The following is a 115,343-nucleotide window of genomic DNA, read 5'->3' on the forward strand; positions in this document are numbered from 1 at the left end:
GTTAAGCCTGCCTGCGCCGATGGTACTGTTACTTACGGGAGAGTAGGTCGTCGCCAGTTTTTATCAAAAGCCTCAAGATTTATTTCTTGAGGCTTTTTTTATGTTTATACTTTTTTGTATAATGTACAAGTAAAATGTATTAAGTAAAATGTAAGCTTTACTTCAACGCATCTCAAAACTATGCTTTATAAAACAACAAGCTTCTAGTCAGTTAATAAGAGGCTTCCTTTTTACAACTAACTTAGAACTCGAAAACACCTCTATAATCCTCTCAAGGGGATATTTTGCTTAGATTTTTATTCTCTAAGCCTTAAATCTTGCGTCTTATAACTTAAGATTCTTCATTTCGCTAAGTTCCAAGTAACAGTATTATTTTTGTTTATAATTTAAATTTAACAAGCGAACGCCCAAATTTATTATCTTTACTCAAAACCTAAACATTATGGAAGAAAATCAATTTGATAATCAATTGTTACCAAAGGAAAGTTGGTTTAAACGCAATTGGAAATGGGTAGTGCCTGTTGGCTGTTTATCGTTTGTCATTTTATTTTTTGGATTGTTAATTGGAGGCGCTTTTTGGGGTTTTAGTAAGTTAACATCTGATAGTGATGTGACGAAACATGCAATCAATATTATCAATCAAAATCCTGAAGTTCAGCAAAAATTGGGTACGGATGTTAAAACGAATGGAATATTTAGTGGAAATATTTCTGTATCGAATAATACTGGAGAAGCTAATATTTCTGTTCCAATAAAAGGGACAAAAGGTTCTGGAACTGCAATTATTGTTGGAGAGAAAGAATTTGATAAATGGAATTATGAAAAGATCGCTGTTCAGGTTGATGAAACTGGAGAAGTAATTGAAATAAATAAAGTAAAAGAGTAAGCTAACGAATGAGTTAGCTTTTTTTTGTTTAGCTATTATTGATAAAGATTTAATTGTTTATTCAAAATAATAATTTTACTTTTGATTAACATTTGGTGCGAACTTAATCGTTCGGTAACAGGGAATCAGGTGAAAATCCTGAACAGACCCGCTGCTGTAAGCTCCATATTTTTTTTAGATACATAGATCCACTGTTCATAAAATGGGAAGGATTTCTAAAAAAGGAGTAAGTCAGAAGACCTACCAAAATGATAAATGTTGAATGCTTTCGGGGACTAAAGCGTGAAGTTCAAATTTTGGATAGGTTCGTCCTTTCAATACTCCTTCATTCACTCTCGTTAGCAACAATTGATTATTGCTAAATGAGAAATCTAAAAACTATAATTATTTGTTGCAGCTTGATTTTGCTTTCATGTCGCATTGCCTCTGCGCAAATTATTCATGATAGTATTTTAGAGCTTCAGCAAGTTAATATCTTAAAAAATAATGCAAAAGCCGTTGTTCCTGTTCAGGAATTGAAAGGAGCGGAACTAGAGGCTTTAAATAGCCATTCTGTGGCAGATGCTGTTCGTTTTTTTGCAGGTGTACAAATCAAAGATTACGGTGGAGTTGGAGGTTTAAAAACTATTGATGTTCGTGGGATGGGATCTCAACATGTCGCAGTTTTTTATGATGGAATTCAATTGGGAAATGCACAAAATGGAATTGTCGATTTAGGGAAATTTTCTTTAGACGATATGGAAGTGATCTCTTTATATAATGGTCAAAAAAGTAATATTTTTCAATCAGCGAAAGATTATGCTTCTGCTTCTGCTATTTATCTTCAAACCAAAAAACCTGTTTTTATTGGTGATAAAAAAACAAATGCTACACTCCGTTATAAGCTAGGTTCGATTCAATTAATCAATCCTTCAATTCGTATTGAACAAAAAATTACGGATAGATTATCAGCTGTTTTGAGTGCTGAATATGTTAAAACTAATGGTGTATATAAATTCCGTTATCAACGCAAAAATTTGGATGGAACAACTGCATACGATACAGTTTTGAAACGTAGAGATGGACAAGTTGATGCGAAACGTTTGGAATTAGGATTGATCGGAAAAGGAAATCAATCGAATTGGAATGTAAAAGGATATTTATATGATTCTGATCGTGGAATTCCTGCCGCAATTGTTCGTGGTCGATTTGATGGACGCGGACAAACTTTGGTTGATCGAAATTATTTTGTTCAAGGAAAATATGAAAAACGATTTAGAAATCTTCAATCGAAAATAAACGCAAAATTTGCTTACGATTTCACTCATTATACAGATACAGTTTCAACCGTAAAAACAGAAAATAAGTACACACAACGCGAGTTTTATGTGTCTTGGGCAAATCTTTATTCGATTACAGATAATTGGGATGTTAATGTTGCAACAGATTATCAGTTTAATAATATGGGAGCAGATTTAAAGAATTTTTCTTTTCCTACTCGTCATACAAATCTTGTAGTGTTCGCGTCTACTTATCGTCTTGGAGGTTTGAGTTTACAAGGAAGTTTATTAGGAACTTTTGTAAAAGAATCAGTAGAAATGAACACAAGTGCTCCAGATAAAAATGTATGGACGCCAACAATCATCGCCAACTATCAACCATTTAAATCTCATGATTTTAATGTCAGAGCATTTTACAAACGTATTTTTAGAATGCCAACGTTCAACGATTTGTATTATACAAATATTGGTTATTCTAATCTTCGACCAGAATATTCAACGCAATATAATGTTGGTTTTACTTATTCTAAATCAACTCCAAATTTCTTCAAAAATATTACAATTCAAGCCGATGCTTTTTACAATGAAGTGACTGATAAAATTGTTGCTGCGCCTTCGGGAAGCCTGTTTCGTTTTACGATGTTGAATTTGGATGAAGTTAGAATAAAAGGGTTGGATGTTAAAATTCGATCAACATTCCAACTGGGAGAAATAGAAGTTTCACCAATGCTTAACTATGGTTTTTTGCAAGCGTTAGATTATTCGAATCCTAAAAAAAGTTACTACAAAAATCAAATTCCATATACACCAAAACATAGTGGCTCTTTTGTTTTAGCGGCTTCTTATAAAACGTGGAATTTTAATTACAGCTTTATTTATGTGGGCGAACGTTACAATGTTCATCAAGATAATATCAAAAAAAATCGTCTTAACCCTTGGTTTACAAATGATTTAGGTATACATAAAGAATTTAGATTGAATCAAAATTTGTTCAAAGTTTCTTTTGAATTAAATAATATTTTGAATCAACAATATGATGTGGTTTTAAACTATCCAATGCCAGGAAGACAATTCAAACTAATATTAAGCGCAAACTTATGAGAAATTTCAAACAATTATTCGCTTGTTTTTTAACAGCAATCACTTTTTACGCTTGTCAACAAGATACTTATTTGATTGAGAAAGAAGAAGAAGGTGTAACCAATCCCGAAAAAACAGATGTCGTTGGTTTTTATTTGCTAAACGAAGGAAATATGGGAAGCAATATGGCTACAGTAGATTATATGGACTTTACAACAGGAACTTATAATCGAAACATATATGCAACCGTAAATCCTACTATGGTAAAGGAATTGGGAGATGTTGGGAATGATATAAAAATTTATGGAAATAAGTTATATGCGGTTATCAATGTATCAAACTTTATCGAAGTAATGGATGCAAGAACAGCCAAACATTTGGGAACAATTCCTTTGGAAAATGGTCGTTACATCACGTTTGCAAATGGTAAAGCGTATGCATCTTCGTATGCTGGTCCTGTTACAATCGATCCGAAAGCGCCCTTAGGAAAAGTGGTCGAAATTGATACAATTAATTTATCGGTTACGCGACAAGTGACGGTAGGTTATCAGCCAGAAGAATTAGAAGTTGTTGGGAACAATTTGTATGTAGCAAACTCAGGAGGTTATCGAGTTCCTGAGTATGATAAAACAGTTTCAGTGATTGATTTATCAACATTTAAAGAAACTAAAAAAATTGATGTTGAAGTAAATCTTCATCGTTTAAAAAAAGATGCAGATGGTGATTTATATGTGACTTCTCGTGGTGATTATTATAACGTTCCATCAAATTTATATGTGTTAGATAGTAAAACGCATCAAATCAAAAAGAAATTTGATATTCCTGTTTCTAACTTTACGATTGTTGATAACAAACTCTATTATTATTCAAACGAATTTAGTTACACAACTTTCGAATACACAAAAACTTATGGTGTAATTGATACTAAAACAGAACAAGTTATTAACAAAACATTGGTCAATGATCCTGTTATTAATGAAATCGAAGCGCCTTACGGAATTGCTGTAAATCCTCAAACCAAGGATCTTTTTCTAACCGATGTTGGAAATTATGTTTCGATGGGTTACATCTATTGTTTTGATAAAAATGGTGCTTTTAAATGGAAAACTGCTGCCGGAAATATTCCTGCTCATTTTGCTTTTGTCTATAAATAAAATTTACATATGAAATATTCTAAAATCTTACTAACCGCACTAAGTTTTGCTTTAATACAAAGCTGTAGTGATGATGAAAACATTATCGAGACAAATCCTGATAATGCTACTTTACAAGCATCCTATGATGCAGCACGTTTAAAAATTGTTTCAATTGAACCAACTGTTTCTGGTTTTGAAAATGCAACATATACATGGAAACTTGGTAATGAAATTATTGGTAATCAGAAAACCTTAGGTTTTGTTTCTGATGAAGTTGGTTCTTATGATTTAACATTAGAAATTACTTCAGGAGCAACTTCTAAAACAATAAAAACAAAGGTTAATGTTACACAAGAATTATCTACTTACAGTAAATACATTTCTCAAGTCTTTGATTATTTGCCTGCAGTTGGACAATTCACAAATGCTTTACCAGCTTATGTAACAGGAGAAACTCAAGCTGATATGACAGCCAAAGCTGCTAAGGCTTTAGTAGGAGAAAAATCTACAATGATTACGCTTGGAGGTTACGGAGGATATGTGGTATTTGGTTTTGACCATACAATTATGAACCAACCAAACAAACGCGATTTTAAAGTTTTAGGAAATGGTTTTGCTGGATCTTCTGAACCTGGAATTGTAATGGTTGCATATGATAAAAATAAAAATGGAAAACCAGATGACGACGAATGGTACGAAATTGCAGGAAGTGAGTATACGAATCCAAATACAATAAAAAATTACACCATAACGTATACTAAGCCAGACGAAAATAAAACACCTGTAAAAGGTACTATTGGATGGCAAACAGATATTGAGTATATAAAATGGTCTGATAATCAAGGAAATTCAGGTTATAAAACTAAAAACAGTTATCATAAGCAATCATATTATCCATTGTGGTTTGGTTCGGATCAGTTAAAATTTACAGGTACACTTTTGGAAAGCAATTATACAGAGAAAAATGGTATTTGGACTGGTAAACAATATGCTTATGGTTATGTAGATAATGCACCAAATAATAGCGAAGATTCAAACATTGATATCGATTGGGCTGTTGATAAAAATGGTAATCCAGTTAAGTTAATGGGAATCGATTTTATCAAAGTTTACACAGCAACAAATCAAGAAGCAGGTTGGTTAGGCGAAATCTCAACAGAAGTTGCAGGAGCTTACGATTTACATCTATAATTAACACTAAATATTTTTTATAAACCGTCGAGTTGTTACGATGATGAGACGGTTTTTTTACAATTATTTCATCAATATGAAGACTATAAATTTACAATTTGCAAAAAAACTTTTTTTTAATCTATTAATCATCGCGTCATCTATCACATTTTTGTCATCATGTAATGATGATGATTATAAAAATGAGGTAGTTGAGTTAAAAAAATACCAAACATTAGATGTTTCTAAGTTCGATCTTTCGAAAGGAATTTCAACTTCTGGAGGTAAAATTTGGGAAGGAACATATAAAGAAGATACAGATTTAATTTTAGGAATTTTCAAACTAAAGCATACTGCTTGGCCCGAATATTTAACATGGATGGGATTCACGGTTTCTAATAGTAATGATAATTCTGATCAAATAAAGAATGAAGGAGGTTGGTTAGATAATCAATGGGGAACTATGGCAAAAGGAGGAGCAAATGGACAAGGAACACCTTTTTTGGTTTCTTTTGCAGATCATAAACCATCAGAAAAAGTTTTGAAATATGGAGAAGAAGTTAAGATTGACAGATTTTCTAGTGTAGTAGAAATTTTGGATATGGCGAATAAATATAAAGCCAAAAGTGTAAAATTAGCGATTAGTCCTTGGTCTTACTATGGAATTATGAACGGAGATGCTTATGCAAGAAAATTTGAAAAAGGAGATTATTTCGCTATTCATATTTATGGAGTTTCGGCTAATAAGCAATTAACAACAGAAAAACCTGTGACACATTACTTTGTTGATTTCAGAAATGGAGTAAATAACATTTCAACAACTTGGCAAGATGTTGATCTTTCGTCTTTAGGAGAAGTCAAGTATTTAATGTTTTTCTTAGAAACAACCGATGTAGGAAATTGGGGAGCAAATACAGCATTATACTTTACAATGGATAAATTAAAAGTAGAAAAAATTCAATAAATCTCATTTCTAAATATTTTTATCCGAGACTATCATTCATGGATGATGGTTTCGGATTTCTAAAAAACAATACATGAAAAAAATTTTACTTTCGGTTTTTACAATTGCTGCATTTCAAACAAGTTTTGCACAAACAAAAGAATACACAAACGGCGTTTTTATTGTGAATGAAGATTGGTTTGGTCATTCAAATGGCTCAATCAATTTTATCAATGCAAATGATTCGATTGATTATAATGTTTATAAAACAGTTAATCCTGGTGAAGAATTTGGTGTAACTTCTCAATATGGAACAATATATGGCGATAATTTTTACATTGTTTCGAAACAAGGAAATCGTTTAGTTGTTGCAGATTCGAAAACATTACAGAAAAAAGCAAGTTTCGAAACAATTGGTGCTGATGGTAGAAGTTTTCTTGGGATTAATAGTAAAAAAGGTTATATAGGATCTGCAAAAGGAATTTATCTTTTTGATATTGAGAATTTAAAAATTGGTTCTCTGATTGATGGAACTTCTAAAGTTGGTCAAGTAGGAAATATGATTCGTACATCTAAATTTGTTTTTGCTGTTTCAAGTACTGGAGGAATTTTAGTTATCGACCCAAAAACACATCAAATAAAACAAACGATTGCTGGAAGTTTTATTTCAGTTGTGCAATCTAAAGATGGAAATGTATGGGGAGCTTTATCTAAAAAATTAGTCAAAATAAATCCTACGACTTTAGAAACTACAGAAATTGCTATTCCTACGAAAACAGTTCCAACTCCTTCTGCTTGGAATGCTGGTACTTTTTGTTCTTCAATACAAGATAATACTATTTATTTTCTATCAGGAATCAATGTTGTGAAATACGATGTAACAAACAATAAATTTGAAGAAAGTTTTATAGAAATTCCTGGTCAAGATACGACACCAAAGGAAACATATTATGGAGCAGGTTTAAGGATTGATCCGTTGACAAACGAACTAGTATTAACTACTATTGGTTCAGGTTGGGGAACTAATTCACAAATTAATTTTGTTCATAGATTTTCTGATAATGGAAGTCTTAAAAAATCTGTGAAATTAAGTGAATATTATTGGTTTCCTTCAATACCAGTTTTTCCAGATAATGCAGCACCAATTATTAATGATTTAGAGACGACTTATCATATCAATACAGCAACAACAATTGATTTGAAAGATAAAGTTTCTGATTTAGATAATTTATCAGCAGCAATTGTAAAAGATTTAGAAATCATTGAAAATGATGATGTAGCAGAAATTTCGATTAATGATAAGGAAGAATTAGTAATTAATCCATTAAAAAATGGAACAGCTAAAATCAAAATTTCTTTCAATTCGAATGGAAAAGTTGTTTCACAAAACATCACAATTTCATCAACTGTTTTAGGAACAAGTGATCTAAATAAATCATCAATTAATGTTTATCCAAATCCTGTTAGCAATGTATTGTTTATCGAAACAAATGAAGCTTCAAAAGCTGAAATTTTCGCTATTACAGGAGCTAAAATGACAGAGAAAACACTTCAAAAAGGGAAAAATCAATTAGATGTTTCTTCTTTACCAAAAGGTGTTTACATCATAAAAATTAACAATTCTACTTTCAAAGTAATCAAAAAGTAGTGTGTTATTTATTTGTGGAAAAAAGGTTGAGCATTGCTCGACCTTTTGTTTTTATTAAATATTTATTCCATACGTATTTTTTATTTCGGCCATCACAAAAGAGCTGTGCGTACTTCCGATGCTTTCTAAAGCGCCCAATTTATTGAAAACAAAATCTTGATATTGCTTCATATCCAAAACTTGTACTTTTAAGATAAAATCATATTCGCCCGAAATATTATAACATTCCACCACTTCATCAATCAACAAAATATCTTCTACAAGTTTATTCCCAATCGTGCGATCATGTTGTTTTAGCTTGATGCTGCAAAAAACCATAAAGCCTTTGTTCAGCTTTTCTGCATCCAAAACCGCTCTATAATTTTTGATATAACCTTGTTGTTCCAACCTTTTTATACGTTCAAAAACGGGTGAAGGAGATAAATTAACTAAAGCAGCAATTGCTTTTACTGTCAATTTCGAATCTTTTTGTAGAATTCTTAATAATTCTAAATCGGTTTGATCTAATGTTTCCATCCAAATAATATTCTTTTCAACACGATATTTTATCGTTGTTTAAGTGTTTTGTTTTGTAAAATTAGTCATAATAAGTAGTATAATCTTATTTTTTCAAGTTTTACAATCGTTTATTTTGTCTTGTTACATTTGTGAAGAAATAAACAACAAATTATTGGGGAATCGTGTGAGAATCACGAGCTGTCGCGCAACTGTAAGTAATGCAAATTACAAGTCAGATTACCAATAGAAACAAAAGATGATACTTTCGCGATTTGAAGTCTGTCTGTCAAAATAGGTTTACTATTTATCAACTCGCGTTTGTGTTTTTGAACATTAAAAAACAATCAAAATGCAAACACAAATTTTAGGTTATCCAAGAATTGGCGCTAACCGTGAACTAAAAAAAGCCTGCGAAAATTATTGGGCAGGTAAAATTGAACTACAAGCTTTATTGCAAACAAGCCGTACAATTACCAAACAAAATTGGGCATTGCAACAAGCTGCCGGAATTGATTTAATTCCGTGTAATGACTTTTCTTTTTACGATCAAGTTTTAGATTTTACGTTATCAGTTGGCGCAATTCCAGAGCGTTTCAATACAGTTGCTTTAAATAAAAAGAATACTGAATTAGACTTATATTTTGCGATGGCAAGAGGCTATCAAAAAGATAATTTAGATATTACAGCGATGGAAATGACAAAATGGTTTGATACCAATTACCATTATATCGTTCCAGAATTTGTAAAAAATCAAGAATTTAAATATTTCTCAAACTTAATTGTAAATGAATTTATCGCTGCCAAAAAAGAAGGTTTTAATCCAAAAACTGTTTTAATTGGACCGATTACGTATTTATTATTAGGAAAAGAAAAAGAAGAAGGATTTGATCGAATTGATTTAATTCAGAATTTATTGCCAGTTTACTTTGAAATTATTCATGATTTAATCAATCATGGAGCAAATACAATTCAGTTCGACGAACCTTTTTTAGCTTTAGATTTAGACGAAAAATCGAAAACGGCTTATCAAGAAGTTTACAAAAAAATAAGAAAAGAATTTCCTCAACTTACGATTCAGGTCGCAACTTATTTTGATGGATTGAAAGATAATACAGCTTTAGCAATCAATTTACCAATTGATATTTTGCATCTTGATTTGGTTCGAGACGAAAATCAACTTGATGAAATATTGAATCAAGCTCCTTCTCAATTAAAACTTTCTTTAGGTTTAGTTGATGGTAGAAATATTTGGAAAAATGATTTTCAAAAATCACTTTCAACGATAGAAAAAGTTGTGAACAAAATTGGAGAAAAACGAGTTATTATTTCAACATCTTGTTCATTATTACATTCACCTTGTGATTTAGATTTAGAAACAAACGAAAAAAATCTTCCGACTACAATTAAAGATTGGTTTGCATTTGCGAAGCAAAAATTAGAAGAAGTTGCTTTCTTAAAAAATTATTTTTCAAACCCGAATGACGAAAAATTGATTCAACAATATGAAGCGAATCAATTCTCTATTAATAATAGAAAAAATTCTCAATTAATTCATCAAACTCAAGTTAAAGAACGAGTAAATGCAATAAAAGATGAAGATTATAATCGTGCAAATAGTTTTGGAAACCGAAAAATTGTGCAACAAAATGTATTGAATCTTCCTCCTTTTCCTACGACAACAATCGGCTCTTTTCCACAAACGCAAGAGGTGAGAAGTTGGCGTGCGAAGTATAAAAAAGGGGAATTATCTGCCGAAGAATATGATACTTTATTGAAACAAGAAACGAAGCGTACGATAGAATGGCAAGAAGAAATTGGCATTGATGTTTTGGTGCATGGTGAATATGAGCGCAACGATATGGTGGAATATTTTGGTGAAAAATTAGCCGGATTTGTTTTCTCTAAAAATGGTTGGGTTCAGAGTTATGGAACGCGTTGTGTAAAACCGCCGATTATTTTTGGTGATGTTTATCGCCCAGTTCCAATGACGGTTTATTGGTCACAATATGCACAATCTATCACAGAACAAAAAGTAAAAGGAATGTTGACTGGTCCAGTTACGATTTTACAATGGTCTTTTGTTCGCGATGATCAGCCAAGATCTACGACGTGTAAACAAATTGCATTGGCGATTCGAGATGAAGTTTCGGATTTAGAAAAAGCTGGAATTAAAATTATTCAGATTGATGAGCCTGCAATTCGAGAAGGTTTACCATTAAGAAAAGATGAATGGCAAAATTATTTGAAATGGGCTGTTGATTCGTTTAAATTAGCCTCAAGTAATGTTGATAATTCTACGCAAATTCATACGCATATGTGTTATTCAGAATTCAACGATATTATTCAAAATATTGCTGATTTAGATGCGGATGTCATTACAATTGAATGTTCGAGAAGTCAGATGGAATTATTAAATGCTTTTTCAGATTTCAATTATCCAAATGATATTGGACCTGGAGTTTATGATATTCACTCGCCTCGCGTTCCGTCGAAAGAGGAAATGGTTGATTTGATAGAGAAAGCGGCAAAAGTTATTCCAGCAGATCAATTATGGGTAAATCCTGATTGCGGACTAAAAACGCGTCATTGGGAAGAAACCGAAAAAGCATTAATCGAAATGGTTGCGGCGACAAAAGAATTAAGAAAAATATATACGCCAAAAGCGATTTAAGCTTAACATCCTACTTTAATGACTTAATAAGTAGTGTTGTGTTATTTATTTGTGAAGAAAGGTTGAGCATTGCTCAACCTTTTGTGTTTTAATAATAATTTATCGTTCGTTTTACAACATATTTCAATTCTCCATTGATTGAAATAGAAGCTTTTATCCAATTATTTTTCGAATCATATTCATACGAAACTTGATAAGAAGTTAAAACAGTTTGTCCATTTCGGAAGGATTGTTTTTTGAAGTTTACAATTTCATTTTTCGAATCAAAATCAGCTTGATAAGCTAACGTTTTATTGGCGTCAAATGATTGTAATTTTGAAATGTTTCCATTCTCAAAAAACATTATTTTGCTCGAATTTCCAGCAATTTCTTCCTGAAAAATAGGTGTTTCTTTATCATAAATATAATACGATTTTCGCCCTTTTTTTCCATCAAAAGAAGTCATTTCATCCAAAACCAATAAACCATTTTTGTTATATGTCAAATTATTCTCACTAATCGTAGAACCTTCCACTTTTGTCGTGATTTTATCCAACTTATTCGAATAATTAAAAATCGTTTCATAACTCGATTTTGACGATTTCCCTTCAATATTTTCTGTCAAGTTTATCAACCGATTTTTATTGTCATAAACAAAGGTTTTGTCGGAAGCAATTCGTTTTGGATCTTCACCATTGTTAATAACTGTATTTGTCTGTTTATCAATAAAATTTGAGTTATTGTAGTCGTAATTAACATAGTTATAAACAGCTAATTTTCCTTGATAATCCAAATAATTTGTTCGCTTTGTTAACAATCCTTTTTGATTAAATTCTAACGAAATTTGATTGTAAAATTCATTCTCCAAAAAAGGTAAAGTTGTGGTATTTCCTTTTGCATCTGTTGCAGTTGAAGTCACTTTTTCAACCTTTCCTTTCAGATTAAAATCAGCTAAAGTTGTTTTAACTTCATAATCATTTGTCGAAATTTTTTGTGCAAAATTAGCTTGTGATGCAGCCAAACAAATTGTCGTTAAAATTATTTTTTTCATGTTTTGTTTAAAATTGATAAGCGATCTTAAAGTTAAGATTTAAATTGAAATCTGTAGAAGAACCTTCTTTTTTATAATGATTTTCTAAACCGCCCATAAAATCATCAAAAATTCGAGTATCAACACTTTCTAAATTTGTAACATTCGAATATTTTACATTTCTATTTTTTACACCCAAACCAACTTTTGGAATAAAAACTAATCCTTTATGAGTTGGAATAAAAATATTGTAATTGATATTCAATCCATATTTTATTCGTTTATAATCGGCTTCGTCATACGAATATAAATACGAAAAATTTTGAGCATCATTTCGGTAATATTCACCATTTTCAAGATGATCGGTGTGATGAATATAGAAAAACTCGGAAGAAATAAGATGTTTTACTCGTCTGTTTTCGCTTAGATTGATAAAAAATTCTGGTCGAATCTCAAAAAGTTGATAATCTTCGTTGATTTTATATTTTGGTTTGTGGCTAACAGGAATGCTATGATAACTTCCGTAGCCAATTTCAGAGCCAATCCAATAACGCTCGTTCAGTTTATAGATGTATCCAAAAGTCCATCTTGGAGGCGATAAAGCTGCTGAAAGAACGCTAAAAGTGATGACATTTTTGCGTTCATCGTTTGATTTTTCTTGTGCAGAAATCAATTGTCCAAAACCAATGACGAATAAAAAAAGTAAAAAATTCTTTTTCATATAAATAGTGTTTAAAAGAAAGAGAATCATTTACTTAAAAGGTTGCGTGAACCAAGATTATTTTGAAGTTAATTATTTCTTCAATTCATACCAAAAGCAATCCAAATCCCACATGTCCAGATGAAAAGTTTCAGTGACTTCGAAACCTATTTTTTCTAAAACATTTCTTGATGCTGCATTTTCTGTATGTGTTATGGCATTTAGTTTAAAATCAATCATATTTTCGTTATAAAAATCCATGCAAGCTTTCGCAGCTTCTGTTGCATAACCTTTTCCCCAAGTTTCTTTACGGTAACGATAACCAAAATCTAAGAAATCAAATCGATTATTCATCGCCTCTTTTTCGGTCATGTATTTAAAACCAGTCCAACCAATCATTTTTCCCGATTCTTTCTCTATAACAGCCACTCGTCCATGTCCAAGTTCGTTGTATTGAATCAATAAGTTTTCGATGATTTCTCTTGTTTCATCAATCGTTTTAATTGGTTGATTTTTCAGAAATGTATGCACTTCTGGTTGAGAATCCATCTCATAAAAATCCTGCAAATCATCCATCGTAATTGGACGAATTATTAAACGCTCCGTTTCTAAAGTTGGTAAATATTTCATATTTATTGAGTTAAGAATAATCTTTATTGTAAATCAGATTAAATTATTTTTATATTTACAGCTAATCTATTACTAAAATACATAAAATGAAACAACAAAAAGTATCTAATGCTTTTATAGCAGCTTCTTGGATTGCTTTAGGCTCGGGAATGATTGGATATATTATTGGATTGACGCGCGCCGAAATGGAATTAAACGAGAAAGGTTATTACTTTACCGTTCTTTTATTTGGACTTTTCGCAGTAGTATCTTTGCAAAAAGCTGTTCGAGATCGATTGGAACAAATCCCTGTAACCGATATTTATTACGGAATTTGTTGGTTTGGAACTATTGCTTCAATCACGCTTTTAATCATAGGTCTTTGGAATGCAACAATCTTACCTTCGGAGAAAGGTTTCTATGCATTTGCTTTTTTATTGGCAATTTTTGGGGCTATTGCTGTGCAAAAAAATACAAGGGACAATATGGCTAATTAATATGTTTTGGGCGTTCCCTACGGGCGGGCTTTTCGTTACAATCTTTGCTATTCAGCAAAGGATTTTCACTACAATCCCTAACGCAAAATAAAAGTAAAAGCCTCGCAATTGCGAGGCTTTTACTTTTATTTTTGAAACCGTCAATTCGAGTGAAATTCTGAAAGAATTTAGTATCGAGAATAAGGTTTTAAAATTCTGTTCTCGATACAATTTTTATACATTTCATTTCTAAAAATCACTCGAACTGACGAATTTTATCCAACGATATTAATGATTTTTCCAGGAACAATAATAATGTTTTTCGGTGTACGATCACCCAATTGTTTGATGGTACGTTCGTCATTCATTACAATTTCTTGAATTTCATCTTTTGACAACGATAAAGGTAATTCTAACAAGAATTTCATTTTACCATTGAATGAAACTGGATATTCTTTTGCATCTGCAACTAACCATTTTTCTTCGAAAACAGGAAAATCTGCATGCGCAATTGATGTTTCATGACCTAATTTTGACCATAATTCTTCTGCAATATGCGGTGCATAAGGCGAAATAATAATTGCCAAAGGCTCTAAAATTGCACGTTTAGTTGTTTTTAATTTTCCTAATTCATTTGCTGCAATCATAAAAGTAGAAACCGATGTATTAAAAGAGAAATTGTTTACATCTTCGTCCACCTTTTTGATGGTTTGATGCAACACTTTCATTTCTTCTTTTGTTGGCTCATCTTCTGAAACGAAGAATGTTTCTTCTGCTCCTGAATGATACAATCTCCAGAATTTTTTCAAGAATGAATAAACGCCAGATAAACCTTGTGTATTCCATGGTTTAGATTGCTCAACTGGACCTAAAAACATTTCGTATAAACGTAAAGAATCTGCTCCATATTGATTACAAATATCATCAGGATTTAAAACATTGTAATAAGATTTTGACATCTTTTCAACCTCGCGTCCTGTGATGTATTTACCATCCTCTAAGATAAATTCTGCATTAGCAAAATCTTCTCTCCAAGTTTTGAATTTTTCTGTATCTAATTCGTCGCCTCCATCTTTTAACAACTTAACATCAATACGGATTGGAGTTGTTTCATGCTGATCTTTCAAAGATTTGGAAACAAAAGTATTTGTTCCATTAATTCTATATGCATAAGCGGTCATTCCCAAAATCATTCCTTGGTTAATCAGTTTTTTTGCATATTCATCTGTAGGAACGAATCCTTTATCAAACAAGAATTTTTGCCAAAAACGAGAATACAACAAGTGACCAGTCGCGTGCTCAGATCCACCCATGTACAAATCTACATTTTGCCAATAATCAACCGCTTCTTTTGATACAAACTCGTTGTCATTTTTTGCATCCATGTAACGTAACCAATACCAAGAAGAACCTGCCCAACCTGGCATAGTGTTCAATTCGATAGGGAAAATTGTTTCATTGTTGATTAAACTATTGTCTACAACTTCGTTTGTTGTTGTATCAAAAGCCCATTTTGTCGCACGTCCTAATGGTGGCTCACCATCTTTTGTTGGCAAATATTCGTCAACTTCTGGTAAAATAATTGGCAATGCTGCTGTTGGAATTGTATAAGGCATTTCGTCTTTGAAGTAAACCGGAACCGGCTCTCCCCAATAACGTTGACGAGAGAAAACTGCTTCGCGTAAACGGAAGTTTGTTTTTCCTTGTCCAAAACCTTTTTCTTCTAAAGCTTCAATTGCTTTTGCAACCGCTTGTTTATAATCTAATCCGTTTAAGAAATCAGAATCTTGTAATTCGAATCCACCTTTTTCTGTAAAAGCAGCTTCAGAAATATCTTTTCCTTTGAAAATATTAATAATTGGTAAATTGAAATGATTTGCAAAAGCAAAATCACGTTCGTCACCAGCTGGAACAGCCATTACAGCACCCGTTCCATAAGAAGCTAATACATAATCACCAATCCAAATCGGAAGTTGTTTTCCTGTGAAAGGATGAATGGCATAAGCGCCCGTAAATTCTCCCGTAATATTTTTAGCATCTGCTAAACGATCACGCTCCGAACGTTTTGAAGTATAATCGACATAAGAATCAACTTTTCCTTTGTGCTCTGTAGTTGTAATTTGAGATACCAAAGGATGCTCTGGCGCTAAAGTCACATAAGAAACACCGAAAACAGTATCAGGACGAGTTGTAAATACTTCAATTTTAGCATCGTCGAAATTAGAAATTAGAAATTCGATACTTGCTCCAGTCGATTTACCAATCCAGTTTTTTTGTGATTCTTTGATTGGATCTGGCCAATCTAATTTATCCAAACTAGTTAACAAACGATCTGCATAAGCCGTGATACGCATCATCCATTGTGTCATTTTTTTTCGCACAACAGGGAATCCTCCACGTTCAGATAATCCGTTAATTACTTCGTCATTCGCTAAAACAGTTCCTAAATCTGGACACCAGTTTACTTCTGCTTCTGCTAAGAAAGTTAAACGATATTTTAATAAAATTGCTTGTTGTTCTTTTTCAGAATAGGCATTCCATTGCTCTGCTGTAAAGATTTCGATATCATCATCCGCCACAGCGTTTACATTCGCATTACCTTCAGTTTTGAATGTTTCAACTAATTTTGAAATAGATTCAGCTTTATCAGTTGAATTATCATAATAAGAATCAAATAATTGATTGAAAATCCATTGTGTCCATTTATAATATTCAGGTTCTGAAGTTCTGATTTCACGATCCCAATCGTATCCCAAACCAATTTTTTTCATTTGGTTTTCGTAACCAGCAATCACATTTCCTTGTTTATCAACACCACCTTCGATATTCGTTGTTGTTGTAATCGCAGGATGTTGACCAGTTTGAATCGCATATTGTTCCGCAGGCAAACCAAAAGAATCGTAACCCATTGGGTGTAAAACGTTGAAACCCTTTAATTTTTTGTATCGAGAATATATATCAGACGCAATGTATCCAAGTGGATGACCTACGTGTAATCCTGCTCCAGAAGGATAAGGAAACATATCTAATACGTAAAATTTAGGTTTTTCTGATTGATTTTCAGCTTTGAACGTCTTGTCTTCAATCCAAAATTTTTGCCATTTTGGTTCGATTTCATTCGGATTATATTGCATTATTGGAAGTTATATTAAAATTAAATTTATGCAAATTTACATTTTTTATGTATCTTTTAGGATAGAATGGCGATATTTGTACATTAACAATCAACAACTAAACCAAATCCATGAAAAAAGAATTGATATTATATTATATCGGTATCCTTATTTTTTTTACTGTCCTTATTTTTTCTGTTCGTCATATTGTAAATACAACACGTATTTTTGTGGGGTACGAAGATGGTTTTAATCCTATTAATATCAAATGGAATTTTGATAAAAAGGATTCAACACTTCGTGTCAAAGATCCTATTTATGTCAGAAGTGATTATTATTTGATTGATTATAAAGACAAAGCATTCTTAAAAAAAGATACAGTTCTTTATGCTGAACTTTTTGAGGATTCATTGGCTGTAAAAGGAAATGTATTGAATTTGAAACCTCCTTATTTTTTGTGGAAAGAGGCAAAAAACGACACGTTGAAAGTTTTTAAACACAACATTACCTTGAAGTTTACGAAGCGAGAATAGTATTAAGCTTTCTGTAAATAGAACGAAAAAGTAGAGCCTTTTCCTATTTTACTTGTCACATAAATTTTCTGTTTATGAGCTTCTAAAATATGTTTTACAATTGCCAAACCTAATCCAGATCCACCATTGTTACGATTTCGAGATTTATCAATTCGATAAAAACGTTCGAAAATTCGGTCAATGTCTTCTTGTTTTATCCCAACGCCTTGATCTTTTATTGAGATTTGAATTTTATCATCATATTCTTCAAAATCGATGTCAATTTCTGTATTTGGATTAGAATAATTGATGGCGTTTACGATCAAATTGATTAAAACCTGTTGAATTTTCTGAATATCACCTACAACTTTTATTGGTTGATGAATAGGATAATTTAGAGAAATTTTGATGTTATTTTTTTCAGCTTTAATTTCTAATAAATCAATAACGTCTTGTACAAGCGCCGTCAAGTTGAAAACTGAAAATTCGATATTGATTCGTCCACGTTCAAGCTCTGCAATCATGTCCAAATCTTTGACCAAATAAATCAATCGATCAACCGATTTATTGATTCGGTTTAAGTATTTATCGCGAATAGATTCATCTTCAACTCCACCTTCAATCAAGGTTAATAAATATCCCTGAACTGAAAAAAGGGGCGTTTTTAATTCATGCGAAATATTTCCAAGAAAATCTCTTCTGTAATTTTCTCTCTCATTCAAAACATCAATTTCTTTGGATTGATCTTCTGTAATTGTAGAAATTTTTTGAGAAAGTTCTTCAAAATCCATTGTGCTGGATTGAAATTGTGGAATATTTTTCGAGATTTCAGTAAAATCTTTTCTTCGTTGATTTTTTAAAGAAAACCAATAAAATATTGATAATCCAATCAATAAAAGAAGCATTAAACTAATGAAAAATAGTTTTTCTTGGAGAATAAAATCAATATTTCCAAACCATAAAAAAGAGAACAAAACAAATCCTAAAGCCAAGAATAATGTACTGAGAAAGGCAAATAGAAAGATGTTTTGAACTTTGAAAGTTGAAGCCATTACGAGCTTTTAGTCATTTATTTTGTATCCAATTCCTTTGATTGTAGAGAAACGATCGTTCCCAAATTTTTCGCGTAATTTGCGCATATGTACGTCAATTGTACGTCCGCCAACTACAACTTCATTTCCCCAAACTTTCTCCAAAATTTCTTCACGTTTGAAAACACGTTCTGGATTTGAAGCTAATAAAGCAATCAATTCAAATTCTTTTCGAGGTAACAAAAAGTCTTGTCCTTGGTAATTTACTTTATAGGTTTCGCGGTTAATCTCGAAATTATTCAATTTGATGAATTCGTCTTTTGCCGCTTCGTTAGGTTGTTTTAATTTCAATAAAGCATTTAGTTTACTAATTAAAACTTTTGGTTTGATAGGCTTTAAAATATAATCATTTGCACCAGCATCATAGCCAGCTAATTGAGAAAAATCTTCGGCACGAGCAGAAAGAAAAACGACCAAAGTATCTTGAAAAGAATCTAATTTTCTCAACTCTGCACACATTTCCATTCCGTCCATTTGTGGCATCATTACATCTAATAGAATCAAATCTGGGCGAAAAATTTTGGCGTGTTTCAAACCTTCTAATCCGTTTTGAGCTGTTTCTACTTCAAAACCTTCTTTTTTTAAGTTGTAACCAATGAATTCTAAGATATCTGGTTCGTCGTCAACTAATAAAATTTTAATGTTCTTCATAATTGTTTGTAATAACTAAATAAAATTAGTCGATGTAAAATTAAGCTTAAATTTTAGGAGAAATTAGGTAAAAACATTTCTTAACATTCATTTAAAGTTACGATAATTTCATAACAATTACCTAACAAAACCTTTACAATTTCTAAAAATGTTTTTCATTGGATTGCAGCAACTTTGCCATCAAACAAACACGAATTATACAATCGCAATGAAACGCAATTTAACTTTACTTTTATTATTAGGTTCGGCAGCACTTTTTGCACAGACTAATATTAAATTAGAAGGAACTTTATTTGATCAAAAAACAAACCAACCACTTTCTGAAAAAACTTTTGTGGTTGAAGGATTAAATATTCAAGCAAAAACAGACGATAAAGGTCACTACGAAATTTCTGTTCCAGATGATACGTATCAACTGGATATTAAAGTAGACGGTTATCAATCTGTTTCTCAAAATTTATCAGATTCGAATACATTAAATATGTATTTGAAACCAGAAGATTTAAAAGATACAAAGATTGATTTATCAACTGCTGTTGTAACAGGTAGAAAAGATAAATCTGGAGAAGCTTCTTTACTTAATATACAGAAAAAATCTGTAAAAATGGTGGAGAATATTGGTGCAGCAGAATTGGATCGTAAAGGTGTAAGTGATGCGGCTTCGGCAGTTGCGAAAATGGCTGGTGTAACGAAACAAGAAGGAACAGGAGACGTTTTTGTACGTGGATTGGGAGATCGTTATAATTATACTTCATTGAATGGTTTACCAATTCCGTCAGAAAATCCTAGTAACAAGAATGTTAAATTGGATTTATTTCCAACAGACGTTATTGATTATATTTCGTTGAGCAAAACATTCAATGTAAGAATGATGGCTGATTTTGGAGGAGCAAATATCGATATTGAATCAAAATTATACGAAGGAAATGGTTTATTAGAAATCGGAACAGGATTAAATTTAAATTCTAATGCGATTACAAATAAAAATTTCAATTTGCAAGATGGACCAAATTGGTTTGGTTTTCAAAAAACAAAAATTCCAGCAAATGCAACAACTGGATATCACTTTACAAATAGTTTCAATCCGCAATCTAAATCTGCTGTAGCAGGAGGTTTCAATATAAAAGGAGGAAAAAGTTACAAGTTTGAAAACGGAGCAAAATTCGGATTCTTTGCAACAGCTGCTTTTGATAACTCAGCTCAAAGTATCGAGAAAGGTTTAGCTCGTTCTGTTGATGCTCAAGGAAATAATTTGAAAGGTTTCAACGATTATACAAAAGATAGTTATAATACGAATACAACAGGAATGGTTAATTTGTATTATGATTTTAATCCAAATAATAGATTAAGAGCAAATAGTATTTTTATTAATAACACTTCTCAAAGTTTACAAGAATATAAAGGATTTATTAGAGATTTAGCGGAAGATAATAATGGATTTATTCGTCGCGGAACTTACGAAAGAAACCAAGTTTTTGTCAATCAATTATTAGGAGATCACAGATTAGATGATAAATCTGAGTTTCATTGGGGCGTTTCTTACAATACAGTGAAACAAGATATGCCAGACCGTTTACAAAATACAATGCGTTTGGATAAGCAATCTGGACAATATGTGTTAGCTTCTCAAGATGCTTCGTTAAGTAACCGTTATTATCAAAATCTTAATGAGAACGAGGTTTCTGCGAACTTGGAATATAATCGCGTTTTTGGTGGAGATTTGAAAGACTATAAAGCTAAAATTTCTATTGGATACCAAGGTAGACATAAAGAAAGAGATTTTGAAGCGAATCAATTTAACTTCAAAATTTTGAGAAGTGGAATTCAAGTTGACCCAAATAATTTAGATGCTTTCTTCAATCAATCAAATTATGGTTCAGGTTTCGAAATCACAACGTTTGATATCAAATCTGACGGAAGCTACAGATCTCAAGTTTACAGTGGACAAAAAGATATACAAGTAGGTTTTGCTGAGGTAGAATATAATTTTACAGATCGATTAACAGCAGTTTTGGGCGTTCGTGCAGAATATCTTAAACAAAGCATCGATTGGTACACAGCTTTATCACAAGGTAAAAACTCATTCGATCAATTCGAATTATTACCAAGTTTGATGTTACGTTATAAATTAACAGATAACCAAAACTTACGTTTTGCAACATCTAAAACATATACACTTCCTCAATTTAAGGAAACAGCTATGTTTGTTTATGAAGATGTGACAGAAACTTTCCGTGGAAATCCAATGTTGTATCCATCGACAAATTATAATGCAGATATTAAATGGGAATGGTTTCCGAAAAGTGGAGAAGTAATTTCTTTGGGAGGTTTCGGAAAATATATTCAAGACCCAATCAATACAACAACAATTGCTTCATCATCTAATGATATTTCCTATGCAAATACAGGAGATTGGGGATATGCAGTTGGTGCAGAATTAGAGGTTAGAAAAGCAATTTTAGATAATAAAATATCGAATCCAGAACAATTAACAGTTGGGTTTAATGGTGCTTATATGTATTCTAATCAAGAATTAAACAATGAAAAAGTATACAAAGAAACATTGTTTAATGGACAACGAATCAATACCAATTTTACAAATGCAGAAGATGCATTTACAGGAGCTTCTAAGTTTATTACAAATGCAGATTTATCTTATTCTAAGAAATGGGCAAGTGGAGGAAGCGTAATGGCAACAGTGGCTTACAACTATTTCTCTGATCGTATTTATGCGCTTGGAACTGAAACAAGAGGAAATCAAGTAGATAAAGGATTTAGCACATTAGATTTCATTTTACGTTCAAAATTGAATAAAAATATCGGAATCAATTTTTCTGCTAAAAACTTATTAAACCCTACAATAGACCGTGTACAAGAGAATTTGAATGGAGATGTAAAAACATTAAGTTATAAAAAAGGAATGAACTTCGGTTTATCTGTTAACTATCAATTTTAAAAACAAAATAAAACAAACACAATAAAACATTTAATTATGAAAAAATCAATTTTAAAACTATTTTTAGTAGGAGCATTTTCTACATTAGCCTTAACAAGCTGTAGTAATAACGACGATAACGGAGATATCGATACAAATCCTTCTGGCTTTGTTGCGAATCCTGCTGATTTTAAAGGTGAATTAAAAAGTGGAGATAAAATTACTTTAGATCCATCAAAAGTATATTATTTAACAGGGAAAATTCAGGTTAACGACGGTGCTGAATTAACAATTCCTGCTGGTACACAAATTGTTGCAAACGGTGGTACATCTTCTTATATTGCAGTAGCACAAGGTGGTAAAATATTTTCTAACGGAACTTCTGCTAAACCAGTTGTATTTACATCAGACAAAAAAGCACCAGGTTCTTGGGGTGGAGTAGTTTTATGTGGTAAAGCACCAATTAACAAAGCAAAAACAGCTACTGCTGAGGTTTCTGAATTAACATATGGTGGTGATGTTGCAAATGATAATTCTGGTACAATAACATATACTCGTATTGAATATGCTGGAGCTATTTATAATTCTGAAAAAGAGTTTAATGGACTTTCTTTATTCGGTGTAGGTAACGGAACTAAAATTGAATATGTACAAATGTATGCAGGTTCTGATGACGGAATCGAATTCTTTGGTGGAACTGTTAATACAAAATATATCGTATCAAATGAAAACGAAGATGATCAATTTGACTGGACAGAAGGTTGGGTTGGTACAAACGAATATTGGTACGGAAAAGAAGGTCGTAGTAAAGGAAATAGAGGTATAGAGGCTGATAACAATTCAAGTAATCATACTTTAACTCCAATTGCAAATCCTACAATTAGATATGCTACTTTAATCGGTTTAGGTAAAGATTATGTAGGAGAAGGAGAAAATCAAGCAATGAAATTACGTGTTGGTACAAAAGGAAAATTTGAGAATTTTGTTTTAGCAAACTGGGCTAAAGGTATCGATATCGAGCATGATGCTACAATTTCTTGGATTCCGAATGATTTATTTTTGAAAAACGTTCAATTCATAAACGTTGGAGTAGAAGCTACAGGTAAATCTTCTGCTGGTACTGCTGTAGATGTATCAAAAGCTTATGCAAAAGCAGATAATACTGGAGCTGGAAATGGTGTAGATACACCAACTTGGGCAAAAGGATGGACAGTAGGTCTATAATTAAATCCATATAAAGAAAAAACTTTTCTTATAAAAAAGTTCTTCGTGTTTGTAAATCGCTTTTTTGGGTTCTCCAAAGAAGCGATTTTCTTCTATTATAACTATTTTATTTTAAGTCATTAAAAATAGTTATTTAGAAAAATTCCACGTAAGCTAAACTATTTGTACATTTGCAGAACAATAACAGTTGATAACAATGGCATTAACAGAACAACAATTAGATTCGATTGGAGAAAAATTGGTTGAAAAATTCAAAACAGTTTACGATCCTGAGATTCCAGTTGATATATATGAATTGGGATTGGTTTACGATGCACAGGTGAATGCAGATGGTGAAGTAAAAGTTACCATGACCCTTACATCTCCAAACTGTCCTGTGGCTGAAAGTTTACCTGTAGAGGTAGAACAGCGCGTAGAAGAGATAGAATATGTAACGAAATGTTACGTAGAAATTACGTTCGATCCACCTTGGGATAGAGATATGATGAGCGAAGAAGCAAAATTCGAATTAGGAATGTTATAACTTAACATTCCTAATTTTTTTTGTATCTTAATCCAACAAATTCAAAACACTAAAACTTATGGGATATTTAGGCGTGATCGTTTTTCTTGGAATTATTTTCCTTTTTTTATTCGTCTTTACAGTAAAACAACAAACTGCGGTTGTTATTGAGCGTTTCGGGAAATTTAATAGTATTCGTAACCCAGGATTACAATTCAAAATTCCGATTGTAGACAGAATTGCTGGAAAAATGTCTCTTAAAATTCAACAATTAGATGTTGTTGTCGAAACGAAGACAAAAGATGATGTATTTGTTCGATTGAAAGTTTCTGTTCAATATCAAGTCATCAAAACTCAAGTTTATGATGCATTTTACAAATTAGATAATCCTTATACACAAATAACTTCTTTCGTTTTTGACGTTGTTCGAGCTGAGGTTCCAAAACTTCGTTTAGATGATGTTTTCGAGAAGAAAGATGATATTGCGGTTGCTGTAAAAAGTGAATTGCAAGAAGCTATGAATTCATATGGTTACGAAATTGTCAAAACGTTGGTAACCGATATTGATCCAGATGAGCAAGTAAAACATGCGATGAACCGTATTAATGCAGCTGAACGTGAAAAATTAGCGGCGCAATATGAAGGTGATGCTGCACGTATTTTGATTGTAGAAAAAGCAAGAGCCGAAGCAGAATCGAAGCGTTTGCAAGGACAAGGTATTGCGGATCAACGTCGTGAAATTGCAAAAGGTTTATTAGAATCGGTTGATGTATTGAATGGAGCAGGAATTACGTCGCAAGAAGCTTCTGCGTTAATTGTGGTGACGCAACATTATGATACATTGCAAGCGATTGGAGAAAAATCTGGAAGCAAATTAGTTTTGTTACCAAATTCGCCAACTGCCGCTTCGGAAATGCTGAATACAATGGTTACTTCGTTTACAGCAGCACATGAATTGAATGAGCATCAAATAACAAAAGAAGACAATCCAACTCAACGAAAAAATAAACCAAATCAAGGTGATTCGTTTACTTTTCCAGAACATCCTTAGAAAAATGTAATGAGTAAAATTCTTAATAGTAAAGTAATAATATTTGTTTTCTTACTAATAGTTTTTTATTTATTATTCTGTAAAATTGATTTTACAAATGGACAAAATCAAACTGAATTAGATTATTCTGTAAATATTATTTCTAATAAAAATTATAAAGATGATAGAGTAATATCAGTATTTTTTACAATTATAGGGAATAATCCAGAAACGAATAAACTCGATACTTTTAATGATGGTAGATGGTTTTCAAGTGTGAGTGATTCAATCGAAAAAGGAGATACAGTTTTTAAAATGAAAGGAAAAGACTATTTTTTAATTAAAAAGAAGAATTACATTTTAAAAATTAATTTAGAAAAGAATCAACAAGGAAAATTTATAGAAGTTTTAAAGAGATAATTATCAAAAGTAAAAGCCACTTCATCGAAGTGGCTTTCTAATATCTCAATACTTATATCTAAAATCTAAGTCTATCCAACCTGAACACCGTTTGGCGTTTGTTCTTCTGGATTTACGAACGTTAATTTTCCGTCTGCTTTATCAGCGAATAATAACATTCCGTTCGATTCGATTCCACGAATTTTACGAGGCGCTAAATTTGCTAAAACTATTGCTTGTTTTCCAACGATTTCTTCTAACGTAAAATGTTCTGCAATACCAGAAACAATTGTACGAACGTCCATTCCTGTATCTACTTTTAGTTCGAATAATTTGTCTGCTTTTTCAACTTTTTTCGCTTCTAAAATAGTTCCGATACGGATATCCATTTTTTGGAAATCATCAAAAGAAATCAATTCTTTTTGAGGTTCTGCGTTTGGATTTGTCATATTATTTTTGACTTTACTTTCGTTTAATTTATTGATTTGTGCTTCGATGGCTTCGTCTTCAATTTTTGCAAAAATTAATTCAGATTGTCCTAATTGATGTCCAGCTTTTACAAATTCGTCTGTTGATTCTAAATCATCCCAACTCATTTTTTCTACATTCATCATAGCCAACATTTTTTCAGAAGCGAATGGAATAAATGGTTCTCCTAATTGTCCTAATGCAGCAGCAATTTGCGTCGCAGCGTACATTATTCCTTTTACAGCTTCTGGATCATCACCTTTTTTCCAAGGTTCTTGCGCTTGTAAAAATTGATTTCCAAGACGAGCCAAATTCATATATTCTGTCAACGCAGCACGGAATTCATATTTATCTAAATGATCACCAATGCGCTTTGCAAAATATTTGATTTCAGTTAATTCTTCAAATTCAATTGTTTTTGAAGGAACAATTCCTTCGTAATATTTGTGAGAAAGAACCATTACACGGTTGATAAAGTTTCCTAAAATTCCAACTAATTCAGAATTATTCTTCGTTTGGAAATCTTTCCACGTAAAGTTATTGTCTTTATTCTCAGGCATATTTGCCGTCAACACATAACGCAATGTATCTTGTTGATTCGGGAAATCTTCTAAATATTCGTGTGCCCAAACTGCCCAATTACGAGAAGTTGAGATTTTATCATCTTCTAAATTCAAGAATTCATTTGCAGGAACATTATCAGGCATAATGTAATCGCCATGCGCTTTCATCATTGTTGGGAAAATGATACAGTGGAAAACGATATTGTCTTTTCCGATGAAATGAACCAATTTCGTTTCTTCGTTTTGCCAATAATCTTTCCAATTTTTACCGTTTTTCTCTGCCCATTCTTGCGTGAAAGAAATGTAACCAATCGGTGCATCAAACCAAACATACATTACTTTTCCTTCAGCTCCATCAACAGGAACAGGAATTCCCCAGTTCAAATCGCGTGTCATTGCACGAGGTTTCAAACCATCGTCTAACCAAGATTTTACTTGACCATAAACACTCGATTTCCAATCATTTTTGTGACCTTCTAAAATCCATTTTGATAAGAAATCTTGATATTGATCCAATGGTAAATACCAGTTTTTTGTTTCTTTTCTGATTGGCGTATTTCCAGATAAAGCAGAACGAGGATTAATCAATTCTTCTGGGCTTAATGTAGAGCCACATTTTTCACATTGATCGCCGTAAGCATCAGGATTTCCACATTTCGGACATTCACCACGAATGTATCGATCCGCTAAAAATTCGTGCGCATCTTCATCGTAAAATTGTTCCGTAACATCTTCTGTAAACTTGTTGTTATCATATAACGTTTTGAAGAAATCTTGAGCAACTTCTCTGTGTTTATCAGATGTTGTACGAGAATAAATATCGAACGTCACACCAAAATTAGCCAATGTATTTTTGATGTTCTCGTGGTAACGATCAACAATATCTTGAGGCGTAACGCCTTCTTTTTTGGCACGAATTGTAATTGGAATACCATGTTCGTCAGAACCTCCAATAAATGCTACATCTTTTCCTTTTCTTCGTAAAAAACGCGCATAAATATCAGAAGGAACGTAAACACCTGCCATATGACCAATGTGCAATGGTCCGTTAGCATAAGGTAAAGCCGCTGTAATTGTATATCTTTTTGGTTGACTCATTTGCTTAAAATCTATAAGCGACAAAGATACGATTTGTTGTTTGTTTTGTTAAAACCTTTTTCTAATTTTATAAGGTTAATCTATTGATGGAGGAATGAATATTAGGAAAGAGGAGAAAAGCGATTATGAACAAGTTTTTAAATTGATTGAAAAGGCTTTTGAAAATGAAGAATATAGTGATCATCGTGAACAATTTTTAGTTGAACGATTACGAAATTCTGATGGTTTTGTTCCTGATTTGTCTATTGTTTTTGAAATGAATGGACTTACTGTTGGTTATATTTTATTGACAAAGATTAAAATTAATCATTCAGACTTTTCTTACGATTCTTTAGCGCTCGCTCCTGTAGCGGTTTTACCTAATTATCAGGGAAATGGAATTGGTGGTCATTTAATAGAATTTGCGCATAAGAAAGCGAGAGAATTAGGTTTTGAATCGATTATTTTGTTAGGTCATCCAACTTATTATCCTAAATTTGGTTACAGAAAAGCATCTGACTTTGATATTCAATTACCTTTTGATGTTCCAGATGAAAATTGTATGGCAATTGAGTTGGAGGAAGATGCGCTGAAAAATGTAAATGGAATGGTAGAATATCCGAAAGAATTCTATCAATAATTAAAATATTTCCTATGGAAGAAAAAGCTGTTGTAACACCAGATGAGGTGGTAACGGATACAATTACGAATTTATTTACGTATGCTAATTATTTTTTGGTTGCAGCGCTTGTTGTGTTGTTAACGTATATGACGATTCGTGATTTTAAGAAAAAACAACGCGAAAAGAAATTGTCACAAGAACGTGAATCGTACAACAATCAGTTTGATAACGAAGACGAAAAAGAAGAATTATAAATCATAAAAATAGCCACCCAATTTTGAGTGGCTATTTTGTTTATATCAATTTAATTATTGACCTTCTTCTTCAGGAATTTCATAGTTTTCGCCTACGCTTTCACTACCACTTCCTTCGATAATTGGACCTGGATCATACATTTCATCATATTGATGGAATCCGTATGTATTCGAACAATCCCAGTGTTTTTCAATGTCCTTAGGTTTGTCAAATTTATCTCCAGCTGTTACGCCAAATTTTCCTCCTTCTTTGTAAACGCCTTGCATATAGTAAGCCCAAATAGGTAAAGCTGTATTGGCTCCTTGTCCTGTGGCTGTACTTGCAAAGTGAGCAAATCGGTCTTCTGCAGCAACCCAAACTCCAGTAACTAAATTTGGTGTTAATCCCATAAACCAACCATCAGAGTTATCGTTTGTTGTACCTGTTTTACCAGCAATTTCGGCAGTCATTCCGTAGCGATTTCTTAATCTCGCACCAGAACCTCTATCTACAACACCTTTCATCAAATCAATCATAGTGTACGCTACGTTTTCATTAACAACTTCTCGTGTTTGTGGCGTATAATCTTTGATAACTTTTCCTTGCTTATCTTCTATTCTTAAGATTAATTGCGGTTTAATGTAAATACCACCATTTGCAAATGCACTCATCGCACCAACCATCTCATATAAAGATAAATCGGCAGAACCTAATGCAATTGTAGGATCTTTTACGATAGGAGATTCAACTCCAAGGTCACGAGCCATTTGAATTACAGGTTCTTCACCTGTTTGCATAATCAAACGTGCAGCGACAATATTTGTAGAATAAGCTAATGCAGTTCTTAAATCTTGAGATCCACCATATTTACCGTTAGTATTTCGAGGAGACCATTTTCCTGGAATTCTCTCATTAGAAACGGTATGACAAGGTGTTAATCCTAATTGATTAATCGCTGTTGCATAAACAAACGGTTTGAACGTAGAACCTACCTGACGACGCGCTTGTTTTACGTGGTCAAATTTGAAATAATTCCAATCGATTCCTCCAACCCAAGCTTTGATTGTTCCATCTTTTGGATCCATTGACATCAAACCAGCTTGTAAAATATGTTTGTGATATTCGATTGAATCCATCAATGTTTTCCCTTTTTTGTACTGAATTCCGTTCCATGTAAAGAACTGAACAGAGTCGCGAGGTGTATTGAAAACAGTTTCGATTTCAGCTTCAGATTTTCCTTCGGCTTTCATCTTTTTATACAAATCTGTACGAGCCATTGCTTGCTTAAAGATTTGTGTTCTTTTTGCAGCAGAAATATTATAAAATGGTGCTAAACTACGTCCACGTTGCTCTCCAAAGAATTGATCTTGTAAAACTTTTAATTGTTTTTTAACCGCTTCTTCAGCTAAATTTTGCATTCTTGAGTCTAACGTTACATAGATTTTTAAACCATCTTTTTCAAGGTTATATGATTTTCCTGTTTCTTTCTCATAATCAACCATCCATTGCTGAATTTCCTTTCTCAAAGCAGATTTGAAATATGCTGAATGTGATTCATCATGCTGCATAATATCTTGTTTATCTGTAACCAATGGTGTAGCTTTTGCAGCTTCCCCTTCAGCTTGAGAAATTTTGTTGTATTTCATCATTTGATCTAATACAAGATTTCTTTTTTCTGTAGATAATGCAGGATTTTTTACAGGGTTGAATTTTACAGGATTTTGAAACATTGAAACCAATGTTGCAGCTTCATCTAAGTTTAATTCTTTTGTTGTTTTGTTGAAATAAACTTTAGAAGCAGATTCAATACCTTTTGCACCATAGATAAAGTCAAACTTATTGAAGTACATCGCAATGATTTCTTCTTTTGTATACAATTTTTCTAATTGAACAGATGTTACCCATTCTTTTAGTTTTTGTAAACCACGTTTCACTTTATTAGAAGAAGGATCTTTTGTATACAACTGTTTTGCTAACTGCTGTGTAATTGTAGATCCACCTCCTGAATCACCTCCTGAAGATATAGCACGGAAAGCAGCTTTAATATCTACACCTGAATGATCAAAGAAACGAACGTCCTCTTTTGCTAACAATGCATCAACTAAATGTGGTGGTAAATCTTTGTAATCGACTGGTGTTCTGCGTTCTGCTTCGAAACGATCTAACAAAACACCATCAGAAGAAATAATTTCTGATGAAACATAAATATCAGGATTTTCTAAATCACGTACATTGGGAATTTCACCTAACCATCCGTTAGATGTCGCCCAAAAGATTCCGAAAATTCCTAATACGGCACAAAAAAACAGTACCCAAATGGTAACGATTATTTTTTTGGCTAATGAAAAGCTATTGAACTTCTTTTTTGCTTTAGAAGTTGCGCTTGTTTTAGGATTTTTATTGTTTTCCATTCTGTATTATTCAGCTTTATCAACAATCAAACTAATGTCTTCGATTCCTTTCAAATTCTTTGTTCGCATACCTTGCCAAACTTTTAGTTGATAGCGACCAGAGTCTTTTATTGGTAAATTTTCGCGATAAACCAACATCATTTCTTTTGTTGTCATTCCTTTACCAATCCAGCTTCCATCAGGATTTGCAATGTAATACTGTAAGGTATCAATCATTTCATTTCCTTTAGGATCGATGAATTTCGTGAACAAATATAAGTTACTATATTCATACGACGTATTATTTCTTAACACAAATCCAATGTTAACAGCCGAAGGTTTAGGATCTTTTACATCAAACGTAAAGGTTTGAGGCTGATTACTCTTCCATTCGTCTTTCACATCTTTTGTGTCTTGATAATAATGTTTAGCCTCGCAACTAAACAATAAAAAGACTAAAATAAAAAGCAAACTACTGTTGCGTATCATCTGGTTTTGGCCCACGATTAAATCTTTTTTTATTTCGATTCTTCGATTTATTTGGTTTCGGTTGAGAATTATTTGCTTGATTCTCGTCCTTAGTTTTCGGTTTTTGCTCAGCATTTTGATTATTTTGCTGAGGTTGTTTTTTTGGTTGTTGAGTTGACTGATTAGCCTGATTTGTTTGATTATTTTGTTGGCTATTATTGCTCGGATTATTCGGTTTTCGCTTTTGTTGATTGCGATTGCGATTATTTCCTTGCGGCTTTTGCTGATCAGTATTTGGTTGAGCTTGTTGCTCTTTCGCCTGAGTTGGCTGTTGCTTCTCTTTTGGCTGATTTTGTTGTTGCTGATTCTGATTAGGATTCGAATTTTTGTTCGGTCTACTTTGATTATTCTTTTTAGACTGATTTGGATTCTTTCCTTGTTTATTTTCAAGACGATTCGCCTTATCTTTCGCTTCGTTAGGCTGTTTTTGTTTTGCCTTCTGAGGTTTTAGATTATTAGCATTCGTCGCAACTTTTTCGTTTCCAGAATTTTGATTATTCTTAATTCTTTTACGTTTTTTGTTTTGCTTTTCTTTACGTTCAAAACGTTCTAAAGAATCTTCTCCAATTACATCTGTAAAATCTGGTTTCGATTCTTCTACATTTTTAGCTAAATCTTCTAAAGGTTCAGTTTTTTGACCTTTTGCAGTAATTGCTAAAAATTCTTGAATATCGTCTACCGAAAATTTGTACCAAACAATTCCTCCTTTGTCATAAGCAAACCACATTTCTTTCTTGAAAACGTCTATTTTAACACAATGTGCCCAACCTTTTTCAGTCTCGAAACGGCTTTCTATCGACGGAAAACTATTTAATGCATCTAAATATGAATCTAATTCAAAATTTAAACAACATTTTAATTTACCACATTGTCCAGCTAACTTTTGCGAGTTAATTGACAATTGTTGATAACGTGCCGCAGCAGTGCTCACAGAGCGGAAATCTGTTAACCAAGTCGAACAACATAATTCGCGTCCACAAGATCCAATTCCACCAACTTTTGCTGCTTCTTGACGATATCCGATTTGTTTCATCTCAATTCTTACGCCAAATTTACCTGCGTATTCTTTGATTAATTGACGGAAATCGACACGTCCTTCTGCTGTATAATAAAATGTAACTTTCGCTCCATCCCCTTGGTACTCAACATCACAGATTTTCATTTCCAAATTAAGGTTTTTCGCCATAATTCGAGAATCAACCATTGTTTGTTTTTCTCTATCTCGAAACTCTACCCAAGTTTCTATATCTTTTTGGTTCGCTTTACGATAAACCTTCTTGACATCTTCCGCAGTCCACGAAAGATTCTTTTTTTTCATCTGGATTCTAACAAGCTCACCCGTAAGTGTAACAACCCCAATATCATGACCAGGTGTTCCTTCAACAGCGATTACATCGCCAATATTTAGAGATATGTTGTTTTCGTTTTTATAATAAAACTTTCGATCGTTTTTGAAACGAACTTCCACAAAATTGAACTTTTCTTGTCCATTTGGAAGTTGCATATTCGATAACCAATCAAAAACTGATAATTTTCCACAACCATCAGTGCCACAAGCACCATTATTGTTACATCCTTTCGGAAGGCCATTAGAAGTTCCACAAGATCCACATCCCATGCTTCTATAATTTTTTTAAATGACAACACAAAGGTATGAAAATATTTTTCTGAATTTGTGAAATCATTTCGGTTATGAAATTGATTTTAAATTGAATCAAAAACTTCTGAGAATGAATAGGTTTGGTCTAATCTAATACCTTTTTCTGTTAATTTTAACGTAGCTAATTCGTTGACATGATCGTGTTCAAAAAACAAAATATATTCATTTTCGACTGCTTTTTGTAAAAACGTTCCTTTTTCTTCAACTGTTATTAAAGGTCGTGTATCAAACCCAATCACATAAATTAGCGGAATATGTCCTACAGTTGGGATTAAATCTGCGATATAAACTATTTTTTTGCCTTTATAGGTAATAATTGGCAACATTTGTTTTTCGGTATGTCCATCTACAAATAAAATATCAAAACCAAGTGGAGAATTTTCTAAAATTGATCCATTTTGAGGCAAATCAATCAAATTAAGTTGTCCACTTTCTTGTAGAGGTAAAATATTTTCTTTTAGGAAAGATGCTTTTTCGCGAGGATTTGGATTTACTGCCCAATCCCAATGATTCGCATTTGACCAAAATTTTGCGTTTTTGAATGAAGCTTCCAAATAATCTTTCTCTTTGTTGTATTGAATTGCACCACCACAATGATCAAAATGTAAATGCGTCAAGAAAACATCTGTAATATCATCTCGATGAAATCCATGTTTGGCTAAAGAATTATCCAAAGTAGCATCCCCCCATAAATAATAAAATCCAAAGAATTTTGCATCTTGTTTAGTTCCGATTCCTGTATCAATCAAAATTAATCTTTCGCCATCTTCGATTAGAAGACATCTCATCGCAAGATCTATTAAATTTCTATCATCAGCAGGATTTGTTTTATTCCAAATCGATTTTGGTACAATTCCGAACATGGCACCGCCATCTAATTTAAAATTTCCTGTTTCTATTGTATATAATTTCATTTTTATGTGGTTTTATTTTGTTGAATTTTCGTTTTACGAAGATAAAAAATAGAATATTATTTAAAATAAATATCTATTATAGAATTGAACGACTTAAATTTGCAAAAATTTTGATACAATGGCAAAAGAAGTTCGTGTAAGATTTGCGCCAAGTCCAACAGGTGCGTTACACATCGGAGGAGTCCGTACTGCGTTATACAATTATCTTTTCGCAAAACATAATAACGGAAAATTCTTATTAAGAATAGAGGATACAGACCAAACACGTTATGTGGAAGGTGCTGAACAATATATTATCGATTCGTTGAAATGGTTAGGCTTAACTCCTGATGAAGGTGTTGGTTTTGGTGGAGATTTAGGTTCTTACCGTCAATCAGAGCGTAAAGAAATCTACAAACAATATGTAGACGAATTATTAGCTTCTGGAAATGCATATTATGCGTTTGATACGGCAGAAGAATTAGACGCTGCACGTGCAAAAGCAGAAGAAAATAAAGAAACATTTATTTATAATTGGTCGACAAGAGGAAAGTTGAAAAACTCGTTATCAATGACGGAAGATGAAACAAAAGCTTTAATTGGGAATGGAACGCCTTATGTGATTCGTTTCAAAATTGATGATTCTCGTACAGTTTTATTGGATGATATGATTCGTGGAAAAATCACGATTGATGCAGCAACTTTAGATGATAAAGTTTTGTTTAAATCTGATGGAATGCCAACGTATCACTTAGCCAATATTGTGGACGATCATTTGATGGGAATTTCTCACGTAATTCGTGGAGAAGAATGGTTACCATCAATGGCTTTGCACGAATTATTGTATGATGCATTTGGTTGGGAAGCACCTCGTTTTGCACATTTACCATTAATCTTAAAACCAGAAGGAAAAGGAAAATTAAGCAAACGTGATGGAGACAAACACGGATTTCCAGTTTTCCCAATGGAATGGAAAACAGAAGAAGGAATTGCAAAAGGATACAAACAAGAAGGTTATTTCCCAGATGCAGTATTGAATATGTTAGCATTATTAGGATGGAATTCTGGAACTGATCAAGAGATTTTTACAATGGATGAATTGATTCAATTATTTTCATTAGAAAAAGTTTCAAAATCGGGTGCACGTTTTTCTCCAGAGAAAGCAACTTGGTTTAATCATCAATATTTACAACAAAAATCTGTTGAAGAATTAATACCATCTTTTGAAGAAGTTTTAAAAGAAAACGGAATCGAAGCTAATCCAGCTTTAGATGCAAAAGTGGTTGAATTGTTAAAAGAAAGAGCAAACTTTGTAAAAGATATTTTCGAACAAGGTCAATTCTTTTATATAGCTCCTTCTACTTACGACGAAAAAGCTGCTAAAAAAGCTTGGAAAGATGATTCGAAAGAGATTTTAGGAAAATTTGTTGAAGTTTTAAATTCATCAGAATTTACTTCAGAGGTTTTACACGATGCAATGGCAGAATTTGTTACAACGCAAGAAATTGGATTTGGAAAAATCGGAATGCCTTTACGTCTTAGTTTAGTTGGTGCTTTACAAGGACCAGATGTTCCTGTAATTATGGCAACTTTAGGAAAAGAGGAAACGATTGCACGTATTAACAAAGCGATTGAAGTTTTAGGATAAAATTATTTCTATCATAAATAAAAAAGCCATTTGCATTGCAAATGGCTTTTCTGTTATAAATTGATTTTGACTTCGTCTAATTGATTAAGTTCTTCTTGAGAGAATATTCGATAATTGACTTTAAATGTTTTGCCAAGCGGAACTTCTAACGAAAAACCTCCTGCGCCAATCGCATCAATCACATCTAATTCGAAATGCGCATGTTTCCAATATTCGAACAGATCTTTGTCAATCCAAAATTCAACTCCATCAATTTCTCCAATGCAAACATCTTTGTATCGAAGGTAAAATTCCCCTTTTCTGAAACATTGTGGTTGCGTTCCTTCACAGCAACCTCCAGCTTGATAAAGCATTAAATCGCCATGTTTTGCTTTTAATTCATTCAATAAATTAATCGCTTTTTCTGTTGCATCAACACGTTCCATTTTTTGAGATTTTTAATTAATTATTGATTTAGAAAAAACCTAATTTCTTTTTGCTGTAAGAAACTAACATATTTTTAGTTTGACGATAATGATCTAACATCATTTTGTGGTTCTCACGTCCGATTCCAGATTGTTTATAACCTCCGAAAGGCGCTCCAGCAGGATAACTATGATATTGATTAACCCAAACACGACCAGCCTGAATAGCGCGTGGAACTTGATACAATTGATGTGCATCACGCGTCCAAACACCAGCTCCTAAACCATAAATTGTGTCATTAGCAAGTTCAATCGCCTCTGCTTCATCTTTGAAAGTTGTCACCGCTAATACAGGTCCAAAAATCTCTTCTTGGAAAATACGCATCTTGTTATTTCCTTTAAATAATGTTGGTTTGATGTAATAACCATTTTCGATATCACCTTGTAAATGATTGGCATCTCCACCAGTTAAAACTTCTGCACCTTCTTCTTTTCCTAACTTAATATAACTTAAAATTTTGTCATACTGAATTTGAGAAGCTTGCGCACCAATCATTGTTTCAGGATCAAGAGGATTTCCTGCTTTAATCATATTTACACGTTCTACAACTCGTGCAATAAACTTATCATAAATAGATTCTTGAATTAATAGTCTTGAAGGACATGTACAAATTTCACCTTGATTAAGAGCAAATAATACCGCTCCTTCAATTGCTTTATCTAAGAAATCATCATCATGATCCATCACAGATTCGAAGAATACATTAGGTGATTTCCCTCCTAATTCTAACGTTACTGGAATAATATTTTCTGTTGCATATTGCATCACGAAACGTCCTGTAGCTGTAGATCCTGTAAATGCAGCTTTCGATACTTTAGGATTTGTCACCAATGCGCGACCTAATTCTCCACCGAAACCATTTACAATGTTAACAACTCCTGGAGGTAATAAATCTCCAATTAATTCGAATAAATATAAAATCGAGATAGGTGTAGATTCAGCAGGTTTTAAAACCACACAGTTTCCAGCAGCCAAAGCAGGAGCTAATTTCCAAACCGCCATCAAAATTGGGAAGTTCCAAGGAATAATTTGAGCAACAACACCAATTGGCTCGTGGATAATAATTGAAACTGTATCTTTATCTAATTCGTTGATAGAACCTTCCTCAGCACGAATTACCGAAGCAAAATATCTGAAATGATCGATTGCTAAAGGAATATCAGCATTCAACGTTTCACGAACAGGTTTTCCGTTATCGTAGGTTTCTACAGCTGCAACATTTTGTAAATTTTCTTCGATTCGATCTGCAATTTTATTCAAAATAATGCTTCGTTGCGTTGGCGAAGTTTGACTCCAACTTTTGAAAGCTTCGTGAGCAGCGTCTACCGCTTTTGCTAAATCTTCTTCCGAAGAATGTGCAGCTTTTGTAAAAACTTTTCCAGTAAGTGGTGTTACAACATCAAAGTATTTTCCGTTTGTAGGTGGCGTAAATTGACCATTGATGTAATTGTCATAATGATCTTTGAATGTAGGTACATTAACTAAGTTTCCCATTTTATTAAAATTTTTGTGAATTGAATTTTCTCTAATTTATTCAAATTTGTTCAATAATTATGTTTAGAAAAAGTTAATTCTATTTGGTATAAAATTTGTACATTTGGCATCCGTCAATTATTTATTGACAATTTACTTTATGGGGCTGACTGGTTTTGACAGCAGGGCCAATGGGTAAGTAAGCATGCAGTGATAGGTTGTGTACTCACTTTAATCAGGCACTTCAACTTTTTAACTGGCAACGAAGAGTACGCTTTAGCTGCATAATTCTGAATTTTAGTAAGAATACGCCACGTCTATACTAGGTATAGAAGCTGAATGTCCCTCAAAAGCCTTGACTTACGGCGTTTGATACAGGGACACGGGAAAGTAAGAATAGAAACCTTAGTGCATCGGATAGGTTTCGAGATTTTAGATGATAAGCGGTTGACAGAGTGTTTATTCTCAGGATATCGTCGAAAATTAATAATAAACTAAGCATGTAGAAAGCTTATTTGTTGCTTGTTTGGACGCGGGTTCGAATCCCGCCAGCTCCACAACTTTAAATGTTACTTATTATGTATCGTATCTAAACCTTCTATTTTTAGGAGGTTTTTTTATTTTATAAAATTTCTTCTATTAACAACTATTAAATTTTTCATCCGTTTTTCCATCCGTTTTTGTAATTTTATAGAAACGCTTAGTATCATGAATATAACTTTCGTATTAGCAAAACCATCTTCAAACTTAGAAACGACAATAGAAATGGTAGTGAGATGGGATTCGCAACAAATTAGAATAAGCTCTAAAAAGAAAATTCTTCCGAAGAATTGGAATCCATCAAAAATGAAGGTGAAAGATTCTGGTTATAATAGAATTGGTATAGAAATTAATTCACATTTAGAAAAAATGAAATCAGCTGCTACAGACGTATACTTGTCTCTTGATAATGATTTAGGAAGATCACCATTAAAGCAAGAGTTTAAATTGAAATTTAAAAATCATTTCTTCGATGGTGGTAAAATTGAATCTAAAGCAAAAATTAAAACAGTTGCGGAGGCATTTGACTTGTATATTAGAACTCAAAAGTATTTAGCAGATTCTTCAATTAAAACTATTAACCTAGCAAAGAATAATATCATTAATTATCAATTACGTAACAACGAAATAATCACCTTAGATAAATTCGATGTTAATATGAGAAACGGGTTTGTAGACTATCTTTTTGAACTAGAATATGCTGGGACAACTATCTATCGTCGATTAAAATATATTAGAACAATATTAAGATTTGCAGAAGATTTAGAACATGTGGTTCATCAGTACTATAAAGCAAAATCATTCTTAACTAAAGATGAGGAGTCTTACCAGATAGCACTAACAGAAGACGAATTAAATGAAATTATAAATTTAGATCTAAATTATGATAGTTCACTTGCATTAGTGAGGGATCAATTCTTATCGCTTGTTATAACTGGTCAAAGGTTCTCTGACCTTAATAAGATAACCTCAAACTATGTTGTGGATGATTATTCACTAAAATTTAATTCAAGAAAAAACCAACGTATCAATTCAGTTTCCATTGATGAAAAATCTGAAATTAATTTTAGAAAAATATCCTTTAGGTTGGCCTATTCGATATTCTAATCAAAAGTTCAATAAAAAGCTTCAGGATATAGCTAAAAAATGTAGTTTGTTAGAGCGTCCATTGGTAAATAATGAAAATATTAAGAGAATGGATCGAATTTCATCTCATACAGCAAGACGTACTTTTGTCACAATTTATTATTCTAAAGGAGTTCCTTTGGATGTTATAATGCTAGCAACTGGACACAAGCAAGAGAAAACGGTTAAGGGCTACATAAAGATGAGTAAAACACAAGAATCAAAACTGCTGGAGATGGTTTTAAAAGACGTAGAAATTAAAATTACAAACGAATGAAATTTTTAGAATATTGGGATGTTTTTGATGTATTATTAGAAATATCAATAGAAGAGGACTTTAAAGATCCAGTTGATTATACAGAGCTTTTTGTAAAATTAACTAAAGCAGGGGAGGAAGAAAGTATTGATTGGTTCTTCAATAAGTTTGAATCCTTCGAGTTAATTATAAATAAGAAGTTAAATGCTCTTGATCTATACGAAGCTAAAAATTTGCTTCAGTTAGAAAAAGAAAAAATTCTTGATCGATTATATTATGAAAGAGGATCTTATCATACGATTAATTTAAAAGATCATTTTTTTGAATTTATAGATTCGAAAATTGTGGGCGATGTAAAACTCCAACAATATAAAAAGCTTCAATATTTGGAGCAAAATTTAGATCGTATGAATGCGGAGGTTAATGATCCAAACATTTTTAATGTTGATGATCTAAAGTTTGAATCTGTCGCTAAAAAAATAATTGCATTGTACAAACTTGGCATCCTTGATCACTTTGATAATGTTAACGAGTTAGTTACATCAACCAATGCGAAGGCTAGAGTAATTAGTTTAATTACAGGAGAGAATGTGACGACAATACAGTCTGCATTAAATGGTATGGTGAAAAATAATGTTTCTAAAAATAATCCACTGAAATCCGCTAAGAGTTGTAATGATGTTGAGGAAATTCTAAATAAAATTGGTGCAAAAATAATTAAGGATTGACGAATTAGGGAATCCCTAATTTTTATACAGGGTAGTTTTGGAGTATAAAATTTAAAACTATGCACAACGCAATTATTAACGAGGCTTTCGTTCACCAAATGGTAAAAGATCAAGTTACTAAAGAACTTGCTAAAGAAAGAAATGAATTAAAAGAAAAAGATATTTATTTAACAAAAGAACAGGCGGCATCAATGTTTGGTATCTCAGTTTCTACCCTAGATAACTATAAGAGAAATAATTTAATTCCATATTCTAAAATCGGTCGAGCAGTACGTTTTACTCTTTTCGATTTAAAGAATTCTCTAATCCTTCAAAAGAAAGGTAAAAGTAGATAACACCCTCCCTATGGGAGGGGTACCTACGTATCCGCTAAAATATGGGGTGCCTATGTAACTCATTAAAAATCGAGCAGGTCGCTCAATAAAATTTCTAAATTTTTTTTAAATATTGAAAAATAAGGCTTTCGTATACACTTAGGCAGCATTTAGTATTGCCTATATGTAACGTATCCCAATGATCATGTGTCATTTTGGAAGCTGTGTTTCAATTTATTATTCGATTGTAAAGCTGGTGCTTAATCATAGATGAAGTGTATTTTTTAAAAGTTGAATCTGATGTGACATAAGAATATACATTATGTAATGTGAATTGAACATATAAAACAGGTTATGGATATTGGGTTTCAGTGTTTTAAAACTTTTTTAAAATTTTATTGTTCAAACTGACATAAGGGACTATTTATTATAAAATGAGCATGGGGCTCATAAAGTTTAAATGTAAAATTATGTGGAAAACAATAGAGTTCTATCAAAGAACAAACATCATAAATATGTCTTATAGAACAATAATGAGACAACTAGGAAGTATATCAGGAGATATTAACATAGTAAAGAAAAAGGTAATTGAAGGGAGGGAAACATGGCAAATTAATTACGATTACATTCACGAATATTTTCAACGTAAGAGAAAGGTTAAATCCAATGAGGAGGGGTTTAACCAGAGGATGGAAAAGAAGGTTAGGAGAGTTATATCGACATTAACGGTTCCAGAAGACGTTAGTCAATACAACATAGAATTGGGTATTAATTTTAAAGATGACTATGACAGAAACTATTATGATTACATTGTAAAGGATTTATTTATTCGTTCCGAATTTGATATATTTTATGTGATAGAAGAAGATTCTAGCGGATTCAACCATTTACATGTTGGATTAAAAGGAGATCCGGAGGAGCTAAAATTAGTTCTAAAACATACTTACGATAATCTCCATCTTCACGATTATGATGGAGAAGAAGAAAATTTATTCTCAAAACAAACTAATGTGGCAATAATCAGAAATCAAAATGCGTATCTTGATTATTTAAAGAAGGATGGAAATATCGAGTTTCTTTTGAAGAGAAATAATTTAAAACTATTTGAGGATGGCAGAAAATTTTAAATTATTCGAAGCTATCACGAGAGAAAGTAATTCTGATAGTTGGTTAGATGCAAAAAAAGAATGGTTTCCATTTGACTTCTATTGTGATGATACTGGAAATATAGGCTGCTGCTGTGGAAAATTTCCTATCCGGAATATCTGTGTGATTAAGCACGTCGATCAACCAAAGACAATGGTTGTAGGAAACTTCTGCATCACTAGATTTATGGATATACCCATTAGTAATAAAATATTTACTTCAGCTTCCAAATTAAAGAAAGATTTAACTAAGAGTCTTAATATAGATGTTGTCCATTATTTGAGAGAGATCAATATTATTAACGATTATGAATATCAATTTTATTTGGACAGAAAGTCTAAGCGGAAACTTTCAGTGAAACAAAAAGCATTTAAAATAAAAATTAATCAGAAATTTCTAGCCTGGATATCAGAAAATGAAAAACCACATCAATTAAGATGTGGTTTTTTATATTTTTACATAATACAATATTGTTAAAATGATATGATTAATCAATACCAAGCTAAATATTACGCATACGAATTATCTAAAAAAGCTTCTTCTGATAGCCCAGAGAAGTTTGGAGCTACATTAATGGATGCTAAAGTAGAATTGAATCCACACCAAGTGGAGGCAGCTTTGTTTGCTTTCAAATCACCTTATTCTAAAGGAGCTATACTAGCGGATGAAGTAGGATTAGGTAAAACCATAGAGACAGGAATTTTATTAAGTCAAAAATGGGCTGAAGGGAAAAGAAAAATACTTATTATATGTCCATCTTCATTACGAAAGCAATGGTCAAATGAATTAGAAGATAAATTCTATTTAAAAGCGGAAGTATTAGATAATATTTCTTACAACAAAAAAACAAAATCTGGAATTAAAAACCCATTTGATAATGGAACGACAATCAAAATTTGTAGTTATCAATTTGCAAGAAAACGCGCAGAAGAAATACAGTTAACATCTTGGGATTTAGTTGTGTTGGATGAAGCGCATTATTTAAGAAATGCCTATAAGTACGGAAATGTAACTGCACAAACGATACAAAATGCAATTCGCGATTATAAAAAAGTATTGTTAACAGCAACACCTCTTCAGAACAGATTAGATGAATTGTATGGTTTAGTTTCTTTTATTGATCCTGAAATATTTGGGGATATCAAAAGCTTTAGACGCAATTATATTTTAGATTCTGGAAATAGAGATATTGAAGGATTAAAAGAACGTCTTAACTCTATTGTACATCGTACATTACGCAGGGATGTCAAAGAGTTTATTAATTACAGAGAGCGTATACCTATTACGCAACAATTTACACCAACTAAAGAAGAACAAGAACTCTATGAAAAGGTCTTAGACTATCTAAGGCAAGAGCGAACTTATGCATTTCCTCCAGCTCAAAAACATTTGATGCAATCTGTAATTTTTAAATTATTAGGTTCCTCATCATTTGCAATTAGTAGAACACTCGAATCTTTAATAAAAAGATTAAAAATGCTACTCGAAAATTCTAAAGTAGTAGAAGATGATTTGTACGAAATGTTCTTAGAAGAATATGAGAATCTGGATGATGAATTTGATGAAGGAGAAATTATAGAAGAAGATGATTTTACAGAAATCACATTAGATGATAAGATCGCTATTGAAGAGGAAATTAGGCAATTGGAAGAATTCTTAATACTATCAAATAGCATTCAACATAATGAGAAAGGAGAAAAATTATTAATCGCTTTAGATAATGGTTTTTCTAAATTGAAAGAATTAGGAGCTCAACAAAAGGCATTAATATTTACAGAGTCTACCAGAACTCAACAATATTTACTGGAGCGTTTGTCAAAAGAAAAATATGCAGATAAAATCCTAATTTTTAATGGAAATAATTCAGATCTAATTTCTAATCAAATTTATCGAAATTGGCTTGCAGACGACAAAAATGCGGGTAAAATAACAGGATCAAAAGCTGTTGATATTCGTCAGGCGTTAGTTGACGCTTTTAAAAGTGATGATTACGATATCATGATTGCTACGGAAGCTGCTGCAGAAGGGATTAACCTACAGTTTTGTAGTATGATTGTAAATTACGATTTACCTTGGAATCCGCAAAGAGTGGAACAGCGTATTGGGCGTTGCCATCGTTATGGGCAAGAATATGATGTTGTGGTCGTTAATTTTATTAATGTTGCTAATGCTGTAGAAGTAAGGGTTTACGAACTATTAGAGCAAAAATTCAGGCTATTTGAAGGGGTGTTTGGTTCTTCAGATGAAGTTTTAGGAACTATTGAAAATGGGGTTGATTTTGAAAAACGCATTATAGAAATTTATAAACAATGCCGTACAAAAGAAGAAATTGAAACCTATTTTAATCAATTGCAAAGTGAATTTGAAGATCAGATTAACGAGAAAGTTAAAGAGACACAATCTAAATTGTTTGATCATTTTGAAGCCAGTGTAATAGATAAACTTCGTACGACTTATTCGGAAACGATAGTCTTTATTGAAAAATTTGAAAAATGGTTGTGGGAATTAACCAAATTCTACTTACAAAACAAGGCTCGTTTTATAGATGAGGATTATACCTTTATACTTGAGAATGAAGATAAATTTACCTTAAATAAAAAAAGAGAAGACGCTAAGCGTTTTTTAATCAATGGTGCTGTTGCTCAAAAAATAATTCTTCAAGGTAAAAATGAAAATACTCCTTTAGGGCATCTTTCATTTAATTGGAGTGATGCTAAAGCTACACATTCAGAAGTTGAAAATTTAAAGGCTAAATCTGGGATAATTAGAATAAGCAATTTGGAGGTAATCTCAGAAATAGAATCTCATTCGGTATTACTTTTTTCAGGAATAACTGATGCAAGCGAAGTTTTAAATGACGATATTTGTCGCTATATTTTAGCGCTCAATTCTACAGTGCAGGATAGTTTCAAAGGGAATTTAGAAAATATTGATGAAATTCATTTGAAAATAAAAACTGAGCGCCTTAATTATCTTAACGATACCGATGCTGCATTAATGCAACGTGAATTTAAGAAGTTTCATAATTGGGCGGACGATAAAATTGTAGAAACAGAAGTTGAATTACGAGAAGCCAAGAAACAAGAAAAAGAAATCGACAAACAAGCGATGCAAGATGGTTTGTCTGGTTCCGAAGCTTTAGCTTTACAAGAGCAATTAGCGAAAGCCAAAAAGAAAGTTTCTCGTCTGAAAAGACAAATGTTTGACCGTGAGGAAGAAATTGAACAAGAACGCGATCAAATGATTGAAGAAGCAAAAAGCAAATTAAACAGAACAATAAAAGAAGAAGAAGTGTTTACCATTTCTTTTGAGTTGATATAAGTATGAGCAATTACATAAAATTACAAGAAGTTTTAAAGGAAATTTTTGAGATGGATAAGGCGGATTTAGATTTTGGAATCTACCGCATTATGAATCAAAAACGCGATCAAGTAATGGACTTTGTTGATCGTAAATTACCCAAAGACATCAAAGATATCTTATCACAAACCCAATCCAAAGATTCTGCAAGTATACAAGCAGACTTAGATCAAATGGGAAAATCTTTGGATGATGCTGGCGTTGCTCGTGAATCAGCACCAAAATATCTAGCACTAAAAGCCCAATTAGAAAATACAATTGATACCAATGCTTTAGAACAAGAAGTGTTTTCGCATTTGGCAAGTTTTTTCAAACGTTATTACAAAGACGGTGATTTTATTTCCTTACGTCGATACAAGAAAGATGTGTATGCTATTCCTTATGAAGGTGAAGAAGTGAAATTGCATTGGGCTAACCACGACCAATATTACATCAAAACATCTGAATATTTAAAGAATTATGCCTTTAAATTAAGTGATGGTAAAAAAGTATATTTCCAACTTAAAGAAGCTTCTACCGAGCAAAACAATAACAAAACGCAAGGTGATTCGGAACGTCGTTTTGCAATATTTGAGGAGCAACCGTTTGAAGTAGTAGACGGTGAATTATTTATCAATTTTACCTACGAACAACATAAGAAAACGGTCAAGCAAGACGAACTAGCAAAACAAGCTTTAGATATTATTCAAAATAATATTCCTGCTGAGTTTGTATTAGCTTTTGATAAAGCGCCCACGGAGAAAAACAAAAATCGTACGTTGGTAGAAAAGCATCTTAATGATTTTATTTCGCGCAACAGTTTTGATTACTTTATTCATAAAGATTTAGGTGGTTTTTTATCGCGTGAGCTGGACTTCTACATCAAAAACGAAGTCTTATACATTGACGATATCAATACAGAAAATCCTGTCTATTTCACAGCGCAGTTATCGAAGATAAAAGCCTTGAAATTGGTAGCATCAAAGATCATCAACTTCTTAGCACAAATCGAAAATTTCCAAAAGAAATTATGGCTAAAGAAAAAGTTTGTCATCAGTACCAACTACTGTATTACCTTAGACCGTATCCCAGCGAAATATTATCCTGAAATAGCTTCCAATGAAACACAGCTTACGGAATGGAAAGAATTATTTAGTTTCACGCTGAGCGGAGTCGAAGCGCTAAAAAACGAACCCTTCTTAGTTGTAGATACCAAGTTTTTCCCTGAAGAATTCAAAGATAGATTATTAGCTGAGTTTGACAATTTGGACGAAGAAACCAACGGTTTATTAATCAATTCAGAAAATTTCCAAGCGTTGAATTTGATGCAGGAGAAGTATCAAGACAAAATAAATGGTATTTATATTGACCCGCCATATAACACAAACGCAACTGAAATAGTATATAAAAATGAATTCAAGGATTCTTCTTGGTGTTCATTGATAGAGAATAGAGTTTCTTTAGCGAAATCTTTATTAAGTGAAAATGCAATAACATGTACAACAATAGATGAATGCGAGGTCGATAACTTATCTCTAATATTGAAAGCTACTTATAGTAATTAAACTATTAGACCAACTATTATTGAATATAATCATAGGGGCAGGGTAAAAAGTAATTTCGCAATCACTCATGAATATGGTTTGTGGGCTATACCCGAAGGCAAAGATTTGATTACTAAGAAAAGAGAAATTTCAGATGATATCAGACGTAACCTCAGAAGAACAGGAACAGACTCATTACGTACAGACGTTCCAAAGCAATTTTATGGAATTGAGGTAGACAAAGAAACATTAAGAATAGTTTCTGTTCATAGGTCTTTAGATGTTGATGAAGAAATACCAATACATGATAATCAGAATACTATTGTTATTTATCCAATAGATGATGATGGCATACAGAGGAGGTGGTATTACGGTAGAGATAGGGTAGAGATTGAGGCTAATGATACAGTTTGGGCTAAAATAATTAAAGGAAAGTATCATATTCATTATCATCAAGATGGGAAAGCTAAAATGAGGAAATCTGTTTGGGTTGGAAATCTAATGGATAGTAGCACGCATGGTACAGAATTGTTAAATGATATTTTTGGAATGGGAAGTCGAGATTTTTCATTTCCAAAAAGTATTTATGCAGTAAAAGATTCTTTAGATTCCATTTCTGATAATCCCAGCTCTATGTACTTAGATTACTTTTCAGGTTCAGGAACAACAGGTCACGCAACCATTAAACTCAATCGTGAAGATGGTGGTAATCGCAAATATATTTTGGTAGAAATGGGTACGTATTTTAATACTGTTACCAAACCACGCATTCAGAAAGTGATTTACACTGACAATTGGAAAAACGGTCAGCCACAAGACAAAGAGGGTATCTCTCAACTATTCAAATACCAAGTACTAGAAAGCTACGAAGATGCATTAAATAATCTGTTCATAGCTTCAAAGGTGCAAGATGGTTTATTCCAATTTTCAGAGGAAGCGCAAGAAGAGTATCTTTTAAACTATATGTTGGATGTAGAAACACAAGATCATTTGTTTAATATTCAGATGTTCCGGAATCCATTCAACTATCAACTAAAAGTAACTGAAAACAACGAGTTGGTTCCAACAAAAGTAGATTTGGTAGAAACCTTCAATTATTTAATAGGTTTATATGTAGAGCGTATACAACGAGTAGGCGACATCAAATTTGTAGAAGGTAAAACGAGAGAAGGTGTAAAAACCTTAATCATTTGGCGTAATCTAGAAACCACATCCAACGAAGAAACGGAGAAGCGTTTCCGTAAAATATATGATAGCGTACGCTCTTCAGAGTTCGACCAAATCTACATCAATGGTGATCACCATTTTGATAATATGCGAACAGGTGAAGATACATTCAAAGTAAAATTGATAGAAGAAACCTTCTTTAAGCAAATGTTTAATATTTCGGAATTGTAAAGTTTTACTAAAAATAAACTTATAAGTTGATTTTATGGAAATAGTTAATATATTTGCAAACAGATTGTTCGCACTTCACTATCAAAATGAGACGTATAATGAATACGATCGTTTGATGGATTTGTGGGACGATGCTGCATATATTTATGATTTTTTAAAGGAGAATATAGCTGATATTCCGAAAGGAAAAAATATAAAGGATATTGCAGAAGATATTATAGAGGACGCCTATGCTATCGAGGATACGTTATTAGAAATTACCGAAACATCAGACAAGACACTATCACAATTTTTCAAGCCATTACATAACCAAGAATATCAACTAAAAGTTTTGTCTTTACAAAAAGGTAGAGAAGACTACCTTAGAATTTACGCTGTTAGAATAGACGATGATACTTTTGTAATAACAGGTGGAGCAATAAAATTACCATTGCACCATTTGATGGAAGATCGAACACACACAAGTTTCGAATTACAAAAGTTAGAAAACGTAAAAGCCTATCTTAATGAAAATGGGATTTTTGACGACGACTCATTTTTTGAATTTTTAAATGAAAATTAAAATGACCAACAAAGAAAAATTTTTGACTTTAGTTTCAAACGCAGAAACAAAGACAGTTGAAAGAACAAAAGCTCGCTCTGAGCGTAGAAAATATACAAGACTTTCTAAAAGAATAGCCCTAACTATTTTAGTTCGTTTAGACGAGTTAAACTGGAAACAAAAAGAATTAGCTGAAAAAATAGGGGTAAAGCCACAACAAGTAAACAAATGGGTAAAAGGAAACGAAAATTTTACTTTAGAAACTTTGGTGTTACTTGGGGAAGTTTTAGGTGTAGAATTGATTGATGTGGTTACAAAATCTTCAACAAATAAAAGAGAAGATGTGAAAGTTTCTTTTTCAGAAGATTATGCAATTTTAAACACAATCAAATCCTTAAAGCCTGCAATTACAATGAGCGATGATAGGGTTTATGAGCATAAGTATGAATCCTTAACAGCTTAATTGATATGAATAAAAAAGAATTACCGATACCGTTTAAAATTGTTAAGGTAGAAGAAAATCAATTTTCGGTTTTCGAAGAAACATTGGTTTTAGAAGAACCTATCCAACAACAAATTGGTTTTGGTTTTGGAATAGATGCTGAAAGCAGAATTGTTGTAGTATCTATGGAATTTGTATTGCACAAACAAAATCAACCATTAATTAAATTAGAAATTGCTTGTTATTTTGAGATAGAGCCTCAAAAGTTTCAAGAAAAATTAGTACAAGCTGATGGTGTTGTATTGCCTTGTAGTTTGACAAAGCATTTGGCTATGATTACTATGGGAACTGCTCGTGGAGTATTATTTGCAAATACAAAGAATACAGAATTTAATAAGTTTATCATTGGTTTAGTAAATGTAGATAAAATGTTTACAGAAGATGTTCATATTGAATATTAAAAGATATGGCAAACTTCCACGAAAAACTGGTACTCAATAAATATATGCTATCTCTTTTCGGGATTGATAGCATTGGGAAAAAAATTATAGGTAAAAATGGTGTAGAAATTTTTACCGATCTCAAACTTTCTTCCAACGAAGGTTATACCGAAGAAGGAAATACAAAATATTTGCAGTCGTTGATTAGTCATATGTACAACTCGGAGTACCTGACAGCTACGATGTTGCAAACGTATGATGAGAATATTGTAAGATATACGAAACAAATTTCTGAAAAGAGAAGCGAACTGATTACTTGGAAATACTTCCAATATCTATCGCTTTTATTTACCGAAGTGTATTTGGATAAGTACTTTCAGAATAAAGTAAAACTTTTGGCTGATTTAAATGAATTTGTAAATGAATTTAATTTGAAACAAGCAGAAGCGAAGGTGGGTAAGAAAAAAGGTAAAGATACTTTTGTAGCGCAACCTTTTACTTTAGAAAGCTTAAATAAGCTGGCATTTTGGAATGCAACAGGTTCCGGAAAAACCTTGTTGATGCACATCAACATCAAGCAATATTTGCATTATGCGAATCATTACAACCAGCATCACCAAAATAAAGTGTTGTTAATAACGCCAAACGAAGGATTAACAAAACAACACTTAGAGGAATTCAAATTATCAGATATACGCGCTAATAATTTTTCTAAAAATGATTCTGGAATGTTCTCTGGTAAGCAAGTTGAAATTCTTGAAATTACTAAATTAGCTGAAAATAGCGGTGATAAAACCGTAGCCGTTGAAAGTTTCGAAACAGACAATTTAGTGTTGATTGACGAAGGTCATGGTGGAATGTCTGGTGATTCTTGGAAGCGTTTTCGTGATCAATTGAGTTTAACAGGTTTTGCTTTTGAATATTCCGCAACATTTGGTCAAGCAATTAATGCTGCTTCTGGAGCAAAAAAAACGGAGTTTACACAAGAATATGCAAAGAGTATTCTATTCGATTATTCGTACAAATACTTTTATGAAGATGGTTATGGTAAAGATTATCGTATTCTGAATTTAAAAGAAGATAATACTGACTATCAGCAATTATATCTTACTGCAAATTTAGTTTCTTTCTTTCAGCAACAATTGTTATATAAAGAAAAGAAAAGTGAGTTAAGGGATTTTTTATTACATAAACCTTTGTGGATCTTTGTAGGAGGTAAAGTAAATGCGGTTCGTAAAGAAGGAGGTAAAGAAGTTTCAGATGTTTTAGAAATCATCTATTTCTTGACAGATTTCTTAAAGAACCCATCTGTTTCGATTCAAAATATAGATACTGTAATCAATAATAAAGCTGGTTTAGTAAACAGTAAAGGCTATTCAATTTTTGAACATTCGTTTACTTATATCAATGAGCAAAAGTTAGATGCCAATACGGTTTTCAATTTAATCAACGAATTGGTATTTAATAATACCACGATTGGCGCCAATTTATATTTAGATAATTTAAAAGGCGCTGATGGAGAGCTAGGGCTACGTGTTGGTGATAATGATTATTTTGGAGTTATTAATGTAGGAGATGAAAAGAAATTACATGATTTAGCCATTAACAATAAAGTTTTGGGTACTGAACGTGATTTTTCCGATTCTTTATTTAAAATGATTAATGAAGAATCATCATCAATAAATTTATTAATCGGTTCTAAAAAATTCTCAGAAGGTTGGTCGTCTTGGCGTGTTTCGTCTATGGGATTGATGAATGTAGGGAAAAGTGAAGGTTCACAAATTATTCAATTATTCGGACGTGGAGTTCGTTTAAAAGGATATAATTTTTCCTTAAAACGTTCTACAGGATTAGATGAATACCAAAAGCCTAATAATATCAAAATCTTAAAAAAATATCTAAGACACTTAGAAACGCTTCAGATTTTTGGTGTAAAAGCTGATTATATGGAGAAGTTCAAGGAGTTTCTGGAAGAAGAAGGTCTACCAATTAATGATTCATCTTGGATAACGATTAAAGTACCGACGATTCAAAAGGAGATTGTTCAGCAAAACAAATTAAAACTGATTGCGGTTAAAGATTCTGAAAATTTTAAACAAAAAGTAATTGTGCCTTTAATCTATAATGCTTCAATTTTTAATGGGAAGTTGGTTGAATTAGATTGGTATCCTAAAATTGATGTGTTGGAGAAGAATAACTCTGGAGTTGCAATCACTAAGAATGAAGCGATTTTGAATGATTCCCATCTTTCGATAATCAATTGGAATTCTGTTTATTTAGAACTTCATAATTTTAAAGCTGATAAAGGATATCATAATTTGAAAATTGAGTTAGAGCAATTACAAGATATTATGCATCAAGTGTCTTGGTATAAATTATTAATACCAGAGCATAAAGTCAATTTCTCACAGTTTTCAAATACATTCATTTGGCAAGAATTAGTCATAACATTGCTGAAAAAATACATTGAGCAGTTTTATTTATTCTATAAAAATGAGTTTAGCTCAGACCACGTAGAAGCAATTCAATTAACAGGATCAGATGATAACTTTGTTTTAGAATATGACTTTAGGTTGAATACAGAGGAAGAAATTGAAGATTATCAAAACAAGATAGAGCAATTAAAACTGGATGTAGTAGAACCTGCATTTACAAATGTTCAAATTGGATCTGAGATAGATGCATTTGATAATCTATTACACTTGTACAAGCCGTTAGTATATGTAGGAAAAGGTTATAAGGAGAAATTGCAAGTAAGTCCAATTCCTTTAGATGCTTCGGAAAAACAATTTTTAGATGACCTTATTACATATGTTGGAACAAAACCAGCTTCTTTAGAAGGTAAGGATATACATGTTCTTAGAAATCAAAGCAAAAAAGGCTTAGGTTTCTTTACAGATGGTAATAATTTCTATCCGGATTTTATAGTATGGATTGTTGAAGGTGATAAACAAATCATTAAGTTCATTGATCCTAAAGGAATACGTAATTCAAAAGGAATAAATGATCCAAAAATTCAATTCTATAAAGTACTAAAAGATAAGATTCAACCGCAAGTTCAAAAAGCGAATATTGAGTTGGATTCCTATATAGTTTCCAATACATCATATTTAGATGTGAATTGGAAGGACACTTTAAGTATTGAGGATTTTAACAAGAACCACGTATATTTTCAAAAGGAGAATGTTGGCAGATATATTGGTGAGATTTTAGTTAATTAAGCTATTTTCATCCGTTAAATCATCCGTTTTTTTAAATTTAACTGTATAATTTATTTAAAATAGAAAGTTGTTGAAAGTCCCGCCAGCTCCACAAACCTTCTTTAAAAATTTTAAAGGAGGTTTTTTTATTAAGAAAACTAAGGTTCCCAAATAATACGTGTCATCACATCAAGGTTGGTTCCGGTATGTTTGGTGATAGGAACTCCAGTAACCAAACCAATCATTAAATTGTGTTGAATAGCCAATCTAATTTGAGGTCTTAAAGTATAATGAAATCCATCGCGATCAATATCCATATTATTTTCAAGTCCAATAAAGTTTTTCGAATTTGGTAAAACATACATCATACTTGCGTTTATAGTTGCTCCAACATCTACTTTTTGCTCTTTATAATGATGTTCAAAAACAGGACCTATATAGATTAACGTGTTGAAATTTTTAAAATTCTTTGCTCCAATAAAAACAGGATTCATTTTCATACCGGTAAATACAGAACCTTGATGTCTTAATTCTTTAAAATTATTAAACTCAAATTCATGAACATAAGCCACAGCCAAAGATATTTTTCCTTTTTCATTTACCAAAAAAGTATATTGAGTTGCTAATTTTAAACCTTCAATTTTATTGTTCGGAACATAAATAGAGCCATCGTTATTATCGCTTTTGTGATTAAAAGAAAAAGGTACTTCAACCTCCAATCCCAAACGATCTGCAACAGCCCATTCATACTCAATAAAACCATTATATTCATTATATCCTTTTTTCGAGGTAACTCCAAATCCTACATTTATCTCAGCTTCTCCTTTTCGTGCGCCCAAATCACGCATCAAATCTGTATAGAGAGGTTCTGCATGTTCAACTTTAGGTTTTAATGTTTTTTGTTGAGGTTGAATGGTGATAATTGAATCATTTTTCGTCTGAGCTATCGTAGTAATTGTTAAGAAAGTGCTTGTAATTATTGTTAAGAAAAATTTCATTTGTTTATTATTTTGAGACAAAGGACAAAGAAGATTTAGGAAGAAATTAGGAATTGAAGTTTTACCCCTTTAAAAATCTAACCTATTAAATTTTGAAGTTTTTTGATACTTATCATTTTAAGAATAATAAAAACTATCTTATCTTAGTCGATGAATTAACACCACATTTAAGACAATCAAACAATTATGAGTTCCTACGAATATTATAACTTTCCGATACAGTTGATAAACGGTTTTTTAGATGATTCTAAAAAAGTTTTGATTGATATTTCACATTATTGTATTTATAGAGTTTTTATAGATAATTTCGAGAAATATTCGGGTTCTTTTACAGGTTATCAGAAGGCTTGTGATGATTTTGGAATCGAATTTAAAAATGTTGCAGCAGCTTATCAAAATGGTAAAGATTTGTATGAAGCAACAATAGATAAAAGTCCAATGGTTGGAATGACTTCTGAAATGTATTGGGATTATATGACCAATGAAAAATCTGAATTTGAGAAGGTTTTACTGCTTGGAGATCTTGCTTTTAAAAGCATTTTAGGTGCAAAATCATATATAAAATTGGATAATAAATATTGGTTTAGCCGAATGAATGGTTCTGTAAAATCAATTGCGAAAGAAGAAATTTCTCCAAAACTTCAACGTTATTTGAACGAATATCAAACCAAAAAAATTAAGAATCAATTAATTGCTGGTTGGGGATTAGCTTCGTATTCAAGATATAATCGCGGGTTTTATGTGAGTTATAAAATGACTTTGGATGATTTGGCTTATCACGCAGAAAAGATTAGAAAATCTACCCAAGATAAAAAGATCAAAAATGATGTAAAATCTGCTCACGAAAAAGCATTAGAGAGATTGGAAAAGGAAGGAAAAATGAATTAAGATTTATTTTTTACATAAAGCAAAAGTCCATCAAAATTTTGATGGACTTTTTATATAGCTAATGTTTTAATCTATATTTCTTTTACTGTAATAATATTTACAGGGCAAGCTTTGGCAGCACGTTCGCAATTATCTGCGATAGAATGATCAGGATCTTTCAACGTATGGAAACCTTTTTTATCAATCGCTTTTAATAAAACAGATTTACCATCTTTTTTTGACATTCTGAATCGTTCTGGTGCTAACTCATAACAATAGTTGCATCCGATGCATTTATCGCGTTGTAACGTAATAATGACCATTGATAACTATTTTTTAATGAGAATAAGCGCCTTCTTCAACACTATTTTGTTGTGTTCCTGGCTCTTCTACTTTTACTAATTTGTATAATTTATCAGAAGGACGAATTCTAAATTCCATCGGAATTGTAATCGAATCACCTTTTTTAGCTGTATCAGATTTTACATCTTCCACCATCATTTCTGTAACCACCATTTCTTTGGCTCCAGTTGTTGGTCCTGTTACTAAAATCAAATCACCAACTTTCAAATCATACGCATCAATTACAAATTGACCAATGCTTGGTTTTGGGAAGAAATGAACTCCTTTTCCGATGTAAACTTTTTTCTGAGTTGCCATAGAACCTGGAACAGCAGACCATTCTCCTAATTTTTGACCTAAATAATATCCAGACCAAAAACCACGATTATAAACAGTTTGCAATAATCCCATCCAGTAATCCACTTTTTCTTTCGAATATGTTTTATCCGCAATAGAATCAATCGCTTCTCTATAAGCACGAATCACAGTTGCAACGTATTCTGGAGCACGTCCGCGACCTTCAATTTTCAATACTTTTACACCTGCATCAACCACTTCATCCAAAAATTCCATTGTACAAAGGTCTTTTGGCGACATCATGTATTCGTTATCTAATTCGATTTCGAAACCAGATTCTTGGTCGATTACGGTATATTTTTTACGACAGTTTTGTTTACAAGCTCCACGATTTGCAGAAGAATTGTGAGAATGTAAGCTCAAGTAACATTTACCTGAAACAGCCATACACAATGCTCCATGACCGAAAATTTCGATTTCAACTAAATTTCCACTTGGTCCACGAACATCATCTTTAATAATTTGTTCACAAATCTTTTTCACTTGTTTCAAACTCAATTCACGCGACAATACCATTGTATCAGCAAACATTGCATAGAATTTTACTGTTTCGATATTCGTAACGTTAATTTGTGTCGAAATATGAATCTCAATCCCAATTTGTCTTGCATAGGCAATAACCGATTGATCCATCGCAATAACAGCCGTAATATTAGCTTCTTTTGCTCTGTCCAATAAGTTTTTGATTAAAGATAAATCGTGATCGTATATAATTGTATTTAAAGTAAGGTAAGAACGCACACCTTTTTCCTCACAACGTTTTACGATTTCTGGTAAATCGTCCATTGTAAAGTTTATTGATGCTCTCGCACGCATATTCAACTGCTCAACTCCGAAATATACAGAATCAGCTCCATTATCTAAAGCCGCTTGTAACGATTCGAAATTCCCAGCAGGAGCCATCAACTCCATTTTTCCATCTTTGGTCATACGAAAATTCTGATTTTAAGGTGCAAAGGTACAAAAAATATAAGTTTATACTGAATATAAATTAAATATGATTGAAAATGAGTTTTTTAACTGATAAAAAATGTTAAATGAAAATTCTATATTTTTTTGACTGAAAAAGAATTAATTTTGCAAAATGTTAATAGAAAGTCTTCAAAATCCAAGGATTAAAAACTTGCTGAAATTGCAAGAAAAATCAAGAGAACGTAAAAATCAAGGTTTATTTATTGTGGAAGGAACACAAGAAAATGAATTAGCTGTAAAAGGTTGTTACGAAGCGGTTGAAATTTATATTTGCGAAGATATTTATAACAAATCAATAGATTTTGGACAAGTAAAAGTATTTACAATTACCAAACAAGTTTTTGAGAAGCTTGCGTATAGAAAATCGACAGGTGGAATTATTGGTGTCTATAAAACGAAATCTTCGACATTGACAGATTTACAATTGCCAGAAAATGCATTGGTTGTTGTTTTGGAAGCGGTAGAAAAGCCTGGAAATCTTGGTGCAGTTTTACGAACAGGAGATGGAGCAAAAGTAGATGCTGTAATTGTTTGTGATGAAACAGTTGATTTTTTCAATCCGAATGTGATTCGTTCTTCGGTTGGAACATTGTTTACTAATCAAATTGCATCGGCGAGTAAAGAGGCTGTTTTAGAGTTTTTAAAATCTCATTCAATTCAAGTTGTTTCCACATTTTTGAGAGATGAAACGAAAAATTTATACGAAACTGATTTTACAAAATCATCTGCCATTATTTTAGGAACAGAAGCAACAGGGCTTTCTGATTTTTGGGCTGATCATTCAGATTCGTTGATTAAAATTCCGATGTTAGGTTTTGTAGATTCGCTAAATGTGAGTAACGCAGCAGCGATTTGTGTTTACGAAGCTGTGAGGCAAAGACAATAAGATAGATTATAATAAAAATAAAAGCCACTTCTTTCGAAGTGGCTTTTATTTTTATTTTTTACCGAATAGTTTACTAAAGAAAGAGTTTCCTTTATTATGATTTTCACCATATCCGTACCCATATCCGTATCCATATCCGTATCCTTTTGTAAAGTCAACATCGTTAACAACCATTGCCATATTTTTAAGACGGTTATCTTGATATAATTCTTTAGGAATAGCCAGCATTCGTTTGTCCAAATAATTAGCACGAACAACGTACATTGTAATATCTGCACTGTCAGAAATTAATAAAGTATCAGTAACTAAACTAACAGGGGCAGTATCTATTAATACATAATCATAGTTTGCTTTTCCATATTTGACAATATCATCAAAACGTCCGTTCATCAATAGCTCTGAAGGATTTGGAGCTACCTGTCCAGAATAAATAACATCAAATTTATAATCAGCAGGATTTTTGATGATGATATCACTAATATTAATATCATTTGAAATCAAATATTCTGTAACACCATATTTGTGTCTGTATTGATCAGTAATTCCTAAATAATCTAAAACTTTAGGACTTCTAATATCTGCTCCAATTAATAAAACAGATTTACCTGACATTGTTAATATTTGAGCTAAATTAGTTGATATAAATGTTTTACCTTCTCCGCTTGTAGTAGAAGTTATATAGATAGACTGAGGATCTGTTGAATTTTTAAGTAAAAAATTCATGTTTGTTCTAAGAATTCTAAAAGCTTCAGCAACACTAGAATTATCATTTTGCTCGATAATAGAAATATCACTTTTAGGAACTTGTCCAGCAATTGGAGCTCCAACTGCATCTTCAACATCCTCCTTAGAGTTTACATTGTTATTTAATAATTTATATATATAAATACATATAAAAGGAATAACTAATCCTAGAATTAAAGCCCCTAATAGTATAATACTTTTCTTAGGAGAGACAGGAACTTTAGAGTCATAAGCATAGTCAATAACTTTTATATTCTCTGGTGTAGCAGCTGCTTTTATTTCGTTCTCTTCACGTTTTTGTAATAAGAATAAATATAAAGCTTCAACAATTTGCTGTTGACGAGAAATATCTCTAAAACCACGTTCTTGACTTGGTACTTTTTGAATTCTGCTCGTAATTTGATTTTGTTTAGATTGAACAGAATTTAACATTGTTTGAGTGTTATTTCTATATAATCTCAAACTATTTTTAAGATTTCTCTTTAAATCATTAATTTGTTCTTGTAATTTGATCGCATTAGGATGATCTTTTGTTACAGACTTTAACATATCTTCTTTTGCAAGAACTAATTCATTGTACGAAGATATTTCTGCTGAGATAGATTTATCTTCTAACCCAATATTAGAAGGAAGTAAATCAGTCTTAGAAGAATTTAGAGCAGAGTTCATATAATCAACTAATTGTAGTTGAGTAGATGATTCTAAAAGTTTCTTTTCGTTATCTGCGGCACTTTCTAAAAAGATATTTGCTTCTGAAGTAACATCTGTAATATTATTTTGAACTTTATAACGTTCAAGATTTTTATCAACTCCACGTAAATCGTTTGTAACAATTTGTAGGCGATCATCAATAAATTTAGAGGTAGCTTCTGTTAATTTATGATTATCACTTACTAAATCTTTATTATAAGTTGTAATAAGATCATTTATTAACTTCTTAGATATATCTGGAACAGGACCAACCAAAGAAAAATTAATAATTTTTGAACTCTTCTCAGTATTTGGAGAAATACTCAATGAGTTTTGATATGCATTAACAATTCTATCAATAGAATTTAAATTAATTTGATATTCAAAACCAATATGTTTTCCTAAGCTTCCATTTGGACTAATTATAAAACTTCCAAAGTCTTCTGTAATCTTTTGTCCAAAAGAATATTCCTTTATAACACTTGTTTTTTTATTTTCAAGTTTAAATTTAGTGTTCGATAATATACTTACAATAAAACTATTATTGTCTAAGCTTTCATTGGCTTTATCGTTTTCATTTAATAAAATGAATTTTATGGGAGATTTTTCTTGTTGTAATTGAATTTCTGCAACTCGACCTACGCTAAAATATTGTATATTAAAGTTATTTTTTTGAATTACTTTAGTTAATAATCTTCTAGACTTTAGTACATCAATTTGATCACCAACTTCTGCGCTTCCTCCAGAACCACCTCCAAGCATAGCTTGATCCATTAAACCAGCTAATTCTCCTGTTGAAGATTCTTTTTCGTTCAATAATATTTTAGCTGAAACTTGATATTGTTTTTGTGTATATTTAACATATAAAAAGGCTATAATTAAAGAAATAATGACTCCAAAAACAAACCATTTCCAATAGTATAAATATTGCTCTAAAATTTGCCTGATATTAATAGTTTCTTCAGACTCATCGAAGTATTGGTCTTCTACTTTGTTTTTATTTTTACTCATTTTTATTTAGAAATAACAGCAATTACAGATATTATAACACCAGCAACAGATATCCATAAAGAATAGTTTGGTGTAAATTTAGATGATGAAATTTTTGCATTATTTGGTTCTACATAAACAACATCATTTTGTGCTAAATAGTAAACAGGGGAGTTTAGTATTTCTTTAGATGTTAAATCGACATTATAGGTTTGTTTTTGTCCATTTTGTTCACGGATAACCATAATATTTTTTCTTACACCATTAATTGTTAAATCTCCTGCCATTCCTAATGCATCAAGAATACTTACTCTTTCATTTGGAATTGTAAAATTACCAGGTCTAACAACTTCACCTAAAACAGTGATTCTGAAATTTGTGAAATTTATATTAACACCAGGATTTACAATGTACTTTGATATCTTAGATTTTAATTCGTTTTCAGCTTCTGTTCTAGTTAATCCTCCAACTTTTACATTACCTATTAAAGGATAGTTGATATACCCATTTTCATCAACAGTATAAACTTTTGCATAAGGATTATTTTGCATTCCAGAATTTACTTGATAAATACTTTGTTGATTAAAAGGTTCTGTTGCTTTGATATCAGCAGCACTAACACTAATAGCTAATATGTCAGAAGATTGAATTTTAGGGATATACTGTTCGAAATTTGTAGTAGACTGTTGGTCTCCACTTAAATAAACTAATTCCTTTTTTGACGCACAAGATGAAATTGTGAGAATAACTATTACAATTAGGAGATTAAAAATTTTATTTTTCATAAATTAAGTTATCAAGTTTTTCAAATTCAGAGTTTTGAGATTTAAATTCTGGTACTATCTCTTTTATTTTAGCTACTAAATGCATGACTTGTTCATGTTTTTCTATAGTTGAAGACATTGAGCATAACTCTTCAATCAACTTTTTATTATCTTGACATTTTGAAGTATTTACTTTAGCAATCATTATTTTTTCATGATGTGTTTTAACTGTATTTTCATCATTGGCTAATAATTCTTCATAAATTTTTTCACCTGGACGTAAACCTACAATTTTTATATCAATTTCTTCAGGATATTTAAATCCACTAAGTCTAATCATCCTTTTAGCAAGATCAATAATCTTCATAGACTCGCCCATATCAAATACAAAAATCTCGCCACCTTTTCCCATTATTGCTGCTTCAAGTACTAACTGACACGCTTCTGGTATTGTCATAAAAAAACGTGTAATATCAGGATGAGTTACAGTTAATGGACCTCCGTTTTCCAATTGACGCTTGAATAAAGGTATTACAGATCCATTAGATCCTAACACATTACCAAATCGTGTGACAATATAATTAGTTTTAGAAATTTCATTTGTACAATTTACATAAATTTCGGCAACTCGTTTAGTTGCGCCCATCACGTTTGTAGGATTTACAGCTTTATCAGTAGAAACCATTACAAACTTTTCAGCACCAAATTCATTTGCTAAATCAGCAATTATTTTTGTTCCATAAATATTTGTGTTGATCGCCTCATAAGGAAATTTTTCCATCAACGGAACATGTTTATATGCAGCTGCATGAAAAATAATTTGCGGATGATATTTATCAAAAAGGCTTAACATCCTTTTTCGATCTCTGACACTCGAAACGATATAATCTATTCTATTTTGTTTTTCTTCAGAAATTTCATTTTTCAAAGATTGCTGAACATCGTAAAGAGCTGATTCTGCTTGATCAATTAAAATTAGTTGAGCAAAATCCATCATTGCAAGTTGTCTTGAAATTTCACTTCCGATAGACCCTGCGGCTCCTGTAACAAGAATTACCTTATCTTGTACATTTTCGTTAATGATTGGGTTTTTAAGTTTGATAGATTCACGACCTAATAAATCTTCAATTTTTAATTGTTTGATTTGAGCAGGTTTATATGTTCCATCAATCCAATTAGAAATAGGCGGAATTATTTTTATATTTACATTCAAATCTTCTAATGATTTGGATAGATTTAATAATTGATTCGTTTTAATATTTTGAATAGAAATAATAATTTCTGAAATATCATTTCGTTCAATGAATTTATCATCAATATCATTTATAGAATAAATTTTTACACCATCTATAAATGTTCCAATTTTAGAAGGTTTGTTATCAATAAAACCTACAACTTTATAATTAAACTGAGTATCATTTTGTAAAATATCTCGAGTAATTAATCCTGAATCTCCCGCACCATAAATCAATATTTTTTGTTGAGCTTTATTTTTAGAGAAAAAATAATCATAAATCCATTTGTAATATAATCTAGCAATAACCATTACTACGGTTGAAATGAATAAATGAACAAAAATAACAGAGTAAGACATTCTGAAAACATATGAAGTAATAGTGTTTTCTGAAATAGTAGATTCAATAAATTGTCTATAGATAAAAGAGATGAAGAAAAGAATCAGAAAAGCAGTTGTATTGGAAACAAAAACATTTTCGGCATCTTTTAGTCCAGTTTTTTTTACAATTCCTTTATATGTTTTAAAATACAAAAAACATATAGTATAAACTGCTACAACAAATGGTAATTTAAATAATAATTTTTCTAAGCTAAAAGAATTTAGAAAGCTATTAAGTATAAAATTGGTTATTACATAGCTAAAGAAAACTATAAGTATGTCTAGCACTAATACTACCCATCTAGGAGCATTAAAGTGTTGGTTAAAAGGATTCAATATTTTAGTAATTTAAGTGGTGATAAAGATAATAAAAAAATCAGGAATAGAGACTCCGAAAACTGGAAAAATCTACCCCTGATTAATATATTAAATAAAGAAAAATTATTTTACTCTGAAAACAACTCTTCTTGCTAATTGATGAGAAGAAACTTGAGAGTTTTTGAACTCATTATCTTTACCTTCACCAACTGTAGTTAATTGAGAAGCACTTGCTCCTTGACTAACTAAAATAGCTTTTACATTTTCTGCTCTTCTACGAGATAAATCTTTATTGAAAGCATCACCTCCTACTGGATCAGCGTAACCTAAAATCTCAATTTGAGCATTTGGTTTAGCTTTTAAGTACTCAGATACAAATTTGATCCCTCCTACAGATTGTTGGTATGGTTTATCAGAATTGTAATCAAAGTAAACATTGATAATACCAGAGTTAATCATTTGCTCTAAGAAATCAGCATCATTAACGATAGTTGTATTTCCTCCTGCATTTTGTTTAATGTATTCTTCAATATTATCTGGAATTCCGTTTCCATTGTGGTCAATTGTAACACCGTGAGTGTCAACAACAGCGCCTGGAGCTGAATCTGGCTCTTGATCTAAGTAATCAGCAACACCATCACCATCAGTATCTTTTAACATTTGTTCGATGTTAGAAATACGATCTTCTAAGTCAGAACGAGTTGGTTCGTAAACCCAGTCAGCATGTTTTTGGTTTTTACCTAAGTAGAAAGTTAAACCTAAGGTAGCATTCCAAATTTCACCTCCAAATCCAGAACCTGAAGTGTTAGCAGTTCCATCAAATGTTACATTTTGACGAATATTTCTTACATAAGAAACATCTCCTGTTAAAACAACACGATCAGTTAATCTTAATTGTGGTGTTAAACCAACCATAACATTTACCATGTTATCATTGTCGTCGAAAACTTTACCATCAGCACCTTTTGTCGCATCATTATTCATCCAAGAGTAACCTGCACCACCATGAGCTAATAATCCAATTCTATTTGTCCATGTTTCAAAATTCATGATACGTCCTAAGTTTGCAACCCCTTGTAAATCTACACGGTAATAATTAGATCGGAAACGAGCTACATCTTCACCTTCTTTGATACGATCATATCCACCGTCTAATTTTAAACCAAATTTAGGGTTGAACATATAACGTACACCAAAATCAGCATGGAAAAAACTTGGTGTTTCTGAATAATAACCTGGAGCGAATGCTTTTCTTGCTTTTACAGCACCTCCATTGGCCTCGATAGACCATTTGTTGTAATCGTTGTTAATTGTTTCAGTAGTTTCTTGCGCGTGAGCAAAAATTCCTAATCCAATTACACTTAATAGGTATGAAATCTTTTTCATGAGGATATATTTAATTGCAAATTTATATAAATACTTAAAAACGAATCAATCAAAAACTGTTAAAAAACACTATAACTAACGAAAGTCATGATTATGTCTTTATGATTATTTTAACTTGTTTAAAAAATATTCAATAATTGTGCCGAAATTAATTTTTGATTTTCTTATATCATTTTTAAATCATTTAAATTATTTTTGCATAAATATTTCCCAAAACAAACAATGGAACAATCAGCATTTCTTTTTTCGACCAGAGGATCATTAGAATTAGCACAAAAAATTGCCGATCAATATGGTCAAGAACTTGGTAAATCTAAAATTGTAGAATTTAGCGACGGAGAATTTGTACCCGCTTTTGAACAGCCAATTCGCGGAGCTCGCGTTTTCTTAATTGGTTCTACAATGCAACCAACAGACAATTTAATGGAATTACTTTTAATGTGTGATGCAGCAAAACGCGCATCTGCTAAAAGTATTACAGTTGTTATTCCTTATTTTGGTTTTGCTCGTCAAGATCGTAAGGATGCTCCACGTGTGCCAATTGGAGCAAAATTAGTTGCAAAAATGTTAATGACAGCTGGAGCAACTCGTGTAATGACTATGGATTTACACGCTGATCAAATTCAAGGATTTTTTGAAGTTCCTGTTGATCATTTATTTGCTTCAACAATTTTTGTTGAATACATTAAAGGTTTAGGCTTAGATAATATTTGTATTGCTTCTCCAGACATGGGAGGTGCTAAACGTGCAAATACATATGCTAAATACCTTAATGCAGATATCGTAATTTGTCACAAAGAACGTAAAGTTGCAAACCAAGTTGATAGCATGATGTTAATCGGTGAGGTTGAAGGTAAAAATGTTATTTTAGTGGATGACATGATTGATACAGCGGGTACACTTGCAAAGGCGGCTGAATTGATTATGGAAAAAGGAGCAAAATCTGTTCGTGCGATTGCAACGCATGGAGTTTTATCTGGACCAGCTTATGAGCGTCTTGATAACTCTCTATTAACGGAAATTGCTATAACTGATAGTATTCCATTAAAAAATACTTCCGTATCTAAAATAAAAGTATTATCTTGCGCTCCGCTTTTTGCTGATGTTATGCATCTAGTACATAGCAACAAATCTATTAGTCAACGTTTTGTTATCTAGTGGTTTAACTAAATATTAAATTATTTTTATTATATACATATTATTATGAAGTCAATTACAATTCAAGGTGTAAAAAGAGAAGACTTAGGTAAAGTGGCTACACGTAACCTACGTAATGCTGAACAAGTACCTTGTGTGGTTTACGGTTCTGGAGAGCCTATCCACTTTTCAGCTGATGAAAAAGCATTCAAATCATTAGTTTACACTCCAGATGCTCATACAGCAACTATCGAGTTAGCTGATGGAGCTAAAATTCAAGCAATTTTACAAGACATCCAATTTCACCCAGTAACGGATAAAATCTTACACGTAGATTTTTACCAATTAAACGAGGACAAACCAGTAACTATGGAAGTTCCAGTTCGTTTAGTAGGACGTGCTCGTGGTTTAGTAGCTGGTGGGGTTTTACGTTTCAACATGCGTAAATTAAAAGTTCGTGCTATTCCAGCAAACTTACCAGACGAAATCGAAATCGATATCACTCCAATGAGAATTGGTCACAAAATGTATGTAGAAACATTGAAAAATGATAACTACACATTCGCTCATCCAGATAACGCAGTAGTAGTTGCTATCCGTACTTCTCGTAACGCTGTTAAAGATGCTGATCAAGACGAAGACGAAGATTAAGAAATTTTCTTTTCAGATAATATTAAACCACTCATTTTTGAGTGGTTTTTTATTTTTAAAAATTTAATAAGATAAATTTGTCCGATTTAAAATTAGTTGTATATTTGCTTCATAATTTATAATGAATAAAAGAAATTAATGTTTTCTAAAGCGTGTGAATATGGAATTAAGGCTTGTGTTTTTATTGCACAAGAATCTGTAGAAGGAAAGAGAGTCAATTTAAAACAAATTGCAAATTCTATTAATTCTCCAGAAGCTTACACAGCCAAAATTCTTCAACAATTAGTTAAAGCAAATGTGATTTCATCTGTCAAAGGAAAAATGGGAGGTTTCCAAATGGATGCAGCGCATTTAGAAGATATCAAATTAGTGAATATCATCAAAGCGATTGACGGAGATGGTCTTTATCATAGTTGCATTTTAGGTTTAGTAGAATGCGATGCTAATAAACCTTGTGCTTTACATAGCCGTGTTTTTGCAATTCGTAATGATTTGCGAGGAATGCTAGAAAAGACATCGATGTTTAATTTGATTGATGATCTAGAGAAAGGAATTGCTTTTCTTAAGCATTAAAAAAATTTGATTAAAAATAAGATAAAAATATCCGATTATCCGAATTAAAAAATTACAACAATGAACCTATTAATAGAACTTCCTCAAACAACTGCTTCTCAGATGAGTTATACTGTAACAGTAAATCTAAATGAAGCGTGCGAAAGGCATCATAAAACATTATTTTTTTGTTGGAATATTCGTGCTGGAATAGATAAAGGAGTCGATATTCAACGAATTGTTGATTATGTAAATTGGTATGGGGAAAAAGTATTATTCAAAAAATTTGAGATAGAAGAAAATTACTTGTTTTCGCTTTTAGATGAAGATCATTACTTGGTAAAAAGAGCATTGAAAGAACATAGACGTTTGAGACGCTTGTTTAAAATAGATGCAAAAAATCCGATGAAAAGTTTGATTTATATCGAAGAAGAATTGGATTTGCATATCAGATTTGAGGAGAAACAAATGTTTCCTGAATTTGAGAAAAATGCAACACAAAAAAAGTTAAAAGTAATTAAAGAACAATTTAATTCACTTTTAACTAACACAGATTGGAAAGATCAATTTTGGTTATAGATCTTTCGTAACCATAAATTTTTACTTATAATTTTTTAGATGATTTTTGAAAAAGAAAAGCTCGATTTTGCAGGTCGAGCTTTTTGCTTTTTTATGTGTTAAGGAAATTATTTCTTAATCTTCACTTCAAAGATTTTGTCCCAAAGCTTTCCAGTAACTAACATATTTCCGTTGTCTTTGAAAGCGATTCCGTTCAATTCTTGCGCTTGTGGATTTCCTTGTTTTCCTTTCAATTCAGCAAAATTAAACTCAGCTTTTACAGCGCCAGTTTGCGGATCTATTACCACGATATTACTGTTATCTGCGTGTCCAGATTTTAGGTAAACATTTGCATAAATTAAACCATCGTGGTATTCAATTTCATTCAAATAACTATATGGTTGTTGACTGTCAAAAGCTTGAACAGTTCTTAAATAATTAAAATTCTCGTCGAAAAAATGAATACGTTGAGAACCTTCTGTAATAGCCAATTCTTTACCAATTGTAGTAATTCCCCAGCCTTCGATAATTTGAGCTGGCATATCAAATTTTTCAACTTGATTAAAGTTCAAATCATATTTATAAATGACACGATCTTGCCATGTTAATTGATAAATAAAACCATTCAGTTCTGTAATTCCTTCTCCAAAAACATCGTCTTTAATTTGATATAATTTTGTAGGTTCAGTTGCCCCCAATTTATATTCAATCAAACGTGTTTTTCCTCCGCGAAGTCCAGTTCCTTCGAAAATATTTCCGTTTTTGAAATAAAAACCTTGCGTAAAATAATCTGGATTATGTGGATAAGTTCCTACAATTTCATAATTCCATTGCGCAGCCGGCTCATTTGCATAAACCACAAACGTAAAATCGCGCGAATTTGTTTCTTCTTCTCCTTTGAAGAATTTCAAATTAACCGTATGATTTCCTAATCCAATTGTTTTCCCGTCAATCGTAAAATCAGCAGGAACTTCTTGTCCATCCACTGAAACTACAACTTTCGTAATTCCATCTAAATTAGTTAAAGGAATATTGATTTTGTCGCCAATTTTGTATTTGTTTTGTTCAATTTTCGAAACAATTTCAGTGATTGCAGTATTGTTTTTTCCAGTCGAATCTTTACAAGAAAATAACACTGAAGAGAAAACTGTTGCACAAACTGATGCTGCGATTAAATATTTTTTCATTTGATGTGTTTTATGTTTTACGAATTAGGTTGCTAATTCTACTACAAATATATTTTATTTTGTTCGATTCGGATTATTTTTTACAAAGGCATCCCAACTCGAATAAGAATTTGACGTCCCAGTTGTTTTACCCGAATTTAGATAATGACAAACCGCAACGGCAAGACCATCTGTGGCATCCAAACGTTTCGGAATTTCTTTCAAACCAAGTAAATGTTGTAACATGCCCGCAACTTGTTCTTTTGATGCATTTCCGTTTCCAGTAATCGCCATCTTAATTTTTTTTGGCGCATATTCTACCACAGGCATATCGCGATGCAGGCAAGCGGCAATACAAACGCCTTGTGCACGTCCAAGTTTTAACATAGACTGAACATTAACGCCAAAAAACTGCGCTTCAATGGCTAATTCATCAGGATGATATTGATCGATAATGGCTAAAGTTTTTTCGAAAATCTTTTTCAATTTAGTTTGCTGGTTCGGAAGTTTGTGCAACAACAATTCGTCTAAAGTAATCAACTTTATTTTGTTATTTTTGACTTCAATCAAACCAAAACCCATCACCATTGTTCCAGGATCAATCCCTAAAATAATCTTTTCCATCGTTGCGAAGGTATTAAGATATTCTGAAAATTAAGCCGAATTTCGACTCGCATTAATATTTCCGAATAACGAACGCATCACAATTTGCTCATAGATTGATTTGAACTCACTTTCATGATGAATTTTGTTCAAAGCAAATTGTTGAATCGTTAATAATGGTAACACAATTTTTTCGCGCATTTGTACTGAAGATTTGTTCAATGGTTCGTCTTGCATCAATTCTGTGTAACCCGAAATTTCTAAACATAATGCTTTTGATAATTCAAATTCATCATGCAAAATATTCCAAAATTCACCATATTCAGGATCATCTCTCATATAAGAAGTTAATGGAAAATATGTTTTTTCCATCGACATCATACTATTTTGAATCAACGTTTTGAAGAAGCTCGAATTTTTGAATAAATCTTTTACATCTTCTAAATGACCTTGTTTTTTCAATTCATTTATAGCCGTTCCAACACCAAAATATCCTGGAACATTTTGTTTTAATTGACTCCAAGAACCCACAAATGGAATAGCACGCAAATCATCAAACTCTAATTTTTTGTCACCACCACGCTTACTCGGACGACTTCCGATATTCGTTTTCCCATAATAATTTAGCGTACTCATATTTTCCAAATAAGGTAAAAATGAAGGATGCGCTTTCAAATCTTCGTATTTCTGATAACTAATTGTGGCTAATTTATCAATCAAAATTCGCTCATCTGGCGAAATCTGACTTGTGCTTGTCGAGAAAACATCCGAAATAATTCCAGCCGTGTACAATTGTTCAAAATTATATTTTGCCTGCGGCATTGTTCCATAATTCGACGTAATTGTTTGCCCTTGAATTGTAATTTGAATTTCGTGATTCGCAATTGTTTTCCCTTGAGAAGCGTAAAATTCGTGCGTTTTTCCACCACCACGCGCAGGAGGTCCACCACGACCATCAAAGAAAATAACTTCGATTTGATTTTTATCCGAAACATTCGAAAGGATTTCTTTGGTGCGATAAATTTCCCAATTCGCTTTGATGTAACCGCCATCTTTTGTTCCGTCCGAAAAGCCTAACATAATCGATTGACGTTGTTTTCTACGTTCTAAATGTTGCGCATAAATAGGTAAATTATACAATTTATTCATCGTATTTTCAGCTCCATCTAAACCTCTAATCGTCTCGAAAAGTGGCATAATATCAAACTTGATTTCGTCATCTTTGTAACCACAAAATTTGAATAAAGCATAAACATTTAAGACATCGAAAATGGTTTCAGAATTTGAAATAATGTATCGGTTAACACCTAATTCACCGTTTCGTTGTTGAATCGTTTTTAATTGATAAACATTTTTGATCGTATCAATCACAATATCATCTTCAAAATCTTCTGGTTTAGCTGTAAAAGACGGATTTGTTAACAATTCGATTTGTTCTGGTTCGTTTAAATCTTTCAGATTAATTCCAGTATATTTTTCAACAATTTGGTTAATTACTTTTTGATGAACACGCGAATCTTGACGAATATCCAAAGAAGCAAAATGCAATCCGAAAATATCAACACGTGTGATAAAATCATCTAAAATATCTAAGAAAACACCATTGTGTTGTTCAATTAAAATTGTACGAATCGTTTGTAAGCGCGTTTTGATTTCATCAATTGTAATCGTTCCATTTTCATTGAACATATTTTCGTAAATCAAATTGCTCAACGTTTTTAAAGGCTCTGTAACATGTTTGAACGTTAATCGTCTTTGAACAATTTTTAGATGATTGTAATAATTTTTTAAGATACTTGTTCGCAATAAACTCGCAACTTTCCAAGTAATTTCTGCTGTAACGAAAGGATTTCCATCACGATCGCCTCCAGGCCAAAAACCTAATTGAATGACAGGAGATTTGAGTGGTTGACTTTCTGTAAAAAACAATTGATTGATTTCGTTATACAATCGTCCAATTGTCTGATAATACACATTTCGTAAATAATAAATAATCGAAACTGCTTCATCGTAAGGTGTCGGTTTTTCTTCGTTGATGAAAGGTGTTTTTCCTAATTGTTGCAACAATAAATCAATTTTACTTACCGAATCTTGTTGAATAGCATCGCGTAAATCCTGAATAATTTGTTGAACATTTGTCGGATAAAATTGCGTTGGATGTGCTGTAAAAACAACTCTTGTTACAAAATCTTCGATTCTGGTTTTTACTTGTTCCATTTTACCTTGCGCCTGTGCAATATGGTAAATGCTTTCCAAACTTCCTTTTTCATTTTCGGAATGTAATGACGGAAATGCAGCATCTTCGATACTATCAAACAAAACAACTTGTCGCTCGATGTATTGTATCATTCGAAACATCAAATCGATTTGCTCTTGTTCGGTTTTTAAATCAGTGTATTTCTCAAAAAAATTGTTGATGATTTCATTTGGCGATTTACCTTCAGGTAAACCTTTTTGACTTTCATCATACAAAAACGGGATCAATGATCCGATGTTTTGCATTTTTTCGTAGGGCAGACTCATAAAGAGACTGTTGTAAATTTGAAACTTATTTTCCACAATTTGGTGGAACTTAAGTTCAGATAAATTCGTACTTCGCATTAATAGGTATTTTTTCTCTTAAGAGTAAATTTACTTGTTTAGAGATAATTATCCTATTTATTTAAATTAAAAAAAGAGAATCAATATGATTCTCTTTTTTTATTATGATCGATTATTTAATTCAATTAATGGTTCAATAAATTCGCGTGTGTTTGCTAGCCTCGGAACTTTATTTTGTCCACCTAACTTACCGCGAGAAGCCATCCATTCGATGAATAATTTTTTGCGAGCTTTATGTACAATTGGGCGATTAAGCGTCATATTATTGTAACGTTTTGCTTCGTAATCTGAATTCACTTCTTGCAAACCTTTGTCTAAACAATCAATAAATTGCTCAAAATTTTCAGGTTCTTTATCAAATTCGATTACCCATTCATGCGCGCCTTTTTCTTTTCCTTGCATAAAAACTGGACCAGCACTATATTCAGAAACAATTGAATTTGTTTGCATACAAGCACGTTTCAAAGCTTCTTCAGCGTTTTCTATCATCAATTCTTCGCCAAATGCATTGATATAATGTTTTGTTCGTCCAGAAACAACAATTCTGTGTGGATTAGTTGAGGTAAAACGAACCGTATCACCAATAATATAGCGCCACAAACCTCCATTTGTTGTAATCACCATGGCGTAATTTTTACCAACTTCAACTTCTCCAATTGTTAAAAACCGTTGAGTTTCTGAACCAAATTCTTCCATTGGAATAAATTCGTAAAAGATTCCGTTGTCTAATAATAACAATAAATCTTTGCTGTGCAATTGATCCTGAATACCAAAAAAACCTTCGGAAGCATTATATAATTCGAAATAATTTAATTTTTTTTGAGTGATTAAATTATAGTTTTCTGCATAAGGTTTGAAGCTGATTCCACCATGAAAAAACACTTCGAGATTTGGCCATAATTCGTCCAAATAATTCTTTCCGGTTTCGGCTAATAATTTATTCAACACAACTAACATCCATGAAGGAACGCCAGTTAAAGAACCAACATCTTCATTTTTTGTTGCATTGATAATCGCATTCATCTTCACATTCCAATCAGACATCAAAGAAATCTCACGATTCGGAATATTTTTCATCTCAGCATAAAAAGGTAAATTATCAATCAAAATAGCTGATAAATCACCAAAACGCGTATCATATTTTTGATAAAGTTCACTACTTCCGCCAATTCTTAGGTTTTTGTGCATAAAAATATCCGTTTCGGGATAAGCATTTAAGTACAACGCAAACATTGTTTTTCCTGCTGCGTAATGGCAATCTTCTAAGGATTCATTACTAATCGGAATAAACTTACTTTTCGCATTTGTTGTTCCAGAAGATTTTGCAAACCACTTTATTTTTCCGTGCCAAGTGACATCTTTTTCACCTTTTCTCGCTAATTCAATATAAGGTTGAAAATCCTCGTAATGCACCGCAGGAACTTGTTCTTGAAATTTCTGTGTCGTTTTGATTTCGTCAAAATGAAATTCTTTTCCGTAAATAGTCGATTTGGCTTTTTTGATATTCTCAAATAACACACGTTCTTGCGTACCAACAGGATTTTTGATGCTTTCCTCGATGACATTCATTCGGCTACGCATCATAATTTCCATAATCTTATTGACTATTCCCATCCGCTAAAAGTTTTGTAGATTTACACAAAATTAATTAAACTTTTTTAGCAAGATGCAGTTTGAAGGACAAATTCGTAAAATGACAACTGAAAATGGAACGCCAATCAATTATTATTGGAATTTCAAAGATGATTTTATCGTTATGAATCAATTGTTAGGAAAAAAAATCAAGATTAACTTTGATCATTACGAATGTTTAAACTGTCACGAGGACAAAGAGATTTATCAGATGGGATATTGTAAAAATTGTTTTTTTACAGTTCCAGAAGCTAATCCAAGTATCATCAATCCAGAACTTTCAACAGCACATTTGGGAATTGCACAACGTGATTTAGAATTTGAAACGAAATTCGAATTGCAACCGCATATTGTGTATTTGGCAAATTCATCGGGAATAAAAGTTGGTGTAACACGTTTAACTCAAGTGCCGACACGTTGGATCGATCAAGGAGCATCAGAAGCTATTATTATTGCTCGAACTGATAATCGTTACGAAGCTGGAATGATAGAGGTTTCGTTGAAAAATGTTATTGCTGATAAAACGAATTGGCAAAGAATGTTGAAAAATGACGTGCCAGAAATTAATCTGTTCGAAAAGTATCACGAAATCAGAAATGAAGTGAATCCAGATTTTCAACAATTTTTGGTTGATGAGCCAGAAGTTTGGAAGTTAGAGTATCCAGTTTTATCTTATCCAGAAAAAGTAAAATCATTAAACTTGAAAAAAACTCCTGAAATAGAAGGTGTTTTGAAAGGAATAAAAGGTCAATACTTGATTTTTGAAGACAATACCGTTTTCAATGTTCGAGGTCATGAAGGTTTTTATGTGAATTTTGAAGTATAAACTTCTTTTTACAATAAAAGATATTCAAAAGTCGATTCTATAACAGAATCGACTTTTTTGTTTCTATCTATTTGATTTCAATAAAAATACTTGTTTTTCATCTTATTTATTTTTACATTAGTTATAATCAATTAACACAAAAAAATAGGAATTATGAAAGCAAGTGCATTACTTATGGTTGGAGGTATTTTGGCTTTAACAGCATGTAATAAAAAATCAGATTTGCCAGATTATAAGGTGAAAGAAGCAGTTTTAGATGTTTACAAATACAGAGCAGATAAGCCAGATTCACTTTTTTCGAAAGTAGAAGGTGTAAATGTGGATGATTTGAATGCGGTGGTTAAACAATATGGACCAGTTGATGTCTACAACTTTGAGAAAATGACTCCTCTTGAAGATGGTGACAAAACAGTTTACGAAGCTGTTTATAAAGTATCTTTTAAAGGAGCAGAAGGAACAGAAACTTTTAAAGTAAGAAAAATTGATAAGTTAGACGGAATTGTTGTTGGCTATGCAAGTGATGTAAAACCTATAGTTGCTCAGTCAGATTCTTTGGCCGTTAAAAAGGATTCGGTGAAATAAATATAAAAAAAGAATAAATACGTAATGATTTATTGAAAAAGTTTGTATATTCGTTATCAATAATGAAACAAAACGGATTAAATACAATCATTTCAATTACGACGACTTCTAGTGTTCACACTTAGAGGAGTCTTGTTATGTATTTAATTCTAAAAAAATAATGCAAAAGCATCTTCTCAAAAGGAAGATGCTTTTTTTATGATCAAAATTTAAATTATGAAAGTTTTAAAATTCGGAGGAACATCAGTCGGATCGGTAGAGAGTATCCGCGCGGTCGTAGAAATTGTTAAACAAGAAAAGCAACAAAATAACTCGATTATTTTGGTTGTGTCTGCTATTTCTGGTTTGACCAATTTATTAACCAAAATGTCCGAAGAAGCTTCATCAGGAAGTTTTGATGAAAATGATTTAAAACTTTTTCAAGAAAAACATTTCGAAATTGTAAAAGCTTTAATCGATGTGCCGAATCAAAATCCGATTTTAACAAAATTGAAATTGTTGATGAATGAGTTAGAAGCATTATTAGAAGGAGTAGAAATTTTGAAAGAATTAAGTCCTCAAACAAAAGATCTGATTTTGAGTTTTGGCGAAAGATGTAGCGCTTTATTAATCGCAAAAGTAATGCAAGAATATGTTGGAGATTCATTGGCGATTAATGCATCAGATTATATTGTGACAGATCATAATTTTGGTCAAGCGAATGTTATCGAGGAAAAATCATTTCAGAATATTCAACAATTAGCAAAAGATTATTCGGATAAATTATTAGTTGTAACAGGATTTATTGCAGCGAATGAAGAAGGGCGAGTAACAACTTTGGGAAGAGGAGGTTCTGATTACACTGCGGCTTTGATTGGTGCGGCTTTACATGCGGAACAAATTGAAATTTGGACAGATGTAAATGGAATGATGACGGCTGATCCTCGTTTTGTAAACAAAGCTTTTTCGTTAGAAAATTTATCATATACAGAAGCGATGGAATTGTCGTATTTCGGTGCGAAAGTGATTTATCCGCCAACAATGGCTCCAGCTTTTAAGCTTAGAATTCCAATTTTAATTAAAAATACATTTCAGCCAGATTTCGAAGGAACAAAAATTCAGTTTGATTCGCAACCAACAGAGTTTCCAATCAAGGGAATTTCGTCGATTAAAGATATTGCGTTAGTCAATATAAAAGGAAGTGGTTTAGTCGGGAAATTGGGCTTTAGTGGGAAACTTTTTTCACTTTTAGCACAACATCATATCAACATTGTGTTGATTACGCAATCTTCGTCAGAACACAGTATCACGCTTGCGATTCATCATAATGAAGTCGAAAAAGCGAAGCAATTAATTGAAGAAGAGTTTTGTTTAGAAATTGCAGCAAAATGGTTGGAGCCAATTGAAGTTGAAGAAAATCTCGGAATTATTGCAATTGTTGGAGAAAACATGAAGAAAACTGTTGGTGTTTCGGGAAAGTTATTTTATGCGTTAGGACGAAATGGAATCAATGTTAGAGCAATTGCGCAAGGTTCTTCGGAGTATAATATTTCGGTTGTGATTAACGAAAATGATTTATCGAAGGCTTTAAATGCCGTGCATGATGCGTTTTTTAATCATTTGAAAAAAACAATTCATGTTTTCAATGTTGGAGTGGGAAATATTGGTTCGACATTTTTAAATCAATTAGAAAAACAGAAAGATTTTTTAGCAAAAAATAATGATATCGAAATAAAATTGGTTGGATTATCAAATTCAAAAAAAATGATGTTTGATGAAAACGGAATCAATTTATCGAATTGGAAAAATGAATTAGAAAATTCTTCTTCATCAGCTGATTTGAATGAATTTATTCAAAAAATGAAACAGTATAATTTACCAAATTGTGTTTTTGTTGATAATACTGCGAGTTCTGATTTGCCAAATTATTACAACCAAATTTTCGAAAGCAGCATTTCGGTTGTAACATGTAATAAAATTGCGAATTCGTCTTCTTATCAAGACTATAAAAACTTGAAAGAAACGGCTCGAAAATATGGGATTGATTTTCTTTATGAAACGAATGTTGGAGCAGGTTTACCAATTATTAGTGTGTTGAAAGATCTACGAATGAGTGGAGATCAAATCCTAAAAATTGAAGCGATTTTATCAGGAACAATTTCGTATATCTTTAATCATTTTAAAGGTGAAAATACATTTGCCGAAGTTGTAAAAAAAGCACAAGAATTAGGTTATACAGAGCCAGATCCTCGAGATGATTTGAGCGGAATAGATTTTATGCGAAAAATGTTGATTCTTGCTCGTGACAATGGTTACGAAGTGGAAGCGGCAGATGTAAAAATTGATTCTATTTTGCCAAAATCTTGTCTAGAAGCTGCAACTGTAGAAGATTTTTATAGAGAATTAGTTAACGAAAATGATTATTTCGAAAAGATAAAACATCAAGCAGAAGCAGAACAGAAAATAATTCGTTACATCGGGATTTTAGAAGATGGAAAAATATCCATTTCGTTAGAATTGGTTGACAATCAACATCCGTTTTATGCCTTGTCTGGAAGCGATAACATTATTTCGTTTACAACAGCACGTTACAAGGAACGTCCTTTGGTTGTGAAAGGTCCTGGAGCTGGCGCGGAAGTTACGGCGGCTGGCGTTTTTGCAGATTTAGTTAACATAAGTTCAATACGATAAAAGATGAATCAAACAATCGAAAATAAATATAAGCTTGATCAAGCGAAGTTTTTAGAAAAAGTACACGTTTTTGCTCCTGCAACAGTTGCGAATATGATTTGTGGATATGATATTTTGGGCTTTGCGGTGGATTATCCAGGTGATGAGGTAATCATGAAAAAGACAGAAAAATTAGGAATCGAAATTCTGACAATTACAGGAGACGAAGAGAAATTACCTTTGGATGCAATGAAAAATACAGTTTCTCATTCGGCATGGAAATTATTTTGTGATTTAGGTTTACAAGATTCTTTTGGATTATCGATAGAATTACACAAGAAAATGCCGATTGGAAGCGGTTTAGGCTCAAGTGCGGCGAGTACAGTTGCTGGACTTTTTGCATTAAATGAATTATTAGGAAAACCACTTTCTAAAAATGATCTTTTACCTTATTGTATGGAAGGCGAACGATTGGCTTGTGGCGCTGCTCATGCGGATAATGTTGCGCCATCGTTGTTTGGTGGAATTACGTTGATTCCTTCTTACGAACCACTTTTGGTGCGTTCTTTGCCTGTTCCCGAAAATTTGTATGTCACACTGATTTATTCAAAAGTAGAAGTGCCAACAAAGGATGCGCGCAAATTAATTAAAGATAAAGTGCAATTGAGTAAAGCAATAAAACAATGGGGGAATATTGCAAGTTTGGTTGCGGCACTTTATGAGAATGATTATGAAGAAATTGGTCGTTCGATGCAAGATGATATTATTGAGCCAAATCGTTCTTTATTGATTCCATATTTTAATGAAATGAAAAGTATTTCGCTCGAAAATAAGGCATTAACGTTTGGGATTTCTGGTTCTGGCCCAACTGTTATGGCTTTATCTAAAAGTAAATTGGATGCAGAAATTATCGAACAAAAATTAAATGATTTTTTGATGATAAAAGAAATTGAACATTTATCATTTATCTCTAAAATTAATCAACAAGGACCTTACATAAAACACTAAAAATGGAATTATACAGTACAAATAATCATAATAATAGAGTTGATTTTAAACAAGCGGTTTTTCAATCTTTGCCAGAAGATAAAGGATTGTATATGCCTTTGTCATTGAAAAAATTAGATGAAAATTGGATGAATTCGATTGAGAATTATTCATTTCAAGAGGTTGCGAAAAAAGTAACAAATCATTTATTAAAAGATGATTTTTCTGAAGAAACGATTAATAATTTGATTGATGAGGTTATCAATTTTCCTGCGCCTTTGGTATTTTTAGAAGATGATTTAGCTGTTTTGGAATTGTTTCACGGACCTTCTTTTGCGTTCAAGGATTTTGGAGCGAGATTTATGAGTCGCGTGATGGCACATTATTCGAAAAAAGATAATCAATTGTTAGATGTTTTGGTCGCAACTTCTGGCGATACAGGAGGCGCTGTAGCACTCGGTTTTCTGGGAGTAGAAGGAACGCGAGTAACGATTTTATATCCAAAAGGAAAAGTGTCGCCGATACAAGAATTGCAATTAACGGCAAATGGAAAAAATATTCGTGCGATAGAAATTGACGGAACTTTTGATGATTGCCAAGCTTTGGTAAAGCAAGCTTTTTTAGATAAAGATTTAATGAAAAATCTAAATTTAACCTCAGCAAATTCGATTAATATTGCTCGCTTAATTCCACAATCTTTCTATTATTTCGAGGCTTTTGCTCAAGCAAAAAGAAAAGGTTTTGAGAAAGTTTCTTTTGTTGTTCCAAGTGGAAATTTCGGGAATATTACAGCTGGTATTTTGGCTTCAAAATTAGGATTGGAAGTAGAACAATTTGTTGCGGCTACAAATGCGAATGATACTGTTCCGTCGTTTTTAAAAACCGAAAATTATCAACCAAAACCTTCTGTACAAACGTTATCGAATGCAATGGATGTTGGAAATCCGAGCAATTGGGTTCGTGTGATGGAATTTTTTGAGCAAGATGTGGAGCAATTAAAATCAAAAATGGTTTCAAAAGCTTATTCTGATGTAGAAACAACAAATGCAATAATAGAAATTAATCAACAATATAATTATATTGCTTGTCCGCATACGTCGATTGCGTGGTTAGCGGCAAAGGAATATCAAGCGAAAAAACAAGATGAAAAAGAATTGGTGGTGTTTTTATCGACGGCACATCCATGTAAATTTCCTGAGGTTTTTCCGAAAGAAATACAAGATAAAATTGTCTATCCAAAAGAAGTCGAAGAATTGAAATTGAAACAATCAAATAAAGTTGAAATGAATAATAATTTTGATGAATTGAAAAATTGGTTGTTGAATAATTAATAAATTAAAAAGCAAAGTTTCTAACTTAATAGAAGCTTTGCTTTTTTTGAATAATATATTAATGATGGAAAAATTATCCAATCATTAACGAAAAAAGTGTGTTGTCTGTATTAAGATATTGATATTCGAAATGATGATTTTCTAATCTAAAAATTAAACCATCTAAATCTTCTTTTTTGTCTAATTCAATGCCAACTACTGCTGGACCTGTTTCTTTGTTGTTTTTTTGCGTGTATTGGAAATAGGTGATGTCATCATTTTCACCCAAAACTTCGTTCACTAATTCTTTTAAAGCGCCGGCACGTTGAGGAAAATTGATAATGAAATAGTGTTTCAAACCTTCATATTGCAAACTTCTTTCTTTTATTTCTTCCATTCGCGTAATGTCGTTGTTGCTTCCGCTAAGCACACAAACCACATTTTTTCCTTTGATTTCTTCCTTAAAAAAATCTAAAGCCGAAACACTCAAAGCGCCTGCTGGTTCTACAACAATTGCATCTTCATTGTACAAACGCAAAATGCTCGAACAAACTTTTCCTTCCGGAACTGCGCAAGTTGTTTCTAAACCTTCTGCACAGATTTTATAGGTTTTTTCGCCTGCTTTTTTTACAGCTGCACCGTCCACAAAAGGATCAATCTTCGCTAATGCAACAGATTTTTTTTGTTTGATAGCTTCTGCCATACTTGCTGCTCCACTCGGTTCTATACCAATAATTTTGGTGTTTGGACTAAGTGTTTTCATCACAGAAATAACGCCAGATGCTAAACCTCCACCACCAATTGGCACGAAAATATAATCGATTGGTTGATCGCATTGATTCAAAATTTCTAATGCAACCGTTCCTTGTCCTGCGATTACTTTTTCATCATCAAAAGGATGAATAAAAGTAATATTTCCTTCTTGTGATAATTGATGTGCAAAAGCCGATGCATCATCAAATGTATCGCCATGTAAAATGATTTCGATTTGATCTTTCCCAAACCATTTTACTTGTTTTATTTTTTGTTGAGGTGTCGTGGTTGGCATCACAATTTTACCTTTAATATTTAATTGTTGACACGAATACGCCACACCTTGTGCATGATTTCCTGCACTTGCGCAGATCACACCATTATTTTTTTCTTGTTCTGATAACTGAACGATTTTATTATAAGCACCACGTAATTTGTACGAACGGACGACTTGTAAATCTTCTCGTTTTAGATAGACATTCGCTTCAAATTGACGACTTAAATTTTCATTGAAATCGAAAGGAGTGTTTTTGGCAACTCCTTTCAAATTCATTTGTGCTAAGTTTACTTCGTCAAGCGAAATGCCTAAGGTCTCAGTTTTTTCATTTCTAAGCCCATTTGCCATAATTCACTGTTTGTTAGTTATTTTATCCATTTTGCATTTTGATAATTTTAGCAATAAAACCGTCAGTTCGAGTGGAATTCTATAAGAATTTTGTATCGAGAAAAAGGTTTTATATGTTAAAATTCTATTCTCGATACAATTTTTATTCAGTTTGTACTGAACTAAAAATCACTCGAATTGACGAATTTTAATTCAAAATGCATAAGATGTTTATTTTAATATTTGACTATGCCGTTTTTATCGTTTTCATAGCAGTCATTGCTTTACGAAGTTTTTTTCCTACAGTTTCGACAGGATGATTACGTAAAACATCATTTATATGTACTAATGTCGCATTGTCAACAGCATTGTCTTTTCCTTCGTTGTAATTTTTACCGACAACGTCTACGTTTACTTTTGTCATGAAATCTTTTAACAAAGGTTTACAAGCTTGATCGAAAAGATAACAACCATATTCTGCTGTATCAGAAATCACACGATTCATTTCGAATAATTTTTTACGAGCAATTGTATTTGCAATTAATGGTGTTTCGTGTAATGATTCGTAATAAGCAGATTCAGGTTTAATTCCAGCTTCCACCATAGTTTCGAAAGCTAATTCAACTCCAGCACGAACAAAAGCAACCATTAAGGTATAATTGTCAAAATATTCTTGTTCTGTAATATTTGCGTCGCCTGCGGGTGTTTCTTCAAAAGCAGTTTCACCAGTTTCAGCTCTCCATTTTAATAAATTTTTATCATCATTCGCCCAATCTTCCATCATTGTTTTACTAAACTCTCCAGAAATAATATCATCTTGATGTTTCTGGAATAAAGGACGCATAATATCTTTTAGTTCTTCTGATAATTCAAAAGCTTTCACTTTAGCAGGATTACTTAATCTATCCATCATACCGCTAACTCCACCATGTTTTAAGGCTTCAGTAATGACTTCCACACCATATTGAACCAATTTTGAAGCATAACCAGCATCAATTCCGTTTTCAACCATTTTATCGAAAGAAAGAATAGAAACTGTTTGTAAAAGACCGCATAAAATGGTTTGTTCTCCCATCAAATCAGACTTTACTTCTGCCACAAAAGATGATTTTAAAACACCTGCTCTATGACCACCAGTTCCTGCACAATATGCTTTAGCTTGGTCAAGTCCTTTTCCTTCGGGGTCATTTTCTGGATGAACAGCAATTAATGTAGGAACTCCAAATCCTCTTAAATATTCTGCACGAACTTCTGAACCAGGACATTTTGGAGCAACCATGATTACCGTAATATCTTTACGAATTTGTACACCTTCTTCTACGATATTGAATCCATGAGAATATAAAAGTGTGGCACCTTCTTTTATAAGAGGTTGAATAGTGTTAACTACTTGCGTGTGTTGTTTGTCTGGCGTTAAATTCGCTACAACATCAGCATTTGGGATTAATTCCTCGAAAGTACCAACTGTAAAATTATGACTTGTTGCATTTTTCCAAGAATCTCTTTGTTGTTCAATGGCTTCTTTACGTAACGCGTACGAAACGTCTAAACCGCTGTCGCGTAGATTTAATCCTTGGTTTAATCCTTGCGCACCGCAACCTACAATTACAATTTTTTTGCCTTTTAATGCGTCTGTACCTTTTGCGAATTCAGAGTTATTTAGAAATTCTGCTTGTCCAAGTTGATATAATTGATCTCTTAATGATAGAGAATTAAAGTAATTAGTCATTTTTGTGTTTTTTAATAAAATTTATTTGTTGAATTGTTCGTCTTTACATTGTGAAAACTGAGGTTCCTTCGTTTAGGAATTCATTTTCGATTACTTCTTTTGATGGTTCGTCTTTCTCGAATTGTAATAATTTTTCATGAAAACCAGCACTTGCTTTGATAATCGCTATTCTGGCTCCTCGAACAAATTCTATTAAGCCATATTTCGTCAATTCTTGTGTTAGATTATCAATTTCTTCACGATGACCAGCTGTTTCAAAAACCGTATAATCATTGCGAATCACAACTGTATTTGCACCGTATTGACGTAGCAAACGTTCTACATATGCCTTTTCAGCAATAATGTTGGTTGGTACTTTGTATAAAGCTTGTTCTTGCCAAATTAATTCATCATTATTATTGAAATAAGCTTTAAGAACATCGATTTGTTTCTCAATTTGCATGCAAAGTTTTCGAACTACTTCTTCAGATTCTTCAATCACAATTGTAAATCTGTGTACATTTTCTATTTCTGATGGAGAAGTGCTTAAACTTTCAATATTAATTTTTCGTCGAGTAAAAATTCCTGCAACTCTTCCTAAAATTCCTATGGAATTTTCTGTATATAACGTAATTGTATATTCTTGTTTTGAGTCCATAATAATTTATTTTAATCTAATTTCAGAAACACTTGTACCTTGTTCTACCATAGGAAATACATTATTTTCTTTTCCTACCATAACTTCTAAAAGATATGAACCATCATGTTCTAACATTTCTTTTAATGCATTTTTCAAGTCATTTCTCGCCTCTATTTTTTGACCTTCTATTTGATATGCTTTTGCAAGCGCAACAAAATCTGGACTTGTAATATCTACGAAAGAATAGCGTTTATCGTTGAATAATTCTTGCCATTGACGAACCATTCCAAGGAAGCTATTGTTTAGAATTAACATTTTTACTTTAGCTCCGAATTGCATAATCGTTCCCATTTCTTGTAACGTCATTTGGAAACCTCCATCTCCACAAACCATTACAATGTCTTTTTCAGGTGCTCCGTACCATGCTCCAATTGCAGCAGGTAAACCAAATCCCATCGTTCCTAATCCGCCAGATGTAACTAAAAGTTTAGAATCTTTGAATTTCGCATAACGGCAAGCCGCCATTTGATGTTGTCCAACGTCTGTCACAATAACTGCTTCTCCGTTTGTTAACTCATTTAATGTATTAATAACCTCAGCCATAGACATCACATCAGTTGTTGGATGGAATTCTTTCTCAATAACTTCTGTGCGTTCTTCTTTTTCGAGATCTCTAAATTCTTTTAACCATTCTGAGTGGTCATTAGGATCAATCAAATTTGTTAATAATGGAAGCGTTTTCTTGCAATCACCCCAAACAGGAACAGCAACTTTTACATTTTTACCAATTTCTGCTGGATCAATATCGAGATGAATCACTTTCGCTTGTTTTGCATATTTGTCTAAACGTCCGGTTACGCGGTCATCAAACCTCATCCCAATAGCAATTAATATATCGCAATCATTTGTTTTGACATTCGGAGAATAATTTCCATGCATTCCTAATAAACCAACATATTGTGGATGATCTGTATCTAAAGAACTTAACCCCATTAAAGTTGTTGCTACAGGAATTCCAGATTTTTCTAAGAAATCTTTTAACTCTTGTTCTGCTTTTCCAAGCAGTATTCCTTGACCAATAATCGCAAATGGTTTTTTAGCTTGATTAATAAGTTCAGCAGCAGCTTTTACATATTCAGTTCTTATTTCTGGTTCTGGTCTATAACTGCGAACATGAGTGCATTTCTCATATTTTTTCTTTTCAACAAGCTGTATTTGAGCATTTTTTGTAATGTCAATCAACACAGGTCCTGGTCTTCCAGAGCGTGCGATATGAAAAGCTTTTGCTAAAACATCATTGATTTCTTCCGCATCAGTAATTTGATAATTCCATTTCGTGATGGGATTAGTAATGTTGATAACATCAGTTTCTTGAAAAGCATCCGTTCCTAAAAGAGAAGCGAAAACTTGTCCTGTGATACATACGATAGGATTACTATCAATCATGGCATCAGCAATTCCGGTTACTAAATTCGTTGCGCCTGGCCCACTCGTAGCAAAAGCTACACCTACTTTTCCTGAAGTTCTTGCATAACCTTGCGCAGCATGAATACCACCTTGTTCATGACGAACTAAAATGTGTTCTAATTTATCTTTGTAGTCATACAAAGCATCGTATATAGGCATAATTGCACCACCAGGATAGCCAAAAACTGTTGAAACTCCTTCTGCTAATAAAGCATTAATAATTGCTTGTGAACCTGAAATTTGAGTTGGTTTATTGGTCAGTAAGACATCCTTCTGAAGCGTTTCCGACTTGCTTTGCGTATTTGTATAAGACTCCATTTTTTACTTTTAATGCGGGTTGTTTCCAGTTATTTTTTCGATTTTCTAATGTTTTTTCATCAACCAAAAGATTCAATTCATTCTTGTTGATGTCAATTTCGATGAGGTCATCATTTTCGACTAATGCGATTGGACCTCCTTCAAAAGCTTCTGGTGTGATGTGACCGACGACAAATCCGTGCGTTCCGCCACTAAATCGTCCATCAGTAATTAAAGCGACTTTATCTCCCAATCCAGCGCCGATGATGGCAGAGGTTGGTTTCAACATTTCTGGCATTCCAGGACCTCCTTTTGGACCTTCGTTTCGAATGACGATAACGCTTCCAGCTTTGATTTTTAAATCTTCAATTGCTTTTAAAACTTCAACTTCACTATTAAAAACTTGTGCTTTTCCTTTAAAATAAAAACCTTCTTTTCCAGATATTTTCGATACTGATCCGCCTGGAGCAAGGTTTCCGTAAAGCATTTGTAAGTGTCCAGTTTCTTTTACAGGATTTGATAATGGACGAATAATATATTGTTTCGTAAAATCTAAATCAGGAACTGACTCTAAATTTTCTGCTAATGTTTTTCCAGTAACTGTTAAACAACTTCCATCGATTAATCCTTCTTGTAACATATATTTTAAAACAGCAGGAACGCCACCAACTTTACTCAAATGTTCCATCAAGTATTTTCCACTTGGTTTCAAATCTGCTATAACAGGTGTTTTATCGTTGATTGCTTGTATATCGTCTAATGATAATTTGATATTCATAGTAGCGGCAATCGCTAATAAATGCAAAACAGCATTTGTACTCCCGCCTAAAACAACAATCGTTTTGATGGCATTTTCTAAAGAATTCTTCGTGATGATATCACTTGGTTTAATATCTTTTTCTAATAAAATTCTTAGATAATGCGCCGCAGTTGTGCATTCGTTTTTCTTTTCTTGACTAAGAGCAGGATAAGAAGATGAATAAGGTAAACTCATTCCCATTGCTTCAATCGCCGCTGCCATTGTGTTTGCTGTGTACATTCCGCCGCAAGCACCTGGACCAGGACATGCATTCTGAATGATTCCACAAAAATCTTTGTCATCAAGATTTCCGTTTAATTTTTTACCTAATGCTTCAAATGCAGAAACAATGTTTAATTCCTCTTCTTTGTAGTGTCCAGGAGCAATTGTTCCACCATAAATCATGATCGAAGGACGATTCAAACGTCCCATTGCCATAATCGATCCAGGCATGTTTTTATCACAACCTGGTATTGTGATTACGCCATCGTAAAAGTGTCCTGCACAAACAGTTTCGATAGAATCTGCGATGATTTCTCTACTTACCAAAGAGTAGCGCATTCCAGAAGTTCCGTTGGTAATTCCATCGCTAATTCCGATAGTATTGAACTTCAATCCGATTAGGTTTTCGGCTTTCATTCCGTCTTGTACCAACTGCGCAAATTGATTCAGATGCATATTGCAAGTATTTCCATCGTATCCCATACTTGCAATTCCGATTAGTGGTTTTTTTAGGTCTTCGTTCGTTAGGCCAATCCCATGTAACATCGCTTGTGACGCGGGTAAAGTGTCATCTTGCGTTACGGTTCGGCTGTGTTTGTTTAGTGCTTCGTTGTTGTTTTTCATCACTGTTTATTTGACATTTGTTTGTATTAAAAACATAAAAAAAGCCACCTTGAATAAAGGTGGCTCATAAAAAATCGTTCAAAAAATTCGTCATAAAACCACCTTTCCTAATCGTAAGACCAAGACTAAAATAATAATGATAATAATGACGAAATTGTTTTGCATAATATTGTTTAATTAATTTTTTTCCATAAAAAAAGCCACCTCGTTAAGAAGTGGCTTTAATTGTTATTTTGTATGTACACAACTAATTACCACTCCTAGGAATAAGAATGACTAAAATAATCAAGTTGATAATGTTGTGAACTAATTTCATTTTCTTTTTTTGATAAATCAAAGCTAGGATTAATTTTTTTAACTTAGCTCAACTTTTTTTATAAATTTTCCGAAAAATTTTCATTAATTGAAAATTCGCATTTTAACATTGCTTTTTTTGAAGATTGTTTAAAAATAAGTTTATAAAATTTTATATTTGCAAAACTTTGGAACAGAAAACTATTCACAACGTTTTTAGCTTATACGATTCTTCAGATTTCGTACAGAAGCTTATTGTCAATTTTAAAAATAATCCACAGCATAAAGTCAATATCAAAGGTTTTTTAGGTTCAGGATTGAGCATTTTAACAGGTCATTTATATGATCGTGTTGCGCGTCCTACGATTCTAATTTTTGATGATAAAGAAGAAGCGGCTTATGTGTTGAATGATTTGGAAACTTTGTTTGATAAAGAACAAATTTTATTTTTCCCGTCATCTTACAAGCGTCCTTACGAAATTGAGGAAGTAAATAATGCGAATGTTGTCATTAGAACGGAGGTTTTAAATGTGTTATCGCACTCTAAACGACCAAAAATTGTGGTGACGTACGCAGAAGCGTTGTCTGAAAAAGTGGTGACAAAAAAAGCGCTTTCTACAAATACGCTTAAAGTAAAGGTTGGAAATGATTTGGGAATTGATTTTTTAACGGAAGTTTTATCTTCTTATAATTTTCATCGCGTTGATTTTGTTTCCGAACCAGGAGAATTCTCGATTCGTGGTGGAATTATTGATGTTTTTTCATTTTCAAATGAACATCCTTATCGTATTTCATTGTTTGGTGATGAGGTGGAAACCATTAGAACGTTTGATATCGAGAATCAATTGTCTATTGCAACGACAAAAGAAATTACGATTATTCCGAATCTCGAAAGTAAATCGATTAATGAAAAGCGAGAGAGTTTTTTAGAATATATTTCAAAAGATAGTTTAATCATCGCCAAAAATATTTCTGTTTTAGCAAAACAAATTACTAAGAATTTTGAACAAGCTGAGTCTGCTTTTTCTGAATTAAAAGGAGAAATTAAACAAGCGGAACCGAATCAATTATTTTTGAATGAAAATGGTTTTCTTCAACAAATTTCATCTTTTGGTGTAATTGAGTGTTCGATGAAGTCTTATTTTGAAACTGTTGAAGAAATAGAATCACCATTCAAACCTCAACCAAGTTTTAACAAGCAATTCGAATTATTAATTGATGATTTGAATGAACACAAAACAGAAGGTTTCAAAAATGCACTGATTTGTTCAAGTGAAACACAAATCAAACGTTTCGAAGAAATCTTTGAAGATATTGGAAAAGAGGTTTCATATATTCCAGTTTTGGGTTCTATTTATCAAGGTTTCATTGATGAAGAAATCAAATTAACATGTTATACCGATCATCAGATTTTTGGACGTTATCATAAATTCAATCTTCGAAATTCATTTTCCAAAAAAGAAGCGATTACGCTAAAGGAAATCAATTCGTTGCAAGTTGGTGATTTTGTGACGCATATCGATTATGGAATCGGAAAATTTGCCGGTTTGGTACGGTTGAATAATAATGGCGTAACGCAAGAATCAATCAAATTGATTTATCAAAATAATGATATTTTGTACGTTAATATTCATTCGTTGCATAAAATTGCGAAGTTTAGAGGAAAAGATGGCGCTGAGCCAAAAATCTCGAAACTTGGTTCGCCAGCTTGGAAAAATTTAAAGAATAAAACCAAAGCGAAAGTAAAAGAAATTGCCTTCGATTTGATTAAATTATATGCGAAACGTCGTGCCAGAAAAGGTTTTGCGTATTCGCCTGATACGTATTTGCAAAATGAGTTGGAAGCTTCTTTTATTTATGAAGATACGCCCGATCAGTACAAAGCGACGCAAGATGTGAAAGCTGATATGGAATCTGAACGCCCGATGGATCGCCTGGTTTGTGGTGATGTAGGTTTCGGGAAAACGGAAATCGCGATTCGTGCGGCGATGAAAGCTGCAGTAGATGGAAAGCAAGTTGCTGTTTTGGTTCCAACAACGATTTTGGCTTTTCAACATTTCAAAACATTTTCAGAGCGTTTACGAGATTTGCCTGTGAAAGTTGCTTATCTCAATCGATTTGTAACAGGAGCAAAGAAAAAGGCCGTTTTAGATGGTTTAAAATCTGGTCAAGTTGATATTGTGATTGGGACGCATCAATTGGTTAATCCAAAAATTGAGTACAAAGATTTAGGCTTATTAATTGTGGATGAAGAGCATAAATTTGGTGTTGGTGTAAAAGATAAATTGAAAACGCTTCGCGAAAATATTGATACATTAACGTTGACTGCAACGCCAATTCCGCGTACACTTCAATTCTCGTTGATGGCTGCGCGAGATTTATCGGTCATCAAAACTCCTCCACCAAATAGACAACCTGTCGATACGCAATTGGTTGGTTTCAATGAAGAGATTTTCCGTGATGCGATTATGTACGAAATGCAGCGTGGCGGACAAGTTTATATCATTCACAATCGTGTGCAATCGTTGAAAGATATTGCAGGAATGGTGCAACGATTAGTTCCTGATGCGCGTGTGGCGATTGGTCATGGACAGATGGATGGAAAAGAATTAGAGGCTGTATTGCTCGATTTTATTGATGGTCGATATGATGTTTTTGTATCAACAACGATTATCGAATCTGGTTTGGATGTTCCGAATGCGAATACGATTTTAATTAATGATGCGCAGAATTTCGGTTTGGCAGATTTGCATCAAATGCGTGGGCGTGTTGGTCGTAGTAACCGCAAAGCGTTCTGTTATTTGGTTGCGCCGCCACTTTCGGTTTTAACGGACGAAGCGCGTAAACGTTTGCAAGCAATTGAGCAGTTTTCTGATTTAGGTTCTGGATTTAATATTGCCATGAAAGATTTAGAAATTCGTGGAGCGGGAAATCTTTTAGGTGCTGAACAAACAGGATTTATGATGGATATTGGTTTCGAAACGTATCAAAAAATCTTGAATGAAGCAATTGAAGAATTGAAAGAAACAGATTTCAAAGATTTGTTCGAAGATCAAAAATCGGGAGAAGTAAAATCCTATGTTTCGGATGTACAAATTGATTCAGATTTACAGATTATGTTCCCAGATGAATACATTGAAAGTTCGGAAGAACGTTTGTTATTATACAAAGAATTAGCTGATATCGAAACTGAAACAGATTTACAAACGTTTAAAAATAATTTGATTGACCGTTTCGGAAAATTACCAATTGAAGCCGAAAATTTATTGGAATCAATTCAATTGAAATGGATCAGTAAAAAATTAGGTTTCGAACGCTTGGTGATGAAAAATGGAGTTTTATTGGCTTATTTTATTAATAAACCACAAAGCGAATTTTATCAGTCAGACGAATTTAGATTAATTTTAAATTACGTTCAAAATAACCCTAAAAACATCAGTTTTAAGGAAAAATCACCCAAAAAAGGAGAAGAGTATCCAACATTGTTAGTACGATTTGAACATATCAAAACTGTGCATGAAGCACTGCAAAATCTACAAAATTTATTAATTCATTAACTTTTTTAAGTTTTAATTAGTAATCTAATAAAATACATAGGGAGAATTGACCAAGTTGTTAGTCCTCCTTTTTTTATTCAATCATCAAACTTCCGATATAGATAAATGATATATAATTTATCATATAAAGAACTATAACTAGCTGAAAACTAATTTACATAAATAATATGATATTTTATTATTATTTTTATCGATAAAATATTAGTTGGAAAAATAGTAAAGTAGTTATGGAAACAGCATCAAGTTATATTCCTATTCTCATTCTTTTTGTGGTTGCTTTTGCGTTTGTAACGGGTACTATCGTTGCGACACATTTGCTTGGACCGTCCAGAAAAACAGACGAAAAATTAGAGAATTTCGAGTCTGGGATTGAGAAAGTAGGAAATGCAAGACAGCCATTTGCAATTAAATACTTCCTAGTAGCCATTTTATTCGTGTTATTCGACGTAGAGGTGATCTTCTTTTACCCGTATGCAGCGAATTTTAAAGAATTAGGTTGGGAAGGTTTTGCAGCAGTTGTAACATTCGTTGGATTATTCTTTGTGATGTACTTGTATGTACGCAAAAAAGGAGCTCTTAATTGGGAAAAATAGAGCGATTAAAATTCTAAAATAATAGTATAATGATTCATAATAAAAGACCAGTAACACACAATACCAATGTGAAGATTGTAGAGTCTCCAGGTGGTTTTGAAGGTGAAGGTTTTATGGCGATGCAACTATCAAAAGTAGTTGGATTAGCGCGTAAAAACTCTATTTGGCCTTTACCATTTGCGACAAGTTGTTGCGGAATCGAGTTTATGGCGACAATGGGTTCGACATATGATTTGGCACGTTTTGGATCTGAACGTTTGGCTTTTACGCCTCGTCAGTGCGATTTGTTGATGGTAATGGGTACAATTTCTAAAAAAATGGCGCCTGTTCTGAAGCAAGTTTACATACAAATGGCAGAACCTCGTTGGGTAATTGCTGTTGGTGCTTGTGCAAGTTCGGGAGGAATTTTTGATACATATTCGGTTTTACAAGGAATTGATGAAGTAATTCCAGTAGATGTTTATGTGCCAGGTTGTCCGCCTCGTCCAGAAGCAATTATCGATGGTGTAATGCGTATTCAGGAGTTGGTAGAGAGCGAAAGTGTTCGTCGTAGAAGTAGCGAAGAATATCAACAACTTTTAGCAAGTTATGGAATTAAATAAGTTGAAATAATGGACAATTCATTTATAAAAGACCGTTTGGTTCAGAAGTTTCAAGAAAATATATACGGATACGAAGAGCATTTCGGTGTATTGACTTTATACGCTAATAAAGATTTCAATCTAAAGATTTTACAATATTTATATGATGATGAGCAATTATCTTTCAAATTTTTGAAGGATTTAACAGCTATTCATTATCCTAATAATGTTGGAGAAGAATTGGTTGTAACCTATTTAGTTTATAATCTATACGAAGGAGTTGAGGTTCGATTAAAATTTGCTTTACCGATCGATAAACCTTCGATTTTTACAGCAACTAAATTATTCGAAACGGCTAACTGGTTAGAGCGTGAAGCGTATGATTTCTATGGAGTTGATTTTGTAGGACATCCAAATTTGATTCGTGTCATGAATGTTCCAGAAATGGATTATCATCCATTACGCAAAGAGTTCCCATTAGAGGATCAAACGCGTAAAGACAAAGATGACGATATGTTTGGTCGTGGTGGTGATTTCAATTATGGAGGTTTTAATGTAAAAGCAAATTAACCATGGGAAAAGAGAAAACTAAAAAATTAAAGCATCTTGATCTTCCAGATGGTTCGTTAGAAAAAAGCACAATTACCTTAAACTTAGGGCCTACGCATCCTGCAACACATGGGGTATTTCAAAATATTTTAGAGATTGATGGTGAAATCATCAAATCTGCGGTTCCTACAGTTGGGTATATTCACCGTGCTTTTGAGAAAATTGCTGAACGCAAACCTTTGTACCAAATTACACCTTTAACAGACCGTTTGAACTATTGTTCGGCGCCGTTAAATAACTTAGGTTGGCACATGACAGTTGAGAAATTCGTTGGAATTGAAGTTCCAAAACGAGTTTCTTATTTGCGTGTTATCATTATGGAATTGGCTCGTATGGCAGATCATATCGTATGTAATTCGATTATGGGTGTTGATACAGGAGCATTTACAGGATTCCTTTATATGATGAAATATCGCGAGTTGATTTATGAGATTTACGAAGAAATTTGTGGTTCTCGTTTAACAACAAATATTGGTCGTATAGGTGGTTTTGAACGTGATTTTTCTGAAGTTGCATGGACAAAAATTCATCGTTTCGTGAGAGAGTTTCCAGATGTCTTAACAGAGTTTGAAAACTTATTTTTACGTAACCGTATTTTTATGGATCGTACACAAGGAGTTGGAGGAATTTCGGCTGAGAGTGCATTAAATTATGGTTTCACAGGACCAAATTTACGTGCAGCTGGTGTAGATTATGATGTTCGTGTAGCGAAACCATATTCTCGTTACGAAGAATTCGAATTCGATATTCCAGTTGGTACAACGGGAGATTGTTATGATAGATTCTTAGTTCGTGGTCAAGAAATGTGGCAAAGTTTAAGCATCATCAAACAAGCAATTGCAAAGATTGATGCATTAGAAGGAGAAGAAGCAACGCAATATCATGCTGATGCTCCAGACTTCTATTTACCACTAAAGAAAGATGTTTACACAAAAATGGAAGCGTTAATCTATCACTTCAAAATTATTATGGGAGAGGTAGATATGCCAAAAGGAGAAATTTATAATTCAATCGAAGCCGCAAATGGTGAGTTGGGTTATTATTTCGTTTCTGATGGTGGACGTTCGCCATACCGTTTACATTTCCGTAGACCTTGTTTCATTTATTATCAAGCTTATCCAGAATTGATCGAAGGATCAATGATTTCAGATGCTATTATTACAATGAGTAGTTTGAATTTGATCGCTGGAGAATTAGATGCTTAATAAAAATTATTAAAAATGGCAATTCAATTTTCAGAAGAGACACAACAAAAAGTAGATAAAATCATTGCACGTTATCCAGAGGATAAAAAACAAAGTGCATTGATTCCTTTGCTTCATGTGGCACAAGCTGAGTTTGGTGGTTGGTTAGACACACCTCATTTAGATTATGTTGCAGAAGTATTGAATATTTTACCAGTAGAAGTTTACGAAGTAGCTTCATTTTATTCGATGTTTAACTTAAATCCTGTAGGGAAATTTGTGTTAGAAGTTTGTCAAACAGGACCTTGTATGTTAAGAGGTTCAGACAAAATTATCGAGCACATCAAAACAAAATTAAATATCGAGGCTGGTGGAACTTCGGCAGATGGTTTATTTACATTAAAACCAGCTGAATGTTTAGGAGCATGTGGTTACGCGCCAATGCTACAGTTAGGAAAAACCTATCGTGAGAATTTAACGATCGAGAAAGTAGACGAATTAATAGAGGAATTGAAAAAATTAGCATAATGGGACAAAAATTACTGTTAAAAAATATTGATGTTCCAGGTATTCGTCATTACCAAGCTTATCGCGAAAACGGAGGTTATGCAAATGCTGAAAAAGCATTTAAAATGACAACTGATGAAATCTTAGAAGAAGTAAAAACTTCTGGTTTAAGAGGTCGTGGTGGTGCAGGTTTCCCAACTGGAATGAAATGGAGCTTTTTGGCAAAGCCAGAAGGTGTTCCAAGACACTTAGTGGTAAATGCAGACGAATCTGAACCAGGAACGTTCAAAGACCGTTTCTTGATGGAATATATTCCTCATTTATTAATAGAAGGAGTTTTGATTTCATCATTTTGTTTAGGTTCTAATACATCATTTATTTATATCCGTGGAGAATATGCGTGGGTTGCAGAAATTTTAGAAGAAGCAATCGACGAAGCAAAAGCTGCAGGTTGGTTAGGAAAAAACATTCAAGGAACAGGTTTCGATTGCGAAATTTATGTTCAACGTGGGGGTGGAGCTTATATCTGTGGTGAAGAAACGGCATTGTTAGAATCGTTAGAAGGTAAACGTGGAAATCCACGTCTAAAACCGCCTTTCCCAGCTGTTAAAGGTTTATGGGGAAGACCAACGGTTGTAAATAATGTGGAAACAATTGCTGCAATTGTTCCAATTATTGAGATTGGAGGAGAAGCGTATTCTAAAATTGGAGTTGGACGTTCAACAGGAACAAAATTAATTTCAGCTTGTGGTAATATTAATAAACCAGGCGTTTATGAAATTGATATGACCATTACGGTTGAAGAATTTATTTATTCAGATGAATATTGTGGAGGAATTCCAAATGGAAAACGTCTTAAAGCATGTATTCCTGGAGGAAGCTCTGTGCCAATTGTTCCAGCAAACTTATTGTTAAAAACAGCCGAAGGTAAACCTCGTTATATGAATTACGAAAGTTTATCAGAAGGAGGTTTCCAAACAGGAACAATGATGGGTTCTGGAGGATTTATTGTGTTAGATGAAGATCAAGACGTTGTTTATCATACCTATACATTAGCTCGTTTCTATCGTCACGAATCGTGTGGACAATGTTCACCATGTCGCGAAGGAACAGGTTGGATGGAGAAAATCTTGAAAAGAATCGATGAAGGAAAAGGAAAAATGTCTGATATCGAATTGTTATGGGATGTGCAACGTAAAATCGAAGGAAATACAATTTGTCCATTAGGAGATGCAGCGGCTTGGCCAGTTGCAGCGGCAATTCGTCACTTCCGTGATGAGTTTGAATGGCATATCAACAATCCAGAAGAATGTTTGACGCGTAATTTTGGTTTAGCTCATTATGCTGATCCAATCGAAATTAAAGAAACCGCAAATTAATACGAAGATGGCAGAAGAAACACCATTATTTAAAGTTACCATCGATAACGAAACGATTGAAGTACCTGCGGGAACAACGATCCTTCAAGCCGCTCGTATGATTGGTAAAGAAGTAGCACCTCCAGCGATGTGTTACTACGGTAAATTAGAAAATACAGGAGGAAACTGTAGAACGTGTTTGGTAGAAGTATCAAAAGGTAGTGAAGCAGATCCTCGTCCAATGCCAAAATTGGTTCCGTCTTGTCGTACAACAGTTATGGACGGAATGGTTGTAGGCAATAAAACATCTGAGCGTACAGTTGAGGCACGTAAAGGGATTGTTGAATTATTATTAATCAATCACCCTTTAGATTGTCCTGTGTGTGATCAGGCAGGAGAATGTAAGTTACAAGATTTAAGTTACGAGCACGGAGCAGAAGCAACGCGTTACGAATTTGATCGTCGTACATTCCCAAAAGAAGATTTAGGTCCAAATATTCAGTTGAACATGAACCGATGCATTTTATGTTATCGTTGTGTAAAAACTGCAGATCAGATCACAGGTTGTCGTGAACATGGCGTAATGAATCGTGGAGATCATGCTGAAATTTCAACGCATATCAACAAAAGTTTAGATAATGAATTCATCGGAAATATTATTGATGTTTGTCCAGTTGGAGCTTTAACAGATAAAACGTTCCGTTTCAAAAATCGTGTTTGGTTCTTGAAACCAGTTGATGCTCATCGCGATTGCCCTACTTGTTCAGGTAAAGCACAAGTGTGGTTCCGTGGAAATGAAGTTTTCCGTGTAACAGCTCGTAAAGATGAATTTAACGAAGTAAAAGATTGGATTTGTAACACATGTCGTTTCGATAAAAAAGATATCAACGATTGGACGTTAGAAAAACCATCAGAAATTTCTAAAGATTCTGTTGTTCGTCAAGGTCATTACTTTGAGAATAAAGTGGAGCCAAAAGAAACACTTCCGAAAGTGATCAAACGCGATCCAAAAATTTTATTAGATATTCACTCGGTTTCAGAAGTAAATGAACCAAATCGTGATTTATCTAAAATTGATGGACCAGCAACAAGTAAAGATTTTAAAGATTAATCATTCGTAAATAAAATTAACAAAATGACAGAAGAATTTATTGCTGATGCATTAGAAAAGTTAGCTTTAGTAGGCGTAATGATTGGTTTTGCATTAGTTGTTGCCATGTACTCTACTTGGGCTGAGCGTAAAGTTGCAGCATTCTTACAAGATCGTATCGGACCAAACCGTGCAGGTATTTTTGGTTTATTACAACCACTTGCCGATGGTTTAAAATTATTCTCGAAAGAGGAAATTACACCAAAAGATTCGAATAAATTTTTATTCATCTTAGGTCCATCTTTGGCAATGATTGTAGCTTGTATGACAGGTGCAGTTATTCCATGGTCGACAGCTTTCGAGATTGGAGATCGTGTAGTTGTTCCTCAAATTGCAGATGTTAACATCGGATTTTTATACATTTTAGGTGTATTAAGTTTAGGTGTTTATGGAATTATGATTGGTGCTTGGGCATCAAACAACAAGTACTCTTTAATGGGAGGTTTGCGTGCAGCTTCGCAGATTATTTCGTACGAATTACCAATGGGAATCGTGTTAATCACCATTTTGATGATGACAGGTTCTTTAAAATTGAGTGATATTGTACATTATCAACAAGAGCATGCGTGGTTTATCTTATTACAACCATTAGGATTTATTATTTTCTTGGTGTGTTCGTTCGCAGAAACTAACCGTACTCCGTTCGATTTACCAGAAGCAGAAAATGAGTTAATTGGAGGTTATCACTCAGAATATTCTTCGATGAAGATGGGATTCTTCTTATTTGCAGAATACATCAACATGTTTATCAGTTCTGTGGTAATTTCTACCTTATATTTTGGTGGATACGATATCCCATTTGTAGACGATGCAACATTAGTAAACTCTATCGGAGTGAATGGAACGGCAATTCTTAATTTCCTTTCATTATTCGGTAAAGCTTGTTTCTTCATCTTCTTCTATATGTGGGTGCGTTGGACGATTCCTCGTTTCAGATATGACCAATTAATGGATTTAGGTTGGAAAAAATTATTGCCTTTAGCATTAATCAATATGTTAATTACAGGCTTAGTGATTTTATTATTAAACAAGTAGAATCATCAAAATCATTAAAAGTATGAAACCAATTACAAATAGAGTAAAACAAGTAGAACGTAAACCCCTTACTTTTTGGGAAAGTATCTATTTGATTTCTATCGCAAAAGGGTTGATGATTACATTGAAGCACTTCTTTTCGAAGAAAGCAACAATTAGTTATCCAGAAAAACAAAGACCGTTTAGTCCTGTATTTAGAGGATTACACGTTTTGAATAGAGACGAAGAAGATCGCGAAAATTGTACAGCTTGTGGACTTTGTGCTTTGGCTTGTCCAGCAGAAGCGATTACAATGGAAGCGGCAGAAAGACTTCCTGGCGAAGAAAATCTTTACCGCGAAGAAAAATATGCAGCGAAATATGAAATTAACATGTTACGTTGTATTTTCTGTGGATTCTGTGAAGAAGCTTGTCCAAAAGATGCTGTTTATTTATCGCAAACAGTTCCTCCAGCAAGTTTCAAACGTCAAAACTTTATCTATTCGAAAGAAGATTTATTAATCCCGAAAAAAGCTACAAATTAATGGAATTACCTATCATTTTATTCTATGTTTTGTCGAGCTTAACGGTGTTAAGTGCGCTACTAATGGTGTTCAGTAAAAACCCTGTACATTCCATTTTATATTTAATCGTAACATTCTTCTGCATCAGCGGACATTATGTATTGCTAAACGCACAGTTTTTGGCAATTGTAAACGTCATTGTCTATGCTGGAGCAATTATGGTATTGTTCTTATTCGTGGTGATGTTGATGAACTTGAATAGTGAAAAGAAATCATTTGGTCGACCAGCAAAAATATTAGCAGCGAGTTTAATCTCCTTGTTATTTGTTGCCTTGACAATTGGTATTTTCTCACAAAATCAAACTTCTGCAAACACAGCTGTAGAAATGGGAACAGGTGATTTAGGATTGATTCATAACTTAGGATCATTGTTGTATTCAGAATATGTTTTACCATTCGAGTTGAGCAGTATTTTGTTTATTTCTGCAATGATTGGAGCGGTGATGTTATCGAAAAAGGACGAAGAATTATTGGATTAAATATAAAAAGTAAAAGATGTTACCAATCAGTTATTATATTACTTTATCATTAATCCTATTCGGAATAGGAATGGCTGGCGTAATGATTCGTCGTAACGCAATTGTCATTTTTATGTGTATAGAATTGATGTTAAATTCTGTGAATTTGTTGCTAGTAGCGTTCTCAAAAATGCACTATCACGCAAATCCAGCATTAGAAAAAGGAACAGATGCACAACTTTTAGTATTCTTTATTATGGTTGTGGCTGCGGCTGAGGTTGCTGTAGGATTATCAGTGATAATTTTATTGTTCCGCAAAGTATACTCGGTAGATATTAATGTGTTAAATCGTTTAAAAGGTTAAGAATGGAGCAGTATATATGGTTAATTCCTTTGATTCCATTCATCGGATTTTTGATTAACGGTTTAGGACGAAATGTACTTTCTAAAAGCTTAGTGACTTTCATTGGAATTGGAGCAGTTTTGGCAAGTTTCATTTTATCAATCATGGTTTTTATGTCAGTTCCATCAGGAGCAGATGCACAGCCATTAATTTTTAAGGCATTTGATATTATCAATATTCCAACTTTACAAGTTCCGTTTGCATTTCAAATTGATGCATTAACGAGTTTGTTTTTGTTAATTATTACAGGAGTTGGATTTTTAATTCACGTGTATAGCTCGGCTTACATGAGCGAAGACAAAGGATTTGCAAAATTCTTTTCTTACCTAAATTTATTCATCTTCTTCATGTTGATTCTTGTAATGGGAAACAATTTTGTAATGATGTTTATTGGATGGGAAGGAGTAGGACTTTGTTCATTCTTGTTAATTGGTTTTTGGTTTACAAATCCAGAATATATCAAAGCAGCGAAGAAAGCTTTCATCATGAACCGTATCGGAGATGTTGGATTCTTATTGGCGATGTTTTGGATTTTCAAAGAATTTGGAACGTTAGAATATGTAAAAGTATTCAGCCAATTAGCAATTGATCCATCTGCATTTACAGGTTTTGTCTTGACAGGAATCACATTATTGTTATTCTTAGCAGCAACAGGTAAATCGGCTCAATTACCATTATTCACTTGGTTACCAGACGCAATGGCAGGACCAACACCAGTTTCAGCACTTATTCACGCTGCAACAATGGTAACGGCAGGTATTTTTATGATTACACGTTGCAACGAATTATTTTCGGCAGCGCCAATCACATTACAAGTTATTCAGTACGTAGGAATTGCAACAGCTTTTGTTACTGCAACTATTGCAATGCGCCAAAATGATATCAAAAAAGTATTGGCTTATTCTACAGTTTCTCAATTAGGATTAATGTTTGCAGCAATTGGATCTGGAGCGTATATCGCAGCAGTTTTCCATGTAATGACGCACGCATTTTTCAAAGCATTATTATTCTTAGGAGCAGGTTCTGTTATTCACGGAATGCACCACGAGCAAGATATGCGCAAAATGGGAGGTTTGAGCAAATACATGAAAATTACACATATCACTTTCTTGATTGGATGTTTGGCAATCGCTGGTATTCCAGGATTATCAGGTTTCTTCTCGAAAGACGAAATGTTATTAGGAATGTTTGTTTCTAATCCAGTTGTTTACGGAATCGGATTTATCGTTTCTGTGATGACAGCATTCTATATGTTCCGTTTATATGCGATGACTTTCTTAGGAGATTTAAGAGATAAAGATGCTCATCCGCACGAAAGTCCAGCAGCAATGACAATTCCATTAATCATCTTAGCAGTTCTTTCTGTATTCGCAGGTTATGTAGGAATTCCAGCATTGTTTATGCAAGACGGACACAAACTTCAGACTTTCTTAAGTGGAGTTGTATCAATCGGAGAAGCTCATCACGTTTCTCATTCAACAGAATGGATGATGATGGGAGCTTTATTACTTTGTGTACTTGGTGCAATTTATTATGCGATCAAGAAATACACAAATCATGTAGATGGTGAAGCGACTGGAATTGCAAAATTCTTTGAAGACAAATGGTACATCGACGAATTATACGACAATGCAATTGTAAAACCATTGTTCGAATTAGGTGATGTCTTGAAAAAATATGTAGAAAAAGCAGGAATTGCAGCTTTTGTTTTAGGAGTTGGAACTGTTTCTGGTCGCGCATCAAAAAATGTACGTCAGCTACAAAACGGAAATGTAGGATTCTATATTATGCTAATGGTTGTAGGAATCGTGGCAGGTATCGCAATCTTTTTTATGGGGTATTTAATTTCAAAATAGGTTAGTAATGCTTTTATCTTTATTTATCATTTTACCATTAATAGTAGGAGTTTTTATGCTATTAATGCAAGGTCAAAAACCACAAAGATGGTTAGGAGCATTCGTTGGTGGAGCGTTGTTGGCGTTGTACTTGTTTATCACTTGCAAAGGTGGAAACAACGAGTTAACGTTTCAAACACAATGGTTCAATTTTAACAGCGTTAAAACTTATTTCGCGTTAAATGCTCAAGGTTTGGGAGGATTAATGATTTTATTAACTAACCTTACTTACTTAGCTCTTTTTGTTTATTTATCAACAACAAAACAAAAATATAGCAATACATTCTACGGATTATTGCTAATCACTTTAGCAGGATTAAACGGAGTTTTCTTAGCAGAAGATTTAATTTTATTCTATTTCTTTTGGGAAGTTGTCTTAATTCCAGTTTATTTCTTAATCGGATTATTCGGAATTGGAAAAGACAAAATTCGCGCAAATATGACATTCTTCTTATACACGATTTTAGGATCGATGTTTATGTTAGGAGGAATTATTTACATCGGATTTTTCTTACAACCAGCATCGTTTTTATTAACAGATGTTGTACAAGTTACAGGACCGCATTATTCAACAAATACAGCGTTGGCATTGTTATTCTTAATCGCTTTTGTGATTAAAATTCCAATCTTTCCATTTCACACATGGCAACCAACCATCTACAAAACATCTCCAACTCCATTAACAGTTGTACTTTCAGCTTTGATGGCAAAAATGGGATTATTTGCAGTGGTTACTTGGTATTTGGGAATGTTCCCAACGATTTCTGAATTGTTCAAATACATTACGTACATCGCAATTTTCGGATTAGTTTATGCTTCGTTAATCGCTTTGAGTGCAAAAAATGTAAAGAAAATTATTGCATATAGCTCGATTGCTCACTTAGCTTTAATCTTCGTTTCAATATTTTCTGAATTAGCAAATGGTGTAACAGGAGCTTATTTCCAAATGTTTTCACATGGTTTAGTTGTTTTAGGATTATGGTTATGTGTAGATATTATGGAAAGAAAATATGATTTGACAGATATCAAATCGATTGGTGGTTTAGCGAAAGTTGATCCAACATTATCTATCTTATTCATGATATTCGGTTTAGCAAACGTAGCATTACCATTGACAAGTTCATTCATCGGAGAGTTTATGATGCTTTCAGCATTATTTACACACAATCCAGTTTTATGTGTTGTAGCTTGTTTAGGTGTTATTTTATCTGCCGTTTATACGTTGAGATTATCAAGCGCATTATTGTTTGGAGAAGTAAAAAACATCAAACAAAAAGATGCTCAAAAAGGAGGTTTTGGACCAATTGCAGTTTTATCGGTAATCGCAATCATCGTGATTATTTTAGGAGTTTATCCAACACCAATTTTTAATTTATTAGCACATTAATCATTTTTGAATAAATAGATATGAATACGATTATTTTATCAGCACTTTCAGGTATTATTTTGATGTTTAGTGGATTCTACATCAAAAATAATCGTGCCTTAAATATACTTTCTGTTGTTCTGTTTTTCGGAATGATTGTAGGAGGAATTTTCGATTTGAAAGGTTGCTCAATGTTCGCAGGAAAATTCGATAACATGATTGGACAGTCGCTTTACGGTGTTTCATTCTTTATCGCATTGGCGGGATTGGCAATTTTTTACTTATTGTTGAACAAAGATTCGTTTGGAAAAGTAGGAAAACATGTGGCAGAATATTATGCCTTAATTTTCTTCTCTTTCGTTGGAATCGCAGTTTTAGCGCAATTCCATAACTTGGTAATTATGTTCTTAGGAATCGAATTAATGTCAATTCCAATGTACATTATTGCAGGAACAAACAAAGAAAGTCTTAGAAGTACAGAAGCTTCTGTAAAATATTTCTTGATGGGAGCTTTCTCAACAGGAATTTTGATGTTGGGTGTAACATTTTTGTATGGCGCAACAGGAACTTTTATGGTTGATCAATTGGTGAACTATAACAAAGATTTCGAAACAATTTATTACGCAGGATGGTGTCTAATCATCTTTGCATTTTGTTTCAAAGTTTCTGCGGCACCTTTCCACGCATGGACACCAGACGTTTACGACGGAACACCAACTGTGTTTACATCGTTTATGTCGACAATCATCAAAGGAGGGTCGTTTTTAGGATTTATTTTAGTCTTAAAATCATTCCCAACAAATGTAGAATATGCCGAATATTACCGTTTATTATTTGCTTCAATCATCATTTTGACGTTATTTATAGGAAACTTCGGAGCAGTTTCTCAAAAATCTGTCAAACGTTTGATGGCTTATTCATCAATCGCGCAAGCAGGTTTCATGTTATTTGTTTTGTTCAACATCAATTCAGCTTCTAAAGAGGCTTTGATGTTCTATACGATTGCTTATTCGGTTGCGAATTTCATTATTTTCTATACGATTGATCAATTCAAAAATCCAAAATTTGAAAGTTTCATTGGTCTAGGAAAAGCAAATCCAGTTTTGGCTGCAGCGATGACAATTTCATTAATTTCGTTAGCAGGTATTCCATTAACAGGAGGTTTCTTCGCGAAATTTATGGCATTGAGTATTGGAGGAACAAACGATAAAAACCTATTTTTGATTGTAATTGCATTGGTTATGGCTGTTTTGAGTATGTATTATTACTTCAAAATCATCAACTACATGTATTTCAAAAAAGGTAAAAACAAATTAAAAACACAAGATGGATTAACGAATTTCCTTTTAATCATCGGAATGATAATCTTAATTGTGATGGGAATTTTTCCAGGAATATTATCTTCATTTTTGCAAACGCCAATGTGGTAATTGTAGAATGATTATTATATAGTTTTTTATTATTTATTATTTAAAAGCTCGTGTCAAGTACTTGACACGAGCTTTTTTAGTATATTAACATTCTAAAATGTTTAACTAATTTTATGAAGTTAATTTTATCGATTATAGTATTTTGTTTGCATTCAATATTATTCTCTCAACAAATTGAAGAATTAAATCGAATATTGAAAATTGATTCATTGAAATTGCATGAAAATGAAATTAGAATTTATAAAAAATACGCTACATCGACGGGTTTAGAAATGTTTCGTCTTTATAATGTTAAAGATGATTATTGGAAGGCAGAATTGTATCAAACAAAAGCAGAAACAATTAATAATGTAACTAAAATTAGAATTGTTAAAGAGAAATTAAACTCTTTGAGTAATCTTGAATTAATTTGGTTTAAAATTTTAGATACAGATATTTTATACTTGCCAGATTTTGATAAAATAAGCTATAAGCTAAAAAATAAATCAAATCAATATTCTATAGAAGAAGGAAATATCGTAAACACGACTAAGAAAACATCGATTCTTGATGGAGTAAGTTATTACATTTTGATTAATAGTAACAAGAAGAAAAATACGATTCATTATTTGAATCCAGAAAACTATCTCGAATATTATCCAAATGTTGATGAATTAATATCGGTAAAAGAATTATTAGACTTGATAAGATTAGAGTTTGGTTGTTTAAAGTAATCAAAAGCTTGAAACAAAACTGACTTGTTTCAAGCTTTTTCGTATTTTTGAGAGATTAAAGTTTAATGATTAGTTAGAAATGAGAAAATTTACTTTACTAATTTGTCTTTGTTTGGTACAATTTGCTTTTGCGCAACGCAAAGGATATTGGCAACAAAAGGTAGATTATAAGATTGATGTTGATATGAAAGAAAAAGCATATCAATACGATGGAAAAATGCAATTGAAATACACGAACAATTCAGGACAAAGCCTGAATAAAGTTTATTTTCATTTGTATTTTAATGCTTTTCAACCAGGAAGTATGATGGATAATCGTTTGCAGAATATTCCAGATCCTGATAAACGAATGGCAACGAATGTCGGAACAAAAGAAAATCCAAAATATGTTAGCCGTATTTCTGAATTAAAACCAGATCAAATCGGTTATCAAAAAGTGACTTCTCTTAAGCAAGACGGTAAAGCTGTTTCGTATAAAGTTGATGGAACAATCTTAGAAGTTACGTTAGCAAAACCAATTGCAGAAGGACAAACTTCTACTTTCGATATGATTTGGAATGCGCAAGTTCCTGAACAAATTCGTCGTTCTGGACGTAATTCGAAAGATGGTGTAGAATTTTCTATGGCGCAATGGTATCCAAAAATGGCAGAATTCGATCCAGAAGGTTGGCATTTAGATGAATATGTTGGTCGCGAATTTTTTGCTCCTTTTGGTAATTTTGATGTCACAATTAACATCGATAAAGATTATGTTGTGGGAGCATCAGGAGAATTACAAAATCCAAATAATGTAAAAGGTTATGTGAAAAATCCGACAATCAAAGCAAAAAATGGTAAAGTAGCTTGGAATTTCAAAGCTGAAAATATTCACGATTTTGTTTGGGCTGCAGATAAAGAGTTTATTGTGGAGCACGAAAAATCTAAACATGGCGTAGATGTTTATTTAGTTTATCAAGACAATGATAAATCTTCTGCGTGGAGACAAGCGATGCCTTATGCATTAGGTTTCTTCGATTATAATTCTGAACATTTTGGTGAATATCCTTGGAAAACGTATTCAATTATTCAAGGTGGTGATGGAGGTATGGAATATGGTACTGCAACTTTAATTGCTGGAGGAAGTAATTTAAATAGTTTAATCGGTACAATTTTCCACGAAGCAGCGCACTCTTGGTACCAACAATTGTTTGGTATCAATGAAACGTACAACGAATGGTTCGACGAAGGTTTTACATCATATATAGAGCAAATGGCACACCTTAATGTGGTAGATAAATTAAAAGTAATGCCTTCTAATCCAAATCCAGATGCTTACAAAGGATATATTAGTTTAGCACTTTCTGGAAAAGAAGAACCTGCGAGTTTATTGGCAGATTATTACAACACCAACTATGCATATTCTTTGGAAGCTTACTACAAAGGTCAAGTTTTAGCAATTCAATTGGGTTATATTATTGGGAATGATAATTTGAACAAAACATTTTTAGAATTCTATAAACAATGGAAATTCAAACATCCTTCTGGTAACGATTTCAAACGTGTGGCAGAAGAAGTTTCTGGAATTAATCTTAAATGGTACTTCAACTTATTTATCAATACAACACGCAAAATTGATTACGCTGTAGAAGCTGTAAACGGAAATACAATCACAATTGCAAATAAATCAGATTTTGCAATGCCGATAGATTTATTGGTTGAATATACAGATGGTTCGAAAGAATTATTTTACATTCCTTTACGTGAAATGCGTGGAGAAAAACCAGCAGAAAATTTAGTGGAATATCAAGGTGCTAAAAGAACGATTTTAGAAGATTGGTTCTGGACAAAACCAACATATGACGTTAAAGTTTCAAAAGAAGTTAAACAAGTTACCATCGATCCAACAAAACGTTTGGCAGATGTAAATGATAAAAATAACGTATTTACAAAATAATGTTATTAGCAGTAAATATTGGAAATACTAATCTTCGTTTCGCGGTTTTCAAAAGTGAAACGGAGATTATTACATGGACAATCAATTCAAAACCTTATCGTACCGAATACGAATTTTTTGCAAAATTCTCGAACATGTACGAACCTTTCGGAATTGAGAAATATGATATTACAGATATTGTGATTGGTTCGGTTGTTCCACCACTTACAGCAAGTGTTAAGATTGCTTTACAAAAAATTCACAAGTTCAAACCAATGGTTGTGGATCGTAATACACCATCAGCAATCAAGCATAAGTCAAACCAAATTGGAACAGATTTATATGCGAATGCGGTAGCTGCACATTATCAAAATTATCAAGGTAAAAAAATTGTCATTGATTTTGGAACTGCGTTAACTTTTTTAGGGATTGACGAATCGGCAAATGTCGGTGGAGTAGTGATTGCTCCTGGAATTATAACTGCCTTAAATTCATTGGTAGGAGAAACGGCTCAATTACCAACAGTAGAACTGAAAGCGCCTAAAACTGTTTTAGGATCTGATACAGAATCTTGCATGCAATCAGGAATGGTTTATGGTTTTTTGAGTATGGTTGAAGGAATGATTGATCGTATCAATGCCGAAGAAGGAGAACAATGTTATGTGATTTCGACAGGAGGAGTTGGCGGTGTTTACAAATCGTTGACAGATAAAATTGATATTGATGATCGTTTACACACAATAAAAGGTCTTAAAATATTATACGAATTGAATAAAGATTCGTTTCAGAAATAATTTATTTTTGATAAATATGATTAAAAAGCTCGCTAATTGCGAGCTTTTTTCGTTCTATATCAAATCATTTCAAAAAAAATGTTTAATTTTCTGTAACCTTTTTACAAACCTTGAGTCTATTAAGTAAGAAAGCAATTAACACACGTGAAATTATTTGTACTAAATCGAAAAAGTAAAGAAGAAATTTTAGTCGATCGACTAAAAAAGAACGATGCTTTGGCGCAAAAAGAACTCTACGAACAAAGCTCCAAAAAGATGTTGAGCGTTTGTAGAAGCTATATCGAAGACATGCATTATGCAGAAGATTGTATGATTAATGGTTTTTGTAAAGTTTTTAATCATATCGAAAAATTTCAAAATAAAGGAAGTTTCGAAGGTTGGATGCGTCGAATCATGGTCAACGAATGTTTAACTTTTTTACGTGCAAATAAAACATTGATTTATGTTGATGATGTAAGAGTTTCTAATTATGATGAAGCGGATGAAGAAGTAGAGGAAACGTGGTTAAATTTTAATGTGCAAGAGGTGTTAGATCAACTTTCAGAACCTTATCGATTGGTGTTTAATCTTCATATTCTCGAAGATTATTCGCATCAAGAAATTTCAGAAATGCTGAATATTTCGGTGTCGACCAGCAAAACGCAATTGTTTCGAGCAAAGGCAAAACTGAAAGAAATTGTTCTAAGTAAAAAGAAAATGACAAATGAAAAACAACGATAAAATATCAAACTATATAAAAGACGATTTAGAAAATCGTGAATTGAATCCTTCTCATGATGCGTGGGACAGAATTCAAGCTCGTATGGATGTCGCTCCATCACCACAAAAATCAAATTTTAAATGGTGGTTGTCTGCTGCGGTTGTGGCGTTATTTACGGTTTCTACATCAATTTATTTATTCTCGAATCAATCGAAAGATGATCAACCAAAAGAATTTGTAAATCATCAGGAACAAAATAATCCGCAACAAATTCAATCAGACTCTAATACAGTTCATTCTTCAGAATCGATTTTAGCGAATAATGAAAAGATTGATTCTTCTAAAAAAGAAGTTGAAATTCAGACACAAGAAGAGAAGAAACCAATTCAACATGGTAAAGTTCAAGTGGCAATAAACGAAGAATCTCAACAAGTTGAAATGGCTTTTCCAACGAAGAAAGAAGCTATTGTAGAGAAGAAAGAAGATTTAAAATCAGAAGCTCAACCAAAGAAAAATATTGCAGCTAACACAACATTAGATTCTGTAAAAGTGAACAAAAAGAAGAAGAATTTTGTAGATCCAAATATGTTGTTGTATTCGATCGAAAATAAAGAAAATCTAAAGGAGTCAAACCAATCGCGCGTGGTTTCTATCGGCTTCAAATAAAACATTAATATCCCTAAATTAGCAAGATTATGATAAAAAAACTTATCGTAGCAGGATTATTATGCTTATCAGCTACATCACTATATGCTCAAAAATTTACATTTGATTTGAATGATAAAAATGAAGAAAAAATCAGTCCAATTGTAAAAGATCGCATCAGCGAATTTACGTTAGTGATTCGTCAAATTGTTCAGGAAGAAAAATCTGCAATGGAAAAGAAAATTGCGGCAGTTGACAAAGAATTAACAGAAGGAAAACTGAATGCTTCTGAGGCTACAGCGAAGAAAGAAGCGATTGCGAGCGTGTATTCGGGAACGATAAATGATCGTATTCAGGAGGTAAATTTCAATTTAGATGATATCATCAAACAACAAGTTGCATTTTCGATTATGAACGGCGAAGATCCAATTACGCCAAAAACGAAACAAGATGTGACGAAACGTTACCGAATTGCGAATCAAATTAATGGTTATGCTTCTTTTGGATACATGGCGTTTACAGGAAAAAAAGATGAGGAATTGAACAAACACGAGAAGTTTTCGAGCAACATTACAGTAGGTTTAATGTACGAAAGACAATTATCGTTAACAAGTCCTGTTAACTTTTTGGCAGGAGGATTATTTTCGTGGAGAACGTATCGCATCGACGATGATATGCGCTTTAATCGTGATGAAAATGGAAATGTTGGCTTGGTAAAAAGTGATAAATCGTTAGATAAATCGAAATTGCGTTCGGCCTATTTTATGGTTCCGGTTGGATTTAAATACAACTTTTCGAAAGTCAAAAATATTACCGATGATTTTGCATATCGTCCGCAAGGAAAACACTATATCGCAGCGTATATGTATGGAGGAACGTTGTTATCATCGAATAATATTTACAAAGGAGATGGTGTTCGCAACAAAGAACGTGGAAATTATAATGTGAATAATTTTATCTACGGAGCTGAAATAACAATTGGTTTAGGATTGATTGATGTTTTTGTAAGAAAAGATTTGAACAATTATTTTAAAGATAACACATTTGATAATCGTAAAATGATTCAGTTTGGCATAAATCTTGGATTATAACAATTATCTCAATCATAGTTTTAGTATTGAAATTTTATAACATAACATTTTTTTTAATATAATGAACCTCAGATTTATCTGAGGTTTTTTATTTGTAGAAAAATTTTCTAAATCTGTTCAAAAAAATTGTAAATTAGTACAAATCCAAACAGATGGTAAAATCTAAACTTAGTTGGCAAACACTTCTTCTCGTCATCATTTTTCTATTATTAATGATGGTTAACTTCACGTTTGTCAAAGCTTTTTGGTTTGGAGGAAATTTTTGGATAGACGAGCCTTTTTTGCGTATTGGCATTTTCATGATCTCTTTACTTGCTTCGATGTCAATTTTATATGATTTAACGTTTAATTTGACCTTATTTACGTTAAAAGAAGAAACGTTCGAAATCAGAACAATTTTCAAAAAAGATGAAATTCCATATCGAGCAATTTATTATTTGTACGAAGAAGAAGATATTTTTCGTTTGAATCGTAATCAAGTTTTAACCATTCAAACCAAAAAATCAAAGTTTAGATTACGCAGTTTTTTTGATTCAAATTACGATGAGGTAAAAACTAAATTGACCGAAAAAGCGCAGCAATATGTTAATTTATTGGCTTAATGAGTACCGAAAAATCAACGATAAAAGCTGATGTTGCGATAAGATGGACAATATTAATTGTGTTGTCTATATTTTGCTTTGTGAAAATTATTGGAGAAAGAAATAAATTTTCTTCAAAAGCTTTTGTATTCGTTACTCCTCCAAAATTAGATGAACAAGAAGATAGTTCATTTTATCAAGTTTATAATTATTGGAAAAATCCAATCTATAAATATGATTCAACAATTATAAAGGTGAATTATAATAAAGCTGCTGCGGTTCATTATGCTGAATTAATCCAAAAAATGCAGAAAAATAATATCGAAAAATCTGGAGTTAAATTCAAACTAAATGATAATAATACGTTTGCTGATTTGACGAATTTGTTGCAAATCATAGAAAATGAAAATCATAAAATTTTTACATTCGATTTTGAAAATGATTATTTATATGTTTTAAAATCTAATTCAGATTCTGATAAAATCAAAATGAGAGAAACTCAATTATAAATTAAAAAACGTCGCTCACAGAGTGACGTTTTTTAATTATTACTATTGTTTTTTAAGTAAATCAAAATGTTTTGTATTAGCACTAAAATTGCAAGAGATGTAAAAAACATAAAGCCAACATAAATGGCAACTTGCTTGTCTTGACCAATTTTTATGAAGATAAAATAAGCCAAAAGCGTTCCCATGATTTGCATCAAAACGGCGCGCCAAGCAATTTTTTTTACAACAGCAGCATCTTTGGTTCTAAATCCAGCAATTCCTTGATAAATTGTCGGAAATATCAACATAATAAATGCGATTATTTTTAGAGGTGTTTCCATTTAACAATAAATTTTTCCCTTTATTTTTTCAAAGTTAAATAGAAACATCTTTATAGCCTAATTCCAAATAAAAGTTGCAACACTATTTGAGGGTAAATTTATTGGAGCAAACTTATTGTTATATTTAATATCAAATTTTTGATCAGTATTTGTTTCATTAAGAGCAATCAAAACTTTTTGCTTATTCGGTAATAAAAAAGCTACGGTGTTGATTGCTCCGAGATGAGAAGAGGCAATTCTTTTAGATCCTGCAGGAACAAATTTCGAAGCTTGAGCAACGATATAATACCCTACATTTTTTTCAATTTTTTTTCCATTTATTGTTAACCCTCCTTTACAAGTTGTACAACCACCTGGTGTGTGAGGTTTGAAATTCTGATCATTTGCCAAATTCCATTCAAAAGCTGCTTTACTCCAGTTATTTAATGATCCGATGATTACGTTTTTCATGTGCCATTTCAAATCATCTTCAAATTTTGTTGTAGTCGCAGTATATTGTTCTGTAAAGTATAAGTTTTTAGTTGGAAAAGCATCGTGTACTTTTGATAAAGCTGAGATATCACCTAAATACAAATGAAATGCAGATCCATCGATATAACGATTTGCTTTTTCGTCACTTAAAACAGTAATAGGATATTCTGGATGATCGCAATTGTGATCGTAAATAATAATTTTCGTTTTGATTGAATTATTCTCAAACGCTGGACCTAAATTATTTTTAATAAAATCAGCTTGCTCTAAAGCTGTCATTACTAAACTTGGCTCGTTACCTGGATGTTCTGGTTCGTTTTGGGGAGTGATAGCAAAAATATTAATTCCATTCCCTTGCATTGCTTTGATATATTTTACAAAGTATTGTGCATAAACTTCATAATATTCTTTCTTTAAACTTCCTCCAATTAATTTTTGATTAGTTTTCATCCAAGCAGGAGCAGACCAAGGTGTTGCAAAGATTTTAACTTTAGGATTAATGTCTTGGATATCTTTTAAAACATTAATTAATTCCTGGTCTTTTGCAATACTGAAATTTTTCAATTCAAGATCAGTTTTCCCTGCAGGCATATCATTGTAAGTGAAGGCAGTTTCGTTTAAGTCAGAAGCAGCAATACTAATACGTACAACATCCATTCCGATACCATCATTTCCTCTTCCAAAAAGTTCTTGAAGTAATGCTGCACGTTGATTTTTTTCTAATTTATTGATTAGTTCAGCACTACCACCAGTTAATGTAAAACCAAAACCATCAATATCTTGGTATTGCTTAGTTTCATCAATCACAATATTATTAGAAGTTGTAGATGATGACGAAAATTGAATTGGATTAGCTTGTTTTTTTAATAAAACTGATTGATCCGCTTTTGTTAACCAAGTTTCTATTGTCGAATTTTTAGAAGAAATATTAGTTTTTGTTGTAGAACATCCTATAAAAGAAAGTGCTAATATTCCTAATGCTATTGTTGATTTAATATTTTTCATTTCAAAATCGTTTAAGATATAATAATAGATTTGATTGAGTTAGCTTCGGCATTCATTTTTACAGCTTGACCTTGAATCCATAAACTATAATCCATCGGTTTACTTGATTGATTCATCACTACGACTACAATTTTTCCGTTTTCGTTAACAAAAGAAGTTGTTAATAAATCACTTCTATTTGATGAGGCAGCAATTCTTTTAGCACCTGGACGGATAAATCTTGAAAAATGTCCCATATAATAGTAAGCATTTGTGTAATGAACTTCGTTTGTGCGAGTATCTGCAATTATTGGAGCAAAACAGAAGTTACCTACGTGATTTGGTCCCCCAGTTTCGTCTAACAAAATATTCCAATCTGTCCATGCAGTTGTTCCATTGTTGAAATCATTAATCATTGCTCTACCATACATTTCTCCTAAATACCATTCGTAGATATCTTCGAATTTGAATTTCTCTTTACATCCTTCTGTAAAAATTAAGTTTACATTTGGAAAAGTTTTATTTACTAATCCAACATTATCATACAGATTTTGGTTTCCATTCCATGTTTCGTACCAATGAAATCCTACTCCCCAAACATATTTTGCTGCTTCAGGATCGTTAAGAATTGTTGAAGCACGTTGGTAAATTAAATCACGATTATGGTCCCAAACAATGATTTTTTTGTCTTGAAATCCATTTTTATGAAAAGTCGGTCCAAGGTAGTTTTTTAAGAAATCACGTTCTTGTTCAGCTGTATAGATACAAGATTCCCAAGTTTGTACTGCCATTGGTTCATTTTGAATTGAAACACCCCAAATAGGCATTCCTAATTTTTCATACGCATTCACAAATTTCACAAAATAGTTAGCCCAAGTTTGGTAATATTCTGGTAATAAACTACCACCTTTGAGCATACTATTGTTATCTTTCATCCAAGCTGGAGGACTCCATGGACTTGCGTAAAATGTAAATTCTTTTTTATCAATTTTTTTCTGAGCTTCTTTAATCATTGGAATCTTATATTTCAGATCATGAGCAATAGAAAAAGTTTTCAAATCTTTATCATGGTCTTTTACATATGTGTATGATTCACTTGAAAAGTCAGATGAATTAATAGTTGTTCTCAATAAATTATATCCACTTCCTTTCTCTTTATCAAAGTAAGCATTGATAATTTCTTGTTGTTTAGTTTTCGGAAGTTTAGCAAATGTTTCTGCCGAAGCATCTGTAATTGCGCCACCAATTCCGACATAATTTTGAAAGCTATGTATTGGATCTACGAAAATACATGGATCTGTTTCTTTTGGTTGATTAAAATCCGTTACAGAATATTTTTGATTAGATTTTGATAAGCGTTCTTTTGTCGCTTTTACAGTGCTATAAACTTCAATTTTTTTCTGTTTTAGATTAAAATTTTGTTGACTAAATGCAATACTTGAAGAAAATAAGGCAAGTAAAAGTTGAATATTATATATCGATTTCTTTTTCATTTTGTGATGAATTAAAGGAAATCCTGCCGTAACAAGATTTCCAAAATGTTATAAAATGTTTAGTATCCTGGGTTTTGCACTAAATTCTTGTTGGCATCAATTTTACTTTGAGGAACTGGCCATATTAATTTTGATGTACTAATGTTAGAGGCATATGGAAGAAGATTTCCTTTTCCGTCTTTTTGTTTTGATAGAATTTCTATTGCTTTACCAAATCGTTTCAAATCGAACCAATATTCACCTTCAAAAGCTAGCTCTAATTTACGTTCATGTAATATTTTTGTTAAAGCATCATCTTTTGAAGTTGCAGTTACAGCATTTAATTTTACTCTCGATCTTACTTGATTAACTAAAGACATTGCAGATGTTACATCTCCATTTTGGGCCAATGCTTCAGCTTTTAATAATAGAATATCTGCAAATCTGAAAATGTAGAAATTCTGAGTTCCATCTGTTTTTCGCATTTTATATGCAAATGGATATTTGTTAGATGGCCAATAATTATCAGACCAAGGAACGGTACTTGTAGCAAACCAAATAGTTGAATTTTTTCTAATTAAATCTCCCTCATCATCATAAGCTGCTACTAAAGCATTGGATGGTGTGTTGAATTTTTTCCAATCTGTTCCATAAAACATAGAGGCTCCCCAGGCACCAATAGAAGAACCCCATCCTTCACCATTTGCTTCGAAAATAGATTCAGCATTTCCTTCATGATTTCCATCAAATAATTGATCATAAGTAGATAATAACGTATAACCTTCAGCAATTACTTTGTCACAATTTTGAATAACTTGATTCCAATCTGGTGATGGTTTAGTTGCATTAACTTTAGCTTTTAATGCATTAACAGCAGCTTTATTAGCTATATATTTTTGATCGCTACTTGGAATATTTGTACTTGCAGCATCTAAATCAGCTAATATTTGAGCATATACTTCAGCTACAGGTTTTCTTTCTGGATAAGTCTGAGCATAAACTTCATCAAAATTATCTTGATTAACTGATGTTATTGCTTTTGTAATGATTGGAAAATCTCCCCAAATTTGAACTGCTTTAAATAAAGTATATGCTCTAAAGAATGAAGCTTCTGCTTTCATTTGTTCTTTACGTTTAGCATCTAAATCTTTTACATCATCTACATAATTTAGGACAAAGTTGCAACGAAATAACATATCAATAATATATCCCCAATCTCTATTCGAAATGGTGTTTGTTGCTACCATTCTATATTCATCGATTTGGAACATCTGTACGTTATCGGCTCCTGCATAAGAGTTATCCGTTTGTGCATCGCCAATGAAGAATTGATCAAATTGCCAGAATTCACCACCTAATTGAGAATATACAGCATTCATTGCTCCTTCTGCTTCAGTTGCATTTTTTATAGGTTGTTCTTCTTTCGTAATCACTTCTACAATGGGTTCTGTGTCTAAATAGTCATTACAAGACGTGTAAAAGCATAATAATCCTAATAAAGCAACACTTTTTATATTTAATATATTTTTTTTCATTTGATTAGCTTTTGAATTTATAAATTAGCTTTAAGTCCAACAATAAACGTTCGTACTTGAGGATAAACTCCATAATCAATCCCGATTATACTACCTCCGTTTGAATTAACCTCTGGATCAAATCCTGAATAGTTTGTGATTGTGAATAAATTTTGCCCAGTTACATAAAGATTTATATTATTAAATCCTAATGCTTTTTTGAAGTTATAACCTAATGTAACAGCTTTTAATCTTACATATGTACCATCTTCTACAAAACGATCTGAAATAAATAAAGCACTTGAACTTCCTGCTTTCGGAACATTTGTAACTTGTCCTGGTGTTGTCCAACGATCTAGTACCGCTGTTGATTGATTTTTGAAATCGTTCATTAATTCTAAATCCAATCTTGAAGCATTGAAAATATCATTCCCAACAGAACCTGTTATTAAGAAGTCTAAATACAAGTTTTTGTATTTGAAATTATTTGTAAAACCAAACGTAAAATCTGGATTAGGATCACCAATAAATGTTCTGTCTCCTACATTAAATTCACCATTGCCATCTAAATCTTTATATAAAAGTTCTCCCGTATTTGGGTCAACCTTGTCAACTTTGTAACCATAGAAAGCACCTACAACATGACCAGGCATTAAACGAACAGCATCTGCACCAACTGTTTCGAAATATCCCATATCACGAATATCCAAATAGTTAATACTTTCTACTTTATTTTTATTGAATGAAATGTTGAATGATGTATTCCATTTAAAATCAGCTGA

The 115,343-nt window shown here is 32.5% G+C and carries 99 protein-coding genes, 1 other RNA gene and 2 riboswitches (1 of these 102 running past the window's edge); of the genes, 65 read left to right on the top strand and 35 right to left on the bottom strand.

The genetic code is table 11. From position 1 onward, the window contains the following. Positions 1–442 precede the first annotated feature (442 nt). From HXZ74_RS06745 to HXZ74_RS06770, 6 genes are all read left to right on the top strand, one after another. Positions 443–886: a cytochrome c oxidase assembly factor Coa1 family protein gene (locus tag HXZ74_RS06745; protein WP_286474506.1), complete on the top strand. Its 444-nt coding sequence runs from the start codon at positions 443–445 to the stop codon at positions 884–886. A gap of 76 nt (positions 887–962) precedes the next feature. Further along, a riboswitch (cobalamin riboswitch) is annotated at positions 963–1,149 on the top strand. 99 nt (positions 1,150–1,248) lie between these two features. Further along, positions 1,249–3,246, top strand: coding sequence for a TonB-dependent receptor (locus HXZ74_RS06750; protein ID WP_286474508.1), 1,998 nt, complete (start codon positions 1,249–1,251; stop codon positions 3,244–3,246). Next, on the top strand, positions 3,243–4,379 hold the full coding sequence (locus HXZ74_RS06755) for a YncE family protein (protein WP_286474511.1): 1,137 nt from the start codon (positions 3,243–3,245) through the stop codon (positions 4,377–4,379). Before HXZ74_RS06750 ends, HXZ74_RS06755 begins: the two co-directional genes overlap by 4 nt. A 9-nt stretch (positions 4,380–4,388) precedes the next feature. Continuing rightward, positions 4,389–5,552, top strand: coding sequence for a PKD-like domain-containing protein (locus HXZ74_RS06760; RefSeq protein WP_286474514.1), 1,164 nt, complete (start codon positions 4,389–4,391; stop codon positions 5,550–5,552). 76 nt (positions 5,553–5,628) lie between these two features. Then, positions 5,629–6,495: a DUF4465 domain-containing protein gene (locus HXZ74_RS06765; protein WP_260392520.1), complete on the top strand. Its 867-nt coding sequence runs from the start codon at positions 5,629–5,631 to the stop codon at positions 6,493–6,495. Positions 6,496–6,568: 73 nt separating this feature from the next. Continuing rightward, the gene (locus HXZ74_RS06770) at positions 6,569–8,122 is read left to right on the top strand and encodes a T9SS type A sorting domain-containing protein (protein ID WP_115002224.1); all 1,554 of its coding nucleotides are present in this window, start codon (positions 6,569–6,571) and stop codon (positions 8,120–8,122) included. 54 nt (positions 8,123–8,176) lie between these two features. On the opposite strand, the gene HXZ74_RS06775 is transcribed toward HXZ74_RS06770, so the two are convergent. Beyond that, positions 8,177–8,638 carry an Lrp/AsnC family transcriptional regulator gene (locus tag HXZ74_RS06775; protein ID WP_038336827.1) on the bottom strand — a complete coding sequence of 154 codons (462 nt, stop codon included), beginning with the start codon at positions 8,636–8,638 and terminating at the stop codon, positions 8,177–8,179. A gap of 109 nt (positions 8,639–8,747) precedes the next feature. Further along, a riboswitch (cobalamin riboswitch) is annotated at positions 8,748–8,883 on the top strand. An 86-nt stretch (positions 8,884–8,969) separates the two neighbouring features. Between HXZ74_RS06775 and metE the strand changes: the two genes are divergently transcribed. Beyond that, a complete protein-coding gene (gene metE / locus HXZ74_RS06780; RefSeq protein ID WP_115002225.1) occupies positions 8,970–11,291 on the top strand; it encodes a 5-methyltetrahydropteroyltriglutamate--homocysteine S-methyltransferase in 2,322 nt (773 codons plus the stop codon). An 88-nt stretch (positions 11,292–11,379) separates the two neighbouring features. Here the strand turns inward: metE and HXZ74_RS06785 are convergent, their stop codons facing one another. The 3 genes from HXZ74_RS06785 to HXZ74_RS06795 all read right to left on the bottom strand — a co-directional run bounded on the left by HXZ74_RS06785 (position 11,380) and on the right by HXZ74_RS06795 (position 13,630). Next, positions 11,380–12,321: a hypothetical protein gene (locus HXZ74_RS06785; protein ID WP_115002227.1), complete on the bottom strand. Its 942-nt coding sequence runs from the start codon at positions 12,319–12,321 to the stop codon at positions 11,380–11,382. Positions 12,322–12,328: 7 nt separating this feature from the next. Then, entirely contained in the window at positions 12,329–13,021 is a 693-nt protein-coding gene (locus HXZ74_RS06790; protein WP_115002229.1) for a hypothetical protein, read from the bottom strand. Positions 13,022–13,093: 72 nt separating this feature from the next. After that, positions 13,094–13,630, bottom strand: a complete 537-nt coding sequence (locus tag HXZ74_RS06795; protein WP_038336824.1) for a GNAT family N-acetyltransferase — start codon at positions 13,628–13,630, stop codon at positions 13,094–13,096. Between the two features lie 86 nt (positions 13,631–13,716). On the opposite strand from HXZ74_RS06795, the gene yiaA reads away from it, so the two are divergent. Then, the gene (gene yiaA, locus HXZ74_RS06800) at positions 13,717–14,106 is read left to right on the top strand and encodes an inner membrane protein YiaA (protein WP_038336823.1); all 390 of its coding nucleotides are present in this window, start codon (positions 13,717–13,719) and stop codon (positions 14,104–14,106) included. 254 nt (positions 14,107–14,360) lie between these two features. Here yiaA and leuS read toward each other — a convergent pair whose 3' ends face one another. Beyond that, positions 14,361–17,219, bottom strand: coding sequence for a leucine--tRNA ligase (leuS, locus tag HXZ74_RS06805; protein ID WP_286474517.1), 2,859 nt, complete (start codon positions 17,217–17,219; stop codon positions 14,361–14,363). Positions 17,220–17,329: 110 nt separating this feature from the next. Here leuS and HXZ74_RS06810 point away from each other — a divergent pair, with 110 nt between their 5' ends. Further along, positions 17,330–17,731, top strand: a complete 402-nt coding sequence (locus HXZ74_RS06810; protein ID WP_038336819.1) for a hypothetical protein — start codon at positions 17,330–17,332, stop codon at positions 17,729–17,731. A gap of 2 nt (positions 17,732–17,733) precedes the next feature. Here the strand turns inward: HXZ74_RS06810 and HXZ74_RS06815 are convergent, their stop codons facing one another. Both HXZ74_RS06815 and HXZ74_RS06820 read right to left on the bottom strand, forming a co-directional pair. Further along, positions 17,734–18,762 carry a sensor histidine kinase gene (locus tag HXZ74_RS06815; protein ID WP_038336818.1) on the bottom strand — a complete coding sequence of 343 codons (1,029 nt, stop codon included), beginning with the start codon at positions 18,760–18,762 and terminating at the stop codon, positions 17,734–17,736. A gap of 9 nt (positions 18,763–18,771) precedes the next feature. Further along, positions 18,772–19,452 carry a response regulator transcription factor gene (locus HXZ74_RS06820; RefSeq protein ID WP_125348867.1) on the bottom strand — a complete coding sequence of 227 codons (681 nt, stop codon included), beginning with the start codon at positions 19,450–19,452 and terminating at the stop codon, positions 18,772–18,774. Positions 19,453–19,600: 148 nt separating this feature from the next. Here HXZ74_RS06820 and HXZ74_RS06825 point away from each other — a divergent pair, with 148 nt between their 5' ends. The 5 genes from HXZ74_RS06825 to HXZ74_RS06845 all read left to right on the top strand — a co-directional run bounded on the left by HXZ74_RS06825 (position 19,601) and on the right by HXZ74_RS06845 (position 25,563). Further along, on the top strand, positions 19,601–22,408 hold the full coding sequence (locus HXZ74_RS06825) for a TonB-dependent receptor domain-containing protein (RefSeq protein ID WP_286474520.1): 2,808 nt from the start codon (positions 19,601–19,603) through the stop codon (positions 22,406–22,408). A gap of 36 nt (positions 22,409–22,444) precedes the next feature. Continuing rightward, the gene (locus HXZ74_RS06830; protein WP_286474522.1) at positions 22,445–23,611 is read left to right on the top strand and encodes a beta-helix domain-containing protein; all 1,167 of its coding nucleotides are present in this window, start codon (positions 22,445–22,447) and stop codon (positions 23,609–23,611) included. 196 nt (positions 23,612–23,807) lie between these two features. Beyond that, positions 23,808–24,134, top strand: a complete 327-nt coding sequence (locus tag HXZ74_RS06835) for an iron-sulfur cluster assembly protein (RefSeq protein ID WP_280038109.1) — start codon at positions 23,808–23,810, stop codon at positions 24,132–24,134. Positions 24,135–24,192: 58 nt separating this feature from the next. Beyond that, the gene (locus tag HXZ74_RS06840; RefSeq protein WP_180905499.1) at positions 24,193–25,164 is read left to right on the top strand and encodes an SPFH domain-containing protein; all 972 of its coding nucleotides are present in this window, start codon (positions 24,193–24,195) and stop codon (positions 25,162–25,164) included. Between the two features lie 9 nt (positions 25,165–25,173). Then, positions 25,174–25,563, top strand: coding sequence for a hypothetical protein (locus HXZ74_RS06845; protein ID WP_286474524.1), 390 nt, complete (start codon positions 25,174–25,176; stop codon positions 25,561–25,563). A 71-nt stretch (positions 25,564–25,634) separates the two neighbouring features. Here HXZ74_RS06845 and metG read toward each other — a convergent pair whose 3' ends face one another. Beyond that, positions 25,635–27,671: a methionine--tRNA ligase gene (metG, locus tag HXZ74_RS06850; protein ID WP_286474528.1), complete on the bottom strand. Its 2,037-nt coding sequence runs from the start codon at positions 27,669–27,671 to the stop codon at positions 25,635–25,637. A 94-nt stretch (positions 27,672–27,765) separates the two neighbouring features. On the opposite strand from metG, the gene HXZ74_RS06855 reads away from it, so the two are divergent. Together HXZ74_RS06855 and HXZ74_RS06860 are read left to right on the top strand one after the other, a co-directional pair. Further along, the gene (locus tag HXZ74_RS06855) at positions 27,766–28,290 is read left to right on the top strand and encodes a GNAT family N-acetyltransferase (RefSeq protein ID WP_286474531.1); all 525 of its coding nucleotides are present in this window, start codon (positions 27,766–27,768) and stop codon (positions 28,288–28,290) included. Positions 28,291–28,304: 14 nt separating this feature from the next. Continuing rightward, positions 28,305–28,526, top strand: a complete 222-nt coding sequence (locus HXZ74_RS06860; protein ID WP_286474534.1) for a hypothetical protein — start codon at positions 28,305–28,307, stop codon at positions 28,524–28,526. 54 nt (positions 28,527–28,580) lie between these two features. Here the strand turns inward: HXZ74_RS06860 and HXZ74_RS06865 are convergent, their stop codons facing one another. From HXZ74_RS06865 to HXZ74_RS06880, 4 genes are all read right to left on the bottom strand, one after another. Beyond that, on the bottom strand, positions 28,581–30,917 hold the full coding sequence (locus HXZ74_RS06865; RefSeq protein ID WP_286474536.1) for a transglycosylase domain-containing protein: 2,337 nt from the start codon (positions 30,915–30,917) through the stop codon (positions 28,581–28,583). 6 nt (positions 30,918–30,923) lie between these two features. Then, entirely contained in the window at positions 30,924–31,385 is a 462-nt protein-coding gene (locus tag HXZ74_RS06870) for a gliding motility lipoprotein GldH (RefSeq protein WP_084106949.1), read from the bottom strand. Beyond that, positions 31,369–33,042: a PSP1 domain-containing protein gene (locus tag HXZ74_RS06875; protein WP_286474538.1), complete on the bottom strand. Its 1,674-nt coding sequence runs from the start codon at positions 33,040–33,042 to the stop codon at positions 31,369–31,371. Before HXZ74_RS06875 ends, HXZ74_RS06870 begins: the two co-directional genes overlap by 17 nt. 86 nt (positions 33,043–33,128) lie before the next feature. Beyond that, positions 33,129–33,998 carry an MBL fold metallo-hydrolase gene (locus HXZ74_RS06880; RefSeq protein WP_286474540.1) on the bottom strand — a complete coding sequence of 290 codons (870 nt, stop codon included), beginning with the start codon at positions 33,996–33,998 and terminating at the stop codon, positions 33,129–33,131. A gap of 118 nt (positions 33,999–34,116) precedes the next feature. On the opposite strand from HXZ74_RS06880, the gene gltX reads away from it, so the two are divergent. Then, entirely contained in the window at positions 34,117–35,625 is a 1,509-nt protein-coding gene (gene gltX, locus HXZ74_RS06885) for a glutamate--tRNA ligase (RefSeq protein WP_286474542.1), read from the top strand. Positions 35,626–35,678: 53 nt separating this feature from the next. Here gltX and HXZ74_RS06890 read toward each other — a convergent pair whose 3' ends face one another. Together HXZ74_RS06890 and HXZ74_RS06895 are read right to left on the bottom strand one after the other, a co-directional pair. After that, entirely contained in the window at positions 35,679–36,050 is a 372-nt protein-coding gene (locus HXZ74_RS06890) for a DUF779 domain-containing protein (protein ID WP_286474545.1), read from the bottom strand. A 28-nt stretch (positions 36,051–36,078) separates the two neighbouring features. Further along, positions 36,079–37,584 carry an aldehyde dehydrogenase family protein gene (locus HXZ74_RS06895; protein WP_286474546.1) on the bottom strand — a complete coding sequence of 502 codons (1,506 nt, stop codon included), beginning with the start codon at positions 37,582–37,584 and terminating at the stop codon, positions 36,079–36,081. A 141-nt stretch (positions 37,585–37,725) separates the two neighbouring features. Here HXZ74_RS06895 and ssrA point away from each other — a divergent pair. The 14 genes from ssrA to HXZ74_RS06965 all read left to right on the top strand — a co-directional run bounded on the left by ssrA (position 37,726) and on the right by HXZ74_RS06965 (position 52,597). After that, positions 37,726–38,123: a transfer-messenger RNA gene (ssrA, locus tag HXZ74_RS06900) on the top strand. A gap of 148 nt (positions 38,124–38,271) precedes the next feature. Further along, on the top strand, positions 38,272–39,210 hold the full coding sequence (locus HXZ74_RS06905) for a phage integrase SAM-like domain-containing protein (RefSeq protein WP_286474548.1): 939 nt from the start codon (positions 38,272–38,274) through the stop codon (positions 39,208–39,210). After that, on the top strand, positions 39,149–39,505 hold the full coding sequence (locus HXZ74_RS06910) for a tyrosine-type recombinase/integrase (protein WP_286474550.1): 357 nt from the start codon (positions 39,149–39,151) through the stop codon (positions 39,503–39,505). The genes HXZ74_RS06905 and HXZ74_RS06910 overlap by 62 nt, the downstream gene beginning before the upstream one ends. Next, the gene (locus HXZ74_RS06915; RefSeq protein ID WP_286474554.1) at positions 39,502–40,212 is read left to right on the top strand and encodes a hypothetical protein; all 711 of its coding nucleotides are present in this window, start codon (positions 39,502–39,504) and stop codon (positions 40,210–40,212) included. Before HXZ74_RS06910 ends, HXZ74_RS06915 begins: the two co-directional genes overlap by 4 nt. 59 nt (positions 40,213–40,271) lie before the next feature. Beyond that, entirely contained in the window at positions 40,272–40,547 is a 276-nt protein-coding gene (locus tag HXZ74_RS06920; protein ID WP_286474557.1) for a helix-turn-helix domain-containing protein, read from the top strand. A gap of 449 nt (positions 40,548–40,996) precedes the next feature. Beyond that, a complete protein-coding gene (locus HXZ74_RS06925; RefSeq protein WP_286474559.1) occupies positions 40,997–41,653 on the top strand; it encodes a hypothetical protein in 657 nt (218 codons plus the stop codon). Beyond that, positions 41,637–42,149, top strand: a complete 513-nt coding sequence (locus HXZ74_RS06930; protein ID WP_286474561.1) for a hypothetical protein — start codon at positions 41,637–41,639, stop codon at positions 42,147–42,149. The genes HXZ74_RS06925 and HXZ74_RS06930 overlap by 17 nt, the downstream gene beginning before the upstream one ends. 6 nt (positions 42,150–42,155) lie before the next feature. Continuing rightward, complete coding sequence (locus tag HXZ74_RS06935) at positions 42,156–44,993, top strand: SNF2-related protein (RefSeq protein ID WP_286474564.1); 2,838 nt, start codon at positions 42,156–42,158, stop codon at positions 44,991–44,993. Positions 44,994–44,995: 2 nt separating this feature from the next. Further along, complete coding sequence (locus HXZ74_RS06940; RefSeq protein WP_286474567.1) at positions 44,996–46,576, top strand: site-specific DNA-methyltransferase; 1,581 nt, start codon at positions 44,996–44,998, stop codon at positions 46,574–46,576. A gap of 60 nt (positions 46,577–46,636) precedes the next feature. Next, positions 46,637–47,953: a DNA methyltransferase gene (locus tag HXZ74_RS06945; RefSeq protein ID WP_286474685.1), complete on the top strand. Its 1,317-nt coding sequence runs from the start codon at positions 46,637–46,639 to the stop codon at positions 47,951–47,953. Positions 47,954–47,987: 34 nt separating this feature from the next. Then, complete coding sequence (locus tag HXZ74_RS06950) at positions 47,988–48,515, top strand: hypothetical protein (RefSeq protein ID WP_286474569.1); 528 nt, start codon at positions 47,988–47,990, stop codon at positions 48,513–48,515. Position 48,516: 1 nt separating this feature from the next. Then, positions 48,517–48,957, top strand: a complete 441-nt coding sequence (locus tag HXZ74_RS06955; RefSeq protein WP_286474573.1) for a helix-turn-helix transcriptional regulator — start codon at positions 48,517–48,519, stop codon at positions 48,955–48,957. Positions 48,958–48,962: 5 nt separating this feature from the next. Then, positions 48,963–49,397: a hypothetical protein gene (locus HXZ74_RS06960; protein ID WP_286474575.1), complete on the top strand. Its 435-nt coding sequence runs from the start codon at positions 48,963–48,965 to the stop codon at positions 49,395–49,397. 5 nt (positions 49,398–49,402) lie between these two features. Beyond that, entirely contained in the window at positions 49,403–52,597 is a 3,195-nt protein-coding gene (locus tag HXZ74_RS06965) for a DEAD/DEAH box helicase family protein (protein WP_286474578.1), read from the top strand. 137 nt (positions 52,598–52,734) lie between these two features. Here the strand turns inward: HXZ74_RS06965 and HXZ74_RS06970 are convergent, their stop codons facing one another. Next, complete coding sequence (locus HXZ74_RS06970; protein ID WP_286474580.1) at positions 52,735–53,574, bottom strand: HAEPLYID family protein; 840 nt, start codon at positions 53,572–53,574, stop codon at positions 52,735–52,737. A gap of 186 nt (positions 53,575–53,760) precedes the next feature. On the opposite strand from HXZ74_RS06970, the gene HXZ74_RS06975 reads away from it, so the two are divergent. After that, the gene (locus tag HXZ74_RS06975; protein ID WP_280046197.1) at positions 53,761–54,462 is read left to right on the top strand and encodes a hypothetical protein; all 702 of its coding nucleotides are present in this window, start codon (positions 53,761–53,763) and stop codon (positions 54,460–54,462) included. 71 nt (positions 54,463–54,533) lie between these two features. Here HXZ74_RS06975 and HXZ74_RS06980 read toward each other — a convergent pair whose 3' ends face one another. After that, the gene (locus tag HXZ74_RS06980; RefSeq protein ID WP_038336269.1) at positions 54,534–54,764 is read right to left on the bottom strand and encodes a ferredoxin; all 231 of its coding nucleotides are present in this window, start codon (positions 54,762–54,764) and stop codon (positions 54,534–54,536) included. 13 nt (positions 54,765–54,777) lie between these two features. Continuing rightward, the gene (locus HXZ74_RS06985) at positions 54,778–56,070 is read right to left on the bottom strand and encodes a peptidase U32 family protein (protein ID WP_038336270.1); all 1,293 of its coding nucleotides are present in this window, start codon (positions 56,068–56,070) and stop codon (positions 54,778–54,780) included. 154 nt (positions 56,071–56,224) lie between these two features. On the opposite strand from HXZ74_RS06985, the gene HXZ74_RS06990 reads away from it, so the two are divergent. Beyond that, a complete protein-coding gene (locus HXZ74_RS06990) occupies positions 56,225–56,998 on the top strand; it encodes a TrmH family RNA methyltransferase (protein ID WP_115002246.1) in 774 nt (257 codons plus the stop codon). 51 nt (positions 56,999–57,049) lie between these two features. Here the strand turns inward: HXZ74_RS06990 and HXZ74_RS06995 are convergent, their stop codons facing one another. From HXZ74_RS06995 to HXZ74_RS07010, 4 genes are all read right to left on the bottom strand, one after another. After that, entirely contained in the window at positions 57,050–59,443 is a 2,394-nt protein-coding gene (locus HXZ74_RS06995) for a GumC family protein (RefSeq protein WP_286474582.1), read from the bottom strand. Between the two features lie 2 nt (positions 59,444–59,445). Further along, complete coding sequence (locus HXZ74_RS07000; RefSeq protein WP_280061904.1) at positions 59,446–60,207, bottom strand: polysaccharide biosynthesis/export family protein; 762 nt, start codon at positions 60,205–60,207, stop codon at positions 59,446–59,448. Continuing rightward, positions 60,197–62,137 (bottom strand): polysaccharide biosynthesis protein, encoded by a 1,941-nt coding sequence (locus tag HXZ74_RS07005; protein ID WP_280061903.1) that lies wholly within the window; start codon positions 62,135–62,137, stop codon positions 60,197–60,199. The genes HXZ74_RS07000 and HXZ74_RS07005 overlap by 11 nt, the downstream gene beginning before the upstream one ends. A 105-nt stretch (positions 62,138–62,242) precedes the next feature. Further along, entirely contained in the window at positions 62,243–63,505 is a 1,263-nt protein-coding gene (locus HXZ74_RS07010; protein WP_286474584.1) for an OmpA family protein, read from the bottom strand. A gap of 222 nt (positions 63,506–63,727) precedes the next feature. On the opposite strand from HXZ74_RS07010, the gene HXZ74_RS07015 reads away from it, so the two are divergent. The 4 genes from HXZ74_RS07015 to HXZ74_RS07030 all read left to right on the top strand — a co-directional run bounded on the left by HXZ74_RS07015 (position 63,728) and on the right by HXZ74_RS07030 (position 66,424). Continuing rightward, positions 63,728–64,663, top strand: a complete 936-nt coding sequence (locus HXZ74_RS07015; RefSeq protein WP_038336277.1) for a ribose-phosphate pyrophosphokinase — start codon at positions 63,728–63,730, stop codon at positions 64,661–64,663. A 45-nt stretch (positions 64,664–64,708) separates the two neighbouring features. Beyond that, positions 64,709–65,293, top strand: a complete 585-nt coding sequence (locus HXZ74_RS07020; RefSeq protein WP_038336278.1) for a 50S ribosomal protein L25/general stress protein Ctc — start codon at positions 64,709–64,711, stop codon at positions 65,291–65,293. 138 nt (positions 65,294–65,431) lie between these two features. Next, positions 65,432–65,866: an RrF2 family transcriptional regulator gene (locus tag HXZ74_RS07025; protein WP_038336279.1), complete on the top strand. Its 435-nt coding sequence runs from the start codon at positions 65,432–65,434 to the stop codon at positions 65,864–65,866. Between the two features lie 60 nt (positions 65,867–65,926). Then, a complete protein-coding gene (locus tag HXZ74_RS07030) occupies positions 65,927–66,424 on the top strand; it encodes a hemerythrin domain-containing protein (RefSeq protein WP_221854727.1) in 498 nt (165 codons plus the stop codon). 107 nt (positions 66,425–66,531) lie between these two features. On the opposite strand, the gene HXZ74_RS07035 is transcribed toward HXZ74_RS07030, so the two are convergent. The 4 genes from HXZ74_RS07035 to HXZ74_RS07050 form a co-directional block, all read right to left on the bottom strand. Then, the gene (locus HXZ74_RS07035; protein ID WP_280049867.1) at positions 66,532–67,590 is read right to left on the bottom strand and encodes a glutaminyl-peptide cyclotransferase; all 1,059 of its coding nucleotides are present in this window, start codon (positions 67,588–67,590) and stop codon (positions 66,532–66,534) included. 54 nt (positions 67,591–67,644) lie between these two features. Beyond that, positions 67,645–68,193 carry a crossover junction endodeoxyribonuclease RuvC gene (gene ruvC, locus HXZ74_RS07040; protein WP_125348885.1) on the bottom strand — a complete coding sequence of 183 codons (549 nt, stop codon included), beginning with the start codon at positions 68,191–68,193 and terminating at the stop codon, positions 67,645–67,647. Positions 68,194–68,223: 30 nt separating this feature from the next. Beyond that, positions 68,224–70,695 carry a phosphoenolpyruvate carboxylase gene (locus HXZ74_RS07045; protein ID WP_286474587.1) on the bottom strand — a complete coding sequence of 824 codons (2,472 nt, stop codon included), beginning with the start codon at positions 70,693–70,695 and terminating at the stop codon, positions 68,224–68,226. A 180-nt stretch (positions 70,696–70,875) separates the two neighbouring features. Next, complete coding sequence (locus HXZ74_RS07050) at positions 70,876–72,387, bottom strand: GH3 auxin-responsive promoter family protein (RefSeq protein ID WP_286474590.1); 1,512 nt, start codon at positions 72,385–72,387, stop codon at positions 70,876–70,878. Between the two features lie 52 nt (positions 72,388–72,439). Here HXZ74_RS07050 and HXZ74_RS07055 point away from each other — a divergent pair, with 52 nt between their 5' ends. The 5 genes from HXZ74_RS07055 to thrC all read left to right on the top strand — a co-directional run bounded on the left by HXZ74_RS07055 (position 72,440) and on the right by thrC (position 78,780). Then, on the top strand, positions 72,440–73,231 hold the full coding sequence (locus HXZ74_RS07055; protein WP_286474593.1) for a DUF2797 domain-containing protein: 792 nt from the start codon (positions 72,440–72,442) through the stop codon (positions 73,229–73,231). Positions 73,232–73,384: 153 nt separating this feature from the next. After that, complete coding sequence (locus tag HXZ74_RS07060; RefSeq protein ID WP_125348889.1) at positions 73,385–73,813, top strand: hypothetical protein; 429 nt, start codon at positions 73,385–73,387, stop codon at positions 73,811–73,813. A 216-nt stretch (positions 73,814–74,029) separates the two neighbouring features. Continuing rightward, on the top strand, positions 74,030–76,483 hold the full coding sequence (thrA, locus tag HXZ74_RS07065) for a bifunctional aspartate kinase/homoserine dehydrogenase I (protein ID WP_286474597.1): 2,454 nt from the start codon (positions 74,030–74,032) through the stop codon (positions 76,481–76,483). 3 nt (positions 76,484–76,486) lie between these two features. Further along, complete coding sequence (locus HXZ74_RS07070; protein WP_286474600.1) at positions 76,487–77,470, top strand: homoserine kinase; 984 nt, start codon at positions 76,487–76,489, stop codon at positions 77,468–77,470. 2 nt (positions 77,471–77,472) lie between these two features. Then, positions 77,473–78,780 carry a threonine synthase gene (gene thrC, locus HXZ74_RS07075; RefSeq protein WP_286474603.1) on the top strand — a complete coding sequence of 436 codons (1,308 nt, stop codon included), beginning with the start codon at positions 77,473–77,475 and terminating at the stop codon, positions 78,778–78,780. 73 nt (positions 78,781–78,853) lie between these two features. Here thrC and ilvA read toward each other — a convergent pair whose 3' ends face one another. From ilvA to ilvD, 5 genes are all read right to left on the bottom strand, one after another. Then, the gene (gene ilvA, locus HXZ74_RS07080; protein WP_280061891.1) at positions 78,854–80,137 is read right to left on the bottom strand and encodes a threonine ammonia-lyase IlvA; all 1,284 of its coding nucleotides are present in this window, start codon (positions 80,135–80,137) and stop codon (positions 78,854–78,856) included. Positions 80,138–80,363: 226 nt separating this feature from the next. Continuing rightward, a complete protein-coding gene (gene ilvC / locus HXZ74_RS07085) occupies positions 80,364–81,845 on the bottom strand; it encodes a ketol-acid reductoisomerase (protein ID WP_286474606.1) in 1,482 nt (493 codons plus the stop codon). Between the two features lie 43 nt (positions 81,846–81,888). Then, positions 81,889–82,482: an acetolactate synthase small subunit gene (gene ilvN / locus HXZ74_RS07090; RefSeq protein WP_180905464.1), complete on the bottom strand. Its 594-nt coding sequence runs from the start codon at positions 82,480–82,482 to the stop codon at positions 81,889–81,891. Positions 82,483–82,488: 6 nt separating this feature from the next. Beyond that, positions 82,489–84,249, bottom strand: coding sequence for a biosynthetic-type acetolactate synthase large subunit (gene ilvB / locus HXZ74_RS07095; protein ID WP_286474607.1), 1,761 nt, complete (start codon positions 84,247–84,249; stop codon positions 82,489–82,491). Further along, positions 84,182–85,873 carry a dihydroxy-acid dehydratase gene (ilvD, locus tag HXZ74_RS07100; RefSeq protein ID WP_280061888.1) on the bottom strand — a complete coding sequence of 564 codons (1,692 nt, stop codon included), beginning with the start codon at positions 85,871–85,873 and terminating at the stop codon, positions 84,182–84,184. Before ilvD ends, ilvB begins: the two co-directional genes overlap by 68 nt. Before the next feature lie 482 nt (positions 85,874–86,355). Here ilvD and mfd point away from each other — a divergent pair, with 482 nt between their 5' ends. The 23 genes from mfd (at position 86,356) to HXZ74_RS07215 (ending at position 109,800) form a co-directional block, all read left to right on the top strand. Beyond that, positions 86,356–89,724 (top strand): transcription-repair coupling factor, encoded by a 3,369-nt coding sequence (gene mfd, locus HXZ74_RS07105; RefSeq protein ID WP_286474610.1) that lies wholly within the window; start codon positions 86,356–86,358, stop codon positions 89,722–89,724. Positions 89,725–89,951: 227 nt separating this feature from the next. Beyond that, positions 89,952–90,317 carry an NADH-quinone oxidoreductase subunit A gene (locus HXZ74_RS07110; RefSeq protein ID WP_286474614.1) on the top strand — a complete coding sequence of 122 codons (366 nt, stop codon included), beginning with the start codon at positions 89,952–89,954 and terminating at the stop codon, positions 90,315–90,317. Between the two features lie 29 nt (positions 90,318–90,346). Next, positions 90,347–90,919, top strand: a complete 573-nt coding sequence (locus tag HXZ74_RS07115) for an NADH-quinone oxidoreductase subunit B (RefSeq protein ID WP_038333376.1) — start codon at positions 90,347–90,349, stop codon at positions 90,917–90,919. 9 nt (positions 90,920–90,928) lie between these two features. Further along, positions 90,929–91,468: an NADH-quinone oxidoreductase subunit C gene (locus tag HXZ74_RS07120; RefSeq protein ID WP_286474616.1), complete on the top strand. Its 540-nt coding sequence runs from the start codon at positions 90,929–90,931 to the stop codon at positions 91,466–91,468. A 2-nt stretch (positions 91,469–91,470) separates the two neighbouring features. After that, positions 91,471–92,712, top strand: coding sequence for an NADH-quinone oxidoreductase subunit D (locus tag HXZ74_RS07125; RefSeq protein ID WP_286474619.1), 1,242 nt, complete (start codon positions 91,471–91,473; stop codon positions 92,710–92,712). A 15-nt stretch (positions 92,713–92,727) separates the two neighbouring features. After that, the gene (locus HXZ74_RS07130) at positions 92,728–93,219 is read left to right on the top strand and encodes an NADH-quinone oxidoreductase subunit NuoE family protein (protein ID WP_038333366.1); all 492 of its coding nucleotides are present in this window, start codon (positions 92,728–92,730) and stop codon (positions 93,217–93,219) included. Beyond that, positions 93,219–94,577, top strand: coding sequence for an NADH-quinone oxidoreductase subunit NuoF (gene nuoF / locus HXZ74_RS07135; RefSeq protein ID WP_038333361.1), 1,359 nt, complete (start codon positions 93,219–93,221; stop codon positions 94,575–94,577). Before HXZ74_RS07130 ends, nuoF begins: the two co-directional genes overlap by 1 nt. A 7-nt stretch (positions 94,578–94,584) precedes the next feature. Continuing rightward, positions 94,585–95,667, top strand: a complete 1,083-nt coding sequence (locus HXZ74_RS07140; protein WP_038333449.1) for an NADH-quinone oxidoreductase subunit G — start codon at positions 94,585–94,587, stop codon at positions 95,665–95,667. 24 nt (positions 95,668–95,691) lie between these two features. Continuing rightward, complete coding sequence (gene nuoH, locus HXZ74_RS07145; RefSeq protein ID WP_038333358.1) at positions 95,692–96,741, top strand: NADH-quinone oxidoreductase subunit NuoH; 1,050 nt, start codon at positions 95,692–95,694, stop codon at positions 96,739–96,741. Positions 96,742–96,763: 22 nt separating this feature from the next. Then, positions 96,764–97,264, top strand: a complete 501-nt coding sequence (gene nuoI, locus HXZ74_RS07150; protein WP_038333352.1) for an NADH-quinone oxidoreductase subunit NuoI — start codon at positions 96,764–96,766, stop codon at positions 97,262–97,264. Continuing rightward, positions 97,264–97,782 carry an NADH-quinone oxidoreductase subunit J family protein gene (locus tag HXZ74_RS07155; RefSeq protein WP_115002291.1) on the top strand — a complete coding sequence of 173 codons (519 nt, stop codon included), beginning with the start codon at positions 97,264–97,266 and terminating at the stop codon, positions 97,780–97,782. Before nuoI ends, HXZ74_RS07155 begins: the two co-directional genes overlap by 1 nt. Positions 97,783–97,798: 16 nt before the next feature. Further along, the gene (nuoK, locus tag HXZ74_RS07160) at positions 97,799–98,125 is read left to right on the top strand and encodes an NADH-quinone oxidoreductase subunit NuoK (RefSeq protein ID WP_026357457.1); all 327 of its coding nucleotides are present in this window, start codon (positions 97,799–97,801) and stop codon (positions 98,123–98,125) included. A gap of 2 nt (positions 98,126–98,127) precedes the next feature. Then, positions 98,128–100,020 (top strand): NADH-quinone oxidoreductase subunit L, encoded by a 1,893-nt coding sequence (nuoL, locus tag HXZ74_RS07165; RefSeq protein WP_286474622.1) that lies wholly within the window; start codon positions 98,128–98,130, stop codon positions 100,018–100,020. 7 nt (positions 100,021–100,027) lie between these two features. Next, positions 100,028–101,446, top strand: a complete 1,419-nt coding sequence (locus HXZ74_RS07170; RefSeq protein ID WP_038333343.1) for a complex I subunit 4 family protein — start codon at positions 100,028–100,030, stop codon at positions 101,444–101,446. 20 nt (positions 101,447–101,466) lie between these two features. Continuing rightward, complete coding sequence (locus HXZ74_RS07175) at positions 101,467–102,855, top strand: NADH-quinone oxidoreductase subunit N (protein WP_115002296.1); 1,389 nt, start codon at positions 101,467–101,469, stop codon at positions 102,853–102,855. A gap of 113 nt (positions 102,856–102,968) precedes the next feature. Beyond that, positions 102,969–103,568, top strand: a complete 600-nt coding sequence (locus HXZ74_RS07180; protein WP_115002297.1) for a hypothetical protein — start codon at positions 102,969–102,971, stop codon at positions 103,566–103,568. 79 nt (positions 103,569–103,647) lie between these two features. After that, positions 103,648–105,501, top strand: a complete 1,854-nt coding sequence (locus tag HXZ74_RS07185; RefSeq protein ID WP_280061883.1) for a M1 family metallopeptidase — start codon at positions 103,648–103,650, stop codon at positions 105,499–105,501. Further along, entirely contained in the window at positions 105,501–106,274 is a 774-nt protein-coding gene (locus HXZ74_RS07190; protein ID WP_038333330.1) for a type III pantothenate kinase, read from the top strand. Before HXZ74_RS07185 ends, HXZ74_RS07190 begins: the two co-directional genes overlap by 1 nt. Before the next feature lie 144 nt (positions 106,275–106,418). After that, positions 106,419–106,994, top strand: coding sequence for an RNA polymerase sigma factor (locus HXZ74_RS07195; protein WP_115002302.1), 576 nt, complete (start codon positions 106,419–106,421; stop codon positions 106,992–106,994). Then, a complete protein-coding gene (locus HXZ74_RS07200; RefSeq protein WP_286474624.1) occupies positions 106,978–107,640 on the top strand; it encodes a hypothetical protein in 663 nt (220 codons plus the stop codon). The genes HXZ74_RS07195 and HXZ74_RS07200 overlap by 17 nt, the downstream gene beginning before the upstream one ends. Before the next feature lie 29 nt (positions 107,641–107,669). Further along, positions 107,670–108,710, top strand: coding sequence for a PorT family protein (locus tag HXZ74_RS07205; RefSeq protein ID WP_115002306.1), 1,041 nt, complete (start codon positions 107,670–107,672; stop codon positions 108,708–108,710). A gap of 152 nt (positions 108,711–108,862) precedes the next feature. After that, a complete protein-coding gene (locus HXZ74_RS07210) occupies positions 108,863–109,312 on the top strand; it encodes a hypothetical protein (protein ID WP_280061881.1) in 450 nt (149 codons plus the stop codon). Continuing rightward, positions 109,312–109,800, top strand: coding sequence for a hypothetical protein (locus HXZ74_RS07215; protein ID WP_280061880.1), 489 nt, complete (start codon positions 109,312–109,314; stop codon positions 109,798–109,800). The genes HXZ74_RS07210 and HXZ74_RS07215 overlap by 1 nt, the downstream gene beginning before the upstream one ends. A 32-nt stretch (positions 109,801–109,832) precedes the next feature. Here the strand turns inward: HXZ74_RS07215 and HXZ74_RS07220 are convergent, their stop codons facing one another. The 5 genes in view from HXZ74_RS07220 to HXZ74_RS07240 are tightly spaced (at most 59 nt apart) and all read right to left on the bottom strand, a layout consistent with a single transcriptional unit that may run on beyond the window. Then, positions 109,833–110,120: a hypothetical protein gene (locus tag HXZ74_RS07220; protein ID WP_280061879.1), complete on the bottom strand. Its 288-nt coding sequence runs from the start codon at positions 110,118–110,120 to the stop codon at positions 109,833–109,835. 57 nt (positions 110,121–110,177) lie between these two features. Beyond that, a complete protein-coding gene (locus HXZ74_RS07225) occupies positions 110,178–111,596 on the bottom strand; it encodes a glycoside hydrolase family 30 protein (protein ID WP_115002309.1) in 1,419 nt (472 codons plus the stop codon). A gap of 11 nt (positions 111,597–111,607) precedes the next feature. Continuing rightward, positions 111,608–113,068 (bottom strand): glycoside hydrolase family 30 protein, encoded by a 1,461-nt coding sequence (locus HXZ74_RS07230; RefSeq protein WP_115002311.1) that lies wholly within the window; start codon positions 113,066–113,068, stop codon positions 111,608–111,610. A gap of 59 nt (positions 113,069–113,127) precedes the next feature. After that, positions 113,128–114,582 (bottom strand): RagB/SusD family nutrient uptake outer membrane protein, encoded by a 1,455-nt coding sequence (locus HXZ74_RS07235; protein WP_115002313.1) that lies wholly within the window; start codon positions 114,580–114,582, stop codon positions 113,128–113,130. A gap of 17 nt (positions 114,583–114,599) precedes the next feature. Continuing rightward, positions 114,600–115,343 carry the 3' end of a SusC/RagA family TonB-linked outer membrane protein gene (locus HXZ74_RS07240; RefSeq protein WP_084106867.1) on the bottom strand. 2,058 nt of this gene lie beyond the right edge of the window, so 744 of the gene's 2,802 nt are visible here — the last part of the coding sequence; its start codon lies off the right edge, out of view; the stop codon is at positions 114,600–114,602.

Source organism: Empedobacter sp. R750, from assembly GCF_030324345.1.
In the GTDB taxonomy this organism is placed as follows: Bacteria; Bacteroidota; Bacteroidia; order Flavobacteriales; family Weeksellaceae; genus Empedobacter; species Empedobacter falsenii_C.

What these genes read in the sequence shown, in the direction of transcription:
- HXZ74_RS06745 (WP_286474506.1), top strand. Translation starts at nt 443, where the DNA reads ATGGAAGAAAATCAATTTGATAATCAATTGTTACCAAAGGAAAGTTGG.
- HXZ74_RS06750 (WP_286474508.1), top strand. Translation starts at nt 1,249, where the DNA reads ATGAGAAATCTAAAAACTATAATTATTTGTTGCAGCTTGATTTTGCTT.
- HXZ74_RS06755 (WP_286474511.1), top strand. Translation starts at nt 3,243, where the DNA reads ATGAGAAATTTCAAACAATTATTCGCTTGTTTTTTAACAGCAATCACT.
- HXZ74_RS06760 (WP_286474514.1), top strand. Translation starts at nt 4,389, where the DNA reads ATGAAATATTCTAAAATCTTACTAACCGCACTAAGTTTTGCTTTAATA.
- HXZ74_RS06765 (WP_260392520.1), top strand. Translation starts at nt 5,629, where the DNA reads ATGAAGACTATAAATTTACAATTTGCAAAAAAACTTTTTTTTAATCTA.
- HXZ74_RS06770 (WP_115002224.1), top strand. Translation starts at nt 6,569, where the DNA reads ATGAAAAAAATTTTACTTTCGGTTTTTACAATTGCTGCATTTCAAACA.
- HXZ74_RS06775 (WP_038336827.1), bottom strand. Translation starts at nt 8,638, where the DNA reads ATGGAAACATTAGATCAAACCGATTTAGAATTATTAAGAATTCTACAA.
- metE (WP_115002225.1), top strand. Translation starts at nt 8,970, where the DNA reads ATGCAAACACAAATTTTAGGTTATCCAAGAATTGGCGCTAACCGTGAA.
- HXZ74_RS06785 (WP_115002227.1), bottom strand. Translation starts at nt 12,321, where the DNA reads ATGAAAAAAATAATTTTAACGACAATTTGTTTGGCTGCATCACAAGCT.
- HXZ74_RS06790 (WP_115002229.1), bottom strand. Translation starts at nt 13,021, where the DNA reads ATGAAAAAGAATTTTTTACTTTTTTTATTCGTCATTGGTTTTGGACAA.
- HXZ74_RS06795 (WP_038336824.1), bottom strand. Translation starts at nt 13,630, where the DNA reads ATGAAATATTTACCAACTTTAGAAACGGAGCGTTTAATAATTCGTCCA.
- yiaA (WP_038336823.1), top strand. Translation starts at nt 13,717, where the DNA reads ATGAAACAACAAAAAGTATCTAATGCTTTTATAGCAGCTTCTTGGATT.
- leuS (WP_286474517.1), bottom strand. Translation starts at nt 17,219, where the DNA reads ATGCAATATAATCCGAATGAAATCGAACCAAAATGGCAAAAATTTTGG.
- HXZ74_RS06810 (WP_038336819.1), top strand. Translation starts at nt 17,330, where the DNA reads ATGAAAAAAGAATTGATATTATATTATATCGGTATCCTTATTTTTTTT.
- HXZ74_RS06815 (WP_038336818.1), bottom strand. Translation starts at nt 18,762, where the DNA reads ATGGCTTCAACTTTCAAAGTTCAAAACATCTTTCTATTTGCCTTTCTC.
- HXZ74_RS06820 (WP_125348867.1), bottom strand. Translation starts at nt 19,452, where the DNA reads ATGAAGAACATTAAAATTTTATTAGTTGACGACGAACCAGATATCTTA.
- HXZ74_RS06825 (WP_286474520.1), top strand. Translation starts at nt 19,601, where the DNA reads ATGTTTTTCATTGGATTGCAGCAACTTTGCCATCAAACAAACACGAAT.
- HXZ74_RS06830 (WP_286474522.1), top strand. Translation starts at nt 22,445, where the DNA reads ATGAAAAAATCAATTTTAAAACTATTTTTAGTAGGAGCATTTTCTACA.
- HXZ74_RS06835 (WP_280038109.1), top strand. Translation starts at nt 23,808, where the DNA reads ATGGCATTAACAGAACAACAATTAGATTCGATTGGAGAAAAATTGGTT.
- HXZ74_RS06840 (WP_180905499.1), top strand. Translation starts at nt 24,193, where the DNA reads ATGGGATATTTAGGCGTGATCGTTTTTCTTGGAATTATTTTCCTTTTT.
- HXZ74_RS06845 (WP_286474524.1), top strand. Translation starts at nt 25,174, where the DNA reads ATGAGTAAAATTCTTAATAGTAAAGTAATAATATTTGTTTTCTTACTA.
- metG (WP_286474528.1), bottom strand. Translation starts at nt 27,671, where the DNA reads ATGAGTCAACCAAAAAGATATACAATTACAGCGGCTTTACCTTATGCT.
- HXZ74_RS06855 (WP_286474531.1), top strand. Translation starts at nt 27,766, where the DNA reads ATGAATATTAGGAAAGAGGAGAAAAGCGATTATGAACAAGTTTTTAAA.
- HXZ74_RS06860 (WP_286474534.1), top strand. Translation starts at nt 28,305, where the DNA reads ATGGAAGAAAAAGCTGTTGTAACACCAGATGAGGTGGTAACGGATACA.
- HXZ74_RS06865 (WP_286474536.1), bottom strand. Translation starts at nt 30,917, where the DNA reads ATGGAAAACAATAAAAATCCTAAAACAAGCGCAACTTCTAAAGCAAAA.
- HXZ74_RS06870 (WP_084106949.1), bottom strand. Translation starts at nt 31,385, where the DNA reads ATGATACGCAACAGTAGTTTGCTTTTTATTTTAGTCTTTTTATTGTTT.
- HXZ74_RS06875 (WP_286474538.1), bottom strand. Translation starts at nt 33,042, where the DNA reads ATGGGATGTGGATCTTGTGGAACTTCTAATGGCCTTCCGAAAGGATGT.
- HXZ74_RS06880 (WP_286474540.1), bottom strand. Translation starts at nt 33,998, where the DNA reads ATGAAATTATATACAATAGAAACAGGAAATTTTAAATTAGATGGCGGT.
- gltX (WP_286474542.1), top strand. Translation starts at nt 34,117, where the DNA reads ATGGCAAAAGAAGTTCGTGTAAGATTTGCGCCAAGTCCAACAGGTGCG.
- HXZ74_RS06890 (WP_286474545.1), bottom strand. Translation starts at nt 36,050, where the DNA reads ATGGAACGTGTTGATGCAACAGAAAAAGCGATTAATTTATTGAATGAA.
- HXZ74_RS06895 (WP_286474546.1), bottom strand. Translation starts at nt 37,584, where the DNA reads ATGGGAAACTTAGTTAATGTACCTACATTCAAAGATCATTATGACAAT.
- HXZ74_RS06905 (WP_286474548.1), top strand. Translation starts at nt 38,272, where the DNA reads ATGAATATAACTTTCGTATTAGCAAAACCATCTTCAAACTTAGAAACG.
- HXZ74_RS06910 (WP_286474550.1), top strand. Translation starts at nt 39,149, where the DNA reads ATGAAAAATCTGAAATTAATTTTAGAAAAATATCCTTTAGGTTGGCCT.
- HXZ74_RS06915 (WP_286474554.1), top strand. Translation starts at nt 39,502, where the DNA reads ATGAAATTTTTAGAATATTGGGATGTTTTTGATGTATTATTAGAAATA.
- HXZ74_RS06920 (WP_286474557.1), top strand. Translation starts at nt 40,272, where the DNA reads ATGCACAACGCAATTATTAACGAGGCTTTCGTTCACCAAATGGTAAAA.
- HXZ74_RS06925 (WP_286474559.1), top strand. Translation starts at nt 40,997, where the DNA reads ATGTGGAAAACAATAGAGTTCTATCAAAGAACAAACATCATAAATATG.
- HXZ74_RS06930 (WP_286474561.1), top strand. Translation starts at nt 41,637, where the DNA reads ATGGCAGAAAATTTTAAATTATTCGAAGCTATCACGAGAGAAAGTAAT.
- HXZ74_RS06935 (WP_286474564.1), top strand. Translation starts at nt 42,156, where the DNA reads ATGATTAATCAATACCAAGCTAAATATTACGCATACGAATTATCTAAA.
- HXZ74_RS06940 (WP_286474567.1), top strand. Translation starts at nt 44,996, where the DNA reads ATGAGCAATTACATAAAATTACAAGAAGTTTTAAAGGAAATTTTTGAG.
- HXZ74_RS06950 (WP_286474569.1), top strand. Translation starts at nt 47,988, where the DNA reads ATGGAAATAGTTAATATATTTGCAAACAGATTGTTCGCACTTCACTAT.
- HXZ74_RS06955 (WP_286474573.1), top strand. Translation starts at nt 48,517, where the DNA reads ATGACCAACAAAGAAAAATTTTTGACTTTAGTTTCAAACGCAGAAACA.
- HXZ74_RS06960 (WP_286474575.1), top strand. Translation starts at nt 48,963, where the DNA reads ATGAATAAAAAAGAATTACCGATACCGTTTAAAATTGTTAAGGTAGAA.
- HXZ74_RS06965 (WP_286474578.1), top strand. Translation starts at nt 49,403, where the DNA reads ATGGCAAACTTCCACGAAAAACTGGTACTCAATAAATATATGCTATCT.
- HXZ74_RS06970 (WP_286474580.1), bottom strand. Translation starts at nt 53,574, where the DNA reads ATGAAATTTTTCTTAACAATAATTACAAGCACTTTCTTAACAATTACT.
- HXZ74_RS06975 (WP_280046197.1), top strand. Translation starts at nt 53,761, where the DNA reads ATGAGTTCCTACGAATATTATAACTTTCCGATACAGTTGATAAACGGT.
- HXZ74_RS06980 (WP_038336269.1), bottom strand. Translation starts at nt 54,764, where the DNA reads ATGGTCATTATTACGTTACAACGCGATAAATGCATCGGATGCAACTAT.
- HXZ74_RS06985 (WP_038336270.1), bottom strand. Translation starts at nt 56,070, where the DNA reads ATGACCAAAGATGGAAAAATGGAGTTGATGGCTCCTGCTGGGAATTTC.
- HXZ74_RS06990 (WP_115002246.1), top strand. Translation starts at nt 56,225, where the DNA reads ATGTTAATAGAAAGTCTTCAAAATCCAAGGATTAAAAACTTGCTGAAA.
- HXZ74_RS06995 (WP_286474582.1), bottom strand. Translation starts at nt 59,443, where the DNA reads ATGAGTAAAAATAAAAACAAAGTAGAAGACCAATACTTCGATGAGTCT.
- HXZ74_RS07000 (WP_280061904.1), bottom strand. Translation starts at nt 60,207, where the DNA reads ATGAAAAATAAAATTTTTAATCTCCTAATTGTAATAGTTATTCTCACA.
- HXZ74_RS07010 (WP_286474584.1), bottom strand. Translation starts at nt 63,505, where the DNA reads ATGAAAAAGATTTCATACCTATTAAGTGTAATTGGATTAGGAATTTTT.
- HXZ74_RS07015 (WP_038336277.1), top strand. Translation starts at nt 63,728, where the DNA reads ATGGAACAATCAGCATTTCTTTTTTCGACCAGAGGATCATTAGAATTA.
- HXZ74_RS07020 (WP_038336278.1), top strand. Translation starts at nt 64,709, where the DNA reads ATGAAGTCAATTACAATTCAAGGTGTAAAAAGAGAAGACTTAGGTAAA.
- HXZ74_RS07025 (WP_038336279.1), top strand. Translation starts at nt 65,432, where the DNA reads ATGTTTTCTAAAGCGTGTGAATATGGAATTAAGGCTTGTGTTTTTATT.
- HXZ74_RS07030 (WP_221854727.1), top strand. Translation starts at nt 65,927, where the DNA reads ATGAACCTATTAATAGAACTTCCTCAAACAACTGCTTCTCAGATGAGT.
- HXZ74_RS07035 (WP_280049867.1), bottom strand. Translation starts at nt 67,590, where the DNA reads ATGAAAAAATATTTAATCGCAGCATCAGTTTGTGCAACAGTTTTCTCT.
- ruvC (WP_125348885.1), bottom strand. Translation starts at nt 68,193, where the DNA reads ATGGAAAAGATTATTTTAGGGATTGATCCTGGAACAATGGTGATGGGT.
- HXZ74_RS07045 (WP_286474587.1), bottom strand. Translation starts at nt 70,695, where the DNA reads ATGAGTCTGCCCTACGAAAAAATGCAAAACATCGGATCATTGATCCCG.
- HXZ74_RS07050 (WP_286474590.1), bottom strand. Translation starts at nt 72,387, where the DNA reads ATGGGAATAGTCAATAAGATTATGGAAATTATGATGCGTAGCCGAATG.
- HXZ74_RS07055 (WP_286474593.1), top strand. Translation starts at nt 72,440, where the DNA reads ATGCAGTTTGAAGGACAAATTCGTAAAATGACAACTGAAAATGGAACG.
- HXZ74_RS07060 (WP_125348889.1), top strand. Translation starts at nt 73,385, where the DNA reads ATGAAAGCAAGTGCATTACTTATGGTTGGAGGTATTTTGGCTTTAACA.
- thrA (WP_286474597.1), top strand. Translation starts at nt 74,030, where the DNA reads ATGAAAGTTTTAAAATTCGGAGGAACATCAGTCGGATCGGTAGAGAGT.
- HXZ74_RS07070 (WP_286474600.1), top strand. Translation starts at nt 76,487, where the DNA reads ATGAATCAAACAATCGAAAATAAATATAAGCTTGATCAAGCGAAGTTT.
- thrC (WP_286474603.1), top strand. Translation starts at nt 77,473, where the DNA reads ATGGAATTATACAGTACAAATAATCATAATAATAGAGTTGATTTTAAA.
- ilvA (WP_280061891.1), bottom strand. Translation starts at nt 80,137, where the DNA reads ATGGCAAATGGGCTTAGAAATGAAAAAACTGAGACCTTAGGCATTTCG.
- ilvC (WP_286474606.1), bottom strand. Translation starts at nt 81,845, where the DNA reads ATGACTAATTACTTTAATTCTCTATCATTAAGAGATCAATTATATCAA.
- ilvN (WP_180905464.1), bottom strand. Translation starts at nt 82,482, where the DNA reads ATGGACTCAAAACAAGAATATACAATTACGTTATATACAGAAAATTCC.
- ilvB (WP_286474607.1), bottom strand. Translation starts at nt 84,249, where the DNA reads ATGGAGTCTTATACAAATACGCAAAGCAAGTCGGAAACGCTTCAGAAG.
- ilvD (WP_280061888.1), bottom strand. Translation starts at nt 85,873, where the DNA reads ATGAAAAACAACAACGAAGCACTAAACAAACACAGCCGAACCGTAACG.
- HXZ74_RS07110 (WP_286474614.1), top strand. Translation starts at nt 89,952, where the DNA reads ATGGAAACAGCATCAAGTTATATTCCTATTCTCATTCTTTTTGTGGTT.
- HXZ74_RS07115 (WP_038333376.1), top strand. Translation starts at nt 90,347, where the DNA reads ATGATTCATAATAAAAGACCAGTAACACACAATACCAATGTGAAGATT.
- HXZ74_RS07120 (WP_286474616.1), top strand. Translation starts at nt 90,929, where the DNA reads ATGGACAATTCATTTATAAAAGACCGTTTGGTTCAGAAGTTTCAAGAA.
- HXZ74_RS07125 (WP_286474619.1), top strand. Translation starts at nt 91,471, where the DNA reads ATGGGAAAAGAGAAAACTAAAAAATTAAAGCATCTTGATCTTCCAGAT.
- HXZ74_RS07130 (WP_038333366.1), top strand. Translation starts at nt 92,728, where the DNA reads ATGGCAATTCAATTTTCAGAAGAGACACAACAAAAAGTAGATAAAATC.
- nuoF (WP_038333361.1), top strand. Translation starts at nt 93,219, where the DNA reads ATGGGACAAAAATTACTGTTAAAAAATATTGATGTTCCAGGTATTCGT.
- HXZ74_RS07140 (WP_038333449.1), top strand. Translation starts at nt 94,585, where the DNA reads ATGGCAGAAGAAACACCATTATTTAAAGTTACCATCGATAACGAAACG.
- nuoH (WP_038333358.1), top strand. Translation starts at nt 95,692, where the DNA reads ATGACAGAAGAATTTATTGCTGATGCATTAGAAAAGTTAGCTTTAGTA.
- nuoI (WP_038333352.1), top strand. Translation starts at nt 96,764, where the DNA reads ATGAAACCAATTACAAATAGAGTAAAACAAGTAGAACGTAAACCCCTT.
- HXZ74_RS07155 (WP_115002291.1), top strand. Translation starts at nt 97,264, where the DNA reads ATGGAATTACCTATCATTTTATTCTATGTTTTGTCGAGCTTAACGGTG.
- nuoK (WP_026357457.1), top strand. Translation starts at nt 97,799, where the DNA reads ATGTTACCAATCAGTTATTATATTACTTTATCATTAATCCTATTCGGA.
- nuoL (WP_286474622.1), top strand. Translation starts at nt 98,128, where the DNA reads ATGGAGCAGTATATATGGTTAATTCCTTTGATTCCATTCATCGGATTT.
- HXZ74_RS07170 (WP_038333343.1), top strand. Translation starts at nt 100,028, where the DNA reads ATGCTTTTATCTTTATTTATCATTTTACCATTAATAGTAGGAGTTTTT.
- HXZ74_RS07175 (WP_115002296.1), top strand. Translation starts at nt 101,467, where the DNA reads ATGAATACGATTATTTTATCAGCACTTTCAGGTATTATTTTGATGTTT.
- HXZ74_RS07180 (WP_115002297.1), top strand. Translation starts at nt 102,969, where the DNA reads ATGAAGTTAATTTTATCGATTATAGTATTTTGTTTGCATTCAATATTA.
- HXZ74_RS07185 (WP_280061883.1), top strand. Translation starts at nt 103,648, where the DNA reads ATGAGAAAATTTACTTTACTAATTTGTCTTTGTTTGGTACAATTTGCT.
- HXZ74_RS07190 (WP_038333330.1), top strand. Translation starts at nt 105,501, where the DNA reads ATGTTATTAGCAGTAAATATTGGAAATACTAATCTTCGTTTCGCGGTT.
- HXZ74_RS07200 (WP_286474624.1), top strand. Translation starts at nt 106,978, where the DNA reads ATGAAAAACAACGATAAAATATCAAACTATATAAAAGACGATTTAGAA.
- HXZ74_RS07205 (WP_115002306.1), top strand. Translation starts at nt 107,670, where the DNA reads ATGATAAAAAAACTTATCGTAGCAGGATTATTATGCTTATCAGCTACA.
- HXZ74_RS07210 (WP_280061881.1), top strand. Translation starts at nt 108,863, where the DNA reads ATGGTAAAATCTAAACTTAGTTGGCAAACACTTCTTCTCGTCATCATT.
- HXZ74_RS07215 (WP_280061880.1), top strand. Translation starts at nt 109,312, where the DNA reads ATGAGTACCGAAAAATCAACGATAAAAGCTGATGTTGCGATAAGATGG.
- HXZ74_RS07220 (WP_280061879.1), bottom strand. Translation starts at nt 110,120, where the DNA reads ATGGAAACACCTCTAAAAATAATCGCATTTATTATGTTGATATTTCCG.
- HXZ74_RS07225 (WP_115002309.1), bottom strand. Translation starts at nt 111,596, where the DNA reads ATGAAAAATATTAAATCAACAATAGCATTAGGAATATTAGCACTTTCT.
- HXZ74_RS07230 (WP_115002311.1), bottom strand. Translation starts at nt 113,068, where the DNA reads ATGAAAAAGAAATCGATATATAATATTCAACTTTTACTTGCCTTATTT.
- HXZ74_RS07235 (WP_115002313.1), bottom strand. Translation starts at nt 114,582, where the DNA reads ATGAAAAAAAATATATTAAATATAAAAAGTGTTGCTTTATTAGGATTA.